Genomic DNA, 115,343 nt, shown 5'->3' with positions numbered 1-115,343 from the left:
CTCGCGCATATCGGAGCCCGGACGAAGCGGATTCGAATCGGTTCCGGTGCACTCCTATTGCCGCACTACAAGCCGCTTAAGGTAGCGGAATCGTTCCGTATGCTGGCGAGTCTGTATCCCGGCCGAATCGACCTTGGCATTGGCCGGGCGCCGGGCGGAGATGCCCATGTCAGCATGGCGCTTAGCGGTAATTTTATAGAGAATGTTAGTCAAATGCCCGGAAAGCTGAACGATATAAGCCTCTTGCTGCAAGACAGCTTCACCTATGAGGGTGAACCGGTCGGCGCACGTCCGAATCCGCCTGTACAGCCGGAAGTGTGGCTGCTCGGAACGAATAAGAGAAGCGCTGAATATGCAGCGGCTTTCGGAATGGGGTATGTGTTCGGCCAATTTATGAGCGACACGGGCGCAGAGGAAGTGCTGCGTACATACCGGGAATCGTTCGTTCCTTCACCGCTCTGCCCCGAACCAAGAATGATCGTTACAATCGGTGCCGTATGTGCAGCAACGGATGAAGAAGCCGCTCGAATCGTGCGGTCAGGACAATCTTTATTCCGTCAAGAAATGCCTAATGGAAATACGGAGACATATTCGGAACGCAAACTGCTCGTTGGAACCGCAGAATCCATTATTACTCGGTTGCATGAACTGTCGGTAAGGTATGGAGTGAATGAGTTTATGCTTGTTACGACGGTCCCGGACTATGAACAACGTCTTCGTTCTTATGAACGGCTCGCACAGTACTTGAACTTGACTTAGCAGCAACCGCCGGGAACGCAGCCTTGATGAGGTTGCGTTCTGCTATGATCTCCTCACATAAATCGGCTAACCTCTACGAATTGTTTCTCCATTGGCGAAAGCTCATAGTTATGCCGCGTGACCAAATATTTCTCCACATAACGGTATTCCGCCGGCAGCTCCATGTAATCGGCAACGCCGAATTGCCGGGCGGTCGATTTGGACGTAAGCGCCACCCCCATGCCAAGCGAAGCGAGATGCAGCATCGTCTCCAATACGCCGACTATCGTTCGCGGACCTTGCTTAATGTTATGATCGGCACAGACCTGTTCTAGAATGGAAGCGTAGATGCAATCGTCCGAAATCGTTAATTGAGCGGCCTCCTGCAGATATTGGGCGAGACTCGCGTTGGACGCGGACCTTTTCCGGATCAATACTAGTTCTTCAGTGCCAATAGACCGGTATTGAAGCTGGGGACGCCCGAATTTGCCGATAGTGAACGCAAGATCGATATGGCCTTGGATCAGTTGGTTCTCGATATGTTCGGTTGCGCCTGTAATGAGCGTGACTGCTGCGTCGGGATATTTGGCATACAAATTGGTGAAAGCCTCCGTTAAGCCTCTGCCCAAGACCGACCGCATCGTACCGATGCGCAGCTTCAATTCGCGCCGCTGCATCTCCTGCTCGGTTTCTTCCCATAACAGAATCATCTTCTTGAATTGCTTGTATAGCTTGTCGCCTTCGGACGTTAATTCCATTCCGCGAGCGCTGCGGATAAATAGCTGCTGCTCATAATGGCTCTCGATCTTTTTGATCTTGGCCGTCATGTTGGATTGCAAATGATTCATGCTGGCGGCAGCAGCCGTAATGCTTCTCAACTCGGCAACGGTAACGAAAGCCATCATATTCTCAATATCCATATCCGTTCACCCTATCACATTAAATGATGTCATGATTCATATTATACATTATTTTTGATGGGGTTCGGAGCGCTTCAATCTGCATCTGTCCTTATAAATGATTTAAATTCTGATACGATGGCAGCGGATATCGGGCGATAATTATAACGTTGACGGCAGATTGTATCCATGTTAGGATCATCGTGTGTATATCTTATTAAACTAATAGGAATTAATGGGATACCGGAAAACCGGAGACTCAGCCTCTAATAGAGCGCGTGTCTCCGGCTTTTTTTGTGTACGACCCATCCGACCGGGAAACCGGAGGCCTTGTAACCCTAACAGGTGACGGGGCCTTTTTTTATTACAAGAGACAAGGAGGCAACACAATGGGAAATGCAGCATCTATAAGATCCGATGTGGAATTGACCGCTGACGTACTCGTCATCGGGGGCGGGCCGGCGGGCACTTGGGCAGCGCTCACCGCAGCCGCCCAAGGAGCGAGTGTCGTGCTCGTCGATAAGGGCTATTGCGGCACAAGCGGGGCGACGGCGCCATCGGGAACCGGGGTCTGGTACGTCGAGCCGACCGAGGAACAGCGCGAGGCGGCGATGAAGAGCCGGGAAGCGCTTGGCGGCTATCTCGCGGACCGGGGCTGGATGAAACGAGTTCTTGACCGGACCTATAGCAACATGAATGACCTGGCTCTGGCCGGTTATCCTTTTCCGGTCGACGATGAAGGCAAGTCGTATCGGCGCAGTCTGCAAGGACCAGAGTATATGAAGCTGATGCGCAGGCGGGTTAGGAAAGCCGGAGTAAGAATATTGGATCACAGCCCGGCATTGGAGTTGCTAGCCGATGAGCATGGTGTCGGCGGTGCGAGCGGCGTGCGAACCGAAACCGGAGAGACATGGACGGTTAAGGCCGGAGCGGTCATCATCGCATCCGGCGGCTGCGCGTTCCTAAGCAAGGCGCTTGGCTGCAACGTCCTAACGGGAGACGGCTATCTCATTGCGGCAGAAGCGGGAGCCAGCCTGTCCGGGATGGAGTTCTCCAACGCCTATGCCATTAGCCCGACGTTCTCGACGGTCACGAAGACGGCCTTCTATACGTGGGCAACGTTCTACTACGAGGACGGCACAGTCATTGAAGGCGCCGGATCGCAGCAAGGCCGGTCCGTCATTGCCCGTACGCTGCAGACGCAGCCTGTCTATGCGCGCCTCGACCGGGCGACGGAAGATATGCGCAGCTGGATGCGTGCGGCACAGCCGAATTTCTTTCTTTCGTTCGACCGGATCGGCATCGACCCGTTCACGCAGCTGTTCCCGGTTACGCTGCGCCTAGAAGGCACGGTTCGCGGGACGGGCGGCATTCACTTAATTGATGAATCATGCGCGACGGCGGTGCCTGGACTGTATGCGGCAGGCGATGCGGCGACGCGACAATTCATATGCGGCGGCTTCACAGGCGGCGGCAGCCATAACGCGGCATGGGCAATGTCCTCTGGATCTTGGGCGGGAGAAGCGGCAGCTGTATACGCCGTTACGCTTGGCGGCCGAAGAGAACGCCGCGAGCCGAAGGGAGCGGGCTCCGAGCGCCAGGTATCCGCACTCGCAAGTGCGGGCGACGTGCAGGAGTGGACGGCAGCCGTGAAACGCGAGGTAGAGCCGTTCGATATCAATTTGTTCCGGACGGAAGCAACGCTTACGCAATCGGTCGGGCGGCTGAACGGTTTATGGCGCACTGTGCAGCATGCGCTGGCGCCGAACGCGTCAGATGCTGTGAAGCTGCGGGAAGCGCAGGCGATGACGGCGACGGCGAGATGGATGTATGCGTCGGCGCTGGCCAGAAGAGAGACGCGCGGCATGCATAAGCGGCTCGATTATCCGGGGGCGGACGCGGCTCAGCATTACCGGCTGTTGACCGGAGGCTTGGATGAAATATGGGTGAAGCCCGAAACGGCCGCTCTGTCGCGCTTGGAGGTGAATCAGTCATGATTGAACTCGTCAGCAATACGCGGTGTATCTCTTGCGGCCAATGTGTCAGCGTATGCCCGACTCGCGTCTTCGACGAATCGCCGAGCGGCGTGCCGGTCATCGCGAGGCAGGATGACTGCCAGACCTGCTTCATGTGCGAGCTGTATTGTCCAGTAGACGCTTTGTATGTGTCGCCGCATGATCATCCGATCGATGCGCCTGGCGAAACGGCTTTGGCTGAAAGCGGAATATTGGGCAGCTACCGCGAGCAGATCGGCTGGGGCAAGGGGCGGTCGCCCGGAGCAGCGAACGACACTTCTTATTTGATGTTCAAGGCGATGCAGAGGACGCCGGGGCATTAACGCGCAGGGCAGGAGGAGGAACGCATATGGCGATGAATCAGGAGTTGGCGGCGCGGCAGTTATACGGTGACGATGACCGCGAGCTGCCGGATGAGCAGTTGCTCGGGCAAGCGTACTTGCTGCCGCGTTCGCCGGAGGAGCTCCGGCTTAAGCGGTCGGGCTTCTACGGGCTGGCGGAAGGAACAACCGCGTTCGCAGACGGCTGGTCCGATTATGCGCATGCTCTGCTTGCAGGGTGGTATGCCCATGAACAATATGTCTTAGCTGAAGAAAGAGCGGCGTCCGAGAACGGCACGGCTGCGGCTGGAGCATTCGGGGCGTCAAGAACATGGAGACCGCTTTATGAGCAGATCGAAAGGCAGTTGGCCGTTGTGACGACGTCGCTGCATCCGGTCGCCCGCCACAGTGACGGCCAACCCGTCATAAGTCCGGACTCACAAGGAGGGATCCGGTTATCCGGAAGGCAGACGTTCGGCGCCGATGCGCTCCTCGTGGATGAACTGCTCGTCTTCGTCCGCGAGGAAGGCGAGGCGGATCCAGCGACGGCCGCTCTGATCCCGGTTCGGACGGAAGGACTGAAGCTGCTCGAGATCGGCAGCAGCGTTGCAGCGGTCTACGAGGACGTCAGGATCCCACAGGAAAAGCTGTTGGTCGTACAAGATGCGGGCCGATTAAAGCGGCTGCTGGGCCACCCTCTCGTCCAATCACTCGCCGATTATCAGTGGGCATCCAGACAGCTTGACGCGATCGAGCTGATCGCAGGCACCTCCTTCGCGCTCGCAGAGCAGACGGGGCTGGGTGGGGAACTGCATATTCAGGGGGAGCTCGGAGAACTGATCCAAGGCATGGAGACGCTGAAGGCGCTGCTGCATGCGGCGGAGATCGGAGCGCGGCCGAGCACGGCGGGGGTGCTGCTGCCCTCGCTTGCGCCGCTGCAAGCTGCCCGCAGAGCCGGCATCGATACGTACGGCAAGGCAGTTCACGTGCTCCAGCGAATTGGTGCGGCGGCGTTCTTAAGGAAGACGAACATATCGGGAGCATCGGTTGAGGGCAGCGGCAAGCCTTCGCTGCTTGAGCTTGCTTGGCGGCTCGCGGGCAGTTCAGATGCATCAAGAAAAAAACTGCACGAACAGCATGCGTTCGGCGATCCGTTGGTGCAATCGCAGGAGCTGTACCGTCATTATCCCGTCCAGCTTCTCAGAAGCCGCTACCGCGAGTTCTGGCAGGCGGTACATTCGATAGACGGTGACGGTGACAACGATCAGGAGGTGCGGCCATGACCGTGAAAATATCGGCTAGACAGGTACATAAAAAGTTCCATTCAGCCAGCGATGCAAGAAATAAAGAAGCGATCACCGTGCTGGACGGCTTCGACCTCGATGTGAAGGAGGGGGAGTTTCTTGCCGTACTCGGGCCTAGCGGCTGCGGCAAGTCAACCTTCCTCCATATTCTAGCCGGGCTGTCCAAGCAGACGTCCGGTGACATTTCGGTGGATGGCGTCCCGATCGACGGCGTGAACAAGAAGCACGGCGTCGTGTTCCAAGGCTATGCGCTGTTTCCTTGGCGCACCGTCCTGCAGAACGTCGAAGTCGGCTTGCAAATCCGCGGCGTTCGGTCGAAGGAGCGGAAGGAGATCGCCAGAGAGTACATTCAACTCGTCGGGCTGCAAGATTTCGAGAACCGGTATCCGCACGAGCTGTCCGGCGGCATGAAGCAGCGCGTCGCGATTGCCCGCTCGCTCGCCTACGCCCCGGATGTGCTGCTTATGGATGAGCCGTTCGCGGCGCTCGATGCGCAGACGAGAGAAGTTTTGCAGTCGGAGCTGCTCCGTATTTGGGAGGCGAAGAAGACGACGATCGTCTTCATCACGCACAGCTTGGATGAAGCCATCTTCCTAGCGGACCGCGTCGCTGTCATGACCGCTAGGCCAGGCAAGGTGAAGGAGTTGATCGAGATTCCGCTGGAGCGGCCGCGCGCGGCGGAAATTCGCAACTCGGAAGCATTCGTCAGCCTTCGCCAGCGGGCATGGGACATTCTGAAGGACGAAGTGGATAAATCCCAGCAATTAGGCAGGCCCGCCGCTGATGGCAAGCCGCAGCCGCTTGGGCAAGGAATCGCAGCCTCCGCTGTTAAGCCGCAACTGATTGCGGAGATCGAAGAGGAGCATTACCGGAGAGGGCGGCAGCCGATCGCTGACCAAGCCGGAGGACTGGAGCGCCGCATATGAGTTCAGGTGCGGCATACCTCAATCGGTTGAATGACGGCCGCCGGGTGTGGCTGGATGGGGCTATTGTGCCCGATATTCGCAGCCATCCGGCCTTTCAAGGTACGGTTCGGTCGGTAGCGGCCATTCTTGATTTGCAGGACGATACAGATACAGAATCGCAAGTGACGTTCACAACCGATACCGGAGGCAAAGCGAACATCGCCTACCTGATACCGGAAACGAAGGAGGATCTGTTCAGACGGAGCCGCGGGCTTCAAGTCTGGTCGGATGCGACGTTCGGCGTCATGAGCCGCGTCGGCGGATTTTACCGCACCCAATTGACGGCCTGGCATATATCCCGGCATCTGATCGAGAGGGAGCAGCCGTATTTTCCGCAAAAAATAGCCGACTACTATGCATTCGTCCGGGATAACGATCTGCTCGTGACGGCCGCCGGCCATGATCCGCAGATCGACCGGACGAAGCTGGCGCATGAACTGGGCGATTTATACACGGCTGTGAGAATCGTCCGCGAGACGCAAGAAGGCATAGTCGTCCGAGGAGCCAAAATGATCGCGACGGGCGCTCCCTATATGGACGAAATTATCGTGTCGCCTCATAGCAAGAAGACGGGCGACGAGCAGCGGTATGCCGTGATGTTCGCGGTTCCGGCAAGCCATCCCGGCGTGCACTTGATCTGCCGCGAGTCATTCGCCTCTCAGCAGAAGGACGATCACCCGCTCAGCTCGCGCTTCGACGAGATGGATGCCGTTCTCGTGTTCGACGACGCGCTCATTCCGTGGGAGCGGGTGTTTATTAAGGACGATCCGGAGGCGATCTGGCATATCCGTTCGGACCGGTTCGGGCGAGCGCTCAGCTTGCATGAGAATATCGTTCGATTGGCCAGCAAGCTTGAGTTCACGGCGGCGGTCGGCACTGAATTGGCGTATTCGATCGGCATTACCCCATTCGCTCACGTCCAGGAGAAGCTCGCGGAGCTGTATTACCAGTTGGAGTCTATACGGGCGCTGCTATTGTCCGCCGAGCATCAGGCGACGCTGCATCCGCTAGGTGTATGGGAGCCCGCGCTTGAGCCGATCATCACCGCCAAAAATTTAGGAAACCGCTTCTATCCGAGAGCACTTGAAATTTTGCAGCAGCTGTCCGGCGCAGGCATGCTTCAGGTGCCTTCGACCATCGCCGAATTGAACGGCCCGCTCGGCTCCCAGCTGCAGAAGGTGTACCGCGGGGCGGATCGCGGCTCAGAGGAGCGGGTGAAACTGCTTAAGCTCAGCTGGGATTTGGTCGGCAGCCGGCTCGGCGCAAGGCATGAGCTGTATGAGCGGTTCTATGCGGGCGATCCGGTACGGACGTACGCCGGGCAGTACGCCGATTACGACAAGCAGCCGCTGCTCGAGAAGGCGGCGCGAAGATCGGGATGAGCCGTCTGCTTACCCGCCGGCGGCTGCTCCAGTGTGCCGCTGCGCTCGCGGTACTCGCGGCGGTATGGCTGGTGCTGCCGGGCGGCATCGGATCGGCGCATTCGTCGCTGACGGACGCGGCCCCGGCTCCGGACAGCCGGCTGGCAGCAGCGCCTTCGGCCATCGTGCTGCAGTTCAACGAGCGGCTGGAGAACCAAGGCTTTGCGATTCAAGTGTATGACCGCCAAGGGCAGCCTGTCTCGAAGAACGAAGCTGTGATGGACCCGGGCCGCCGCGTCATGCGAATGACGTTTCCGACGCTTCCGGACGGGAATTATACGGTTGCTTACCGGCTATTGTCGGCGGACGGACACCCGATCCGAGCTTCCTATGTATTCACGGTCGGATGGACGACGGAGGCCAGCAGAGGGTATGTTTCGGCTGCCCGGCTGCACGACGAGCATGAGCTCGGCAAGAACATCCCTTATTGGATCGTACGCGGGCTTTATTTTGCAGGACTGCTTGCCGCAACGGGCTGGGTCGGCCTGCGTGTATATGCTCCGGCTGTTGCGAATCGGAACGGACGGCGAGGATGGCGTTACGATACGGTCCGCAAGCTGCTGCTTGGCGCCTATCTTCTCGCGCTGCTGCTGCTTGCTTGGCAGGATTACGGCAAGCTGCGCATCGGCTTCGAATCATCCGAACGGTGGGATCTTCTGCTCGGCACCTCGATCGGGATCTCCTATGCGATCGCAATTCCAGCTGCGTTATTGGGATTGTTCCTAACCGGAAGACGGCGGGTATTCGATGCGGCTTGGATCTTGCTCGTATTCGCGGCCAAAGGGTTGAACGGCCATGCGATGGGCTATGCCGTCCCGCAGCTCACTTACGGGCTGGACATTGTGCACTTGACCGCCGCCAGTCTATGGGCAGGCGTCCTGCTTGCCTTCGCAATGGTCGGAGCGAAGCGGCTTACGGCGGCGGATAACGGGGGCTCGGACGCAGCGCTGTTGTCCCGGGCTGCGTTCGCCGCGATCGGCTTGCTGGCCGTCAGCGGTCTTGTTACCGCAGCGTTGTATACGAACGGCTTCGACCGCCTGCTGGACTCGCAATGGGGGAGGCTGATGTTGGCGAAGACTGGCGCCGTTCTGCTTGTCGTAGCCGCGGGCGCCTTCATCAGGCGAACGCTTCGAAGAGGCAGTCTGCGCCAAGGAGCGGCTTGGCTGGCGTTCGATGGCATCCTGTTCGCTGTCGTGATCGGCATCACCGCCGTGTTCACATACTTGAATCCGCTTGCGTCGACAGGTCCGCTGTTCTGGCATGAGAAAGTGGATGGGATACATATCGCAGCGGTTATTACGCCGAATAAAGCCGGGGAGACGAATCAGTTCTCGGTATCGATCGGAGGTTGGAAGACATCCGGCAAGGGAGCGGCGGTGTCTTCGGACGAAGGCGGCGAAGGGCCAAAGAAAGTCACGCTGCGGCTTCAATCGATCGGCCGGCCGGAAATTCCGCCGATCGACGTACCGTTGTCCATTGTGCCGACAAGCGGGGGGCAGCTTAGCTTGTACGATTACAACTATGCGGCCGAAGGGAACTACTTGTCGCTGCCGGGCAAGTGGAAGCTGGAAGTACGGGTGCTGAATGAGAAGCTGGACGAATTTGTGACGGAGAAGACGTTTTATAGTGAGAACAAGGAATAGGAGGGAACCGGATTGGCCAAATGGACAGCCGGAGCAATCGTTCTGCTTGTGCTTATGCTAGCGCTGGCGGGAACGGTATCCGCTCATGTATCGGTATCACCGAATGAAACCAAGCAGGGAGCTTACGAGGTGTTCACGGTCCGCGTGCCGACGGAGCAGCAATCGGAGACGACGAGGATCGAGCTCCTATTCCCGGAAGGGGTCGCAATCAGCCGCGTCCTGCCGCAGCCGGGCTGGAGCTATGCCTTCAGCACCGATGCGGAAGGCGGCAAGTCTTCCATCGTCTGGACGGCCGAAGGAGCAGGGCTGAAGGACGGCGAATTCGGCGAATTCAAGCTGCAGGGCAAGGTGGCGGACGACGCGCAGCAGCTCGTCTGGAAAGCGGTTCAGACATATGCGAACGGTTCAGTCGTGGAATGGGCCGGAGGTGCTGAGGCAGAGACGCCGGCTTCCATTACAGCGGTGCTGCCGGGAACGGGAGAAGCCGATCATCATGGTGCTGCAGCCGTGTCGCAACCGCACGCCTCGGCTGAATCAGGCGGCGGCAGCGGCATTACCAGCAGCAGCTCAGGCTTGCTGCAGTCGCCGGCCTTCTACGTGTCGGTGGCGGCACTCAGCGCAGGCGTGTTGGCTTTGTTTCTGACGCTGCGCATTTATGACCGGAAACAAACCGCCTTATAAGAACGTTAATCAAATTTAGGTACAGGGAGAGATAGAGGATGTTAACAAACGTGTTGATCAAGAAAAGCTGGACGAAGCTCGTGACCGTACTCGCTTTAGCGGTAGCCTTGTCGGCTTGCGGCAACTCCTCGAAACAAGCGGAGGAAGGTCCGAATAAGGCAGGCACTGCAGCGCCTGCTGGAGGAGAGGGCATCGTCGAATTCAAATATCCGGACAATCCCGGCTTCGATCTGGTCTATCTGGCCGACGAGCTCGGTTACTTCGACGGCACGAGCACTAGGCCGAAATACGTTGGCAAGGTGGCCGCGCCGCAAATCATTCCGCTCGTCGGAACGGGCGACATCGACTTCGGCGCGCGGATGGTGCCGCTCGTGATATCGGCCATCGCCAGCGGCGCGGATATCAAAGTCGTATCCGCAGGGGGCAAGACGCTCAAGGAAGCTCCGCATATGAAATATTTTGTGCGTAATGACGGCTCCATCAAGACGCCGAAGGATCTGGAAGGCAAGACGATCGGCTTCAACAGCTTTGGCGCTTGCGCCGAGTTCGTCTCGAAGAAATGGTTCAAGGAGCAAGGCGTCGACATTAGCAAGATTGATTTCCTCGTCGTTCCGGACGACAAACAGGAGCAGACGCTGGAGCAGGGCGGCATTGACCTCGCCATCATCCATGCGCCGTTCTCGGGCAAGGCGGAATATAACGAGAAGCTGGTCAAACTGTGGAGCGACTATGACTTGGACGGCGGTCTCGGCGGGATGGCTCCGTACAGCGTAAACGGCAAATTCGCGCAGAAGCACCCGCAAGCGGTCAAAGATTTCGTATCGGCTATCGCGAAGACGGCGAACTGGGTTAATAAGAATCCGGAAGAAGCCAAAAAAATTATCGCGAAACGGCTGGGCGTAGATGTGAAATACATCGACCGTTACGCCTACGTGGACGATCTTGTCGTGACGGAAGATCCAATTCAATACTATATCGATATTTTGGAAGAATACGATAAAATTCCGAAAGGCAAAGTGACGGTCAAGGATGTCTATACGAATGAATATAACGAGTTTGCAACCAAACCTTCGGTATAGGCGGCTGGAGAGGAGAGAGCTTTCATGAGCAGTAAAGCCAATGGGATCAAAAAAGCGGTCGACCGCAGTCTTGCAATCGTCTCGTTCTTCGTCATCTGGGAGCTGTTGCCGCGTCTTGGCATCGTCAACTCCGCCTATTTAAGCCCGCCGTCGGATGTCGTCGTCTCGATCTGGAAGCTGATCGAGAACGGCGAGTTGTGGAAGCATGTGGCGGCAAGCTTGCGCCGTTCCTTGTCCGGCCTCTTGCTCGCGATTGCGGCAGGAACGGTGATAGGGCTGCTGCTCGGCTGGTTTAAGCGGTTCGAGACGATTCTGGATCCGCTTCTCCAGCTCGCTAGGCAAGTATCGGCATTCGCCTTGTTCCCCGTCTTCATCCTGTTCCTCGGCATCGGCGAATCGTCCAAAACAGCGATCATCTTCTGGGCGTCGTTCTGGCCGATTCTGCTGAATACGGTCAGCGGGACGAAGCAAGTCGACAAGCTGCTGATCGATTCTGCCAAGTCGATGGGAGGTTCGCAGCTGTTCCTGTTCTTCCGCGTCATTCTGCCTGCGGCGGCGCCGAGCATCTTCACCGGCATTCGGCTGGGCGGGGCGTACTGCATTACCGCATTGGTTGCGGCCGAGATGATCGGTTCGTCGAGAGGGCTCGGCTTCTATATTCTGAATTCGCAGGAAGTCTTCCAAATTCCGGACATGTACGCGGGCATCATTCTGCTCGCCATTCTAGGGCTGCTGCTTAACTATGTGCTGGCGTTCATTGAATCGCGGTTCACGCGGTGGCGGAAGGGACTTTCCAACAATGGTTAACGGTCAAATGGACAGCGGCAAGCCCGGGTATTCATGCGCAGGCTGAAACCGCGGTTAGCGCTTGCGGCGCTTCTTCTGTCAGCCCTGCTGCTTCCGGTGCTCTCGTCCGGATGCGGCAGCGGCCATGACGTTGAAGCCGGGAAGGTGGTCAGGCAGCCCGTGGACAGCGGCAAGCTGAAGATTGGGTACAGCGGAAGCAGCGCCTTGACCGGTCTCAGGGAGCGGGGCGATCTGGAAGCGAAGCTAGCGGAGCAATCGTCCTCGGACGCCGTCGAATGGAAGCCGTTCGATGATGATGCATCGCTGTTCCAGGCCATCGAGGAAGGCCGTGTCGACATCGGCGCCATAGGCGATGCCGTTCCCGCTCTGCTGCACCGGGAGGATGCTCCGCTCGTCTATCTGGCCGCCGAACCGGCGAATCCTTCCGCTTACGCCATCGTCGTGCCGCTGGATTCCGATATCTTCTCGGCGGCCGACTTGCAAGGGAAGCGAATCGCCTACGCGCCTTCCTCCAATGAGCATTTGCTGCTGCTGCAAGCGCTCGATTCGGCGGGTCTATCGCAGCGGGACGTCAAGCCGCTCAAGCTTGCTCCTGCGGATACGTTTCGTTCCATGGAACGAAGAGACGCCGATGCTTGGGCCGTAAGCGAGCCGGAGCTGAGCCGCATCGAGCCGCTCGGCATCCGGATCATCGCGGATGGTTCGTTGTCCGCCGCTCAGCGAGATATTTATGTGACGACGCCCGAAAGCTTGCAAGGAAGGGAGCCGCTGTTCAAGCTTGCAGTCGACGCCATTAGCGGTTACGATGATTGGCTCGGCGAACAAGTCCATGACGCGGCGGAGCTGCTGGCCGGTCTGACGGGCATTGAGCATGCCGGCTGGCTCGGCTCATTCGATCGCAAAGCGTATGGCACCGCGCCTTTTCTATCCAGCATCGTACAGGAGGAGCAGACCCTTGCGGATACGGCTGCCAAGTTGAGCGGAAGGAAGAGCCGTATGGACGTTCAGAGGTTTGCCCGCGATTGGATGCCGGAGCGGCCGTAAGAGCACAGCGGTCGTAAGAGCATTCGCCTGCGCAGTTGTCTTTCACTGTTATTTGAATCCAATGAAAAGCTGCCCCAAAAGTCTATCCAAAATGGACTTTAGGGGCAGCTTTTTTGTCATATCCAAAACTTCGGATACCGGCGTTGCGGATCGAGGTTATTGATCAATAAGGCAAGCAGCACGATGGCGACAGAGCCGATGAGAACCGGATGGAACAAGAACGACCACGGGCTGCCTGCAAGAATCACGACGATCGGATCCGCTCCGGCAGGCGGATGTGTCGTCCGGGTTACGTGCATAAGAGCGATAGCCAAGCCGACCCCGACCCCGAGCACCCAATATTCGCTGCCGAACAGATGAACGAGCAGCAGTCCGGCCGCAGTAGACACCAGATGGCCTCCGATGATATTCCGGGGCTGGGACAAAGGCGCATCCCATAACCCGAATGCGAGAACGCAGCTCGCTCCGAACGGTGCCATCAGCCATACGGAAGTGGTTAGGTGCGTCAAGTAAGCAAGAAGGCCGATTGCGGCAGATCCGCCGATAAAGCCGATAAGTGCGGTCTTAACCGATACGGTGAGCGGACTTGTGCCGGATCCTGACATTTTGGACAGATAACGGATCCATGAAGAAGTAGAAGAAGATTGCATGATCGTTCACTCCTCAATAAACAACTAATTAACTAGTCAACTATTCATATATGTATATTATGCGGAGCTCAAAGGGAAGTCAATCTGCATTTTACGAAACGACGGATGAAATGACCAAATGTATAGTGGTATAGTAATACTGACAATGAAGATCAACTCTTCTGCCGAAGAACGGAGAATTCCGATGAGCGAACACAAGGAACTGCTTGTTAAAGCAGATTCGAGATTGAATTTTAGCGTGAATACTCAACTGAAAGAGCAATTGAAGTGGCTCATTGGACTCGGGAATATTGCGCCGGGCGATATGCTCCCATCTGCCAATCTAATGGCGGATCAATTGGGGTTGAACCGAAATACGGTGAACCTTGTGTATACGCAGCTGCGTGACGAAGGACTGCTGTCGATGCACAAAGGCCGGGGTACGCAAGTGATGGACAACGAGCAGGTCGGGCAATTGCGGAAAAACCGCGAGGCGATGCAGCAGTTGGCGGTGAAGGCGATGGAAGAGGCGGCAGCGCAAAGAATCCCGCTGGCTGACTTTTTTGTGGCCGGATTAGCGTACGTGCTGTTGAATGAAACGGAAACCGCACCGCGTATGCGCATCGTGTTCATCGAATGCCGAGAGCATGATCATCCCTTTTATCGTCAACAAATCGAGCGGATAACGAATGCAGAAGTGGCCACCGTGTATATAGAGGACCTTAATGCGATGGAAAAGGCGAGTATCGAAGCGATCGGGCATGCGAATGTCATCGTGACGACGTTGAACCATGCCGATGAAGTGAAGCAGCGGCTGGCCTCGTATAAGAAAACGATCCACGTCATTGGCGCTACAATCGAAATGCCTCTTCTAGTCGAGATTTCGAAGATGAAGCCCGGCAGCAAGGTGAGCTTTGTCTGTCTCGGCAAGGCTGGCGGACAATGGATGGCACGCAACGTTCACGAAGCAGGTCTGATGCAGATCGAGTCCGAAGCGGTCGGCATCGATAACCGGAAGGAACTGGCGAAGTCGATCCAGCAGGCAGACAAGGTGTATGCATCTGCCGCTGTGTTCGAAGAGCTTAGAACGATGGCATCCGATAAAGTAGAGCTGTATCCGATGGTGTTGGAAAAAAGCAGCGTCAACATGCTCGCGGATCTGTCTCACGCAACTTCCCAAGATTCATAAATGGCTGGAAATCGCAGGGGGCAGTCCGACTACTGTGCAGATCGTCTTTATTGCGGCGGTTGTTCTTGCTTCTCCATTGTTCTAACCGTGAATCATTACCATTAGGCGTCGCCGCTTCCCGTGGCGGCGTTTTTGTTTACGCTCATAAATAAAATGAATCATAATCGGAAGTTTGCATAGGGAAATCACTCACTAATTGTCGATTTTAGTGCTTTCAGTGTCGAAATATTCCGATATAATTGTTAGGAATAACTTTTAAATGAAATAAGGGTGATATCATGAACAGTAAATTTTTCCGTGATATTCCAATTATATCGGAAGAGCATATCCTCAATATATTTACTTTGCTTAAAGCGAATGTGGTTCGCAGCAGGAAGACGATTTCTGTCGTGCTTATTTCGGTTCTGCAACAGGAGCGTTACAATCCAGATCAGCAAATGGAGCTTACCCAGCAAATGTATAACCATTTGAAGGCGAAATTAAGGCAGACGGATGTGCTTTTTCAGCTCGATCGGCTATTGGAGTGGGGGGTTATTTTATCCCATAGCGGCGAGGAAGAAGCGAAGGCGTTCATCCAAAGGCTGTACGAGGAGATGAAGCGAACGGGCGTCGCGGGCGAATTTGGCGATCCCTTTCCGTTCGTCGCTGCAATCGCGGAAATTGGCAATAACGATATCGAATTTGACGACTTAATGAATGAATCACGTCAAGCGCTGTCGGAGGCCGCGAGCTGGCCGGGAGGACCTATTGGATTTGTCCGCAGCGGTAAGCGGCGCAAAGCGGAGCGGATCAAAGTGAGCATTCTGGAGAGCAACGAAATCTTCAAAGATATTTTTCGAATGTCGCTCCAAAACTTGAGATTCGACGATATCCAATTGGATATACGGGATTTCCGTGACGGCTTGGAGTTTCTCGATTCCGATTGGTATGGATCCAGCCATACGCACATTGTCATTACGAACGATATTCTTCCGCGCAAGAACGGGATGGAAGTTGTATATGCGCTTCGGCAAATGCCGAACAACGGCAAGTTTATTGTGTTTATGATGACCAAGCGGAACGCTGAAGAGGATATGATAGCGGCGTACGAGAGTGGCGTCGACCACTACATCGTCAAGCCATTCAACATCCGTCTGTTCGAATCTCAGCTTAAGCGGGTGTTAGTGAGGTTATGGTCATGATTACGGTGGCAATAGAATGGGTGGCATTGATCATTCTCTTGTTCACGCTTTTGCTCATCGGGATCACTCTATATTTATTTTGGTCGCGTACGAGAGAGAAAGCGAATCAACACGTCAAGAAGGCTTATATCGAGAAGCATAATCGGCACTGGTATGAATATTTCCGCAATCTAGCGCCATTCTCCGAGGAAATGGTGCCCGTGTCTCCGTACGAAATCGAAGCCGTGGAGGAAATATTTTTATCTTATTTAATGAATGTGTCCGATGCGGATATTCGCGGCAAAATAAAGCAATTTGCGAATGAGCACCTGGTTGGCCATTATAAACGAATGCTTTCGAGCCGCAACTGGGGGAAGCGAATGAACAGCCTGTATCGTATAGCGGACTTTCAGATCTATGCGCTGCTGGATGTGTGCGAGCAGATGGAACGGGCCAAGCTTTCGCGTGACGAATATTTTCAATTGCTCAAAATCAAGCTTCTGTTCCGTGAGGAACGGTTCATCGAATCCTTCCTGTTCATGCCGGTGAAGATGTCCGAATTTCAATACAAGCAGTACATGCTGTTGCTCAGTCCTTCACTTCTTGAACAACTGAAACAGCGGTATACGGAATTGGTACCCGAGTGCCGCTATGCTCTGATCGATACGATTGGGATTAGAAAAGAGATGGATACGCTCGATTTCCTGAAGGCTTGTCTGCGAGACGAGGATTCGGAAATACGGATCCGTTCATTGAAAGCGATCAACGAGCTGAACATTCGGATTGATCTAACGGAATATGACTCATTTATAGCCTCGCCGGTCTGGGAAGAGCGTTTCATGATGACCCTATTGCTCCAGCGTCTGCCGGATGAACAGTCGCTGCCGTATTTGGAGAAGCTGATGAACGATAGCTCTTGGTATGTACGCGAGGAGGCAGGCAGGGCCATCTCCGAACGGAGACAACGCGCGGGGAAGCGGGATGCAGAGCCGGCATATTAAATACAGTGTCCTGTGAGAGGGATATGAGATGAATAGATGGATAGAAGGCATCATGTATTTTTTTGGATGGACCATCTTTTGTTATATGGCCATCGTTATTTTGGTTTATAGCGTTATGCTTGTGTTTGCCCAGATCGAATTAAGAAGACAGTACAAATTAGATAAACGTGATCTGGAAGAAAGCACGATTGACGCCGTTTATTCGAAGCCGGTATCGATTATTGTTCCCGTGTATAACGAGCAGGCAGGCGTAATAGACAGCATTTACTCCTTGCTGAGCTTGAAGTATCCGCAGACGGAGCTGCTGGTTGTGAACGATGGCTCGAAGGACGGTACGCTGCAGCTCGTCATGGAGCACTTTCGAATGGTTTGCGTTGATAAGCCGAGGGCTGGCAAGCTGGAGACGAAGCGGGTTACAGGCGTATACCAGTCTGCGATTCATTCCCACTTGTGGCTGATCGACAAGGAGAATGGAGGCAAGGCGGACGCGCTCAATGCGGGCATTAACTATTCCAGATACCCTTACTTTTGCTCCATTGACGGCGATTCGATATTAGAGGAGAACTCTCTGCTGCGCGTTATGAAGCCCATTATTTTGTCCAATGGCGCTGTGGCCGCTGCGGGCGGCAACGTACGTATCGTCAATGGGTTCCATGTGCAAAATGGTGCCGTTCATCAAACGATGTTGTCCAATAGCGCTCTTATCGTTATGCAAGTGATCGAGTATTTGCGAGCGTTCTTAATGGGCCGGATTGCATTGAGCAGATGGAACATGGTCCTTATCATATCCGGCGCTTTCAGTGTATTTAATAAGAAGCTGGTTGTTGAAGTTGGCGGCTACAGCTGCAATACGATCGGTGAGGATATGGAATTGGTCGTCAAGCTCCACCGCTTTATTAAGGAGCAGGACTTGGACAATCGAATCGAATTCGTGCCGGATCCGGTCTGCTGGACGGAAGCGCCTCAAACGCTGAAAGGCTTGAGGAATCAACGCCGCAGATGGCATCAAGGGCTGATTCAAAGCCTGTGGGCACACAAACGAATGACGTTTAATCCGAAATACGGAGCCGTTGGTTTAATTTCGTTTCCTTATTTCTGGCTAGTGGAATGTTTAGGGCCGCTTATTGAGATTGGCGGGTATATCTATGTCGTCGCGGCATTCTTCCTAGGCAATATTTATTACGAGTTTGCAATCCTTCTCATGCTGCTGTTCATCCTGTACGGCACGTTGTTCTCGATTGCGTCTGTGCTTCTGGAGGCATGGAGCATGAATACCTATCCAAGACGACGCGAGGTTATCCGGATGATCTTGCTGGCCATGACCGAAGTGTTCTGGTACAAGCCCTTGTCCTTGTTCTGGCGGGTGGAAGGTCTGATCCGGTTCCTTCTCCGAAGAAAAACGTGGGGACAGATCGCGCGGGTCGGGTTCTCGGAGAAAGGAGCCGCAGAATGAAACGATTATATATCATTGGAGTTATGATCCTCGTTGCCGTGCTGCTGCCGATCGTACTGTGGCTTCTCGAGGACGAGAACGAGCTGAGAATCGCGATTATCGACAAAACCGTGCCCGATGAGTCGTACCGCGAGCACCTCGGCGTAACGTGGCTCCTTAACCATCTCAAATATACGACCGATGACGGCCGTTCCTATGATCGAGCTGCCGATTATAAGGGATTCGTGCCGAAGGATAATGGACAGAGCTATGAAATTCGGCCGCTGCCGACGCAATATGATGATTACGATGTCATTTATATGGCGGACACCTATGGCGTATATGAAGAAGATCTGCCTGGGGGCACCGCGCCGAGCGAAGGCTCTCCTTCGGGCAAACTATACGGAGGGCTTGAGGAGGAGGAGTGGAGAGCGATCGCCGAAAGGTTGATTCAGCCGAAGAAAAGTTTGTTCATCTCGGAATTTAACACCTTCGCCTCTCCTACAGACCCGGCCGTCCGCAAACAGGTAACGGATTATATGGGCATCGACTGGAATGGATGGACCGGACGGTTCTTCGATGAGCTCGATCCAGAACGGAATGACGAAATACCGAAGTCGTTGGTCGATCAGTATGAAGCGCCATGGACCTATCAGGGTCCGGGCTTCATCCTGGTTAACGATATGACCGGAGAAGTGGTCGTGCTGGAGCTGTCGAAGCATGTGACGGAGAAAGGCATCCGGCTCTCTTTTACAGACGAAGGGTCTAAGCGGTTCGGGCTGAACGAAAGTCCGAATTATGAATATTGGTTCGATATCGTCACTGCAAGGCCCGGGACGGAAGTGCTGGCCAACTATAAGTGGAGCTTGACGGATGACGGAAAGGCTTTGCTGGAACAGAAAGGCATCCCGGCGGAATTCGCTGCCGTCGTGGCCATGACGCATCGGATGTCGACGAGCTACTATAATGCTGGCGATTACAACGATACGCGAAGCGTTCCGAAATTTTATCAAATGAAGGGCTTACCCAGCCTGTACAAGCTGCTAGAGAAGTACTCGGATCAATCGTTCTACTGGTCGACGTACTATCCGATGATGCAATCGATACTGGAACGGTTCGAGGAAGCGCCGGCAGAGGCAGCAACGGCGAATACCGGACAATTAAGCGTGCCGGCCCGCGTTCAGGGGGATAAGATCGAGGTCAAGAAGGACGGCGTCTGGACGCCGATGACGATCAAAGGGGTTAATATCGGCATGTCGAAACCGGGTGCCTTCCCCGGCGAAGCCGCGATTACCGAAGATGAATACTACAGATGGTTCGAGGATATCGGCGAGATGAACGCCAATACGATTCGGGTGTTCACCCTCCATCCGCCGGGTTTCTACAATGCGCTCAAACGGTATAACGAATCTCACAAGCAACCGATTTATGTCATGCACGGGGTATGGATCAACGAGGAAAGCTTGGAGGACTCGCTGGATGCTTTCGATAAGGACAATGTTGAACAGTTCCATGATGAGATGAAAAATATCGTCGATGTCATTCATGGCAACAAGATCGTCCATCCGGAGCCTGGTCATTCGTCGGGTGTCTATCAATCTGATATATCCGAATATGTGATCGGTTGGATCATCGGGATCGAATGGTACCCTTTCATGGTCGATAATACGAATAAGGTACATGACGGCATCGGCGAATATTCAGGCGCCTTTTTCGAGACGAAGGGTGCAAGACCGTTCGAGTATTGGCTTGCGCAGCAGATGGATTATATCGCGCAGTACGATAAGAAACAGTACAACTCGGTTCGCCCCATGAGCTTTACCAACTGGGTGACGACGGACCTTCTGACTCACCCTGCCGATTCTTCAGGCAAGGAAGATTTGGTCACGGTAGATCCGAACGTCATTTATGAGAAGGCGGAGATGAAGCTTGCCGGCCAGTTCGCCTCCTATAATATTTATCCGTATTACCCCGATTTCTTGAACTACAACCCGCATTATTTGACGTATGTCGATCATCGGGGCGAACGGAACAATTATGCGGCCTATCTGAACGAGCTTCATGCGGCGCACCGGTTGCCGATTCTGGTCGCCGAGTATGGAGTGCCGGGCTCCAGAGGCAAGACGCACGAGAACCCGTTCGGGATGAACCAAGGATTCCTGTCCGAGAAGGAGCAGGGCGAGATTGCAGCACGGCTATATGAAGACATCATGGCAGAAGGATTGCTGGGAGGAATCGTGTTTATATGGCAGGACGAGTGGTTCAAGAGAACTTGGAACACGATGGATTACGACGACCCCAACCGCCGGCCGTATTGGTCCAATGCCCAAACGAGCGAGCAGCAGTTCGGTCTGCTCGGCTTCGACCGGCTTAAAATCAAAGTGGACGGCAACGGTGAGGAATGGACCAATCCGCCGCTTTATGAGAAAGACGGAGGCATTCTCCATAAATTAACGATCGACCATGATGAACGTTACTTATATCTCCGTCTTGATTACGATAAGAACAAGGCTGTTCAAGGGTTTCCAACGTTTATGCTCGATGTCGTTCCTGGGCAAGGAAATACGTTCATCCAAGGAAATAAGTCGGTAAAATTCTCGAACGGCGTTGACTTTCTAGCAGAGTTGAACGGTGCGAAGTCCAGATTAACGGTCGATTCATACTACGACATCTTTAATTTCCAATATGGCCATCTGCTTGGACTGGTTAATGAGAAGCCGGCTTCGTTTAATAGCGGGGTGTTTAATCCCATTCTGTATGCCCTCAATAAAGACTATTATTTGCCGACAGAGAAACGGACGATACCGTTCGTCTCCTATGAGACAGGCAAATTAAAGGAGGGCAACGGCAACCCGGAAGCCGATAGCTATGACTCGCTGACGGATTACTCGATTGGTCCGGACGGGGTCATAGAGCTAAGAATTCCTTGGCTGCTCATTCAATCGATGGATCCTAGCCGGAAAGAGTTTATGGGTGATTTCACCAAGCAAGGAATGGGTGCAAGCGTCTCGATTGACCAAATTCGAATCGGCGCTATGTTCATGGATGAACAGGGCACTATGCGGGATTCCTTCCCTCGAAGCGAGAAGGGTTTAATAGCCCCGATGAAAGGCTACACGTGGGACAATTGGGAAACGCCGAAGTACCAAGAGCGATTGAAGCAATCTTACTATATTTTGAAAGAGACTTATGGTCATCAACAGTGATCATGGACAGCAAGAAGGCCGATACCTCGTCGTATCGGCCTTCTTGGCGTATTAGCACCCAGAGCGTGGTAGACACCCCAATCCCCGTAACCGCGCTGCCAATGGACATGTCTAATTTCTCTCTGAAAAAGCCTCTAATTATTGGGGTTTCTCAGAAGAGGATTTATTTGTAAATTGGTATGTAAGCGCTTAATCACTAAAAAGGGGGATTTAGGATGTACGGAACAAAGGCGTTTATGCGCCAACGGTCTACGATGCTGATGATGCTTGCAGGCATCATGATTGCTATGCTCCTTGCACCAGCGGTTCAAGTGAAGGCAAGTGAAGGTGATCCGTATCTGCCGCCAGGAGGAGCGGAATGGAACAAGCTTCGCGATATTCCGATTACCGATTATGGCTGGGGTTACGGCGTTACCGTTACAGATGATACCTACCGGGGAGCAGCGGCCAAAAAGATTGAAGCGACGGACTGGTGGGCTGCCCACTATCAAACGAACGGATGGCAAACCATTAATTTTGCCCCTTACTATGCGAACGGCTCGTTGGAGTTTGATGTAGCGGGATTGCATGGAGGAGAAGCGTTCAAGATTGGCTTCCGTGACGGCGTCCATGAGCGTATGGTGAACGGATCTTTCTATAAAGACGGAGACGAGAATCCGGAAGAGACGAATGAAGACGCGTTGTCGCAGGATGTGAATGCTTACGTGCCAGTGACGACCGAATGGCAGCATGTATCGATTCCGATGAAAGAGATTATCGACAGCAATCCGGTCTTCGATATGAGCAAGGTGCAATTGTTGAAGCTGACCGGTCTTAGCAACGCGCCCCTAACGGTGTGGATTAGCAACCTTAAGATCGTGTCCCCGGATAAAGAGCCGTCGGCGGCAGCGGTTAAAGTGAACCAGGTCGGGTATGTGCAGCAGGGAGAGAAGTATGCGCTGGTCAGCGGCTATTATAATGAGCTGGCGGTTGATGTTGGAACACCGTTCCAAGTGAAGCGCAAGGCCGATGACAGCATTGCTTATTCCGGCGCTTTGTCGCTGGTGAAGGCTTACGATCCTCTATCGGGGGAGAAGGTGTTCAAGGCTGATTTTACAACGGTTACCGAGCCAGGGGAGTACTACGTAACGGTTAACGGAGTTGCCGATCCGTCGGTCGTATTTGAGATCGGAACGCAGATTTATAAAGATCTGCTCGGCGATGTGCAGAAGTTCTTCTACTTCCAGCGTGCCAATGTCGATCTGGATGCAGCTCATGCCGGTGTGTACGCACGGACAGGCCTCCACAAGATCGACAGCAATCTGCCGCTGCAATCGAACCCGTCGATTACGAAGGATGTGTCCGGGGGCTGGTGGGATGCCGGCGATACCGGCAAATATGTAACGGCTGCAGCAACGGCTGTATCCGACTTGCTATGGGCCTATGAGACTTACCCGCATCTGTTCACGGATGGCAAGCTGAATATACCGGAGAGCGGGAACGGCGTGCCGGATTTGCTGGACGAAATCAAGGTCGAAACGGACTTCTTCCTGAAGATGCAGGATGATGCTACCGGCGGCTTCTACGCTTATGTCATCCGGGAGAAATCGCCGAACCGGTTCATTATGGACGGAACGGGATCTTCCAGCATCATTCCGACAGGGCAAACGGCTAATACAGTAGGGGCATTGGCACATGCTTCGATCGTATTTAACAATGTACCGGGGATGGAGACGTACGCCAATACACTGCTCGAAGCAGCCGTAAGAGGATGGGAGTACTTGGCGGCTCATCCGGAATATATTGCGCAGCCGGACGGGCCTTACAATGACGACAATGACAAGAACGACCGTTTCTACGCTGCTGGTGCTCTTTACCGCGCAACTGGCGAAGCCGAGTATAATGATTACGTCGTGGGGCATTACACGGATTTTGCTGAGAAGTTCGACGCTGCCGATTTCTCGCATGGCATTAATGGCATGGAGATGATCGGATATTATCATTACTTAAGTGCTCCAATCGTCGACGCGCAAGTGAAGAGCTGGTTCACGGAGAAATGGACGGCATGGCGGAACAAGGCGGTCGACATGGCGCTGAACCAGGCAACATGGCGCAATTCAACGAATGAGGGCTTCTACTGGGGAGCGAACGCGAATGTGGCAAGCATGCCGATGAGCCTTGCGATCGGCAGCCGAATTCTCGGCCAGTTCGACGAATCGATTCTGCAAGTGGCGGCAGGGGATTTGAACTACTTGCTCGGCGTGAACCCTCTCCAGCTCAGCTATATTACTGGCTATGGCGAGAACCGCGTTCATATTACGCACCATGAGATCTATATGCGTGACTTCATTGTCGAGATGCCGAATGGATACATGCCTGGCGGGCCGAACAGCTCGAAAGCGAAGTTCCCGGCGAAAGCCTACAACGAGTCTACGATCGATTGGGAGTCGAACGAACAGGCGATCAATTACAACTCGCCGCTGACGTACTTGATTGCGATGCTGACCGATGCCCAATTGACGGAGTCCATCGTGCTCAGCCGGACAAACGACACACTGTGGACGGGCGGTCAGACGATAATCGAAGCGACGGCAGGCCCTGCCAATGCGACGGCCAAATCCGTGAATGTCACTTCGAGCGATACGAGCGTAGCGACGGTAACGAACATGACGTATGACAGCCAGACGGGCAAAACGCAATTTACGGTAAATGCCATCGCCGTCGGTTCCGCTCAAATTAAAGTGGCTTCGAAGGATGGCAGAATATCAGCGAGCTATTCCGTGACGGTGCAGACGCCGCCCGTAACATCGCCGCCGTCTTCATCGACAACGCCGACAACGAATCCGTCGACAACTCCTGCAGAGGAGAAGCCGGAAGAGCCTGCTGCACCTGCTGGTCACGCAGTGTTTAAAGATGGTGTGATCAACTATGAAGCGCTCTTGAGCAATCTCAAGAGCAGACTGAAAGATGCTGCTGCACCTGGACAAACTCCAGCCGATGCACAAGGCCATTGGGCTGAGAATACGTTGAACCTATTCATTCAGCTCGGCGTATTGGAAGGATACAAGGATGGAACGGTGAAACCGAATGCTGCCATCAGCCGTGCGGAGTTCGCTGCCCTTCTGAGCCGTGTGTTCAACCTCGAAAGCGGTTCGAAGACGGCAACCTTTACGGATATGGACCAGCATTGGGCACATAAGGCCGTGCAGACATTAGCTTCGAACGGTATTATCCAAGGGTATAAGGATGGCACATTCAAGCCGGATCAAATCATTACCCGCGAAGAGATGGCCGTGATCCTATCTAGACTGATCAACTTGCAATCGGTGAAGCAAGAGGGGAACGCCGTCAGCCTCTCGGACCTTTCGAACGCAGGCGCTTTCGCTGTTCAGGCTATCCAAGATGCAGCGAACGCTGGCCTTGTCCAAGGGATGTCGAACGGCGAGTTTAAACCGAAATCCGCTCTCACGCGGGCTGAGGCGCTTCAAGTCATCTTGAATGCACTGCAGCTGGAGCCGGAGATCAAAGCGCTGCTGGATCAATTGCGCGTATAGGCATAAGGGGCTGTCCCAAAAGTCATTAGACTTCGGGGCAGCCCCTTTTCCATCTGTTTACCGCTGGATGCTTGTTCGCTCCTTGCATTTTGTACAACGAATTCGTGCGTTAAGTTCGAACAAGTCGGGCCCATTGCACTTTATACAATGGAGAAACGATGGTTAGTGGTTGAAGTGAAGCTTTTTGGCGATTGGGCCGTTTTTCCGTTGTATAGATTACAATGAGGCACATTCTCAGGGAAATAGTTGATGCGTTTCATTGCACATAATGCAATGAATCTTCACGAGCGCTGCATTCACTACGGCCAATCCCAATCCATGCCTATCCAGCACTTCGCTTCACTTTCTAATCTACCCGTACTGCATTCGGTGCCGATTGATACTCGCCATACCTTTTCTCCCAATCCTCCAGCCACTCGCTATAGTTTAACCCCGTTATTTCTTCCAGCGTTTCTCCCTCCATAGAATAAACGCCTCCCGCCAATGCCATCCCGTCTTTCCTGATAGGGAACGAGTAGCCGCCAACAGCGCGTCCCTCGGAAAGCATGATGACGACTCGAATCTCGTATTCCTTTGCTGCATAGTGCGAATCGAATTTGCTCTCGAGCGGATGGCTGGTCACGACAAAAGCATAGGAAGTAATCGTCTTGCCGAAGTACGGATCGGGCTTGTCCTTCTGGACAGCCCAGTACTGCATATAAGGCAGCTGGACGATATGATCACGGGAAAGGGTATAAGCTTGAGCTTCTCCGAGATCGGATACGATCTTGTATCCTCTCGCTTTTACATAGGCGGCTGCCGTTTTCTCCTCACCGGTGTAAAAAGCACCGGGCCATTTGCTGCAAGCGGAAGCAGCGAGCAGCATTAGCGCTAGAATGATTGCGAGAATTATAGGTCGTCTCAAGTTGACATCACCTCCTAAATCTTGTAATTCGGTGTCGTTGTCGTAAACACCTGTTCATGTTTTTAGGTTTGTGGATATTATTGACATCGTAAGTAGATACAAATAAAATGTTAGTGAGCATTAACTATCATAGGGAGAATGAACCGCCAATGGATAACAAAAGTAAACTCATGCTTGCCGCGATTGATTTAATGGCGGAGAAAGGATACAGAGGCGTATCGACCAAAGAAATCGCCGCAGCGGCAGGGGTAAGCGAGATGACGTTGTTCCGCAATTTCGGAAGCAAGCAAGTTCTATTGGAGCGGGCAGTCGAACAATACCATTACTCGGTTGAGATGACCGAACTGTTCAATGAGAAGGTCGTGTGGGATTTAAGAGCAGACTTGTCCGTTATCAGTCAGATGTACCATGAAATAATGGAACGCAATCGTAAAATGTTTCTTATCGTACTCAAAGAGGACGAGCTGTCCGAGATTCGCGCGAACGCGCAGAAGCATCCCCGGAAGCTGTTAGAGCTGTTAACCGGTTATTTTACGGAGATGCAACGGAAAGGATTAATCATCGATACCGATGCGGAGACACAGGCAATCACGTTCATGTGGATGCACTACGGAGCATTCATGTCGAAGTTGTTCGGCGCGTCAGCGATTACGAAGGTTACGATGGAAGATTTCGCACAGTCCAGCATCGAGTTGTTTGTCAGAGCATTAACCCCTTAATCCGGAAGGAGCCATAACCGATGAATAAATTCAGCCATATCGATCTTCGCGTCATTCATATGGAGCGCGTACTGCCTTTTTATGAGAAGCTGTTGCCGGAGCTCGGGTTTACCCGAACGTTCCATAGCTTGAATTGGAAAGTATTTGCCGCGGATTGCGAACTGCCAAGCGCTGCTTATTTTGCGATTACGGAAGAGAAGAACTTTAAGCCTAACGACAATCTGATCGGGTTCTGGGCGGAAGATCAAGCTGAAGTGGACCGTATCGCGAAGTTGGTTAAGGATAACGGCGGCACGATTAATGACGGCCCGCGTCTATTCCCGATTAGTCCAACTTATTACGCCGTTTATTTCGAAGATCCGTGCGGCAATAAGTATGAGATTGTTCATCGATTGAATTAGAGCCAATGCTCCAAAAAACACCTAAATCAAATTCATTAGGGGAGTGGAAATTTGGATATAGAGGTTGCTATTGCGATAGCGTTAGAAGCTCATAAGGGTCAATGTGACAAGGGAGGGAACCCCTATATCTTACATCCTCTCGCAGTCATGAATAGAGTAAATACAATCGAAGAAAAGATAGTTGCCGTATTGCATGATGTCATTGAAGATTCTGATTTTACGATAGAACAACTCAGAGAGAGAGGCTTTTCGGAAGAGGTACTAGTGGCAATTCAGTTGCTGACTAGAGTGAGCGAGGATAGTTACAATGAATTTATTGATAAGACAATGAGAAATCGTATCTCAAGGAACGTAAAGATTGCGGACATCAAGGAGAACATGGATATGTCTCGTATTGATGTACCTACAGAAGAAGATTATAAGCGACTAGAGAAGTATCAGAGAGCGATTGAGAAACTGGAAACGGTCTAATCGGGTACAAGCATTAAAACAGCGACAGCTATGGACGAGAAAATAAAGTCCAAGAACTGTCGCTGTTTTTTTGAAGCTTATGTGTTCTCCGGATCCATTCCGAATTTACTAAACCGGTGATACCAGCCATCTTCGGTAAATAGTTCTCCTTGCAGGCCATCACTTACTTCGGCCACATTCACGCCGTCTACAATCACAGCAATCTTCTCATCATTATCATATGCCTCTTGTAACCCGAAGAGTAGGTCATGAATTCCATTCCCTACACATCTAAAAACAATAGTTCGTATGAGATTTTTTTGTTCCTCATTAAATTGATTAAGCTCCGCCTGTATCTGTTGTAATGAGGGAGACTTGCACATCCCATCACTGAGCATATCATAATGATCAATTGCCCTGTCTCTTAAGTTTTTCATCATAAACTCCCCGAACTTATCTAGCGGCAGGGTATGGGAGAAATCGCTCTCTGGCATACAAGGCTCCTTTTCAATGCTTTATGCTGCACCGGATCTCATTCTTCTTCAGCAAGAGAAGCTCCAATCGGCGTCAGTATTCCATCCATACTAATTGAGTTTTTGTTCTTTTTATATTGAGTTAAGTTCTCTTCTCCTTTATTAACAGCCCATTTTAACAATATATCTCTCTCGCCTTCGAAAGAATATAAGGGCACGCTATATCCGCAAGAAGTTTTAACGATTTCAATTTCAGAAATAATGATTTGTCTATAACCAGGCAGCAAGTCGAAGAGAGGTGCAAGTTCATTCCATTCTTCTGTATTTGGCAATACGACTCTTCCGCTTCCATACAGTCTTAATATCAATGGTTTGCCTTCAAATGAGATGAACATAAAAGTTAACCGGTTGCTTTCCGTAATTTGAGCACTGGTTTCGTTACCGCTTCCTGTTAGATCAAGATAGGCAACTTTATTCGGCGAGAGAATTCGAAAGACATCATGCCCTTTAGGTGAAATATTGACATGACCGGTAGATGCTGCTGAACCTACAAAAAACATTTTTTGTTCTTTAATAAATTGTTCATGATCAGGCTGAATGGATTCGAATACAGTTCCCAAACGGATCACCTCAAAATGTAAATTCGCCATAATTGAAATTATTCGCGAAGTGCTTGAACTATCCTGCTCTCATCCTTCAACAAAAAAAGCAGCCTAATATCTGCTGGCTGCTGTTAGCTAATGTTTCTGTTTACTCCGGTAATATTCTTCGTTTCTTTAGAAACTCTTCTCCTTCATTGCTGTACCACGTCATAAAGTCATTGGTAATGTGATCGTGGTTCAATATCCCCATGTAATCCGTTCCTGGAAGATTTGGCTGGTAGTCTGAGGTAATGGTATAGATATTAAAGTAAACCTTATCTGAATCATTAACCAAATCAATTTGGTCTAACTCTCGTATCATTTCATCCTTGCCTACATATTTGAAATGTCTGTCTCTCTCGACGATGTGAAATGGATATGAGAGTTGGACTTGTATTAGTTTCTGGTTCTCCTTGAGCTCCGAAGGAATGGATTCAAGATAGGTTCGTGCCATGCACTCATTATCAAAAATTCCTGATATCCAAGCTCTTTTATCATTCTGTGCTTCTATGATATACATATAGTCATCCTATAAATTTATTTGGACTCACTGAAAAGTATATTCTACGCTCAGTTAATGTCGTTTTAGAACTTCAAATTTCCTTTTTCCCATTCTGATAATGTGGTGATCAATGCTCGTTCTCGTTCGCAAACCCATGAATTTTCAACTTATTGCCTTCCAGATCATAGAAGTGAAATTCATGGTAAATCCAATAGGGATTCACTAAGTCGTCTACCTTAACCCCTCGTCCTTTGAGCAACTGGTACGTCTTTTTGATATTATCCGATTGCAGATCGAGAACGGCGTGGGTTTTCGGATTTTCCAGATTAGATTTCACAAGAGCCAGCTTCGTATGGTCGTCATTTAAACGGAAAAATGCGAGATCGCCCATGTTGTCGGCCAATGTCAGCCCCAGATATTCCTTATACCATTCGACTGCCTCTTCAAACCGACTGACATGCAGCCAGATGACAACCTTGCCGTTAAAAAATAAATTCATGAATGTTCCTCCTCAAAAAAATGGATTGGCCTTGGCATACCGGACCGGGGCGGCGGTTTAATCTTATCGTCTCGAAATGGGGATTGGTTCTTGCCCGGATACAACTTGGGACTGACTGGAATTGCATAATCGATCAAGTATCGATGCGATGGGTCCCATGAAGGATTATTTTGATGAAGGATGATGACGGGACGGCTGTTATAATAAAAGCCGCTGCTCGGCAGCCATTCTTCCCACAATCGTTTTACTTGCACTCTTGCCTGCATCGTTGTGTCGAAAATCCGCATAACGGCATACTGGCCTCCAGCCAATCGAAGGCACCCGATTTCTCCACTCGGTTCAATCGGTTTCGATAGGGTCAGCCCGCAGTCCAACCGCATACCCTTTTCCTCCGCTATATTCGGATCTTGATACTCCATGCTTAGAAGTGAAGTCGTCGTTGGATTCCATAGCGAATGCTGACGGGCCCAGTCGAAGATCGATCCCATAGCAGCAAGATGTCTTTGGTTCTCCTCGAATGTTCTTCCCAGCATCCTCCCGTCCGTACGGATGTAAGCGATGGAGCAAGGGGGCATTCGTTTTATTTTGATATCTAGTTCTTGTTCATTGGCGACATCCTCATTATAGGCAAGCCATGTTGATCTCGGTTGATTATTCTTGCTTTTCATTTGTCGTGAACTGCTATTAATAGAATAGGTGTTGCGGTAATCAGTAGCGGTAACGCCAAAATAATTCCGAAATGAACGAGAGAAAAGGGGGATCGACGAGAAACCGCATTGTCTGGATATTTCACCGATATCCATCGTCTCGGAATATTTAAGCTTGCTGGCTGCCTTTTCAAGACGTATTCGTTTTACATAAGCGTGTATGGTTTCTCCTGTTATAGACTTAAACACTCGATGAAGATGGTAAGGGGAAACCAAGGCGATCTCCGACAAAACTTTTAATTCTAAGGACTTCTCCGGATGCTCATCGATATAATCGATCAATTTATTAATAATAGCAATGTGCTCCTGCTGAAGATTAACATTTTTGGTTCTCAACCAAAATCTATCCTCCCGTTAGCTTCAATTGTTTCTAGCTTTATTTGTAATATTTCGGATAACGTCTAATTTATTAATGTATTCGGCTGAAAGATTGAACTGTCCTTCCCGTTACACAAATCTTCCCTTGACGATTTGGAATATTGTTCTATAAAATAGATTTATACTGATCGGTACAGAAAGAGTGGAGGCCAATGGTTAGACCGCGGGAATTCGATGAACAAGAAGCATTGTCTGCAGCAATGCGCGTGTTCTGGGAGAAAGGGTACGAAGCGACCTCAATGGGCGACCTGACGGAGCGGATGGGCATTGGGCGTCCCAGCTTGTATGCAGCATTCGGCGGGAAGCGGGAGTTGTTCGAAGCCGCGCTGAGAGCGTACACCAAGTCGAGCCTTGTATATATTGAAAACAAACTTCGCAGCGCCACTTCCGTTAGACAATCCTTAATTGGTTATTTTCAAGGAATGGTTGACGGTTCAGCCGGCAATAACCCGGATTTCGGCTGTCTGTGCGTTAATACGATGGTCGAACTGGCCCCCCATGATTCTCTGTTCGCGGACATCACGGGCGAATACCAGACTCGGTTGACGGAGCTGTTCCGGCAGTTGATAGACAATGGAATGCGATCGGGCGAATTACCGGGGAGGCTCAATCCTTCTTCGACCGCGCGGTTGTTGACGTTATCGGCGATTGGGCTGTCTGTGACGATGAAGGCGAAGCCGGATCGTGAATACGCGAAGCAAGTTGCTGCGGAAATTCTTACTCTGCTGGAGTAAGAGTTTTTTTTCAACATTATGTACCGATGAGTACAAAATAGGAGGTTTTTCATATGAATCATACGATCGCGTTAATTACAGGTGCGAATAAAGGGATTGGGCAGGAAATTGCCCGCCAACTCGGGCGGCAGGGCATTGTCGTGCTGCTGGGAGCGCGAAGCCTGTGCAAGGCCGAGCAAGCGGCTGCCGAGCTGCAAGCAGAACAGATTCAGGCGTATCCGATCGAGCTGGACATTACGGACGACCGGCATATCCAAGAAGCAGCGAAGAAGATCAAGGCGGAATACGGAAAGCTCGATATTCTCGTGAACAATGCGGGCATTTATTTGGATCATGAGGGTGACGGAGTTGAGATGCTCCGGCGGTCGTTCGATACGAACTTCTTCGGCGCGTATGCGCTGACTTCATCCTTGCTTCCTCTGCTGAAAGAAAGTCCCGCCGGACGAATCGTCAATCAGTCGAGCATTCTCGGATCGCTCGGCACGATAATGAGCGACGAGATGTACGCAGGAGCATCCGCTCCGGGATATACGACGTCGAAAGCGGCGTTGAATGCATGGACCGCACAGCTGTCCATTCAGCTTCGAGGCACGAATGTGAAAGTGAACGCCTGCCATCCGGGATGGGTGAAGACGGAGATGGGCGGCGCAGGCGCCGTCATGGAGATCGATGAAGGAGCGGAGACCGCAGTATATTTGGCGACGCTGCCTAGCGACGGGCCCTCCGGTCAGTTTTTTCATAAACAAGAGGCTCTTCCTTGGTAGCAAGTTCTCCGATTGGCCTTTTTGGAACGATCCTGGAAACGGAAGCATTGCCGGATGAAAGCTTGGCAACAGTTGCAATAGTTGCTGCAATAATAGCACGTATTCATAATGACAACGATGCTTTCCATCCGTTAAGCTGAAGGAATTAAGGCATTGCAGGAGGGAACGAGATGGAACGAATCATTGACATACGGGATGTAACCTGGAGGCGGGGAGATCATACCGTTCTCAACAACGTGAATTGGCAAGTGCGGTCCAATGAGCATTGGGCGCTGCTTGGGCTGAACGGTTCTGGCAAAACGACGCTGCTCAATATGATCAACGGGTACATCTGGCCGACTAAAGGCGAAATTAACGTGCTCGGCCACAGGTTCGGCGAGATCGATCTTCGGCAGCTTAGACAATCGATCGGTTGGGTCAGTTCATCTCTGCAAGAGAAGCTGTACGGCACGGACCGGACGCAAAATGTCGTGATCAGCGGCAAATTCGCTTCAATCGGCTTATACGAGAAGACTGGGGAGGAGGAATATGCCCGCGCGGAATCGTTAATGGCGACTCTGGGCTGTTCCCACCTGCTTGACCGGGAATATCGGACCTGCTCGCAAGGCGAGAAGCAGAAGCTGCTGATCGCCCGCGCGTTAATGGCAGATCCGAAGCTGCTCATATTGGACGAGCCTTGTAACGGACTCGATCTATTCTCGCGCGAGATGCTGCTGGACAGCATTCAACAGCTGGCAGGCCGCAGCGACAGTCCGACGATGATATTCGTAACGCATCACACGGAAGAAATCTTGCCAATGTTCTCGAAGGTGCTGCTGCTTCGGCGCGGGGAAGTGGTCAGGCAAGGCGAGACAGCGTCCATGCTGGGCTCAGACGTGCTCTCCAGCTTCTTCGAAGCGCCGGTTGCGGTGGAGAAGCATGATGACCGGTACTATGTTAGAGCGGTGAGATAGCCCCTTCTTCTCTTTCTAATAGAAGCTTTCTCGTTCTGCTTAACGTGTCCTCGTCCGCCGGCATATTAATCGTGACGGTGAGATGGGGAGCATCCGATACTTGAAATGACAGCTGCTCGAATACGAGCCGGCCGGCGGAAGGATGATAATTGGTTTTCATTCCTTCCGGACCGGTCACGATATCGTGCTGCGGCCACCATTCCTGAAAATGTCCGCTTACTTCGTTCAATTCCTCGATCAATGCCATCCACCATGGATCGCCTGCGAACTTGCCGTAATTGGCGCGCAGTTGAGCCAGCCGGTGACGCGCGTGTGTTTCCCACGTTTCTTGAAGCAGTTCCTGTATATAAGGTGAAGTGAATGACCGCCAGACCGAGTTGCGGTCGCGGGCAGACATGGCGCCATAATCTCCGTACACAAGTGCAGCCATCTTGTTCCACGCTACAATATTCAACCGTTCGTCGGTTATGAACGCCGGACTGCTTCCTTGCTGTTCGAGGAAGAGCTGAAGGGACGGTCGAATGACGGTCTTCTCTTCTTCCGGCTGACCGGAAGACAGCTGTTCGATGCCCAGCAGGAATAAATGGCGGCGCTCATCTTGGTTCAACTGGAGTGACCGGGCAATGCTTTCCAGCACTTGAGCAGACACTTGAATGGGGCGCGCTTGTTCCAGCCATGTATACCAATCAACGCTGATCCCCGATAGTTGTGCAACTTCCGCCCGACGGAGCCCTGGTGTACGTCGGCGTCCGGCGCTTGGCAGGCCGGCTTGCTCCGGTGACAGACGGGTCCGCCGCGATTTAAGAAACCGGGCCAGCTCTTGCAGCCGTTCCATGCTGTTATGCTCCTTCGTCTTCATCAATTTCCTCCGCCGTCTTGAAGTTTGGTAGGAGTAAAGCTCCTAGGATAAAGCCTCATCTCGTGCTCGTATACGTTCTACTTTACACTGACGAGGAGCGATTGGGAACTTATTCAAGATTGAAATGGGGAGTGGAAGTTGGAACAGGCTATGAACATGGAGTCCCGAAGAATGGGGGCAGCGGCACGGCTCGTCCTGCTGCTCGGTATAGCGATCGGATATTTTATGGTTCTGCTCGATATGACAGTCGTAAGCGTCGCGCTTCCTGCGATTCATGATGATCTGGGCGGCGGCATTTCTGAGCTTCAATGGGTCGTGAACGCTTATACGATCGTGTTCGCAGGCCTGCTGCTGTCGATGGGGACAGCAGCCGATAAGGCAGGGGCGAAACGAATCTACATGATCGGACTTGCTTTATTTCTGGCCGCATCGGCGATGTCGGCCTTCGCGCCTTCGCTCGGCGTCTTGATCGCCATGCGGGCTTTGCTTGGCGTAGGCGGGGCAGCACTGCTGCCGGCTTCGCTAACGCTTATCGCCCATGCGTTTCCCGATCCCGGCGAGCGTGCCCGGGCTCTTGGCATATGGGCTGCCGTGACGGGAATCGCATTGGCCGCTGGACCGGTTGCGGGGGGATTGCTGGTCGATTCGTTCGGCTGGCGAAGCATTTTTATTCTTAACATACCGCTTGCCATCTTGAGTCTGCTGATCACGCGGATGAATGTTACAGAGACGAATCGTAATCCGAAGCGGAGCTTCGACCTGGCCGGCCAATTGCTGGCGATTGTTTTCATCGCCGCATTATCCTTCGTTCTAATGGAGGGGGAGCCGTTCGGATGGAGCTCGCCGGTTATTTGGGGGACGGGATGCTTGGCGCTGCTAGCGATAATCGGATTTATTATTGTGGAGGCAAAGAGCCGGTCGCCGCTTCTTCCGCTGCACATATTCAGAAGCTCTACCGTCTCTGCCGGCATGCTTGCCGGGACGGCAAGCAATATAGCCCTGTCAGGCATTCTGTTCGTATTGCCGATGTTTTATCAACAGATGGTCGGATTATCGGCACATTCGGCCGGGCTCGCCATGCTTCCGATGATGGTCCCGATGGCAGTGAATCCGATATTCGCCGGACGCATCGTAAGCCGTACCGGCGCAAGAATACCGATGACGGGAGGATTCGCGGCGGTAGCAGCCGGAACGGTTCTGCTGGCACTAGCAGACGAGAATACAAACTATGCGCAAGTCTGTGCAGGACTGTTCTTGATCGGTTTCGGCATATCGTTCACGCTGCCTTCGCTCATGTCCGCCATCCTTTCTTCCGTTCCGCGGGAACTGACCGGTGCTGCATCTGGAGCATTGAACGCAAGCCGGCAGGTTGGGGCGACATTGGGCGTTGCTGTCGTTGGAGCGATCATAAGCGGCAGTGAGACTTTTATTACTGGCATGCATGTATCCCTAATCGTCACGGCTGTCATTCTGGCTGGCGGCAGTTTGCTTTCGTTCTTATTCATTAATAGAGACCGCCGAACCTAACACTGCCGGAGTCTATGTTGCTGAAATTCCGGCCATTCAGGCATATGTCGGCTTGAGATGGGAAAGGCTAGCAGGTGGCCCCAATAAAGGCGGTTACAGAGGATGCATGAATTCGCATGCTCCACAATTTGAAATGAAAATAATTATCAAAATGGGGGTCAGAGTACTTGACAAATACCTACCCAAGTAATTAATATTAGTTTAGAATTATTATAAAAAACAAAGAGAAATTCTAGGAGGAAACTAAACATGTCTCTTATCGGTAAAGAAGTACAACCATTCAAAGCACAAGCTTACCAAAGCGGTAAATTCATCGAAGTAACAGAAGCAAACTTCAAAGGCCAATGGAGCGTTGTATGCTTCTATCCAGCTGACTTTACGTTCGTCTGCCCAACAGAGCTCGGCGACCTGCAAGATCAATATGCAACGCTGAAATCGCTCGGCGTGGAAGTATACTCCGTATCGACGGATACGCACTTTACGCACAAAGCTTGGCATGACAGCTCGGAGACAATCGGCAAAATCGAGTACATCATGATCGGCGACCCTACGCACACGATCTCCCGCAACTTCGACGTATTGATCGAAGAAGACGGCCTCGCTGACCGCGGCACGTTCGTTATCGATCCAGACGGTTGAGATCCACGCTGGCGGTATCGGCCGCGACGCAAGCGCGCTCGTGAACAAAATCAAAGCAGCACAATACGTTCGCAACAATCCAGGTGAAGTTTGCCCTGCAAAATGGCAAGAAGGCGGCGCTACGCTGAAGCCTAGCTTGGATCTTGTTGGCAAAATCTAAGGGGCGGTTTGAATGGTATTAGACCCAGAGATTAAGGCACAACTGAATCAATACCTTCAATTGATGGAAGGCGACGTGCTGATCAAGGTCAGCGCAGCTGACGATCAAGTATCCCAAGACATGCTGGCGCTGATGGATGAAATCGTCAGCATGTCCTCCCGTATCCAAGTGGAGAAAGCGGATCTTCAGAGAACGCCTAGCTTCAGCGTGAACCGTCCAGGAGAGGATACAGGCATCGTATTCGCCGGTATTCCGCTTGGCCACGAGTTTACGTCTTTCGTACTGGCACTGCTGCAAGTCAGCGGCCGGGCGCCGAAAGTCGAGCAGGAAGTGATCGATCAAATCCGCAGCATCCGCGGCGAATACAAGTTCGAGTCGTTCATCAGCTTGAGCTGCCATAACTGTCCGGACGTCGTGCAGGCGCTGAACCTGATGAGCTTGCTCAATCCAGGTGTATCGCATACGATGATCGACGGCGCAGTATTCAAGGAAGAAGCAGAAGAACGGAAAGTAATGGCCGTTCCTTCCGTCTTCCTGAATGGCGAGTTTTTCAGCGGCGGACGTATTTCGGTCGAGGAGATTTTGGCCAAAATCGGTACGACGCGCGACGATTCGGAGCTGTTCGACAAGAAACCGTTCGACGTGCTCGTTGTCGGCGGCGGCCCTGCCGGCGCGAGTGCGGCAATCTATGCCGCGCGCAAAGGCATCCGTACCGGCATCGTAGCAGAACGCTTCGGCGGCCAAGTGATGGACACGGTCGGCATCGAGAACTTCATCAGCATGAAGTACACCGAAGGTCCGAAGCTTGCTGCCAGCCTTGAAGAGCACGTGAAGGAATATAACGTCGATGTTATGAAGCTTCAGCAGGCGAAACGGATCGAGAAGCGGGACTTCATCGAAGTCGAGCTTGAGAACGGCGCCGTGCTGAAGAGCAAGACGGTTATTCTGTCCACGGGCGCACGCTGGCGCAACGTCGGCGTGCCTGGCGAAGCGGAATTCAAGAACAAAGGCGTAGCCTATTGCCCGCATTGCGACGGTCCGTTGTTCACGGGCAAGCGCGTAGCGGTTATCGGCGGAGGCAACTCCGGCGTCGAGGCGGCCATTGATCTTGCGGGCATCGTCAGCCACGTTACCGTTCTGGAGTTCAATCCGGAATTGAAAGCAGACAGCGTGCTGCAGGACCGTCTGTACAGCTTGCCTAACGTTACCGTTCTGACGAACGTTCAGACGAAAGAGATTACCGGATCCGACAAGGTGAACGGGATCACTTACATTGAACGCGATTCCGGCGGCGAACAGCATGTCGAGCTGGAAGGCGTATTCGTCCAGATCGGTCTCGTTCCGAATACCGACTGGCTCGGCGATACGATCGAACGGACTCGTTTCGGCGAGATCGTGGTGAATAACCACGGCGCGACGAACTTGCCAGGCGTATTCGCAGCAGGCGACTGCACGAACAGCCCTTACAAGCAAATTATTATTTCGATGGGATCGGGCGCGACCGCTGCACTCGGAGCATTCGATTATCTCATCCGGAATTAATCGCAGATTTTACTTTTACGGCCGCTCCGCACTCGAATGAGTGTGGGGCGGCCTTTTGCTGTGCGGTTCTAACCGTATTTCTGCGGGCTCCTTTTTATTGTGTTCAATGAGGTTGACAATACTCGAGAAGTCGTTTATTATTATTTATACCCATAGGGGTATACGTAGTGAAATGGTTTATCCCATCCTAAGTGAAAAGGGAAGGAGCTGTTCGGTTAACAGTAGTATTGTTGAATGGATTCAGCCTATTTTTTTGCTTTGACACATACCCCGTAGGGTATAATGCGTTAAAAATCACAACTAGAGAAGGAGCGGGTCCGAATGGATATGAGTTTAAGTTGGATCATCACCTTGTTCGCAATCGGGTTTATCGGTTCATTCATTTCCGGCATGGTTGGCATCGGTGGATCGATCATTAAATACCCTATGCTGCTTTATATTCCACCAGCGCTCGGCTTTGTTGCATTTACGGCTCAGGAAGTGTCGGCGGTCAGCGCAGTACAAGTATTTTTCGCAACTATTGCTGGCGTATTCGCCTATCGCGGAACCGGATTGATTAACAAGAGACTGGTATGGATGATGGGCGTTCCGATTGTAATTGGAAGCTTCATCGGGGGATATGGATCGAAATTTATGCCTGACTCGGCCATTAATATCACGTATGCGTTGCTTGCCCTAATAGCGGCCGTAATGATGTTCATGCCGAAGAAAGGTACGGATAGCGGAGACTACAACAATCTGCAATTCAATGGAGCGATTGCATCTGTATCTGCGGCGATAGTTGGTTTGTTGTCAGGCGTTGTAGGTGCAGCGGGGGCATTTATTACCGTACCGATCATGCTCGTTATTCTTAAAATTCCGACGAGGGTCGCGATCGCCTCTTCGCTTGCCATTACGTTCATCTCCTCCATTGGTTCTACCGCCGGCAAGGTAATGGGCGGACATATGCTGTTGATCCCATCGATCGTTATGATCGTTGCGAGTATTGCGGGTTCGCCTATTGGCGCGAAGCTGGGACAGAAGATGAATGTCAAAGCATTACAAGGTCTGCTCGCTGTGTTGATTACTGCTACGGTCATCAAGATTTGGATCGACATTTTAGCGTAATTACCTGAAAATGCACAATTTTTTCGGTTGAAATTATACCCCATAGGGTATATGATAAGAACAAGTTGATGAATGCATTACATTCCTCATCACAAAGAGGCATGCTGAAGAAGGAGGTGAGTTCACTTGGATCAGAATCTTGCAATTAATATCGTTATTGCAGTCGCTATTGCCTGGTTTATCGCGACTCGCTTCTCAGGCGTGAAAGGACTCCGAACCTTAAAAGCTGATCAGCTGAATGATGAGCTGAAGGCGAACCGTCATCACGTACTCATTGATGTGCGCGAACCGGGCGAAGTGAAGCAAGGCTACATTGCAGGAGCAACGAACATCCCATTGTCTCAGTTCAAGCAGCGGATCGGCGAAATTCCGTTGGACCGCAGCATCTATCTATATTGCCGCAGCGGAATGAGAAGCAAACAAGCCGCGCGGCTGCTATATAAATCCGGATACCGGAAGCTGGCGCATTTGCAAGGCGGCATTATGACATGGAGAGGCCAATTAAAGAAATAAGGAGCGAGTTCAAATGGCAGGCAAGTTCTCGAAAGCCGTAACGACAGAGCAAGTTGCTGAGTGGATCGAGCAAGGGAAGACGATGCAAATCGTAGATGTCCGCGAGCAAGACGAATGGGATTCTGGCCATATTAGCGGAGCGAAGCATATCCCGCTCGGGATGATTGGCAGCAGGCATACAGAGCTTGATCCGAAGAAGGAGACGGTTATGGTATGCCGCAGCGGCAACCGCAGCGGACTGGCCTGTGAGCTGTTGGAATCTCTCGGCTATAACGTCAGCAATATGACAGGCGGCATGATGAATTGGGCCGGAAATATCGAATAACGACTATTAGTGAATCAAGACACAGATTGCCCGCCCGAGCGGCAAAAAATTTTTAAATCCACCATACCCCCAAGGGTATATAAAAAGGAGCGAACACAAATGACAAACACAACTGCAACGTATCAATCCATGACCGCGAAGGAAGTCACCCGTTTTATTGTCGACAAGAAGCCGTTGTTTATTCTGGACGTTCGCAATGAAGAGAATTACAGCGATTGGCGGATTGAAGGCGAGACGGTAGAGTCGGTCAATATTCCTTACTTTGAATTGCTCGAAGGCGTGGAAGCCGCAATCGAACGTATCCCGGCAGAAGGAACGGTATTGGTCGTGTGCGCCAAGGAAGGATCGTCAATATTCGTTGCAGAGCAGCTGGCGGAAGCGGGCCGGAGTGATGTGTTCTATCTGGAAGGCGGCATGCGGGCTTGGAGCGAGTATTTGGAGCCTGTGAAAGTTGCGGACTTGCAGAGCGGAGGAGAGCTTTATCAATTCGTCCGAATCGGTAAAGGCTGCTTGTCCTATATGATCGTATCCGATGGCGAAGCGGCTGTCATCGATGCCGTCCGAATGACGGACGCATTCGAACAGCTCGCAGCAGAGAAAGGCGTAAGCATTAAGCATGCGATCGATACGCACTTGCATGCGGACCACATCTCCGGCGGACGGACCCTTGCCGAGAATACGGGCGCATCTTACTGGCTCCCGCCGAAGGATGCTGGAGAAGTTCAGTTCAAGTACGAGGCGCTTCAAGACGGCAATGAAATTACGGTCGGCGGGACGCGCATCGCGATTCAGGCGCTGTATTCGCCGGGCCATACGATCGGCAGCACGTCCTTTATCGTGGACGACCGTTACTTGCTCTCGGGCGACATCTTGTTCGTGGAGTCGATCGGACGTCCGGACCTTGCTGGTCTGGCGGAAGATTGGGTAAGCGATCTGCGCGAGACGCTGTACAGCCGTTACAAGGAGCTCTCGGAAGAGCTGATTGTACTTCCAGCACACTTTGGCAAAATAACCGAGCTCGGCGAAGGCGGCCAAGTGTCTGCCCGGCTAGGTGATCTGTATAAGCATAATCCGGGTCTGAACATTCAGGACGAAACCGAGTTCCGGCGCACCGTTACGGAGAACTTGCCGCAGCAGCCTAACGCCTATCAAGAAATCAGGCAAGTGAATATGGGCAAAATCGCTCCGTCCGCTGAAGATCAGCGCGAGATGGAGATCGGTCCTAACCGCTGTGCGGTCCACGATAAGTAACCACAACATTCGAATAATCGAAGGAGGATTTTAACTATGACTATTCATGCCAATATACAAGTTGATCTTATGCTCGACTGCAAGGGGCTCGCTTGTCCGATGCCGATCGTGAAGACGAAGAAAGCAATCGAATCGGTACAGCCGGGACAGGTCGTGGAGATGCAGGCGACGGATAGAGGATCGATCGCCGACATTCAGAGCTGGGCGAGATCGACAGGACATCAATACTTGGGCACGCTCGAGGAAGAGGGCGTCTTGAGGCATTATCTTCGCAAATCGAGTCCGCATGAGGTGAAGCAGGAGTCGGCTTATCCGGTCACCATCTCAACGGAGGAGCTGCAAGTGAAGCTTGCGGGAGGCGAGGCGATAACGGTATTGGACGTGCGGGAGCCAGCCGAATATGCTTTTGCGCACGTAACCGGCGCTGTTTCCATTCCGCTTGGCGAACTGGCCAACCGCATCGGTGAACTGAATGGCAATAGCCCGATCGCAGTTATTTGCCGGACCGGCGTTCGAAGCGATATGGCATGCCAACTGCTGCAGGCCCAAGGTTTTGCGCAAGTCGTGAATGTAGTGCCTGGCATGACGGGATGGACGGGGCCGGTCGAGAAGTTGAACTAATTTTGAACGAATGAAGACAGAAAACCAACCAAATTTGAGGAGGATTTTATAATGCATAAAGATTTAGTTGTCGATACGAAAGGTCTGGCATGCCCAATGCCGATTGTGAAAGCGAAGAAAGCGCTGGATAGCCTTCAAGCCGGACAAGTGATGGAAGTGCTGTCGACGGACAAAGGATCGGTAAACGATTTCCAAGCCTGGGTGAAGCAGACGAACCATGAACTGATCAAGCACGAGGAAGAGCAGGGCGTCTACAAATTTTACGTCCGCAAAGTCTAAACAGGAGAGGGGAACGTTAACCGATATGGAACAAACGGGTAAGAAAAAAACGACGATCGTATTGTTCAGCGGCGATTACGATAAGGCTATGGCAGCTTTCATTATAGCGAACGGCGCAGCAGCTTATGACCACGAAGTTACGATTTTCTCCACCTTCTGGGGGCTGAATACGCTGCGCAAGGACCAGCCGGTTCAGACGAACAAAGGGCTGCTGGAAAAAATGTTCGGATGGATGATGCCGCGCGGCGCCAACAAGCTTGGCTTGTCACGCATGCAGATGCTTGGCATGGGGCCGAAAATGATTAAGCATGTCATGAAGAAGCATAATGCGCTGACACTGCCCCAACTGATTGAGCTATCGCAGGATCTGGGCGTCAAGATGGTCGCTTGTACGATGACGATGGATCTGCTTGGCTTGCAGAAGGAAGAGCTGCTCGACGGCATCGAGCTGGGCGGGGTAGCGGCTTACTTGGGCGACGCATCGGAAGGAAACGTGAACCTGTTTATATAAAATGCTGACAAAGGGTATGAGCGCGAACGAATTTGTCTTATACTATACCCATACTCGTACTTGTAATCGTACTTGTAACAATCGAACAGGAAGGGATGGGGAACAGATGGACTATCATTACCCGGATGAGATCAAAGCACGGTTGAAGCGGATCGAAGGACAAGTTCGCGGCGTACTGCGCCTCATGGAGGAAGGAAAGCCATGTAAGGATGTTGTCGGCCAGCTGTCGGCAGTCCGTAATGCGTCCGACCGGGCGATCGCGCAGATCGTCGCCGAGAATCTTCAGCAATGCCTTCTGGACGAGCAGACGTCAGGCGGAGATACAAGCAAGCTCGTGAAGCAGGCGGTTGAGCTGCTTGTGAAGAGCAGATAATGATCGCTAAATCATGACCGAAGGCACGATAGAGGTGAATGGTATCGTGCCGGGGTTTCAAATAAGCAAGTGAATAGAGCAGCTGCCGGTTGAACGGCGGCTGCTCTTTGTTGTGCTCGGGAGGTTATCACCGCTCCGCACAGGTTTGCTCCGTGGTATAATTTGGGTAAAAGCAGTCCGTTTGTCTTCCTAGCCGATTGGCTGCGAATTTATTGGCGGAGAGGAATGATCGATATGAACGAATGGATTACCCAATTGTATCAATACAATGTTTGGGCCAATGATCGGGTGCTGCAGCATCTCCAATCGCTGCCAGCGAATCTGTTTCATCAGGAAGTAGATTTAGGTTTCCGCTCGATTGCGGAAGCGGTAGGCCATCTTGCTGCAGCAGATGAAGTGTGGTTCGCACGGATACAGGAACAAGCGCCGCCGCCGTTATCGGCGAGGGTGTTCTCCGATGTTGAAGAAGCCCGCCGGCACAGGGACGAATTGCAATCGCGGATGCGGTTGTTTTTGTCCAACACGGATGTACAGAAGCGGGTGACCTACAGCAACACGGCAGGCCAATCTTTCACCAATTCCATTGCCGAGATCATCCAGCAAGTCGTGAATCACGGAACTTACCATAGAGGCAATGTAACGACGATACTTAGAAGTCTCGGGTATAACGGGACGATGACCGACTTTATCGCTTTTATAAGAACGTTATGAGCTGTGGAGACTCGCCGATTAGGCGAGTTTTTTCGTGTACGGACGATTTAAGGGACGCAGAAAGACGCTTATTGAGCTGGGCAGCCTGTTGAGTGTGAAATAAGAGTCCCGTAAGGGCTCTTACGGCCATCGAAGACACGAATTCGGGGGATATGCGAGCAATTAAGAGACGTTGAGAGTTACTTATTTATTGGAGAGACGACCGTTTGATTGATTAAGGGTCTCTTAGGGACTCTTATTTTCCAAGGGACGGGTGCGAGCGAAGGTACAAGTGCAAGTGCAAGAAATAGCCAGCGGTGCAAACAATCGAAACGCTTTAGCGGCTAAAGCAAAATGGGTCAAACGCTTTGCTCAGTCTATGTAGGAGGTGCCGCGATTCCGCTACTATAGATCACGGGGGCGCAATTAGTCGGCCTTATCCAAATCGTTGGTAGGAGGGTATCGAATGATAAGTTTGCTCAAGTCTAAACGTTTCTCGATTTTATTATCTTCCGTTTTCCTCGGTTCCGCTATTTTGGTTGGACAGGCGGTTGCCGCGGCACCGGATGCTTCCGCGATGAATCGGTCTCATTGTGAGTCCATGGCGGCTGCTTCTCCGGTGAAGCCCGGCAATAAGCAGTACTCCCTCGATGCACGCGTAGAGAAGATTGATGGGGAGTATTATTTGAAGCTCTTCACGAATCTCAAGCTGACCGACAACAACTACGGAGGTGCGCCTGTCGCTGGACAAGGCCATGTCCACTACTATCTCGACGGTCAAATTACGGGCCCGATCACGAGCAAGAAGCTGTTTAAGCTCACGAACTTACATCAAGGTACGAACAAAATTCGTCTGGTGCTCGCCGAGAACAATCATGTCGAGGATTTCGGATCGGAAGCTTTTGAGGAACTGACGGTCGTAGTCGGGTAATTCGCACATCATTGCAAAGCAGCCTGACGTAGTACACATGAGATTACGGATAGGAGCCAGCAATGCCCTTTCACTCTCCCCCCATGCGGAGTGAAGGGGCATTGCTGCGTTTATGGCTGATTTATTGGTGTGTTTCTTATAAGCTTTGCGGATTTTCGGTCAAGTATGCCATTTTCCGTTCGTTGTTTAAATTCAGTTTATAAATGCGCGATAAGATGGTCTCATCACATACGACGCAGGAGGAAATAAACGATGAATGTTATCCAACAACGCAGCATCGCACCGAACAACGGAGATTGGGCGGTGGAGGCGAATGGGCTTGTCAAAATATTCGGCGATAACAAGGCGGTAGACGGTGTTGACTTAAAGGTGCGGGCAGGTTCGATCTACGGTGTCCTTGGTCCCAACGGAGCGGGCAAGACGACGACGATCCGGATGCTGGCGACGCTGCTCAGGCCGGATGCAGGCACGGGCCGCATCTTCGGTTACGATGTCGTGAAGGACGCATCGATCGTTCGGCAGTTGATCGGCGTTACCGGCCAATATGCATCGGTCGACGAGTCGCTGAGCGCGACCGAGAACCTGATCATCTTCTCCCGGCTGCTCGGACTGGGACGTGCAGAAGCCCGCCGCAAGTCGGAGGAGCTGCTGGAGGAATTCGGACTGACGGAAGCCGCGAAGCGGCCGCTCAAAAACTTCTCCGGCGGCATGCGGCGGCGCCTCGATCTGGCTGCGAGCTTGATTGCGCAGCCGCCGCTCATCTTCCTGGATGAGCCGACGACCGGTCTTGACCCGAGAACCCGCGCGCAAATGTGGGAAACGATCCGCAAGCTCGTTAAGACAGGTTCGACCGTACTGCTGACGACGCAATATTTGGATGAAGCCGATCAACTGGCGGACCGGATTGCGGTCATCGACCGCGGCCACGTCGTCGCGGAAGGGACGGTCGATGAATTAAAAACGTCTGTCGGCACATCGTCCCTTCATCTAAGAGTGCAGAATGCGAACCATACCGCAGCGGCTCGCCAGACCGTCGAGAACGTGCTCGGAATTGCGACTAGCTTGACTTCCGAAGCGGGGACGATCACGGCACCGATGGCGAACGCGGACCTAGTGACGGATCTGCTGATCTCCTTGCGCGAGCAAGGCATCCAGCTTGCAGAGATGAGCGTGCAGAAGCCGACGCTCGACGAAGTGTTTTTGACCATTACAGGACATGGCGTCAAGGAGGAAGCATAACGATGAACAGTACGGCAATTAAAACAGGGGTAAGCAAACGCCCGCTCAGAAAATATACGAGCTTCCGCCAATCGGTGCGGAACTCGCTTACGATGGCATACCGGGGATTGTTGAAAATCCGGCGTACGCCGGAGCAGCTGTTCGACGTTACGCTGCAGCCGATTATTTTTACGCTGATGTTCACGTACATCTTCGGCGGCGCAATATCCGGCGATGTGCAAAGCTATTTGCCTGTCATTATTCCCGGCATCCTGGTGCAGACTGTGATCAGTACGTCGATTGTAACCGGCGTGCAGCTGCGCGAGGATATGGACAAAGGTGTATTCGACCGTTTCAAATCGCTGCCGATCGCTCGTGTTGCTCCGCTGGCAGGTGCGCTGTTGGCGGATACGATTCGCTATACGATAGCAACGGTGCTCACATTCGGGATGGGCTATATTATGGGCTTCCGGCCTGATGGCGGCTTTGGCTACGTTGCTCTTTCCGGGATTCTTGTCATCGCCTGCTCGTGGGCGGTCAGCTGGATTTTCGCTTTCTTCGGCGTCATCGCGCGGACGGCATCCAGCGTACAGGGCATATCGATGCTCGTGCTGTTCCCGCTTACGTTCCTGTCGAATGCGTTCGTACCGGTCGATACGATGCCCGACTGGCTGCAATGGTTCGTCAATATTAACCCGGTTTCGCATCTCGTCTCCGCAGTCCGGGAAATGGTGAATACCGGCCATATCGGCTCTGAAATTGTCTACTCGCTGATCGGCGCGCTTGCCATCGTCGTTATCTTCGCACCGCTCACCGTTCGTGCCTATATGCGCCGTACCTAGTTAGCTGAAGTGGATTCAAGCCTGCAGAACGCAATAATTCTGCAGGCTTTTTGCTGTGATTAGGTCCAATAGCATGCAACTTTAGGAGGTGGGAATAAGTTGGTTCAAAGCGCTGGGAATGCTATAACCGCGCTGCAAAATGATCGGCTGACAAGGCTGCTGGACAAACTCTTATGTGAAAAGTGAACGGATTCTGTGAAAATGTTAATGATTTATCTGCAATGTTATGTGGTACAATTTGCCTAGCCAGAAAGCCGAAACCTATATTTTCGCTAGGAGGTACGCATGATCAGAGGCAGCAAGCTGATTAGAAGACTTACTTGCATGATAGGGCTAGGAATGTTTTTGCTTTGTTTAGGACCGCTTGCGGTCGTGTCCGCAGCAGACAATGCAGCGGGCGTATCGATTACACTGGACGGCGAGAAAGTGAAGCTGTCCGACTCGGCAATCGTTCGGGATGGCCGAACTTATGTGCCAGTTGCTCCTATCGCTAGGATGCTTGGAGCGAATGTCAGCTGGGACAGTGATAATGAAGAACTCACCTTAAATACAGCACTGAACGATACCGCTGTTTTCGGCAACGGGGTACCGGTCGTATATTTCAATGAAGTACGCTATCGGATGGATGCGCTTCCATTCACGAACGACGGAAGACTGTATGTGCCGCTTCGTCAATTGGCCGATGTGCTTCATGCGGATTTGAACTGGAAGACGTCATCGGACGTTGCTGAGCTGGCATCTGTACTTCCTGAGACGGTTACGGATGAGCGCGGTCTGGACGAGATCAGCAAGGATTTCGGCATCGACAAGACGGAGCTGCTGAAGCGTAACGGATTGGACGGCAAGACGAAGATCAAATCAGGTGCGAAGCTGAAAGTGATTATCCCTTCGTTCCTCGACAACCCGGCGCCATCGTTCACTGAATCGGATCTGGCGCTGCTCGCGAAGATTACGATGGTGGAAGCGGGCAACGAATCGTACGAAGGTATGCTGGCCATCGCCAACGTCATACAGAACCGGGTGAACGACTCGCGGTTTCCGGATACGATCCGCGGCGTTATTTATTCCGGGAAGCAGTTCCCGCCGGCTCACAACGGATTGCTGGATAAGAGCAAGCCGAATGCAACCGCTCAGCGTGCGGCTAAGGATGCGCTCAACGGGAAGAATAACGTCAAGGACGCGGTCTATTTCTTCAATCCCGCCGTATCGGGCGGACCGTTCTGGGACGGACTGGACGTCGTCGTCACGATTGGCAGCCACAGCTTTGCGAAGTAACAGAACACGCCCTCCGGGGCGTGTTTTTTGTTGATTTCAGCGGGTTTCGAGTGGTATCGGCTGCCAATTCGCTGCTTTATAACTAAAAGTAATTCTTTTTATAAAATATATTATAGACAAATATCGACGAAGTCGTTGAACGTTGCGCTGGACTGGGTTAGTATTAAGGTAGTATAAAAAGCACAGTAACCTAGTCGGATTTTTACAGATTGATGCGAGGTGGATGTAGTTGCAACTTCAAGTGACGAATAGTCCGTTCACGAGCGAGCAGGCAGAACTGCTGAATAAGCTGCTCCCGACTTTGACGGAATCTCAAGTAAATTGGCTGAATGGATTTTTGACCTTTTATCGTGCAGGCAATGTAAGTGCAGCCGTATCGGAATTGGCTAGCGGTGCCGTGCTGGAAGCACCTGCTTCTGCGCCGGCGGCAGCAGTTGTACCGCAATTGCCGCGCGAAGCGACGATTCTGTTCGGATCGCAGACGGGCAACTCGCAGCGTCTTGCCGGTCGACTGGCAGAGAAGCTGAAGGGTCAAGGCTTCGAGGTAACGCTGTCGGCTATGAACAAATATAAAACGAACAAGCTGAAAGAAACGCCTTACTTGTTCATCGTAGCAAGCACGCATGGCGAAGGCGACCCGCCGGACAATGCGATGACGTTCTACGAATTCCTCAATGGCAAACGCGCTCCGAAGCTGGAAGGAACGAAGTTCTCCGTTCTGGCGCTGGGCGACACGTCGTATGAGTTCTTCTGCAAAACAGGCCAAGATTTCGATGCCCGCCTCGCCGAGCTTGGCGCAGAGCGCATCGTGGACCGCGTCGATTGCGACGTCGATTTCGAAGATGCGGCGGCCGGCTGGCTGTCGGCAGTCAGCACTGCGGTAACGGCAGCACCGGCTGCATCGCAGGCAACTGCAGTTGCTGCACCGGCAGCAGGCGCAGCTTCCGCTGCGGCTGAATCGGAGTACACGCGTGCGAATCCGTTCATGGCGGAAGTGCTCGAGAACTTGAACCTGAACGGCCGCGGCGCTGACCGCGAGACGCGTCACCTCGAGATCTCGCTCGAAGGCTCCGGTCTGACTTATGCGCCAGGCGATGCAGTAGGCGTATACCCGCAGAACGATCCTTCCCTCGTCGAAGAGATTATTGCGGTCCTGAACTGGAATGCAGAGGAAGCGGTTCCGGCTGGCAAAGCGGGAGAGACGGCTTCGCTGCGTACAGCACTGACGCACCATTACGAAATTACGGTGCTGACGAAGCCGCTGCTTGAGAAAGCCGTTGCTTTCTCTGGCAATGCGAAGCTTGCTGAACTGGTGAAACCGGACAACAAAGAAGAGCTGAAAGCGTACATGAACGGCCGCGATCTGCTCGATCTGCTTCGCGACTTCGCGCCATGGACGCTCAAGGCGCAGGACGTTGCAACGCTGCTCCGCAAGCTGCCGCCGCGTCTGTACTCGATCGCGAGCAGCTTGAATGCTCACCCGGAAGAAGTGCATTTGACGATTCGGAAGGTCGAATACGAAGCACACGGCCGCGAGCGCAAAGGCGTATGCTCGGTCTATACATCCGAGCGTCTGCAAGCAGGCGACAAGCTGCCGATCTTCATTCAGCAGAACCCGAACTTCAAACCGCCGGTCAATCCGGATACGCCGGTTATCATGGTTGGTCCTGGCACGGGCGTTGCACCGTTCCGCGCATTCATGGAAGAGCGCGAAGAGTCGGGCGCAGCAGGCAAGACTTGGCTGTTCTATGGCGACCGCCATTTCGTAACGGACTTCCTGTATCAGACGGACTGGCAGCGTATGTTGAAGGACGGCGTTTTGTCGAAGCTGGAAGTTGCCTTCTCCCGTGATTCGGACGAGAAAGTATACGTACAGCACCGGATGCTTGAGCACGGACAAGAGCTGTACAAGTGGCTGCAAGACGGCGCGCATGTGTATGTGTGCGGCGACGAGAAGCATATGGCTCATGACGTACAAGCGGCGTTTATCTCGATCATTGGACAATTCGGAGGCAAGTCTCCTGAAGAGGCAGCAGCCTACCTGTCCGAACTGCAAGAGCAAGGCCGTTACCAACGCGACGTCTATTAATCGCTTGAGCAAGAGCGATATCAATAAATGTAGTACACTGCATGTTCCCATCAAAGTGGGCTAAGGAGCGATCAGCACTAATGGCAAAAACAAAAGTACAGCCGGTCGGCGGACCGCCGAGCGACGTCGAACACCTGAAACTAGAAAGTAACTACTTGCGCGGATCGTTGGTCGAGTCACTGTCGAACCGGATTACGGGCGGCTTGCCGGAGCTCGACAACCGCCTTCTGAAATTCCACGGCAGCTATATGCAGGACGACCGTGATTACCGCAACGAGCGTGAGAAGCAAAAGCTCGAGCCTTACTATCAATTCATGCTTCGCGTTGTAACGCCGGGCGGCGTCTCGACGCCTGAGCAATGGCTCGTCATGGACGAATTGGCAGACAAATATGGTACGGGCAGTCTCAAGCTGACGACGCGCCAAGCGTTCCAGCTGCACGGCGTCCTGAAATGGAACTTGAAGAAGACGATTCAAGAAATCCATGATGCGATGCTGACGACATTGGCTGCTTGCGGCGACGTTAGCCGTAACGTCATGTGCAACCCGAATCCTTACCAATCGGACATTCATAGCGAAGTGTTCGGCTGGTCGCAGAAGCTGACGTCTCATCTCGCGCCGAAGACTCCTGCATACCATGAGATCTGGCTCGATGGCGAGAAGGTTGTAGACAGTGCTGAGGAACAAGGCGAAGTTGAACCCATCTATGGCAAAGTCTATTTGCCTCGTAAGTTCAAGATCGGTATCGCTGTTCCGCCTTCTAACGATGTTGACGTCTATTCGCAGGACCTTGGTTACATCGCGATCGTGGAAGACGGCAAGCTCGTCGGCTTCAACGTCTGCGTTGGCGGCGGCATGGGCATGACCCATGGCGATACGGCTACGTACCCGCAGCTTGCGAAAGTCATCGGCTTCGTAACGCCAGACCAAATTCTCGATGTAGCAGAGAAAACCGTTACGATTCAGCGCGACTATGGCAACCGTTCCGTACGGAAATATGCGCGCTTCAAATATACGATCGACCGCCACGGCCTCGATTGGTTCGTAGACGAGCTGCATGACCGTCTTGGCTGGGAGCTTGCTCCTGCGCGCGAATTCAATTTCGAGCATACGGGAGACCGTTACGGCTGGGTTAAAGGCAAGGACGGCAAGTGGAATCTGAACCTATATGTTCAAGGCGGCCGTGTCGTTGACTCGGAAGGCAATAAGCTCAGAACAGCTCTTCGCGAGATCGCGAAGATCCATACGGGCGATTTCCGCCTGACGGCGAATCAGAACCTGGTAATCGCCAATGCGACTGCTCAGAAGAAGACCAAAATCGCTGCCATTCTGAAGGAACACGGCGTCGAGGAAGGTACGAACTATTCGGCGCTTCGCCGCAGCGCAATCTCTTGCGTAGCATTGCCAACGTGCGGCCTAGCGATGGCGGAAGCTGAGCGTTATCTGCCGACGCTGATCGAGAAGCTGGAGCCGATTCTGGAGCAAGCGGGTCTGGGCGATAAAGAAATCAACATCCGGATGACGGGCTGCCCGAACGGCTGCGGACGTCCAGCGCTTGGCGAGATTTCGTTCATCGGTAAGGCGCAAGGCAAGTACAACATGTATATGGGCGCTGGCTTCTCCGGCGACCGCCTGAGCAAGCTGTACCGCGAGAACATCGGCGAGGACGAAATTATCGGTACGCTGACGCCAATCATTAACCGCTACGCAGCGGAGCGCAACGAAGGCGAGCACTTCGGCGATTTCGTTATCCGCGCTGGCTATGTTAAAGAAGTAACGGACGGCACGAATTTCCACGAGTAATCGCTTAAGGGCGGTGCAGAGCTTGTCTCTGCACCGCTTTTTTTTGTTTTGGATGCGCAGGACTAGGAAGATGAGAGTGCTGCTGCGCCATCCGCTCCAGCTGACCCGACTGGGTTGCTTCGCTAATAACTCGAAGCGTGTCTAGGTGCGCAGCCGTCTGCTTCGCTTTTTTGCGGTGTTTGCAACGTCCGCAACATCCGCAATATTCGCAACGTCTGCACCGCCAGAAACGTCTGCGCTAACGAATCGTAGCGTGCTTATTTCAGCGAAAATGCACTAAAAACAAATCTAACGAACTCCAGCGACGCTATTTTGCTCAATCGTACCTGAAAGCCACCGAAATGGTGCAAATAACGCTTCCTGAGTTCGTTAGAAACTCAAACGTGCTGATTATGCCAGAATAAGCGCTCCTGGATTCGTTAGAGCTGGCACGTAAGTGAGTTACAGAGTTACTCGGTTCGTAATACATACGTTCGATACCGGCTCTTACCGCTTGCAACGCCCATCAACTCGGATTCCACAAGGCTGTGCAAGATTCGCCGAGCATGTGGAATGGTTACCCGCAAATGTTCGGCAAGATCCGCCGGATCAAAAGGGCGGAACCGCCGTCTTGCAAAACGAATCGTTTCGGCTTCGAGCCAATTCAATCCCTTGGGGACGTCTGCCGCAATTAATTTACCGATAAAGGACAAGATCAATTGCTGGCATCGCTTCGGTTCTTCGATGATGGAGGGGTAAGCAACCGGGAGAAACAGCCAGTTATCAAGAGCCAACATAGAGTGCCGCCAGCACAAGTCTTTGAAACGTCTCACATCAAGATCTCGTGCGTGCGATCCGTAGCCTTGTATTTCAATTCCGCCTTTGACGCTGTGACTTGGGATGAAGGCGAGATCGATGTAACGATACCCGTTATTTGCATCGCGAACTTCCCATTCCGGGTACAGTCGATCGAAATTGCCGACAACGGGGAACCAGATGGTACGAACAAATTCCACCGTGCCGTGCCCTAGTCCTTTCTCCAGTAGCTCACGCCTTCTTGGGTTCATTTCTTGCCGCACTTGTTCCGCGATCCATTCATTGCACTTCTGCTCGAATTTTCTCATACCACCGCACCCCCAGGCCTTATAAAAAAACAAAAAGCCGCCCCGATACAAAGTATCGAAGCGGCGTGTGCTTCACAGCCGATTTACATTCATTGTAGCTCGTGGCTCCCTATTCGGCAATAGGGTTACATTTTGGATGGGGCGAGTTCGACGTACTATCCGCGACTCGTAGTGTTGCTCATTGATCTGGTGTCCAAAACGGTGCGTTATTGTAACTGGGATTACATCCTGCTGAAAGCAATTTTCGACAAATTATATTCCCCCTCCATAATGGATTTGTCCACCTTAACGCGAAAGAAAATATAGCCCATTATTATTTCCAAAGAACATTTTTACAATGTTGCTACAAATGAAATGGCGGTGATGAATCCCGAACAGCTCTTAAGCTACACCAGAAATACGCTTTAATTGCACCTTATAGTAGACTCGAACAGCTTCCTTCTCTCCCAGATCACCTCTCAGATCACTTCCCAGGTCACTTCCAAGATCACATCTTGCCAGGCAACCTCCAATTCAATCCTGCCCGATGACGCTTGTCTTCCTTTCAATGTCTGCCTACTAATTCAGATAGAGGTGAACCGATTGAACTTATCGATGACGAGAAACAAAGGAACGGCTATTCCGATCTGCCTCGTATTCGTATTGTTGATCAGTCTGTTATCCATCGTGCCAAGCGCCAGCGCGGAAGAAGGCGGCGGGACCCCAGCCAAGACGGGGCCTGCTAATTTGCGGATTGCTCAAGACGAGAATGGCAACGATTTAATTACGCACAATACGGCCAAAATTGCTTGGGATATGGTCGGTGACGAAACGAATAACAACGATATCGACATCTGGAATGCGGATACGAACGCGTGGGTCACGTGGGGTGACCGCAATAACCAGACGATTGGCGGTTTATTGCCGGAAACGACGTACCGCATCTATATTACGTGGTTTACCGACCGGCCTTCGCTTGATTACAAAAGCAATGTACTCGAATTTACGACCGCATCGGATACGAGCGAATATCCCGAACCGCCGCTAGCTCCTCCTCACCATTTGCATACGACAGCCATTACGGAATCCAGCGTGTCGCTTGCATGGACGGGAACTCCGGGCGCGAACGGCTACGATCTATATGTGAACGGAGCATGGAAACAAGGCGTATGGGACGGCTCGAATACCATTACCTACTCGCTTCCGGCAGAAGCGACAGTGACGGGCTCCGTATACAAGTTCGAAGTAGCAGCCCAGAACTTGCCGAAGACGTCGGCGAACAGCAACGCCGTTACGATTACGTGGGGCGAGCTGGCTGCACCGCGTGATGTACAAGCGGTAACGGCAACGCGCTCGGCCGTATCACTAGGCTGGGCAGAGACGCCGGGCGCGACCGGCTATGATATTTATGCGGACGGCTCATTGATCGGTTCGAGCAATGAGAACCGTTTTGCTGCAACATCGCTCGTAGAGGGACATGCCTATTCGTTTAAAGTCGTGGCGAAAAATGAGTTGTGGCGGTCACTGGACAGCGCTTCAATTACGGTCGTGCCTGGTGCAGATTACAACATCGTGTCGTACTATACGCTCTGGTCTGCCAGCGAGACGGGGCGGAACTTCAAGCCTTCGGCAGTGGACGTGTCTCAGGTTACCCATCTGAACTTCGCCTTCTCAGATCTGTGCTGGAGAGGCTTCGGATCAGGAGCTGCCGCTTGCCAGAATGAGAATATCCCGCTGCAGAAGGATTACGTTTTCGATGGTGAGATGATCGTTGGCGACGAGGCGGCAGACCCGGCGCTCTTCTCGGAATGGGCAGCGATTCGTGATGCGAATCCTCATCTGAAGCTGCTTATTTCCGTCGGCGGCTGGTCGTGGTCTAACAACTTCTCGAATATGGCCAGCACGGAAGAGACACGCCGCACGTTTGCCAACTCCGTCGTCGATTTCCTGAGAGCCTATAAGCTCGACGGCATCGATATCGACTGGGAGTATCCGGTGGAGGGCGGCGAAGACGACAATTCGCGGGCTCCTGAAGATCGGGAGAACTTCCTGCTAATGGCGAAGACCGTGCGTGAAGCATTGGATGCGGCAGGTTCAGTGGACGGCAAATATTATTTGCAGACGATAGCGGCAGGGCAAGGCGATAATTTCGTCGCGAACTCCGGTCTGGGCGAATCGTCCCGTTATCTTGATTATATTAATATTATGACGTACGACTACAGCGGCAGCTGGGATAAGCTGGCCCATCATAACTCACCGCTCTATTACGACCCTGCCCATCCTCAAGACACGGCACCTCGCAATCATGTGCTGGGCGGCGTGACGGGCGAGCTGAACGGAGGCGTGCCGAATTATAAAATCAATCTCGGCATTCCGTTCTACGGCAAGGGCTGGATCGGCTGTCCGGCAGACGGCCAGTACCAGACATGCGAAGGCGCGACGCCTTTCGGCACATGGGAGAACGGCGCTTTCGATTATACCGACATTGAGCAAAATTATTTGAAACATGACGGATACGTGAAGCATTGGAACGAAGCATCCAAAGCTGCTTATTTGTACAACGCGGATAACGGAGTATTCCTTACGTATAACGATGAGTCGTCGATGATGTATATCTCTTCGCTCGTGAAATCGCTGGACTTGCCGGGCGTTATGAGCTGGGAAATTAGCGGCGACCGCAACCGGACGCTGACGACGCGGCTTGCGCACGATTTGCCGATCGACGGGACGGCGGATGCGGATGCGCTTGCTGCTCCTTCGTCACTTGCGCTCGTATCTGCCGGAAGCAGCACGCTGGCAGTGAAATGGAATGCCGTCGAGCGGGCGACAGGATATGAAGTGTATGTTGGCCATACGTATGTTGGGAAGACGGCAGACACGCAGCTTGTGATCAGCGGTCTTACCGCGGATACGAGTTACGCCCTCAATGTGCTCGCCGTTGAGCGGGAAGGCGACGTGCTGCGCAATGTGTCAAGATTCAGCGACGAGCTCGCGGTGAAGACGAATGCGGCTCCGGTTGTGACGACAGGTCCGACAGGTCCAGTCGGCCCGACTAGTCCGGTGGAAGAGAAGCCGGCGAAGGAAGGGCTGGAGACGCGAATTGTAAAAGAAGGCGACAAGCTGATTGTCAGTCTGCCTGCGGATGCGGCTCTGAAAGCAATTAAGGACTCCGCGAACCCGGCATTCCCGATCGTGGTGGATGGCGCAGGGAAGCAAGCGGAAGTGGCTGTTCCGAAGGAAGTTATAGCTGCAATCTCTGCCAAAGATAAGAACGGTGCGCTTACCGTTCGTTGGAACGGCCTCGAGTTCAGCATCCCGGTCGCGGAGCTGCCGGTTTCTGCGGATGTTCGATTAACGATCGGGGCGCCGAGCGAATCGGAACTGGCGAAGTGGGCGAAGCTGCTCGCAGAGGGAGATTACACGGCGCTTGCAACGCCGATTTCGTTCAAGCTTGAGAGTAAGAATGAGGACGGTACTTTTAGCGATGTGAATACGGCAGAAGATCGCTATATCACACACTCCTTTGTTGTAAAAGGGACAAATATCGAGGAAAGCAAGGCTGCAGGCTTCGTCTACTCGCCGGAGTCCAACGAGCTGAGACCGGTGCCGGTCGTGTTCGTTCATAACGCCGGCGGAACGGTAACGGTACATTTGCTGCGCAAAGGAAACAGCGTGTATGGCATCGTGAAGACGGACGCGTCGTTTACGGACGCAATAGCGGGCTGGGCGCAAAAGGATGTCGAGTTGGCTGCCGCAAGGCTGATCGTACAGGCTGAAGCAGACGGTACGTTCGGCGGTTCCCGCGAACTGACACGCGCGGAAGTGGCAACATTACTTGTCAGGGCAATGGGAATCGTGCCGGACGGTTCGTCATCGGCTTTCAAAGATGTAGCAGAAGATTCCGCATATGCTGCCGACATCGCTGCTGCGAAGGAAGCAGGAATTGTGAATGGCAGAAGCGCTGACGTATTCGATCCGGATGCTGCCGTTACCCGTCAAGAGATGGCGGTAATGCTTGCAAAAGCACTGGCGTATGCCGGCAAGGAACAGCAGGCTTCGTCTGCGGCATTGGACCGTTTTGCAGATCAAGGGGCCGTGTCGGGATATGCGAAAGAAGCGGTCGCGCTGCTCGTCGAACAGGGTATTATGAAGGGGGTGTCGGCAGATAAGCTTGCTCCGAAGTCGAACGTGACCAAAGCGCAAGCTGCCGTACTCGTCATGAAGGTGTTGAGGTTCGCTGGATTAGCGAATTAATACAGAACCGCCCTGGAGGATGTCAGGGCTCCTTCCGGAGCAGTCTGCATTCTGCATTTTCTGTATGAACATTCAAATTTGATTTGAAAACGGCCTCCCGGCATGTTATCATAGGAAAAATTGTTAAGCAATGAAGAGAACCACGTACGGACCCGCTTGCGTTCAGAGAGCAGAGGAAACGCTGAGACCTTTGCCGTAAGCACTGTATAAGTCGTCTCGGAGCTGTTGACCGAAAGCCGAACGAAGCAGAGCGCTCATCCTGTCGTTCAGGCCAGTAGACTCAACCGAATCGCACACGTTAATGTGCTGCAGGTAAGGGAAGCCCCTTGCCTCTTGAGGCCGGATATCGGAAGATCGCCGGCAAACCAGGGTGGTACCACGAAAATTTACCCCTTTCGTCCCTATGACACAGCGTATGCTTTGTCGTGGGATGAGAGGGGTTTTTATATGTTTAGCGATGATGAGAAATAGCGGCAGTCAGCTTATGCACAGAGAGCGAAGGGGAATGGTGCAACCTTTGCCTTAGGCGCTGCATGCGGTCATCTCGGAGCTGTTGACCGAAAGCCGAACAATCGTAACCATAACGGCAAAGTTCAGGCAAATAGGCTCAACCGGAGAAGCACACGTTAATGTGCTGCAGGTAAGGTCGCCCCTTACCTCAAGAGGCCGGACATCGCAAGATGTTCGGCGAACCAGGGTGGTACCGCGAAAAATAACCCCTTTCGTCCCTATGGGCACAATAACTGTGTCCAGAGGGAGGAAGGGGTTTATTGTGTTAAGGATAAGAGGAGGGTACCCGAAATGGAACAAAATCAAATACGTTCGATGACAACACATCACGACGCCCCAAGCGGTAAACCGGAGCAACAAATGACCGGTTCAGAAGCGCTTCTTCACGCCCTGCTGGCGGAAGGCGTAGAGACGGTATTCGGTTATCCGGGAGGCAGTGCCTTATATATTTATGATGCGATGGCCGGCAATTCCGAGTTCAAGCACATTCTGACGAGGCATGAGCAGGGAGCTGTGCATGCTGCTGACGGCTATGCCAGATCTACGGGCAAAGTTGGCGTATGTATTGCAACGTCGGGTCCGGGAGCAACGAATCTGATTACGGGAATCGCTACCGCCTACATGGATTCGATACCGCTTGTCGTTATTACGGCGAACGTACCGACCACGTTAATTGGAACGGACGCTTTTCAAGAGGCGGACATTATCAGCATGACGATGCCCATTACAAAACACAGCTATTCGGTTCGTGATGCAGCAGATATCCCGCGGATCGTGCACGAAGCATTCTACATTGCCGGCACAGGAAGAAAGGGGCCGGTTCTGATCGACATTCCGAAGGATGTCTCGAATGCATCCATGAGCTATGAGCCTGTTAGCGGACAGCAGCCGATTCGGGGCTATGATGCTAATCCGAAGGTAGATGCTTCGTTAGTCGATCAGCTGCTCCAAGCGATAGCGGAGTCTGAGAGGCCCCTAATTATCGCGGGAGCTGGCGTTGTCCATTCGGACGCTTCCGAAGAACTGATCCGATTCGTGAATGAAACGCATATCCCGGTTGCGTCGACGCTGCTCGGACTAAGCGGCTTCCCAAGCGCGCATCCGCACTCGCTCGGCATGGCGGGGCATCATGGCAATTATGCAGCGAATATGGCGATTCAGAACGCCGATCTGATCATCTCGATCGGTTCTCGGTTCGATGACCGGCTTACGATGCGCGTAAGCGGCTTTGCGCCGAATGCGCGGCGGATCGCCCATCTTGATATCGATCCGGCTGAGATTGGCAAGAACGTCAAGACGGACATCGGAATCGTTGGCGACATTAAAGAGGTTCTTGCTCATGCGAATATGCGAATTGCCGAAGCGGCTTCAAAGCCGGATCTGTCCGCTGTCCGCCGCGGTTGGCTGGAGCAGCTTGACCGGTTTAAGGAAGAGCATCCGCTCCGTTATGACGATTCGGATACTGTAATCAAGCCGCAGTTCGTACTGGAGATGATTCACGAACAGACGCAGGGCAATGCCATTGTGACGACGGACGTCGGACAGCATCAAATGTGGGTCGCCCAATTTTACAAATTCAATCATCCGCGTTCCCTGTTGTCTTCAGGCGGACTCGGCACGATGGGCTTCGGATTCCCTGCGGCGATAGGGGCTCAGATCGGCAATCCGGACCGGCTCGTCGTATCCGTCAACGGGGATGGAGGCATGCAGATGTGCGCACAGGAGCTTGCGATTTGTGCCTTGCACGAACTGCCGGTCAAAATCGTCGTACTGAACAACCGCGTTCTCGGCATGGTCCGGCAGCAGCAAGAAATTATGTACGACCGTCATTACAGCCAGATCGATCTGGCAGGCAGTCCGGATTTCGTCAAGTTGGCGGAAGCATACGGTATCAAAGGGCTAAGGGCCAGCAGCAAGGAAGAGGCGGTCCGCGTATGGAAGGAAGCGTTGCAGACGGCCGGGCCGGTGCTCGTCGAGTTTGAAATTCCGACGGATGAGAATGTATATCCGATGGTATTGGCCGGCTCCGCGCTCAACGAGATGATATTAGGTGAATTCGAATAATTGTACAAAATTTCTTGGCAATCATGGGAATTGCGAATAGGAATGGCGCTATGCTCCGGAGAAATGATGAGGATGGAAAAAATCGAACAACTATTGGCATCCAAGCTGCAATCGGTCGTGTCCATTCCGTCTGAGGAATGGTGCCATTTTCGAACAATGCTCGTTCATGAGCGAATTCGCAAGCAAGAGCATTACGTTCGCGCGGGGGAAGAGGCAGATTCGGTCGGTTTTGTCGCAAGCGGTCTGTTCCGGCTTTATTACTCGACGAAGGAAGGGGACGAGTATAACAAAAGCTTTTGCGGCCAAGGCGATTGGATCGCTTCATACAGCTCGCTGCTGCTTCGGGAGCCGTCCTTCTTCTCGATTCAGGCGCTCTCGGACGGGGAACTGCTGACGTTCCGTTACCGGGATTATCAGACGTTGTACGATCGTCATCCTTGCTGGGAGAGGCTGGGCCGCATCATCGCAGAGCGGATGTTCATTCAGAAGGAGAAACGCGAACGGGAGCTGCTGCTCCTCCCTGCTGAGGCGCGGTATCGGCTGTTCAGTGAACAATTCGGACATGTAGCGGAGCAGATTCCCCAATATCATATTGCATCCTATCTGGGCATCACGCCGGTTGCGTTAAGCCGGATTCGCCGCCGGTTAACCTAGGTTAATTTCAATCTCCTCTTTCTGCTCTACACTGAGCATAAGAAAGGGGAGATTGTGTTATGAATAAGTCTGGGCATACGGTTCTCATTACGGGAGGTGCAGCCGGGATCGGGTTGGCATTGGCCAAGCAGTTCGTCCGAAGCGGCAACCAAGTTATTATTACAGGGAGAGACCTTGGCAAGCTGGGGAATGCGAAGGCTTACGATTCAGGCATCTCCGCCTATGGATGCGATTTGCGTTCGGAAGCGGAGGTCTCTGTTCTTGTGAACAGGCTGTATGATGAACATCCGAAGCTTAGCGTGCTGGTGAACAATGCAGGCATTCAATACAATTATTCTTTCCTAACCGGCAACGCAGCTGATGATAAAAAACAAGATATGCAGCAAGCCATGCATAACCGTATTGCCGAAGAGACGCATGTCAATTTTATAGCGCCCGTGCAGCTTACGGCAGCCTTGCTGCCACTGCTCGCCCGTCAAGATGAAGCGGCAGTCGTCAACGTCTCGTCCGGGCTCGGGCTTACGCCGAAGAAGAGTGCACCTGTCTATTGCGCAACGAAGGCGGGCATCCATCTGTTCACGCAAGCGCTCCGTTATCAGTTGGAACAGACGAATATTCGCGTATTCGAGATCATTCCGCCCATTGTGGATACGGAGATGACGAAAGGAAGAGGCCGGGGCAAAATAACGCCGGATCAGCTCGCTGAGCAATTTTGGACTTATTACGTCCTGGACCGGCTCGAGATTCCGATCGGCAAGGTCAAGCTGCTCCGCTGGCTGAACCGGCTTGCTCCGTCTGTAGCTCAGGCTGTTCTTAAGAACAGCTGAAACCGGCAAAACACATCCGCGAGGATGTGTTTTTTATTATCCCGCAATCAGGCGCGGATTATTTAAATTCTGTTTAAATAAGGCTGGTACATTGAATGCAGTTGATCAACACAAACGAAATCAAGGAGCTGGTTATGATGACAACAACACCAACAACGGCAAAAGCTGGGCAGCGTATCGGGATTATCGGAGGCGGCCCAGGCGGGCTGACGCTAGCGCTTATTTTGCAAAAAAATGGCATTCCATCCGTTGTGTATGAACGCGAGCCGATCGATGCGAACGCTGGAAGAGGCGGCTCGTTGGATATTCATGAGGATTCCGGTCAATTGGCGCTGAAGGAAGCGGGTCTGTATGAACAGTTCCAGTCGATTGCCCGGTACGAAGGCGAAGATTTCCGTCTTCTAGATAAAACGGGGAACATTTATATGGACGAGACGGCAGATGAAGAGGCGGAAGGAGAACGGCCGGAAATCGACCGCGGAGAGCTGTGCAGCCTGCTGCTTGGCGCACTTGATCCAGGCATCATCCGCTATGGCTGTAAGCTGATTGAAGCCGTTCCTCTTGCAGACGGCAAGCATGAGCTTCGGTTCGAGAACGGGCTTGTCGATACCGTTGATCTTGTCGTCGGAGCAGACGGCGCGTTCTCCCGCGTTCGTCCGCTTCTTACGGAACATACGGCTGAATATACCGGTTTAAGCATGGTGGAGTTAAATGTCGATGCGAAGGCGCACCCGGAAGTGGCAGCCTTCAACGCACGCGGCAAAATGTTCGGTCTCGGCGATCATAAGGCGATTCTGGGACAATTGAACGGAGACGGGCGAATCAAAGTGTATCTTAGCTTCAGAGCGGACCGCGATTGGTTGGACCAATGCGGCATTCCGTTCCATCAGCCGGATGAGGCGCGGCGGCAACTGCTGGCGTTATTCAGCGATTGGGACGAGGCGTTCCAAAATTATATCCGCTGCGCCAGCGATACGATCCTCCCAAGGCGGATTTATATGCTGCCGGTCGGACTTCAGTGGAAACGCAAGCCTGGCGTGACGCTGATCGGCGATGCGGCGCACTTGATGTCTCCTTTTGCAGGGGAGGGGGTCAATCTGGCAATGCAAGATGCGATGGAACTTGCGCTGGCCATTGCGGGTAAGCCCGATTTGAATACCGCGATCGAAGTCTACGAGAACAAAATGTACGCATATTCATCCTGGTCTGCGAAAGAATCGGATGACAATCTTCAGCTTATTTTTTCCGAGCATGCCGCGGCCAACCTGAAAAGCAAATTTGATGAGTACCATGCGCAAGCTCTGCAACCGCAACAGAACGAATAGTCGGACTTCAGCTCGTAGACGGACGGTTTTACGAAATAATTACGCCTCCCATATTGACATTCGCTTCCAGTCTTCATAATATAATTACGATACCGTGTAGTAAATATATTAAGGAGCTGATCGCAATGATCGTACAAAAGCTTCCATGGGCAGGCATACGTATTCAATCCGGCAATTCAAGCGTCGTTATTGATCCGTTGTTTCATTTTCCGTCCAAGTTCGACCAATCGCATGAGCCATTGTTCCCGCTTTCTGAATTCGGACCAGTCGATGCCGTACTCATTACACACCATCATGGGGATCACTTCGATCCGGAAGCGATAGCCGAATTTTACGGTGCTGATGTTCCGGTTTATATGTCGAACCAATCCTTGAAGTTTGCAGAGGGCAGCAATCTGTCAGGCCTTCAAGGCTTCTCGGTCGGCGACACGATTCAAGTTGGCTCGATAACCGTTGCAGCTTCCTATTCCGTAGACGGCGTTGGCGACCCGCAGATTTCTTGGATTGTGCAGAGCGGCGGTAAACAATTGATCCATTGCGGAGATACATTGTGGCACGGCTATTGGTGGAAAATCGTACGCGAATACGGGCCGTTCGATGCAGTCTGTCTGCCGGTGAATGCAGCAGTTGTCCAGTTCCCTGGCATGCGCCCGAGCGGACAACCGATTACAATGTCGCCGGAACAAGCAGTATCTGCGGCGGTCGTCCTAGAGGCGAAGGCATTGATCCCGATCCATTTCCGTGCGATTCATCATCCGCCCATCTACCATGAAACGCCGAATCTGCTCGATCGGCTGCAGACGGCGGCGCAAGATCGGGTCGAGCTTGCCGTGCTGAATACGAACGAGACGTTGACGCTGTAAGAGTTAACGATAGGCTTATATATGCTACATTTGTTTTGCAATACAATACTAAAACCTTTATATTTGATTACGATGCAGTAACGTAATCATTTTCCAGTCGAGGAGCACATAAAGGTGAGCGCACATCTATCCAATCGGAAGCCGGGAAGGCCGCGCAGCCAGCAAGCGGATGAAGCGATTCTGAATGCGGCACGAGAGTTAATGTTGGAATTCGGGGCATACAGCTTCAGCATGGATACGCTGGCGGTCCGTGCCGGGGTCAGCAAACCGACGATCTACCGCAGATGGGAAACGAAAGAGGCGCTTATTACAGACGCATTCGGCTTTGCATCACAGCAGACGGAAGTACCGGATACGGGCAGTGCATTGACGGACTTGCAGCAATTGCTGGGCAGCATGCTTGCCGCGCTTGGTGAACGGTTCGGCATCCATTCAAGCTCTGCTCATCGAATGCTGGCCGGCATGCTCGATCAGCGCCAATTTATCGAGCAGTACAAGGACGGTTTCATCGCCTCGAGGCGTGCAGCCTATAAGCAGATTATCAGGCGGGGCAAACAGAGAGGCGAAATACGGGAAGACGCGGATGAAGAAACCGTTATTGACCTAGTCAGCGGCGCGTACTTGTACTGTTTGTTGTTCAAGCCAGAAACGATTACAGCGGCTGATGAGTGGCTCGAGCAAGTTCTGAAGCTAATCCAATCAGGCGTTGAGAATGGAAGAGAACGATGAATCCTGCTCATGGAGCAGGATTTTTTCTGTCCGCAGCAGGGAAACGAATACGCAAATCAAAATCCATCGGAAATCCATACTTAAGTATCTACAGAACTAGATGCCGCTGCTTATATACTAGACGCAAATAGAGTGGTGGAGGATGTACATGAAAGCAGTCGTATGCACAAAGTATGGGGGACCGGAAGTTCTTCAGCTCCGGGAAGTCGAGAAACCGTCTCTTAAGGACGATGAAGTTCGTATTCAAATCTACTCGACAACGGTTACAGCAGGAGATTGCCGTGTACGGGGTTTCTCGCCTCCGCCGATGTTCAAAATTCCGATGCGGTTCGCTCTCGGCTTCACGAAGCCAAGAAAGCCGATCCTCGGCGTAGAGCTTGCTGGTGTCGTCGAGCAGACCGGCCGGTACGTTACGCGGTTTAAAGAAGGGGATCACGTATTCGGTTCAGCTGGTTTCGCTTTCGGTTCCTATGCCGAATACAGCTGCCTTCCGGAAAAGTCGGCGCTTGCGATCAAGCCGGCAGGGCTCTCGTTCGAGGAAGCGGCAGCCGTCCCGGTGGGAGGGCTTACGGCGCTTCATTTCCTACGGCGGGGCAATATTCAGAGCGGACACAAGGTGCTCATCTATGGTGCTTCCGGCAGCGTTGGCTCTTATGCCGTCCAGCTTGCCAAATATTTTGGAGCGGAAGTGACAGGTGTATGCAGCAGCGCCAATGTTGAGTTGGTACGGTCGCTCGGAGCCGATCGGGTCATAGATTACACGAGAGGGGAGACTATAGGGAGCGGCGAGCGGTATTCTATTATTTTTGATACGGTCGGCAAGAGTCCTTATCCATTATGTGTAAGCTCATTGACCGATACAGGGACGTATTGTCAGGCCGTCATGTCTGCTTCGCATGTGCTTCGAGGGATGTGGACAACGGTGACGAGCGGCAAGAAGGTGATCGGCGGCGTATCGACGGAGAGGCCGGAAGATCTTCAGTTTCTTGCCGGGCTGATCGAAGCGGGCCAATTGAAGCCCGTCATCGACAGACATTATTCCCTCGAACAAATCGCGGACGCTCATCGTTATGTGGATCAAGGGCGTAAGAAGGGAAATGTCGTCATTAAGGTGCGGTAGTCTCTATTGAGGAGTGAGATACATGCCCGGCGCTCGCCGGGCGGATAGAGCAGAAAATCTGACTTAATGATCGTTCGTTTACCGGACTACTACGGGCCTACGTAAGGTCTCTTACTCGTGGTAAAACCCGACATACCAGTAAATAAGCGCTCCCAATGGTAACTTAAGTGCCTGCGTACTCGCCAAATCCAATCGATTGTGCGAATTAAGCGACCTTTCAAGCCCATTAATTCGCCCGCATCAGGCTATCGCTCCGAATAAGAGACCCGTAAGGTCTCTTATCCGTCGCTAAACCCGACATACCGATAAGCATATTGGACGCAGCCTGAATCCATGATCAAGGCTGCGTTTTATTTCTGCAAGAGCCCGGGGCCGGGGAAGTTTCGTGAATTGACGGCTTTTAATCGCCTTCCTTATAATGGAGATATGACGATACCTATTGTATCCACGAAATTATATATTCCGCCTTCTAGGCCCAAAGTCGTTGCTCGGCCTCATCTCATTCAGCGGTTGAACGAGGGACTCCACCGCAAGCTGACTCTTGTGTCGGCTGCTACAGGTTTCGGTAAAACGACTCTTGTCAGCGAGTGGCTTGCCGGAATTAACCGGCCGGCTGCTTGGTTGTCTCTGGATGAGGGCGATAACGATGCCGTGCGATTTCTAACAGGACTCCTAGCTGCGCTGCAGTCGATCGGAGTAGACCTTAGCGAAGGCATATTTGATGTGCTCCGAGGTTCGCATTCCCCGCCAGTCGAATCGATTGTGACAGCCATACTCCACCCTATCATTGCCTATCCGAACGATTTCATTCTTGTGCTGGATGATTGCCACGTCATAGAGGATAACCTGATCAACCGGGCGCTCGCGATGCTTATCGAGCGGATGCCTCCGTCCATGCATCTCGTGATGACGACAAGACACGATCCGCGTCTGCCGCTGCCGCTTCTGCGTGTGAGGGATCAGCTAACGGAACTGCGCTCAGACGACCTTCGATTTACTCTCTCCGAAACAACCGGTTTCTTGAACGGGGTAATGGGCCTCCGACTAGCTCCGCACAACATCGAGCTGCTTGAAGAGCGGACCGAAGGCTGGATTGCCGGGCTGCAGCTGGCAGCTCTGTCACTGCAAGGGCATCAAGATGCAGCGGGATTCATTCAATCGTTCACTGGCAGCCACCGTTTCGTTCTCGATTATCTAATGGAGGAAGTGCTTCGCAAACAGCCCGTCAGCGTTCAATCTTTTCTGCTGCATACTTCTGTTCTGGACCGGTTGTGCGGACCGCTGTGCAGCGCTGTTGCGGGGGATGCTGACACAGCCGCGGGTTCCGAAACGCTTGCTTATCTGGAACGCGCCAATCTGTTTCTTGTCCCGCTCGATCATGAGCGGCAATGGTACCGGTATCATCATCTGTTCGCTGAGTTGCTGCGGCAGCGTGCAGCGCAGGCCGACAGCGGGATCCATACAGCAGAGTTGCATAGCCGGGCCAGCCGCTGGTATGAAGACAACGGCTTGGAAGTGGAAGCGTTCCTTCACGCTGCATCAGCCGGCGACATAGACCGAGCGGCCCGATTGATGGAAGGCCGAGGGCTTCCGCTTCATTTTCGCGGGGTGATAAATCCAGTGCTTCATTGGCTCCACTCACTATCGGAGGACGAATTGGAGTCAAGGCCGTCTTTATGCGTGATGTCCGCTTCGGTTCTGTTAATGGCGGGACAAGTGGCGCGAGTTCAGCAGCTGCTTCATACCGCTGAGGCGGTACTTGACGAAATCCATTCTCCAGACGAAGATATGAAGGATTTGATCGGCCATATTGCCGCGATCCGGGCAACGATTGCCGTCAGCGAGCAGCGGCCTGAGACGATTATAGCCCAGTCGCAGCGTGCGCTCGAATATTTGCGTCCAACTAATTTGCCGGTCCGCACTTCGACGATCTGGACGCTGGGCTGCGCTTACGAGCTGCAGGGGGATCGCGCCTCGGCTGGCAGAGCTTATACCGAAGCAGCCTCGATCAGCAAGAGGATCGGGCATACTCTCATCCAAGTGTTGTCTATGATCGGTCTTGGAAGCGTGCAGGAAACGGATAATCAGCTCGTGCTTGCGGTTGACACATACCGGAAAGTACTAGAGCTTGCAGGCGAGCCGCCAATCCCTGTGGCTTGCGAAGCGCATCTGGGTCTGGCCCGGATCTATTATGAATGGAACGATATGGAGCGGGCGGAACATCACGGACAATTAAGCTTGCAGCTCTCCAGGCAGCTTGACCGTTCAGACCGGTTCGTTGCCAGTGAATTATTTCTAGCCCGGCTGGCACTGGCCCGGGGGCAGTTAGCTGAAACGGTTGCATTGCTGGCGAAATCGGAGCATTTCATTAAGCAGCACCAATTCGTGAACCGGCTGCAAGACTGGGCTGCTGTTCAAGTGCTTGCGCTGCTTCATCAAGGCGATATTGCGGCTGCATCCGCAATGGCCGAAGGGCATGATCTGCCTCCCATGAGCAAGGCGAAATTGCGGCTCGTGCAAGGCGATGCTGAAGCTGCGCTTGCACTTCTTGATCTGCTTGGCGAGCAGGCGGAGAAGAAGGGATGGGCGGATATACGGCTAAGAGCGACCGTATTGCAGAGCCTAGCCCATTCTCAACTCAAGTCTAATGGGCCAGCGCTGCAGCTGCTCCGCGAAGCGTTGACGTTAGGGCATGGAAGCTTCGTCCGCACGTTCACCGAGGAAGGAGAACCGATGGCCGCACTGCTCCGCGAAGCAATTAGCAGCGGCATCATGCCGGAGTATGCCGGAAGGCTGCTCGCAAGCATGAATAGCGGGCAAGCCGAGGTCCAACCGGCCAATTCAGGACAGCTCCGCAGCAGCGGGGCGCCGATTGGACAGCCGCTGATCGATCCGCTTAGCGAACGCGAGCTGGAAGTGCTGCGGCTCATTGCCGAAGGACTTTCCAATCATGAGATTGGCGAACGGCTTTTTCTTGCGCTCAGTACGGTCAAGGGATATATCCGGACCATCTTCGACAAGCTGCAGGTGAAACGGCGCACGGAGGCGGTTGCCCGCGCCCGTCAGCTGGGATTATTATAGTTTTTTTGTCGTTTGCCTAATATTTGTATCGAACTTTATGCAACGTGGACTAGACTGTACAAACGAACGGGTGATAAGATAGATAACGGGTGAAGCAGACGATGAACAAAGAGACGACAAACACAGAAGTCAATGGCAATCAAGAAGCCAATGAGGAAGTCAATTCCGAGAAATTTGCCGAATTGGTGAAGGCAGTTCATCATAACGGCCTCACCGCTTTGCAAATGCATTTCGACAACGTCGAAGGACAAGTGTTGAACCAAGAAGTCTACGGTCCGGTATTTGTTTATCAAGTGAAGGACTCTTCGAACAACGGATATGTATGCGGTTTCTTTTTGCACGAGCTAATTTCGCAATTCCAGGGTGGAAGCAATCCGGCACAGTGGATGGCATCTTTCTTCGTCGATATGATGAAGACGGAAGGCGGAAGACTGTTGCCTAAACCGCCGGCAAGCGAAGATGAAGCGAAAGCGATGATTGACAATGTGCTCGTTCCGCAATGCATAGCGGCTGTTCGCGAAGAATTCGAACCGGAGCAAGTTCATGCGGGTCTTAGCTGGCATCAAGAGCAAGGTCCCGTGTTCGAAGCCGGGTTCCCGTCGATTGTTGACGGCAACAATGTATGCGCTTTTCCAATCAATCTGCTCGCGACGTTCATTCTGATGAACCGCGATCCTTCCGACTTGGTGCTGCAAGCCTTGTACAAAATCAAGGATGACCACGAAGCGGCTCAGGAATAGCAGTAATCCGACAATCCGACAATAGTAATGAGCATCAAGAAGGCGGTTCTTCACGAAGTTGAAGAGCCGTCTTTTTAGTTGTCGCATACCGCTATATAGGAGAATGGGCTATGATCGTTAGAATGACGCATGCATAGGGCGGATAAGGCTGCGTTCGAACTGGAACGGGTATGTCGTAGTCGAGGATATTGGAGTTGCGAATGCTTGGAGAGGCCAAAACGTAGGCCGGGCGTTGATGGGGCAGGCGCTAGAATGGGCCAAGGAAAATAAATATGCGGGGCTTATGTTGGAGACGCAGGACGTGAATGTGCAGGCATGCCGGTTTTATGCCAAGAACGGTTTCGTCATTGGCGCAGTCGATACGATGCTATATTCCAACACTCCGGCGGCAGGCGAGTACGCAATATTTTGGTATTTTAAGTTTTAAATAGTCTGTTGTCACAAAAAAGCCCCCCTCCCCGTTCTATGAGCAGAACAAAATGAGGGAGAGGATACGATGAAAGAAATGACGTGTATTGTTGTCGGCGGCGGCTATGCAGGGATTCATGCTTTGAAGGCTATCCGCAAGTCGGTTCAGGAGGAGCAGTCCGGCCGCAGGCTGAGACTTGTTCTGCTTGACCCGCTACCGGCCCATCTGCGCAAAGTATTGTTGTTCAAACCAGCGGTAGGCGAGAACGAAATTACGGTTCCTTGGCAGCGGGTATTGCCAGACGGGACGGAGATCATCCAGGGTGCGGCGCAGCATATCGATGGCGATGCCAAGCAGCTCTATTATAAGGATGCCGAAGGAAACGGCAAACAGCTAGCGTACGATGTATTGGTCGTCGCGGTCGGCAGCGTTGCGCGGCGACCGGAGGCGGGGGCAGGTGGCATTGCGCTGACTGACCCGCAATCGTCCGAACGGATCGGAGAGCAGTGGCGCCGCAATATGAAGCTGGCAGCAAGCGGCGAGCATTCGGCAAGCAAGCAGCAGCTAATGAGCGCAGCGGTCGCAGGAGCAGGCGTTACCGGCATCGAGACAGCCGCCGAACTCGCTTATGCGATGAAGGATGAAGCGGTGCGTCACGGTTTGAATCCGATGGATGTTCGGGTCCACTTGTTGAACACGCACGAGAGACTGTTCCGTGAAGCGCCGGCGAAGGTCGGCCGCAAGCTGGAGCGGCTTCTTGCAGAGTGCGGCGTAACGGTTCATCACCGGACGCAGGCGGTGCGAGAGCAGGACGGCAGCCTGACGCTAACCCGAGGCGAGCCGATGCGTGTCGGGCTGACGGTGTGGACGATGGGGCTCGTGCCGAATCCGGTGCTGCGGGGGATGAATTTGCCGCTTACGGCGCAAGGGAGCGTCATCGTTGACGGCAGCTACCGCGTGGAAGGACGGCCCGGCGTATACAGCATTGGCGACTGCGCTCATATTATCGACCCGGCATCGGGTCTTACGGATAGTATGACGTGCAAGGAAGCAATCCCGCAAGCGGGCCGGCTGGGCCGCATTCTATGCGCTGATCTGGCCGGACGTCCAGCTCCTTCGCACCGCAAGTCGACGGTCCCGTCATTCACGATCGGACTAGGGCCGAGCCGTGGGCTCGTCTGGACTCGCAAATGGGGGCTCGATATGATCATCACAGGCAAGCTGGCCTTCCGGGTCAAATCATTCGTATGGAATTACGCCAGCATGCTGCATACCGGCAATAACAAGCCCATTGAATAAAGAGGCGATATCATGAATTTATACGAACAATATAAGGGGCTGTTATTCCGTCTGGCTTACCAGTTGACGGGGACTGCCGCCGATGCGGAGGACGCTGTGCATGACGTATTCGTGAAAGTGCAGACGATCGATCCGCAGCGGTTGACAGAGCCGAAAGCCTATCTATGCAAAATGGTGACGAACCGCTGTCTCGACCAGCTCCAATCGGCCCGCATGAAGCGGGAGCAGTATATCGGTCCGTGGCTGCCTGAGCCGGTTATGACCGCTGCGGAGGACGGCTATGAAACCGTTGAGCAGCGCGACCTGCTCTCCTATGCGATGCTCGTTCTGCTTGAACGGTTGTCTCCTGACGAGAGGGCTGTATTCGTGTTGAAGGAAGCGCTTGGATTCGATTATGCTGCCATTGCGGAGTTGATCGACAAGAGCGAGGCGAATTGCCGGAAGCTGATGAGCCGTGCGAGAGGCAAAATGGGGATCGCGGAGGAAGAACTGATCGGTTCTGCAGCCGTCGAAGAGCAGTGGGCGAACCGATTTCTCGCCGCGTTGTCTAACGGAGAAGTCGGGACCGTCTTGTCCATGCTGGCCGACGATGCCGTACTGCTTACGGACGGCGGCGGCAAAGTGTTCGCGGCAATCAATCCGATCGTTTCCGGAGAGAAAGTGGCGAAGTTCCTGTTTGGCATCATGAGCAAAGAAGCGGGCAAGGAAGGCGGCTTTGCAATCGAGATGCTGCCGATGAACGGACAGACCGGGATGGCCATCGTACAGCAAGGCATCGTAACCAACGTCGTCTTCGCCGATGTGCGGGATGGAATGCTGCAGAGCATCTATATCGTCCGTAACCCCGATAAGCTGGCACGCATTCACGCGTGAATGCACACGAGGCTTCAGTGACGGACATTCACAAGCAAGGGACTTTCCTTCTTCGGCAGGGCATGCGAATGCCATGGCACGAAAGAGAGAAGTCCCTTTTTATCTATAGTTAATCTTATCGGGAAAATGCTTATTTGCTAACCGTTTGATTATACACCTTAAGCTTATCCGTAATTGCCTTCGCTCCGTCGTCGAGTGCTTGCTGCGGCTGTTTCACGCCGGTCAGCGTCTCTTCGATGGCGCTCTCGACGATTTGGCGCGCTTCCGGGAAAACGCCCATGACGGCGCCCGTCGAAGCGGTGCTCGGCTTGGAGGCGTGCAGTTGATCGACGGCCGTTTTGAACTGCGGGTATTTGGCTAAGTTTTGCGCGACGATTGCTTCGTCATATGCTTTGGTCGTAATCGGGAAGTAGCCCGTATTCACATGCCATTGCGCTTGCACCGACGGCTGCGTCAAATATTTAATAAAGTCCCACGCTGCCTTCTGTTCTTCGGCAGGCTTGTTGTTCAAGATCCACAAGCTTGCTCCGCCGACGACGACGCCGCCCTGCGAGGCATCGGCCGCTTTCGGCAGGAAGCCTGTGCCGACTTCGAACTGGCCTTGCGAGGCATCGACGATTCCGCGCAGTCCTGCGGTCGAGTCGATCGTCATGCCGATCTGTCCGGCGAGGAACGCTTTCTTCGTATCGGCCGTGTCGCGGCCGAGGTTGACAGCGAGCTTCTCGTCGATCATGCTTTTCCACCACGTTAACGTATTGACGCCAGTCGGCGAATTGAGCAGCGATTCCGTAGCCGTCTGGCTGCGGCCGTTGCCGTTGTTAATATAATCGGCGCCGTGGTCGGCGAACCATTGCTCCATGAACCAGCCGTAGATGGCGAAGCCTGCGCCGCCTTGGCCGGATGCAGTCAGCTTGGCTGCCGCTTCTTTCACTTCCTCGAATGTTGCTGGAGCTTTCTCAGGATCAAGTCCCGCTTTCTTGAACATGTCCTTGTTGTAGTACAGAATCGGGTTGGAAGTATTGAACGGCATCGAATACAGCTTGTTGTCGAACGTATAGTAATTCGTTATGTTCGGCTCCAGCTGAGACAGATCGTACTTGTCCTCATCGATAAATGTTTGCATCGGCGTAACGGCTTTGGAGTCGATCATGAACCGGGAACCGATCTCGTATACTTGGATCATCGACGGGCCCGATTTGGAATCCATCGAAGCTTTCATTTTGTTCAAGCTCTCATCATACGTTCCTTGGTAGACTTCCTCGACCTTCACCTTGTTCTGCGACTGGTTGTAGTTCTGGACGAGCTGCGTTACTGCTTTGCCAAGCTCGCCGCTCATGGAATGCCACCAGACGACTTTTACTGGTTCTGCCGCTGCTTCTTGTGTCTGTTCCTTCGGTTCTTCGGCGGTCGTTGATTCGCTTGTACCTGATTTGTTCTCGTTTTGTGCCGCAGCCGTTGTCGCATCCGAGTCCTTCGTGTCTTTGTCATTGCTGTTGCCGCATGCTGCTGCAATGAATAGCAGTACGGCGATCATCCCCATTAGTCCGAATCGTTTGAACCGTTGTGGCATGTCTCTCTCCCTCTCTATCCTCATATTTAATCAATCTATGGGAACGCCCGAATCCGTGAAGAGGAAACGGACGCTGCCATCGGGCAGAGCTGGCGCTATCCTTTGACGGCGCCTGCTGTTATGCCGCTCACGAGCTGCTTCAGCCCAAGCGCGAGCAGCAGCAAGGATGGAAGCAGGACGATCATGACGCCGGCGAGCACGTTGTTCCACGATACCATCTCTTCGAATCGAAGCATGCCGATCCCGATCTGCACGGTCCGCATCCCGCTGCTGTTCGTCGTCAGAAGCGGCCACAGGTACATATTCCATGAAGTGAGGAATACGTACACGGACAGAGAAGCGATCGCGGGACGAGACAGAGGCAGCACGATCGTGATGTAGTGGCGGATCGGTCCCGCGCCGTCGGCCTTCGCCGCTTCGAACAGCTCTCTTGGCAGCTGCATAAAAAATTGCCGAAGCAAGAAGACGCCGAAAGCAGAGCCTAGAAACGGTACGATCAGCCCCTGATACGAGTCCAGCCAATCCCATGATTTGATAGTCAAGTAATTCGGGATGACGGTTACTTCCCAAGGAATCATCATCGTGGCCAGAAACAGAGCAAACCAAAATTTGCGCAGCGGAAAAGAAAGATAGACGAACGCATAAGCAGCCAGAGAAGAGATGACGACTTGTCCGGCCGTAATCGCCCCGGCGATGACGAAGCTGTTGCGGATGAAGTCCGCGACCGGAATTAACGAGAACACGTTCACGGCGTTCTGCAAGGAGATCGGATCAGGCAGCAGAGCAGGCGGGTATTGGAGCGACTGCCGTTGCGTCATGAGAGACTGCAACAGCGTATACAGCAGCGGGAATAATACGCAGAACGCAAGGACCGCCAGCAGTCCGTAGAGCAGCGTAAGCTTAAATGCAGCATTCCAACCTCTCATTGGTAGTGCACCTTCTTCTCCACGAATAGGAATTGAACCGCGGTAAGAGCAAGAATGATGATGAACAAAACAAGCGCATATGCGCTGCCGGTGCCGTATTGGTAGTTGATGAACGCTTCTTTATAGATCGAGTAAACGAACACTTCGGTCGAGCCGCCAGGGCCGCCTTTTGTCATCAGATGAATTTGTCCGAACGTTTGGAACGATCCGATGACGGAAATGACGCTTAGGAAGAAGAGGGTCGGCGACAATAGCGGCAGCACAATCCGGACAAAGGTGCGAATCGGACCGGCTCCGTCGATCTTAGCACTGTCCAAGTAATCGCCTGATATGCTCTGCAGACCGCTCAGCACGATAATATAATTGAAGCCGGACTGCATCCAGACCGTCATGAGCGCGATCGACGGCAGTGCAGCAGACGGGTCTGTGAGCCACTGCACGGGCAGAAGCCCGAACTGTTTCAGCAAATAGTTCAGAATGCCGAGCGTCGGATGGAAGAGAATCGCCCAGATGACAGCGGATGTACTAACAGACAGTGCGAGCGGCAGCGAGAATACGAATTGGAACAGCCGCATTCCTGGACGCTTCACATGGGTTAGAGCAGCGGTTACGATGCCGAGAACAATTCCGGTTGGAACGGTCAGCAAGGTGAACAGAACGGTAACCTGCAGACTGTTCCAGAATGACTTGGCGGACAACAGGCTCGTGAAGTTGTCGAGTCCAACATAGGCGGCTACCCGTCCCCTAGGGTCTGTCAAATGCAAGCTTAAGTAGACGGACTGGATGAGCGGATAAAATAAAAACAACCCGAACAGCGTAATCGAAGGCAGCAAAAACAAATAACCGAGCGACGATTCCTTCATTCTTCTGACGAATGCGGCGGGAACTCGTCCGGGCTTGCTGCCGGCCGTAAGCGGCATAGAACGGTTTGGTACGGAGACGCTGCCTTCCCGAATATCCTCCAATGCGATCCTGTCCTTTCTTCCTCTCTTTCTTCCATTGTTAACTAGATTTGTCATTGCATGATCATGGGCAAGTTAAGCTTTAATGTAAATTTAGGAAGCCGGCGTGTAACATTCTTTCTTCCCGTTCGTCTAAAATTTAGTACCATAGGCGTAAGCTCTGGGAGGAATATAGGCCGTGCTAAGAAGCACTAAGATAACAATCGTTCTTTTTTGTATTGTGATATCCGTATTGACTGCATGCGGTGCCCGTGAATCGGACAGCGGTCGTAGCGGTCGTGCAACTTCGAATGGAGCGGTGCAGGAACAGCAGAAGGACAGCGGTTCAATCTCCGACAATCCGGAGTTGGAGTCTGCCGAGGCTTCTTCAGAGGCGGAGTCAGAAGCAGAACCGAAGAGTGCAGCGGCGCACTACCAATTTCCGCAGGAGGTTGCTCTTCCGTTTCAAGCGGTCGAATGGAATAAGCTTGTGCAGATGGAGCCGAAGCAGACCTGGAAATTTGTGCGGACGCTTTCTTTTGGCACATTGGACGGCAATCCGGTTTCGCTGGCTGTATATAAGGAGATGGATCCAGATCAACTGTGCGGCCTCGATTATGAAAGCGCAGCGCTGTTGGAATACCGGAACAAGACGTACTATTACAATGATTGTTTCTCCATGAGTCTAGAGACAGAGGAGTCTCCGTTGCTTGAGTTGTCTTTGGTTAAGCTCGGATACGAGAATAAGGACGGGGACTCTAGGCGCATCGTTCATGGAGCGGCAGAGCTATTCGGCAACGGGCCGGGAAGAATGCTTTATTTGGTCTACGACAGAGATGAGGATCAGTGGTACGGCTTCGACAATTGGGGGAGTCCGAGTGTCGTCGATTTGGACGGGGACGGTACGATGGAGCTTGTTAACCAATTTCAAGGTCTGCATATGCAGTTCCCGGATATCGATATATACAGGTGGAATGGTCCGGAATTGGAGCAGAGCTTGTCATTGAAAAGCACCTTGAAGCTGCCATTCGTGGGGCAAAGTGTAGCGGGAATGGACGAAGTGACTCATCGGTTCCAGATCAGCGCGTTAACCAGCTTGGAAGAGGATGCATGGGACCATCCGCTGGAGGCCAGTTATAACTATAACGCTGGACGAATCGTCCGCTCGGAAGCAGGTGGGGGATAATGGTCAAAATCAGATGGCACAGCAGGAGAAGTCCCGCTGTGTGGATGCTCGTTGTTCTGGCCGGTTTACTTGTGTGCGGGATCTGGCTGGCGGTTCAATTCCGTGAAGAGGGCAGCAAGATTGTACTTCAAGTCGAACCAGCCCCGGAGTTTGCCGGCTATCATTTGGAGCAGCTTGCAACTGATCGCACCGATTTCGTTGGCGACAATTCGAAGGTCGTTCGTCTGGTTGATCAACTGCCGCTGCCGGATACGTTCTACATCCGGCAATCCGTTGCGTTGCAGACTGCGATGACTCCTTATGGCTTGACCGTCTTCTATGAACCGGCGTCCGAAATGGCCGAGTTGATGTCCTACCGCCCGGATGCCGGACCGGAATCGCAACTGACGGTCAACAGCAGCCGCAATGCTCTCGTTTTATTTATTATGATTGATAATGTGGACGAGATAACGTTCGCTTACCGCAACTCGAAGTCGGAACAGGCTTCATTCCGGCGATATACCTATCGGCGGGCTGATTTCGTGAATGCTTTTGATTTGAACGAGCTTAGGAAAGATAGAGCAGAGCTCGGTCAATTATTGGTGAATTGGTCGCCTTCGGCAGTCATTGTGAGACCGGTTGAAGTCTCCGGGGGGCACAGCGAGCCGGCGGCTTTGGCTGAAGCGACCGAAGCGCCGCAACCGGGCGAGCCGAAGGTAGAGCATGCGGCGGCCGAATCTCCGGATGGAAGATACCGGATTGAATCCTATGGCATCAACAAGGATGTATTTGCAGGCGGATTGTATCCAGCAGAAGGCATCCGTTTAACGGATACCGCAAATAAGGAAACGAAATGGTCCATGACGCCGGGCTACTATACGCAGTCGTTTCTATGGTCACCTGATAGCCGCTACGTTGCGGTCTCGTATATGGCGCGCACTTGGAGCGGGGTCATTATCGTCGATACCAACGATTTCTCGGAAGTGATGCTTCCCGGCCTGGATGAGCTGCGCGAGCGCTGGGATGGAACAACTACCGTGAACGAGCAACGCCCTGATCCTTATTGGGAAGCGGTTGAATGGCTGGACGACGACAGGCTGAGCGTGAGTGTGAAGTGGACGGGTACAGAGGACACGGAATACAGCGGCACTTTTATTTACGATGTCTCAAAGCGAGAGTTAATGGAGTTAAAGCCGAATGAATCGACCATGCACTAATGCAGCCGGCTAGTACAATGCGATAGTCTGATTAGTGGAGGAGTCCTAAGGATGAGACGTTATGTTAGAGTTACTGGGACGGTCTGTTTGTTGTTGTTGCTGCTCGTGCTGATCGCGGGCTGCAAGAAAGAAGAGAGCGGTGAAACGGTTGAGACGGCAAAGACGGAATCTATTTCGCTGGATCAGCAGCAACCAGAGGGAGACTTAGAGCAGGCTGTTAACCGCATGACTGCAAGGCGGGCGGAGGAGGGTAAGCCGTTCCCGTCTCATCCGAATGAACCGCTGCTGCTTTATCAAGACGAGACGACGAAGCAGTCGGTGTACGTACAGGACGGCTCGATCATATATGAATCGGCAGTCGGGGCCGATCGCGCTCGAGAGAGCATTCGTCCTTTGATAACGTTGTCCGGGGAACAAGCTTACTATTGGCGGAACGGCAGCACGCTTCTTATCGGCGATTATGCCGGTGAGAATGGCGTATGGCATACTGCTACGATCGGGGAAGATGCTGCTGATGCCGTTACGTTGAACGATATTCCGTTCGATCCCAAGTACATAAGTATAACCGTAAGCGATCAATTAAATTTCTTCTTGCTAGAGACCACTGAGAATTACGGCACAAAAGAATATGGAGTCCTTCCCGGTTATGCGGAAACATATGCAGTGAATGCGGAAAGCGGGTTTTGGCTGGACGCGGAACCAGGTTCGGGTACGGATGAGAGCGGGAGTGCTGTATCTGCGCCGCACTCGGCACCGGCTTCGAAGACCGGCAAGTTCGACCGGGAAGCGGTGTTTCCATTCAAGGATGGGAGCAAGCTTTATACGTTCGAGGATCACAGTGGAACGATTATCTTTTATATTGCGGATGAGCCGGGCATTATTTGGCGATATAATGGTTTGTTTCCGGACGATTTTGCGTTGAAGAAAGATCTGCATGGATATCCTTATCCGTTAGGGTTGTTCAGCAGCAGCAATGGCCTAAGTATGATGTCTTTCCCGAATTATAGCATGCAATCCCGGTTGCCGGCGGAGCCGGAGCTTCTGAGCGAGGATTGGGTCATGGTTGATCTGTTCAACTTTTATCGGATTCGCGATGACCGGATCGAGACGATTCGTTTCGACCGGGAATATGACAATCTGCCTTCCGTACACCGGACAAGCTATTCGACGGCAGGAGCCAACTATGAGTCGACCGAGGGTGAAAGGTTCACATACCGTACATCGGAAGGCACCCGATACGTGTCCCTCTACGATCTAATGAACGCAGCAGACAACGGTACCGGTATGAGAGGGCAATGGCTGCAAGAGTTGACGCATCCATTAACGCTGGACGGTCAGACGGCAGTTGCAGAGGCTCAAGACGCTCAGACGGATCGAAGGCTGCCGCAGCAAATTACGAGCAGAATAAGGGAAAGCAACCGGCTTCCGGAACAGGTAGAGGAAGCGGTATCCAGCGACTCTATCGATGAATGTTTTACCGGCTGCGGCGATGCATGGGAAGAGATGCAGGCTCGTTTGATCGATGGAATATGGTACATTCTGAAGGAGGACGAGCTGTACCGGCTTGAAGACGGCAAACCGGCTCTAGTGCGAAAGCTTCCGCTCGGCACCGCTTCGACGATCGGGGAAGGCGTTGATTATTACGGAGCGCAGGACTATCTGAAATCGGGGAACGATTGGTATTTCGCCGATACTTACTCTGATCGGATCGTGAAGATTGACGGAACGAGCTTTGATATCTCCGCCGAATTGGAAATTCCGATGCCGCACGCGATTCGTCTGCTGTCGAATGGACACCTTCAAGTTGACAGTTTGAAAGGCAGGACGCTGCTGGATACCGATTTTAATGTCCTAGAGCAGACGGCAGCGCCTAAGACGACGATAACCTCAACGAAGGAATCGTCCGAGGAGGACCCGTATTCTGAAGAGGCTTATTACAAGGATCCGAATACCGGTATCCGCTGGGTGTATGAAGACAGTCAGCTTGTGCTGTATAACCCGAAGCAGAGAACCTATCGGAGCTTGTTCGTCGGTTATAGCGTTAATGACAGCGCATCCGGCAAAATCATTCCGTTCCGCGGCCAAGTGCTTATGCTGTTCGATACACGGATGTACCGGTTTGATGCCGAAGGCCGGTGGCTGTCGACCATTGAGATTCCCCGTTCGAATCCGGACGGCATCTACGATATGACGCCGCATGGGGAAGGATCTTATGCGTTGGATGAGAAGAATGGCATGCTGTTTTTTGTCCAAGGGTACCGCATATTGCGTATTGATCTGCAAAAGGGGCAGGCCGAACCGGTATTCAGTCAACTGTATTCCGATATAGGCAACCTGCTGCTGTATGAAGACAAGCTGATGTTTTCGATGGAAGGAAACCCGGTGGTTCTTGCCGATGATAGGAAGACCGCAACGAACGAGTTGATCACGATCGATACCAAGACGAAGCTGACGACCCGTTATCGTCTGGATAGCGGTTGGTTCAGTGAAAGCTTGACGAGGCACAATAGCGATACGTCGTTGTTGCTCGCAGGGTATAACGAAGGAAAATTGATTTATAGAAATCTTATACTTAATCTTCTTTCTAGGTAGATAGAGCTAGATAATAAGTGATTTCTATAGTAGAATGATGGGAATTTAGTTATATTATTGATAATAGAACGATCTAAGGAGAGGTGTCACATTCAAGTGTCGCACAGTCGATTCATTCCACGTTTAGTTTTGATAGTATTATCGTTAATGCTTATTCCCATTGGTACGGTTTATGGTGCTGCTGGTACAGGTCAAATGACAGATATTAAGGGGCACTGGGCAGAAGCGGACATCCAGGAGTGGTTGGATAAGGGGCTCGTGACGGGATATCCGGACCACACCTTCCGGCCTGAGCAGGTTGTTGCAAGAGGAGAGTTTGTAGCGCTTGTTAATAGAGCGTTTCAGTTCACGGAAGCAAAATCTATTCAATACAAGGATTTGAAAGAGGGCACATGGGTATTTGCAGAAGTACAAAAAGCGATAGCGCAAGGTTATATCAGCGGTTTTAGCGATAATACTTTTCGGCCTAAACTGACCATAACCCGGCAAGAAACAGCTGTCATGTTGACCCGGATACTTAAATTGCCGAATGATGATACAAATAACGTCATTACAGTCAAAGATTCAAGCGCTCTTCCGGCATGGAGCAAGGATGCCATCCAATTGGCATTGGCGCATGGAATTATGAGCCTGAACGAGGATGGGACCTTTCAGCCCCAACGGGCGATGACGCGGGCCGAATCTGTAGTTGTTATTAAGAAAGCGCTTACGCTCAATCCGGTTTATTACAAGACCGCAGGAACGTATGGCAATAGCGTTGTGAGCACGGTCTATAACCCCGTAGTCATTCAATCGTCCGATGTAACACTTAAAAACGTGCATATCAAAGGAGATCTTACGATTAGCTCCGAGGTTGGAGACGGAAACGTTTACTTGGATGGCGTGCAAGTTGACGGCGTGACTCGAATCGAGGGCGGCGGCAAGAACAGCATTCATTTTAACAATTCCATGCTTGGCATTGTTATTGTTGATCGAGCATCGAACATAGTAAGAATAGTCTCGGAAGGCACGACTGTCATTCAGGATACTCAAATTGTAGGAAGTGCTATACTCGAGGAATTAGGCAGTGCCGGGGACGGCTTTATTAATGTAACCGTTCTTCCGCAGCGGTCCGGTGCAGGAGAGAGAGAACTGTCGATTGCAGGCAGCGTAAATCAGTTTACGGTGAATGGCAATGTGGGCAATCTTACGTTCGTCTCGGGTACGATTGTTCGAATGACGGTTAGCGGGCAGCTTGTGATTAAGAAGTTTACGCTTCAGAAAGCGGTTACGATTCAGAACCTAGACTTGAATAGCACAACAACAATAGTAGGGGACGGGAAGATCGACAACGTCAAGTTGGCTGATGCGGCCAAAGATTCCGTTCTGCCCGGTCAATCGGCTCCAGTTATGGGCGGTTTCTTCGGGGGCGGGTTCCCGGTAGGCGGCGGAGGCGGAAATTCTGAGCCTGCTGCAATCACAAGCATAAGCGCAGTGAACGGAACGATTGATGTTATTTTTGATAAGAGCTTGAGCAGTGCTCCTCCTGCATCGGACTTCGCTGTGTTCCAGAAGATTGATAACGGGAATGAGCAGCGGATCGAGAGTAGCAGGGTTGAGCTTCTGGATAATAAAACGACCGTTCGATTAACGGTTCCGGCGGTACAGGGCCACGAAGACAACAGTCAAGATGTCGTATACTCCTTATCCTATAAAGGTGCGTCAACGGTGACGGCGCCGAAGGTTACCGTATCCAAATCGACTAGCACGGTAACGGGACGTTTGATGTATAAGCGTTATGAATTCCCAAATCCTTTCCCGGTTTATATGGTGGCTATCAAATTAGAAGGCATAAACGGAACAGCGGGTACGTATTCGAACAGAACGGATCAACAGGGGCAATTCACTTTCAACCACGTTGCCGCCGGTAACTATGCATTCAATGTATACGCGGAAAATATACGTGTATGTTCATGTGGAACTTTTACCGTTGAGACAGGTAAAGACCTTAACACCGATGACATCGTGATCGAGGAGAGTGCTCCACAGCCTGATATAAAAGAAACGACTTTTGCTGATACGGGATATATTGAAGGGATGGTCAGCGGTTTAAATGGACCGTTTCAGATTAAGGTTGAATTAGCCGACGGAACCAAGCTGAGAACGCCGAATGGTAAGTACGGAATGTTTTTCGGGTTTAACTTGATGGATTATAATCCGGATCTGGTGCTCCATGCCAACGATAAATTGTATTTGACGGTGTATTCAGACGGCGGATGGAGCGGCGAGCGAATCGAAATCAATGTTCTAGAGAGAACAAGGACGAATCCTCCTACTGTAACAAGCGCTGTATACGACGGTGAATCTATTTATATTCATGGGACCGTTGAGGCATTGAACAATTCCGAAACCAACATTAGCGTTAGGACACTGAATGGCCCTAGTATTGGCTGGTGGACTGGTGGTGGCGGACCGTTTGAGATGAGTTTATTCAACAGTCCCAAGCTGAATGTCGGTGATCAATTACTCGTACATGCACAGGGACAAGACCAAGGACGGAGTACTCCCGTATTGATCACGGTAAGTGCGCCGACAGTTACTACAGGACAGCCGTCCATCTCTGCGGATATTTTAGAAGATGATGATTCCATAAGGGTAATCGCAGAGAAGGATTCACGCATTGTTATTACACGAGCGGATGGTACCGTAATCGGTCAAGGTACAGCTTATGATGATTATGGAACCTATAATAATATAACGTTGAACTCGGCACCAATAGCTGGTGAGACGTTATACTTGACGGCCAAAAGCCGTGAGAAATTACTAAGCGATCCGCTACCTATAGTAGTGAAGAACAGACCTGTGACTCCGACTCCGGAAATTCGGGGCGCCGTATATAGCGATTCCTATGTGACGGTGTACTCGCTGCCTTATGCGGATTTATTTCTGAAAGATATGCAAGGTGATATTATTACGTCAGCATACACGTATTCAGAAGGAATGAATGAGTTTTGGAACGTAGAGCTTACAACTGGTATGCAATATCAGGTGACAGCAAAGCTCTATGGGATGAAGGAAAGTGAACCGGTCATTTTTACAGCTGTTGCTCCGACCGAGAAGACACCAATTCCTAGCGTGAGTGCTTCGGTATATGCGGATAGGGACTATGTGTTTAGCGGAGTAACACTCCCACATGCCGATGTCTATTTCTACTATGAGGACGGCACTCTTATTTACAGCAACAGAGCGGACGAACAAGGTACTTTTTATTTAAGTATGCCGGGCAATCCTGCTGTGAAACCCGGCGATAAGATTATGATAAAAGCAGATGCGGCAGGCAAAGTATTGAGCGATCCATTAGAGATTACGACAATATCGCCGGTCGAGAGGACTAGCCAGCCTTCCGTGAACAATATTTCTAATATTTATGGCTATAACAATACCATTAGCGGCTTCGCCAGCAAAAAATCATTTCTTGAGGTATTTCGCGACGACGGCAGTCCGATTGGTGCTGGATATGCCGACATGAACGACGGTCATTGGGAGATTTGGATCCAAGCGATAATACGGGGTGGTGAACGGATCTATATCATTAGTGATGAGGTCGGTAAACTTCCAAGCGATTCTGTCTACATTACAATTCAGCAATCGCCTCAATCGGCGCCACCTGTACTGACAAGCGCTGTTACAGCACAGTCTACGACCATCGAAGGGACTTACAGCCAACCAGGCGCACTCATTTATGTTGCTACTGAGAAAGATGAATGGATCACTGGAGACATGGTGAACGAGGATGGTTCTTTCTCAATTCAACTGTATCAAACATTTGAACCTGGGCGAATGATTAAGGTATATGCGTTCGAAAAACAGAAGGAAGCCAGCAACCCCATTATTATTGTGATAGCCTGATGGCATGACTATAAATTTCATAAACAGTGAAAGCCTGACCAACTATGGTCAGGCTTTCACTGTTTTGTACGCGGCATGAGCTATAATCCGGAAGCTGCTTCCTTCACCCAAGTGGACAACTGCTCTAGCTCGACCGGTAACTCGCCGCTGCGCAGCTTGATCGTCTTTCTTTCCGGCGGGCCGTCGAACAGATTGCCAGGCAGTGTCAGCTCGGCCGCATTAAAGATCGTGAAGCTGACCGCATCCTTAGACGTCGAGATGACGGCGGCATACTTGCCGTTTTTCAGAAAATGCGGTTTCTTGTACTGGATCCGCTCCTGCATATCAGGTATCGCTTGCTGGACGGCATCGCGAAGGCTAACGCACAGTTCGGCTTGCCAAGGTACCTGTACGGATTCTAGAAACAGCTTTACATCTTCGTTCATACATTCAAGCTCCTCTCGTTATCGAAGGTGAATAATAAGGCGATTAGACGGATAATTCCTTCCTATTCTTGTAATTATTATGAATGGTAGGCTTATCATCTGCAATACCGTTTAACTGTCTGAACGCCTTTTTATTGCTTGCATACAACGATTGGAAAACCGTGAAGCATGTATCGTATACCGCCTTATTACTCTCGTTCGGGACATATCGCCGACTTGGGCGAATCAGCGTCTTGGCCTCATCGACCGATCCAATAACGCCGAGGCCGACCGCTGCGACGACGGCTGCTCCGATGGCGCCGGCGTTGTGAGGTTCGTCGACCGTTTCGACCTCTCTCCCTAGAATGTCGGCCAGTATTTGGCATGTTAAAGGGGCAAGGGCACCTCCGCCTACGAGCCGGATGATCCGGGAGATGCGGATTTTCCGCTCCTGAGCTTCCAGCATCCAGCGCAGATGATAGCAGATTCCTTCGATTACGGCATGGATCAGTTCGGTTTTGCCGGTGTCGATACTAATGTTGAAAAACATGCCTCTTGCATTCGCATCCTCGAACGGACTGCGGTTACCGTGCAGCCACGGGGTAAAAATGACGCCGTTGCTTCCGGCCGGTACGTTCTTAATCGCGTGCATCATATAATCGTATAAGCTCCGGTAGACGGTTTCCTGCGAATCGTGCGGGACGCTGGCATCGGCGATTTGCCGTTGATCTAAGTAAACGCCGATCTCGTCCAGCGCGAGATGGTCCTTGACCCATTCGAGGCATTTGCCTGCCGTCTCCAGCTCGCTGAAATAGTGATAGTAACGGGGATTCGCCCCGACGATAGAGGCAATCATATGCCGCGTATCGAGATGCTGCTTGCGGACGGATGTTGATACCCATCCCGATGTGCCGAGATAAATATGCGTATCGCCTTCCTCGACAGCACCTGCTCCAACGCCGATGAGTGAGGCGTCTCCGCCTCCGCCGAATACGGCAACGCCCTCAGACAGTCCGAGCTCCTGCGCTGCACGGCTTATTAACCGACCTGCCATAGCTGTGGATGGAATGACGCGCGGCATATGGTTGTAATCCACACCGAACATTCGGCACAGCGCTTCGCTGAAACGTTTCTTTCCTTGTCTGGCATCGTAGAGGAGCGTCGCATAGGCGCTGTCCTCCGTCATGACGAATTCGCCCGTGCATCGATGGATCAGGTAATCTTTCACATCTAGCCACCGGTACACCCGTTCGAACCGTTCCGGCTCATTGCGTTGCACCCATTTGTATTTCCAGACCGGATCTTTGACGCTGGCCGCAACCGCACGCGTCGTGATAAGCGAACGGATCAGCTTCCGCGCGTTCAATCCGGCGATCCGAAGCCCGTGCCGGATACCGTCCCGGTGCTCTTGCACCGCCCGGTGATCCATATAGCTCATCGCGTGACGAACCGGATTGCCGTCCTGGTCGACGAGCACGAGTCCTTGCATTTGTGCGCAAAAGGAGATTCCTCGTATTAGATCAGCTGGAATCTGGCTGTCGCGAAGCACTTGCCGGGTCGTCCGGCACATTGCCTGCCACCAGTCCGACGGATTCTGTTCGGCACCGCCTTGCTCGTGAATCGTTAACCCGTAGCCTTCCGTTGCGCTGGCTGCAAGCGTAATCGTCTCTGCAATATGGTAAATGCATGTTTTGACGCCGGATGTCCCGACATCGTACGAAAGAACGTAGAGGCCCACCGACCACACCGCCTTATTTGAATTCGGATTCCGCTGCCGCTGTCCGGTCCGGGGAGGACGGACGGACGAACACGGCGGATTCCTTCATCCGGAAGGCAAGAGGAAGCAGCGCCGCTGTCATGACGACAAAAGCAAGCATCGGCCAGACGATGGAATCGAACGCATCTGCCGTTGTTTCAAATAAGTAGACGAAAGCCGTGCCCGATATTTGTCCCATCAGCAGAATAAAGCCGAGTGAAGCGCCTTCCGGTATCGGATAGGCCGCCTCAGAGCCGTGCTGGAACAAGATCGGCGCTGCTCCCATGATCATAAACCCGGCGATTCCGGCGATTCCGGCAAGAAGCAGCTCACCGCGGGCAAATGTGAGCCCGGCATAGGCAGGGATAAGAACAGCAATCGCACCGATGAAGAACGGAACTCGAACGCGGAATTTATCCGATAATACCGGAAGGATGACGGCCCCGATGATCCCGGCGACGATAAATACGGCTCCGACAATGCCCGCTTGTTCGGACGTAAGTCCGCGGGGCGTGACGATCGATTCGAGCAGCGTTAATATCGTATTGAAGATGCCGATGGATACAAAGCTGATGATAAGAATGAGCATGTAGCCACGGTTCGCAACAAGCTGCTTGAGCGAGCCGGCGTGCAGCCGCTCTCCGGCCTGTTCGCTGCGCTTGACTCCAGCCGGTGCTTCTCTCGTAAGAACGATCGCGATGACGGCTGAAACAGCGGCAACGATGGCGAACAGCATGAACATATCCGGGATGCCCGAACGTTCCGCCACTACAGGCGCGATGGCCATTGGAACGACGAACCCGACATATTGGGCAAGCGTCAGAATGCCCGCAGCGGTCGACCGCTCGGAGACCGGGAACCAATTCGCGGCAACCTTCGTCGTAATGTTAAGCAGGAACGGCTGTCCGATTGCGACGGCGAACTGCATGATGAGGATCAGTTCGAACTGGTCCGCGAAGACGGCACGCAGCATCCCGAATACCGCCGTAATAAGCGCGCCTGTTATAAGCGAGGCCCGATACCCGAACCGGTCGATAACCCAAGAAGCAGGTACGGAGAATAAGACGAACATGATCATAAAGCTCATGGAGCAGAGTGTAATAGACAAGCTGCTGACGCCGTAATACTGTTCCGCCAGAGTGGAGACAGGCGCCAAGGAAAGCCACATCATTTCGGTCGAGACGACGATAGGCACGATAGAGAGCAGAACGACCCATTTGTACCACGATGGCATACCGCTGCGGTTCATGTCGATTCCACCCTTCAATGAGCCGATTTGGCAGCTTGCTTCGAATATTGTTTTAAATAAACGAATCTCATCAGCAAGCTTTCGAGGTAATGAATCGGCTTCGCATCGGTCAGCAGCCGTGCTGCGACGTACGCCTTGCAGTTCTTGTCGACGACCATGCTTACAGCATTCGCGTCGTCTTCGCTGCTCCCGCAGCATAAGGCGCCAAGATCGCGAACGAACACGGCAGAGGACCGCTTAAGAGCCCGGTTGACGGCGCCTAGCTGATTGCCGACGGCTTTCGCCGACGTGCCGACGATTTGGGCGTAATCATCGAGCATCGGTTTCAGCGCCGCGCCTATCTGTGAGATGGCGACCGCTTCCGGACAACTATTCCACGTCGTATGCTGAATGCTTCGATGGTTCAAATAAAGCTGCCGGTAGATTCGAGCCTCTTCCGGCAAAGAAGCTTCCGGTTCGTCGAACCGAATTCGCATCACTTCATTACCCGATTCCGGGTCAAGCAGTGCATAGCCGTCCTCTGTACGGCGGCTGTTCGGCAAGCGCTTCTCGATGTCGTGCAATACCGCCGAATGCGCCCCTTCATCGGAGACCGCATCACGGTCAAGCCGCAGCGCATACCGGCTAATGGACGCCGCATCCGCGCGTTCCGAGCCGCTAAGCTGGCGGTAAGCAGCTTTAATATAATGATCGCAAGCGCTTTCAAGCTGCTGTGCGGTCAAGAATGCTTCCTCGGCGTCGGCGCCGTAACAGATCGCGCCGTGATTTTGCATAATGACGGCTCGGGCTTGGGTCGCCGCCAGCGCTGCGGCGACGCTGCGGCTAAGCTTCTTCGTGCTCGGCAACGCATACGCCGCGCATAAAATTTCGCCGGCGAGAGGGCCTCGCTCAACGTTGATCGCGTTCAGCCCGCAGCTGCTTATTGCTGAAGCATATGTCTGATGCGTATGAATGACAAAGTTGACGTCTGGAAACTGCTTATACACGGCCGCATGAACGCCTCGTTCGGAGGAAGGCTTAACGGGTCCGCTGTAGCTGCAATCGGCGGTCTGCACGATGACGATATCGTCAGGCGTTAACGAACGGTAATCCCTTCCGCTTGGCGTAATGACGAATCGGCCGCCGTCAATGCGGTGGCTGACATTGCCCCAAGTACGGGCAATCAGCCCCGTCTCGACGAGCCGGATGCCGGCTTGAATGACGAGCTGCTTCGCTTCTTCGATCGTCGTCATCTTCTATTTCTCCTCCAACAGCGCCACATGGCTGAATATGCGGTCGAACCGGCCGAGCACATCGTCGATCATGTCTTCCGTATAGGCGCCGCTTGTGTACATCCGGCTGCCAGCCAGCGTGACGATGCCCTCCGCCATATAGGCAGCGCCCATATGCTCCATTTCTTTCTTGCGCCGCGACGTTTCCTTCAGAATCGACGGAATTTGCCATGGCTTCGACCAGTTGATCGCAAAATGCATCGTGCCTACCGTCTCCAGATGGCAGATCGAGCCTTGGTTGAAAGCGACAAACGGGAGTTCGTACTTGTGAATTAGCGACTGCAGCCCTGCGGTTAACCGGTCGGCCATTCGGCCGGACTGTTCGATTGCGCCGGTTCGCTCAATCTCGCACAACGTATAGTAGCCAGCCACGCAGCTGAGCGGGTTCGCCGCCATGGTGCCGCCGACCATTGCTTTCTTATGCTTCTCGCCGATGCCGGCGCCAAGATATTTCATATACTCGCGCTTCCCGCCGAGACCGCCTGCACCGGGATAGCCGCCGGCGACGACTTTGCCGAACACGGTCAAGTCCGGCGATACGCCGTAGTAGCCTTGTGCCCCGGACATACCGATCCGGAACGCCGTCACGACCTCATCGAATATAAGCAGCGCACCGTACTTGCGGCAGAGCGCTTCGACGCCTTTGTTAAACTCCATGTCGACAGGGCGGGTGCCGCTTTCCGGGCCGACCGGCTCGATCATGACGGCTGCGGTGTCGCCGCGGAGACGGTTGAACCGCAGCTTGCGTTCCAGGTCGTTCAGATCGTTCGGGAAAAATTCCTGCGTATGCTTGAAAATGTACCGCGGCACGCCATGCGCCTGCGTCCACTTGGAACCGGGCACACGAATGCCGTAGGCGAGCTGGTCGCTCCAGCCGTGGTAGGCGCCGCCCATCTTAATCACGTTCTTATGCTTGGTCGCGAGCCGCGCAACGCGGATGGCCGCCATGCAAGCTTCCGTACCGGAACCGAGCATACGGAACATATCGACGTTCGGGATGCTTTCTGCGATTTTGCGCCCTAGTTTATATTCATACTCATGGAATAAGCCGGTAGAAGGCCCGCAGTCGTTCAGCAGCTCGATCACTTTCTCTCTTACCGCTGCCGGATTGCTGCCAAGAACAGTTGGCCCGCCGGCCTGCAAGAAGTCGTAATAGCGGTTTCCGTCGATATCGTAGAGATAAGCGCCCTCGGCCTTCGTGAAGACAAGCGGGAACGGATGGTTGAACGCCAAATTGTGCTGAACGCCGCCCGGAATAATTTGCATCGCTTCTTCGATCATCGCTTTCGACTGTGTGCATTTCGCTTCGAAATATTCGCTCTCGTACTGCTTCAGCTTATCGCGCTTAATTGAATAAATCGGCAGCTTAATCAAATGGTCCAGTTGATTTGTTACCGCTTTCACATCAGGGTATTGCGAGATCGAGAACGAACGATTCAAATGTACATACCTCCATAGTTCGATAGGGTTGGAAGGAATAGGGGAGATAGTATAGAAACTTTCCATCTTCACAAATAAGTATATTAAATTTATGGTATAGATGAAACAATTATTCCATTTTGCTTGATTATGAGTGTGATAGGCGGATTCTTCAATCATTTCGCTTGTCTAGCATCATGCTTTTATAATGATCATGTAATAATTTTATTTCGCATGTCCAGTAATATCCAATTAGTGATATCATGGAAGCGAAGAATGCGACAATTTGCTGAGGCCGGCTAGAGGGGGACAATATGTTAGCTGCTTTTATCCGTGAGTATGAAGGATTATTTTATATCTTTATTTTATCTGCCATCTTTGCCGCGTCCGCGGTAACGGCTTATACCCGCAAATACGTTAAAGTGGCGATTGCGTTAACGGTTGCCATAATCTTGGCAATCGTAGCGTTTTGTTTCAATAACCCTATGAGAAATACCGGAGATTGGCTGCTTATTGACGGATGGCTTTTCTATGTAACGTTCGAACTGCTGGTTACACCGATAGGTTTGATTTCGTATTTATGCTGGCTGCTGGCTTATATAAGGAAAAGAAGAAGGCAGAGGTCTCTCCATTAAAAAGGCAGTCCCGTTCGGTCGTAGCCGATATAGCGGGACTGCCTTGTTGTTATTCTAGCAATCTGGCAGGCTGGCATGCGACTGCCTGAAGCTAAGCGTTGCGGTTGCGGTAGAGCAAATAGATGAAGAACGGCGCACCGACGCCAGCCGTAAAGACGCCGACCGGGATATCGTAAGGCAAGAACGCCGTTCTGGCGATCGTGTCCGCGACGACGACCATCATTCCGCCGATTAATGCGGTAATCGGCAGCACGCCGCCGAATGCCGGTCCGACAAGCTTGCGCGTCATATGCGGAGCGATCAGACCGACGAACGAGATCGCGCCCCCGATCGAGACGGCAGCTCCGGCCAGCGCTACGCTGATCATCAGCAGGACGAACCGCTGGCGCTGCGTCCGGCTGCCGACTCCGGCTGCGATATCGTCGCCAAGCTGCAGCACATTCACATTCCTCGCGAGCAGGAATGCGATAGGGATGAAGACGGCTACCCAAGGTACGACGGTCTGTATGATGGTCCAATCCGTGCCGTATACGGTGCCTGTCAGCCATACGTAGGCTTGAGCCGCCGTCGTTTCCTGATTCATAACAAGCATGACCTTCGTCAGCGAAGCGAGCAGGAAGTTGATACCGATTCCGACAAGGACAAGCCGGATTGGCGTTACTCCTTTCTTCCATGCCAACGAATAGACGACGAGGGAGGTAACCGCAGCGCCGATCATCGCGGCTACGGGCATCCAGAGGATGCTGACCGAACCGGCGAGATAGTTGAGAAAAGCGACGGCAGCGACGGAAGCGCCGCTCGTTATGCCGATAATATCGGGTGAAGCGAGCGGGTTTCGAATAATGCCTTGCAAGATAGAGCCGGCTACAGCCAGCGATGCGCCGACGACGAATGCGGCAATAATTCTTGGCAGCCGCAGCGTATGAATGACAAGATGATGCTCCTCGGTGCCGTTGCCGGCCAGCGTCTTGATGACATCGACAGGGGAGATACGCATATCGCCGATCGCAATGCTAAGCAGAATGGCGACGGCGCTAGCGATAGTAAGGATGATCGCTAGCCGCAGCGAACTCTTCTGAATGAAGAAGGAGAAGGATAGTTTCTCCGACCGGATGTACGTATAGTTTTTCATGATTTGACGACCCCTTTTCTGGCGATCGCGATAAAGGCCGGAATGCCGATTGCTGCTGTCATAACACCGACAGGGAGCTCCTGCGGATGAATAACGAGCCGTGCTGCAATGTCGGCTGCCAGTACGAGAATGGCGCCGAGCAGCGCGGCGTACGGGATGATCCAACGGTAATCGTTGCCGGCGAACAAACGGGCAATCGTCGGAATGATCAAGCCGATGAAGCCGATCGGTCCGGCTACAGCTACGGAACTGCCGGCGAGCAGCATAATTATAAATCCGGTTGCCAGCTTAATGAGGATGGTTCGCTGCCCAAGTCCTTGCGCGGTATCTTCGCCCATCGTCAGCACGTTCATATGCCTTGCGATCCACAGAGAACCGATCCACGCGGCTGCCATGAATGGAAGAACGGACTTCAGCATGTCAAGCGATCTGCCTGCGACCGATCCGGTCAGCCAGAACATGACTTCGCTGAGCGTCTGCGCATTCATGACAAGGATACCTTGCGTGAACGAGGAGAATAAAGCGCTGAGCGCGGCACCGGCAAGTATAATTTTCAGCGGAGTGAGGCCGTCGCGTCCAAGCGATCCCATCAAGTATACGGCAAGAGCGGCGAGTGCTGCCCCTGCGAAGGAAATGCCAGTCAGAGCAGGCAAGGAGCTGACCGAGAATACCGTCACCGATAATACGACGAAGAACGAAGCGCCGAAGTTGATGCCGAGAACGTTCGGATCAGCGAGCGGATTTCTCGTCAAGCCTTGGATGAGCGAGCCTGCTACTGCAAGACATGCGCCGACCGCTGCCGCTATGAACGTTCTTGGCGCGCGCGATGTCTGAACGATAATTTGATTGGACGAACTAAGATCATAATCAATGAACGAATGATAAACGTCGCTCCAACTGATCGTCGTGCGGCCAAGAGACATGCTGGCCAGCATGAACAGTACTAATAATAGAAATCCGATTGCAAGGCCGGCGCCCTTAGACAGGCCTCCGGAAAACAACCTTTCCATAATCGCCGCTCCCGTCACAATACGCACGAAAGAATGAGCCGCTTAAGCTCATTCTTTCGTGCGCTTCTACAAGTAATGGTTATTACATATCGAAGTAGAAGTACAGATCGTCAAGCATCATTTTCGCTGCCGTAGCACCGCCGGACATGTTCCAGGTGATGTCGTTTACTTTGTAATACTTGCCGTTCTTAACGCCCTTCAAGTTTTTCCACAGCGGGTTCTGCTGCCATTCTTGTTGGGATTCGATTTCGCCGCCGCCGCCGATGCCCGACGTGATGTCGAAGATGATATCGCCGTCCAGAAGCGGGATTTGTTCCTGCGAGTCGAGGTCCACAACGACCTTGCCGTCAACTTGCTGCGCCTTTGGACGCTTCAGGCCGAGCTCTTGCAGAATCGTTCCTGCGAAGCCAGTCACGTAGAAGCGTGCGGAGCTGTCTTCTTGGAAACGAACGATCGATACTTCCATATTCGCTTTGTCGCCGAGCTTGGATTTGAAGTCGGCTACCCGTTTGTTCCAGTCGTTCATGAATACAGTTGCTTTATCTTCCGTGTTCATCGCTTTTGCCGCCATGTCCATGTTCGCTTTCCAGTTGAACAGTTCGCTTGCGTAGATCGTAGGCGCAATGGCGGACAATTGATCGTATATTTTCTCGTGGCGCGTCTTCGCACCGATAATCAGATCCGGCTTCAGTGCAACGATCGCTTCCAAGTTCGGCTGCAGTTCGGTGCCCAGGCTCTTAACGCCGCCCATGTCAGCGCGAAGATAATGGTACCAAGGCTGTTGCACCCACGATTCAACCGCACCGACCGGTTTGACGCCGAGCGTCAGCGAGACGTCGACCATGCCATTGAACAACACAACGACACGTTTCGGTACGGAAGTAAGCGTCGTTTTCCCCATTGCATGTTCGATCGTCCGTTTCGTTTCCAGCGATACCGTCTTCGTCGAACCGTTCCAGTTGACCCACAAGCCGAACGCTTCGCCGAGGAAGCGGAGAGGAACGAGCGTGCGGCCGTTCTTCTCAACGGCTTTCGCGTCGAGCTTCACCGATTGGCCGTTGACCGTCGCTTGCGTGCTGCCGACCGTCAGTTCGACCGTCGTATTGCCGCGTTTGACTTTCAGCTTCTTCGACTTCGGATCGGAGCTCAGCGTAGCGCCAAGCTTCTTCGTCAACGCGCTGTATGGAATCATCGTTGCACCGCCGATGACTTGCGGCGGAACGTCGAAGGAGAGCTTCTGGCCGTCGAGAACGACGCTGATTGGAGCGGATGCTGCAGTTGCCGTGAACGGAACGGATACGACTGCAACGAGTAAAGAAAGACATAATGCCATGCTGCGGAACACAGATTTAAACATAATGACTGGAAACCCACCTCTCAAGTTTTAGTAATGATTATCGTTATCAATGAGAATGATAGAACGAGGTTGTTTCTATTGTCAAGAATAAAATTCTAAAGTTGCAATTTATTAGCTTACACCTAACTTATCGGCTAATTGACGGAATGATTGGTATAGCTCGTAATCAACCTGCAGTACAGCAGCTTGATCGATTGGATCGGCATCCTTCAGCCCGCTCAGGGAGGTTATTTTCTCATCGAGGAAATCGTACATGGAAGGGACGGAGGCTTTCACGTCTGCTTTCATTGCATCCCAGCTTTGAACGATAAGGGAGGATGTCTCCTTCATAAGAGCGGAGTCATTGTTGTCGGCATGCTGCTTCAAATCTTTGACTTGTGCCCGAATCTGCTCGATCGACTTCTCCAATTGCTTGGTCTGCTCGGTCTTCTCAGCCGTTTTGTCCTTATTGTTATCCATGATCGAATCGGTTACTGCCTTGGTGACCTCATCGTTCTTCTTGACCGCTTCTTGCACTTTCTTCTCGGTCTTCGCAACCTTCTTCGTTTCTTTCTTCGCTTCTTCCTTCGGTTGCTCCGCCGGCTTGGTTTCCTTGGTTGCAGGCACCTCTTCCTTGGCGGTTTCTACAGCTGCGTCTTCCGAAGGCTCGGTGACGGCTGTTTCTTCTTGTCCGGTCTCTGCGGGCTGAGCCGTATCCGCTGCTTCGGACTCTGTCTGTTCATTCTGGTGCTGTGCGACCAATTGGCTCTCTGCGCCTGGTTTGCTGCTGCACCCTGCTGTCAACAAGAGCGCTGCGGTGATTGCGACGATTCCGTAACGTTTCAACCTGTTGTCCTCCTTGATCAAAAAAATGAATTTCTTTCCATTCGTCTATGTTATTTTATTGGACGGGAGCCTCAGTTTCAAGAGTTATTTGATAATGATTTTCATATTCATTGACAGAAAGAGGGTATCCCTTTACAATACAAACGAGGAAATTGAAGGAGCTGAGCGGAATGAGCGCCCTAGAAACTCGCGGTTTATCGATAAGCTACGGTAACCAATTTATATTCCAAGATCTTGATCTGTCTATTGATAAAGGGAAGATTACCGTGCTGATCGGAAGCAACGGCTGCGGGAAGTCGACCTTGCTTCGTACGATGGCTCGGCTGCTGAAGCCGCAGAGCGGAAGCGTGCTGCTCGAAGGTCACAGCATCGCAACGCTGCCGACGAAGGAAGTGGCGAAGCGGATGGCGCTGCTGCCGCAAGGGCCGATCGCGCCGGAAGGGCTGACCGTGCTGCAGCTCGTCAAGCAGGGCCGTTATCCTTACCAGAGCTGGTTCCAGCAATGGTCGAAGGAAGATGAGCGCCACGTTCGGCTTGCGCTGGAGACGACCGGAATGAAAGAGCTTGCCGAACGGCCGGTAGATTCATTGTCTGGCGGCCAACGTCAACGGGCATGGATCGCCATGGTGCTGGCGCAAGGGACGGACATGATTTTGCTCGACGAACCGACGACCTACCTCGATATGACGCACCAGGTGGAAGTGCTCGACCTGTTGTTCGAGCTTAATGAGAGAGAGAATCGTACGATCGTCATGGTTCTGCACGACATTAATCTGGCATGCCGCTATGCGCATCAGATTGTCGCGATTCAAGACCATAAGGTGTTTGCGCAAGGCGCGCCAGAGCACGTCGTGACGCCCGGCATGATCGAACAGGTATTCCATATGAAAGCCGATATTGTTGCGGATCCGCTGTTCGGCACGCCGATGTGCATTCCTCATGGCAATGGCCGAAGAATAAAGCCGCAAGCGCAGAAGCAGGTGCACGCACAGCCGAACTCGACCATGCCAATCAATGAGATAAAGATTGAAAAATCCGAATTGCTTGCTGCCGCTACCGGAACAGGGCAGTTATGAATACGAATAGAGACTGTCTCTTCGCCGTTGGCGGGTGGAGACAGTCTCTTTGCTGTGTGCGGGGATTCGCTAATTAGCCCGTTGCATGCGACTTCATAAACTTATCCAGACGCCGCTCGTCGGATATGAGCGGACATGTGTAACCATATTTGTCCTCTTCGGACAGTCTGTAATTGAGGCAGCAGGTGCGGCGGATAAAGATCTGCCGTCCTTCTTGCAGCGGATCGTCGATGCCGCGGAATTGGCAGGACATTGCCTTGGCGGGGATGCCCGGAAGATGCTCAGGTGCAAGCCGGTTCGCGGCATGATTAGTAATGTCAAATGTTTCATGATCCGCACAGACTGCAGCTCCATGAGCAGAGGAACTGGCCCCGATAGGGTTGCCGGGTTGTTCATCCATGAGGACAATCGGGCAGCCCTTTCTATTTCTCATGCCGCCGGCTATTCAACGGGTCGCGATTATAAAACGGTTGTGGTTTTTGGTTATTTAGGCTAATAATATAAAAATCTGTGCCGTATTATCGCAAGTTGTGTCGAATATGGGGAGGCGTCATCGTGTATAAAGTGCTGCTGGTAGATGATGAAGCGGACGTAAGAGAAGGACTCATTCATGAGATCGATTGGGAAGGCTGCGGGTTTACGGTTGCCGCGACAGCCGAGAACGGGAAAGAAGCGATAGAGCTGGCCGAGCGGCTTGATCTGGATGTTGTCATAACCGACATCAGCATGCCGTTCAAAGACGGACTACAGCTTGCAGAATGGCTAAGAGCTCATAATCCGCTGACGAAAATCGTGATATTGACCGGCTATGACGAGTTCGATTATGCCCGGCAGGCGATCCGGCTCAGCGTCGATGAATATTTGCTGAAGCCGTTCTCTTCCCAGAGCTTTACGGAAGTGCTGATGAAGATTCGAACGAAGATCGAAGACGAGGTCGCAGAGCGCGAAGATATCCGGCAGCTCCAGGAACATTACCGGACGAGCTTGCCAGTGCTCCGCGAGACGTTTCTTGCGACGCTGCTGACCCGCAAGCTGTCGAGGCGGTCGATTGAAGAAAAGTCGTGCAATTATGGTCTTTATTTGAGCGGGTCGCGTTATGCGGTGGCCCTGATTTCCCTTCATCCATCGGAGGAAGCCGACAAGGCGGGAGCGACCACTTCGCTGCGCAGGTCAGGCGATATGGATTTGATTCTGCAGGCGATGTTGAACATTGCTCGGGAACTATGGGGAGCGCAATCGCTTGGCACGGTTTTCATCCATCAAGACAGCATTGCACTGCTTGCCGTTGATGAGGATGACTATGAGGAGAGCTGGCTTCAGGTGGTTCAAGAAGTGCTGGAGAACATTCAGAAGAGCATCATTCACTATTTGAAGCTTCCGATTACGGTCGGCGTCGGCTCCGTCGTGGAAGATATTGCAGATATAACCTATTCGTATAAAGATGCACTGCTCGCTGTAGAGTACCGTCTTGTGCTGGGCTCGGACAAAATTATATTTATTCACGACATGGAAGACCGCCGGAGCGAGAAACTTCGGTTCGACGAGTTGAAGGAGCAGGCGCTAGTCCGGAGCTTGAAGCTTGGTACAACGGAAGAGCTCGAGAGCGCCGTCGAAGCGATATTCCGCGAGCTGTTCGATTCGGCGTCCTCCTATAACGATATTCAAGTGTATTTGTTCGAAGTGGTGACGGCCGTGCTGCGGGCGGCGAAAGATTCGGACATTAATCTGGACGAGCTGTTCGGCGCCAACATTCAGCTGCATACCGAAATCTATAAGCTGTCCGGATTGCCGGATGCGAAGCGCTGGTTCCATGAACTGTGCTTGCGCATTATGAAACAAATTTCGAGCAAGCGGCAGCATTCTTACAAAGATATCGTGGAGAAAGCGATCGGTTATACGAAGGAGCATTATCAAGATCCGGACATATCGATTCAACAGGTATGCGCTCATCTGCACATTAGCACGGGCTATTTCAGCAGCGTGTTCAAGAAGGAAGTCAAGATGACCTACGGGCAATATTTGATGCACATCCGGATGGAGTCGGCCAAGGAGCTGCTGCGCACAACCGAGCGCAAAGCGTTCGAGATCGCGGATCTGGTCGGGTTCGCCGATCCGAACTACTTCAGCTTCTGCTTCAAGAAGCAGGTCGGCATATCGCCGAAGGAATACCGCGGCCAGTTTGCTGCTTCGGCAGGGGAAGGGGCACAGCAGTTATGAGGAGGAGGCTTGGCGGCAGGGCACGGGACTTCGCGAAGCGGCTGCCGCTCTTCAGTCTTCAGGGCAGAAGTATTCAATCGGTCATTATGTGGTCCTTCTCGTTATTTATTCTTCTCATTGTTGCGTTCGTCTCCGTGCTGCTCTATAACAAGTTCTCGCGGACGGCGGAACAGAACGTTATGCTGAGCACGCAGCAAATCGTCGATCAGGTCAGCTACAATCTCGAGGATTACGTCGACGGGATGGCGCAGCTGTACCGGGCGATCGAGCAAAATATGCTGACGAACGGCCAATTGATCGATGCGGGAGAGTCGAAACAGCTCGATACGATCATGAGCAGCCGGGACGACATCGTGTCGATCGCGCTGTTCGACGACCAGGGCCAACTGCTGCGGAATTATCCCGCGCTGCCGGTGAAGGAGAGTGCGCGCGTGTTGCAGCAGAGCTGGTTCCACGCCGCGCTGCGTGTTCCGGATCACTTAAGCTTCTCGCTTCCCCATGTCCAGAACTTGTACAAAGGAACATACAAATGGGTCGTGTCGATGAGCAAGGGAATTACGATCATGCATAACGGCCGGCCGATGTACGTCGTGCTCGTCGTCGATATCAATTTCAAGAAGATAGAAGAGCTCAGCAGCCGGATCAGCTTGGGCAAGCGCGGATACGTCTACATTATCGACGAAGGCGCAGGCAACATCGTGTTCCATCCGCAGCAGCAGCTTATTTATATGGGGCTTCGGCAGGAAAGCGTCGAGAAGGCGCTCACATCCATTCATAGCTATATCGATGAACCGGAGGGCGTGAAGCGGTTGAATACGGTCAAGTCGGTCGACAATATCGCTTGGAAAGTCGTCGGCGTCTCCTATCTGGACGAAATTATGACAACGCGATCAGACTTGAACCGGTATATGGTCCAAGTCGTTGCCGTCGTGCTCGTGCTGTCGGTGCTGATCTCGATGCTGCTCGCCTCTATGCTGACGCGGCCGATCAGACGAATGGGTAGCACGATGAAAGCGGTCGAACGCGGCGATTTCGACGTCGAGCTTCCGATAAAGGGGCTGCTTGAAGTGGTGCAGCTGTCCAGCCGTTTCAATCTCATGCTGGATAAAATCAGGCAGCTCATGAAGCAGATTGTGATCGAGCAAGAGTCGAAGCGAAAGTATGAATTCGAAACGCTTCAAGCTCAGATCAATCCGCATTTTCTATATAATACGCTGAATGCAGTCGTTCGGATGGTCGGGATGAGCCGCAATGACGAAGTCATTACGATGATTACGTCGTTGTCCAAGCTGTTCCGCATCAGCTTAAGCAAAGGCAATACGAGCATCCCGGTAAGCGAAGAGCTGGAGCATGCCCGGCATTATTTGACGATCCAGCAGATGCGCTACAAGAACAAATTCAAGTTCACGATCGAGGCGGACGAGGAAGCGCTGTCATGCTTTACGCTGAAGCTGGTGCTGCAGCCGCTCATCGAGAATGCGATCGTGCACGGCATCGAATATATGGTGGACGAAGGCGAGATTAAGATCCGGGCCGGTGTACATGGCGATCAGTTGCTGCTTGAAGTTGCGGATAACGGCATCGGCATGTCGCAGCAGCAGCTGGACAACATTTTGTCCGACCGGGCGGCTAAGACGGTGAGCAGCGGCTCCGGGTCCGGCGTTGCAGTACACAATGTGAATGACCGGATTCAACTGTACTACGGTGTTCAGTATGGTCTTGCATTTGAAAGCGAGCAGGAGGAAGGGACGACGGTTCGCGTCTCGATTCCGGTCGTGAGAACAAATGGAGAGGAGGATAAGACGAATGGGGAACAAGATCATACGGACCTATCGTAAAAAGGGCTGCTTCATTGCTGCAGTTGGCCTGCTATGCGTGTCTGTGCTGACGGCATGTTCATCTGCATCCCTTAGCAATACGGCAACGGTAGAGGCGGCGCCGAAGCGGATTGCGTTCGTCGCTCCGATCCATGCCGGCCAGCAAGGCAATGCGATGAAGCTTGGCGCCGACGCCGCGGCGAAGGAATTCGGCGCGCAGCTTGTTTATATTCCGTTCGAACAGAACGAGAAGGCGGCGGCACAGCGGGATGCCGCTTTAGCCATCATCGATTCAGGTGTATCGGCCGTTCTCATCGATCCCGCTGACAATGAAGTGCTGACAGAGATTGCAGCTAAAGCCTCGGAGCATCATACGCCGCTCTTCGCTTTGAACGATGAGACAGAGACCAAGGGCGTAAGCGGGACGATATCCGTGGACAATACGGAAGCGGGCCGGGAAGCGGGCGAAGCAATGGCAGAGCTGCTTGGCGGCAGCGGCAAAGTCGTCATTATCGGCAAGGAAGGCAACAGCATCGATCAACTGCAGCGTGAAGCAGGTATCCGCGAGAAGTTGAAGCAGGCGCCGAATATCGAGGTGGCTTACAACATAACGTGCGCACCGATTCGGATATTGTGCTGGCAGGCGACGAAGAAACTGCTGGATGAAGCCCATGTGGACGGAATCATTCCGCTCGATGCGGAGTCTTCGCTAGGGGTGGCCGATGAATTAATTCATCGCGGCGGAACGAATCTGCCGGCCATCGTTACGTTCGGCAGCGAACAGGAGCAGCTGGAGATGCTGCAGGACGGTGTTATTCAGACGCTGGTCGTCCAAAGCGGCTTCAGTACCGGCTATCTTGGCGTGAAGCAGGCGGTTGATCTGATGAGCGGGAACAAGCCTGACAAAGCGATCGTACTGGATACGACCGTCATTACGGCAGACAATATGTTCTGGATGGGCAATCAGAAGATGCTGTTCCCTTTTGTTCAATAGGATCGAAACTTGAATATTCGAATGTGCAATGTGATGAGAATTTCGATAGAAAGCATGAGAATTTCGAATTCGATTTGTTCCCGTCTCCCGTCATAATGAGGACATAAGCTGAATCAGCGGCGCGATGCTGCTGCTGCACGTCAGCAACAATACAGAATGCTCTGGGAGGTCTACACAAATGAAAAAAACATGGGTGTTTGCGCTTTTGACGGGTGTTATGCTGACGGCTGCGGCTTGCGGCAACAGCGGCAGCGGTAAGGAAGAGACGAATGGCGGCGGTGCAGCAGAAGCGGGCAGCGGCACATCGAAAGTCGGCGTTGCAATCTACAAATTCGACGATACGTTCATGACAGGCGTTCGTAACGCAATGACGGAATCGGCGAAAGGCAAAGCCGATCTGGACGTCGTAGACAGCCAGAACTCGCAGCCGGCGCAGAACGAGAAAGTGGACTTGTTCATCTCTAAGAAATATAAATCGATGATCATCAACCCGGTTGACCGTACGGCAGCAGGCGTCATCATCGACAAAGCAAAAGCGGCGAACACGCCGGTCGTCTTCTTGAACCGCGAGCCGATCGCAGAAGACATGAACAAATGGGATAAAGTGTACTACGTTGGCGCGAAAGCGGAAGAGTCCGGTACGATTTCCGGCCAACTGATCGTGGATTACTGGAAAGCTCATCCGGAAGCGGATAAGAACGGCGACGGCAAGCTGCAATACGTTATGCTGACAGGCGAGCCGGGCCACCAAGACGCAGAGCTTCGCACGAAGTTCTCCGTACAAGCCATCCAAGACGCAGGCATTCAAACCGAAGAGCTGGCGAAGGATACGGCGATGTGGGACCGCGTAAAAGGCCAAGAGAAAATGCAAGCGTTCCTCGCTTCGCATGGCGACAAAATCGAGGCAGTACTCGCGAACAATGACGACATGGCGCTCGGCGCAATCGAAGCATTGAAAGCAGCCGGCTACTTCAAAGGCGACAAGTACGTTCCAGTTGTAGGTGTAGACGCAACCGCTCCGGCGATCCAAGCACTGCAAGACGGCACGCTGCTCGGTACGGTTCTCAACGACGCGAAAAACCAAGGCGCAGCCTCTGTTGCAATCGCAACGGCACTGGCTAATGGCGAGACGCCTTCGAAAGAAAATGTCGGCTTCGACATTACGGACGGCAAATATGTCTGGATCGCATACAAGAAGATCACGAAAGATAACGTAGCTGACGCTCAATAACATGAACAAGGAGGGGCAGCGGCAGCATCGCGTTGTCCCTCGCTTCTTTCATCGACAAGCTAGCGGGAGGGAAAACAATGAAAGAGCTCAATGTACTGGAGATGCGGGGAATATCCAAAGGCTTTCCGGGAGTTCAGGCGCTCAGCAACGTAACGCTCAAGGTAAAGCCCGGCACCGTACATGCGCTCATGGGCGAGAACGGAGCAGGTAAATCCACGCTGATGAAATGTTTGTTCGGCATCTACAAGCCGGACGAAGGTGAAATTTATATCGACGGCAACAAAATGGCGATTAACAGCTCGAAGGACGCGCTAAACAGCGGTGTATCGATGATTCACCAAGAGCTTCACCCGGTGCCTCACCGGAACGTTATGGAAAATATATGGCTCGGGCGATTCCCGGAATCCGGCTTCGGTCCGTTCAAATTCATCAATCACAAGCGAATGTACGAAGATACATTGAAGCTGTTCCGCGATCTGGAGATCGACATCGATCCGTATGCGCGTACGGGCTCGCTCTCCGTGTCCAAGATTCAATCGCTGGAAATCGCGAAGGCTGTGTCGTTCCATTCGAAGGTCATCGTGATGGACGAGCCTACGTCCTCATTGACTGGCAACGAAGTCGAACAGCTGTTCAGCATCATTAACCGGCTGCGCAAGCGCGGTGTATCCATCATTTATATATCTCACAAAATGGAAGAGATTTTGCGGATATCCGATGAAGTAACGATTATGCGCGACGGCCAATACGTCGGCACATGGGAATCGAATGATTTGACGACCGATCTGATCATTACGCGGATGGTCGGCCGGGATCTGAAAGAGCGGTTCCCGGAGCGGACGAACGTGCCGGGCAGCACGCTGCTGAAGGTCGAGAAGTTGACTTCATCGAACCCGAAGTCGTTCCAGAACGTATCGTTCGAGTTGAAACGCGGCGAAATTCTTGGTCTTGGCGGACTGGTCGGCGCACAGCGGACGGAGCTGATCGAGGCATTGTTCGGACTGCGTTCCGTAGCGTCGGGCTCGTTATCGATTGACGGCAAACCAGTTCGAATCAAGTCGCCTGCCGATGCCAAGAAGCACAAGATCGCCCTTCTTACGGAAGAACGGCGCGTAACCGGTATTTTCCCGGTGTTGTCGGTTTATGAGAATACGATCATCGCGAACCTCGGCCGGTATGAGAATAAGCTCGGTCTTATTAATGAAAGCAAAGGCAAAGCGGATGCGGCGTTGAACGTGGAGAAGTTCCGCACGAAGACACCATCGGTGAATCAGCAGATCCGGTACTTGTCCGGCGGCAACCAACAGAAGGTGCTGCTCGCACGCTGGCTGCTGACCGATCCCGATATATTGCTGCTGGACGAACCGACGCGCGGCATCGATGTCGGTGCGAAATATGAGATCTATTCCATCATTATCGATCTTGCGAAGCAAGGTAAAAGCATCATTATGATTTCGTCCGAAATGCCGGAGCTGCTTGGCATGTCCGACCGCATCATGGTTATGAGCGAAGGACGGTTGAGCGGTATCGTCGACGGCAAACAAGCAACGGAGCAAGAAATTATGCGTCTCGCCGCGCAGCAGCGCAGCAGCGCAACAGCAGGAGGCCAAGCGAATGAACACGCAATTACTGTTTAAAATGAAAGATTATTTGATGCAGCGGGCGATCTTCGTCGTACTCATTGTACTCATAATAGGGATAGCATTCACCGATCCGAACTTCCTGCAGTTCTCGACGTTCATCAACATTTTGCAGCAGTCGTCTACGAGACTTATTATTGCACTGGGCGCAGCGTTTATCCTCATTACAGGCGGAACGGACTTGTCCTCAGGCCGCGTCGTCGGCTTGACGGCCGTCATCTCGGCTTCGATGCTGCAGATCGACACGTATGCGAACCGGTTTTTCCCGGATCTTCCGCATCTGTGGGTCGGCATTCCGGTCATCGTTGGTATTCTCGTCGGTTTGCTCGTCGGTCTGGTGAACGGACTGATCGTTGCCAAGCTTCATGTGCCGCCGTTCATTGCAACGCTTGGCACGATGGTCGGTATCTATGGCCTCAACTCGCTCTACTTCGATATGGATCCGAACAACTCGCAGCCGATCGGCGGCCTTCGTCCCGACTTTATGAAATGGGGCTCCGGCTACTTCGATTTCGGCGGCGGCTACACGCTTCCTTACATCGTCATTATCGCACTTGTCGTTGCCGTCATCTGCTGGGTAGTATTCAACAAAACGCGTCTCGGCAAAAACATGTACGCAATCGGCGGCAACGTACAAGCGGCTCATGTATCGGGCATCAACGTTGCACGCAACTTGATTCTGATCTATGCGATTTCCGGCGGCTTGTATGGTCTTGCGGGTGTATTGGAAGCGGCTCGTACGGGCGGCGCGACGAACAACTACGGCAATATGTACGAGCTTGATGCGATCGCAGCTTGCGTCGTAGGCGGCGTATCGACAGCCGGCGGCGTCGGCACAGTGCCAGGCGTTGCAGCGGGCGTTCTGATCTTCGGCGTCATTAACTACGGTCTGACGTTCGTCGGCGTCAGCCCTTACTATCAGCTCATTATCAAAGGTCTTATTATCGTAGCTGCGGTTGCATTCGACATCCGCAAGTATATGGCTAAGAAATAACGCCATCATCCCATTCTGCTATCATGACTAACGTAATTGGCGGCCAGTATCGTACTGGCTGCCTTTTTATATTAGCTAGCGTTGTTATGAAAGAGATACATACCTAAATGTCATCGAAGGAGACTAGCTATGATATTGCAAATGTACCGATTCTCGCTTGGCAAGAAACTGGCTGTGGCATTCGCTGCGGTATCCATCATCGTCTGTATGGCGGCCGGAACGGCTTATTACTTGTTAACGGAGCTAGATCACAATTATTCGGCTCTGTTCAATCAATATTCGCGGTCCATGGAGACGGTGGCACAGCTGGAAATCGATACGCAGCGGCAGAACAACTTATTGTTCGCTTATTTATTAGAGCCGTCGCAGGAGAAGGAGACACAGCTCGAATCGTTGAACGGCCAACTTAATGAGAGGATCGGTGCGATTCAGGATCAATCGCGAGATCCCAATCAGCAGGAGACGGTTATGGCGCTGGCGGATTCGAACGCCACATTCACGCGGCTGCTCGCGAAAGTGGCGGCTTATGTGAAGGAAGGGCGCCCGGATCTCGCCAAGACGGAAGCGTTAATGTGGTCCATCCCGCTTACCGATACGATGAACGGGGATTCGATGAAGCTGGGCGAAATGGCTGAAGTACAACTACAGAACGAACTCGCCCGCAATAAGGAGACTTCCGGCACCATCGTGTTCATTCTCATCGCAAGCAGTGCGGCGGCGCTTATCCTTGCGGTACTGATTGGATTCGGTTTAACCCGCATGATTGTCAGGCCCATGAGGAGGATGGTTCAAGCGGCGGCCAAGCTGAGCTCAGGCGATCTGACCAGCGAACGAATCGTCGTACGAAGCCGCGACGAGTTAGCCGAGCTGTCGTCGGCTATGAATGACATGCAAAGCAATTGGCGGACGATGATTCGCGAGCTTGGACGGCATACGGTCACAATGGCGGCGTCAACGGACCAAGTGCGCGAGCAAGCCGAGCAGTTTCGATTGTCGTCGGAGCAAGTTTCGGTTATTACGGGAGAAATCTCGTTCGGAACGGAACAGCAAGCGAGCAGTGCGAATTCGGGCGCCGAAGCCGTAGAGCAAATGGCGGAAGGCGTCGGCGCGATCGTCATGCTCGCGGAGGAGTCGAACCGCCATTCGTCGTTCGCGCTGCAAGAGACGGTATCGGGGGAAGCCGCTGTTCAAGCGACTGCCCGGCAGATGAACGTCATTCGCGAGCAAATGAACGATCTGGAGCTTTACATTTCGCAGCTCAGCACCCGCTCCGAACAAATCGTAAGCGCAGCGGCGCTCATTGCGAATATCGCGAAGCAGACGCAGATGCTGGCGCTTAATGCATCAATTGAAGCTTCTCGCGTCGGCGAGCTGGGCAAAGGCTTTGCGGTTGTCGCAGGCGAAGTGCGCAAGCTGTCGGTGCAGACCGGGGCCGCGGCTGCGGAGGTGGCATCGGTCGTGCACGGCATCCGCAGCGAGACGGGGTCGGTTATTCAGGCTGCGCGGTCCGGTTCGCACGAAATCGCGGCAGGCTTGACGCAAGTTGCAGAGACCGGCGCGATGTTCGCCGGTATTCGAAGGGCGGTAGAAGAGGCAGCCGGCCAGATCGGCCGAGTGTCCGAGCAGGCCGGCAATCTGTCGCGCCAGTCGGCTGCCGCAGTCGCTGCGATTCGATCGATTGATGCAGTCGCACAGCAGACGGCGAACGGTTCGCGCGAAGTGTACGCTCATACGGAGGAGCAGACGGCTGGCGCAGAGCAGCTTATGCATGCGATGGACAGCCTCAGTCTGCAAGCTGCCGAGCTGCGGACGATGATCGGGCGATTTAAAGCGTAGGGGAGAGGCGCTGCTTTCTTAGCAATGGGGCGAACGGACGAATAAGAGTTCTCGTAAAGCCCCTTAATTCGTGCGTTCGTCACGATTGCAGCAATTAGGAGACGTTCGAGGTCGCTTATTCGTCTATAGTGGGGTGCTGGAGCGGCGTTCGGCGGTATTAGCTGTCTTTTGCAGACGCTTATATAGATGAAAGAATGAATGCTGCGCAAATAAGGGTCCTGGCAGGACCCCCTTATTTATGCAGCTCGGTAACAAGCTGCGTATTGCGATTATTTTTGTCATCGGTGGAGACAATGTAGGAGATGAATCGAGATGAATTCGATTTTCTGTTGTTTTCTGTTGAATGAATTGGATGACATTGCTGTTATAGGTGTGATAAACTTAGTTTGTTGATTGAATAAACTTAGTTCCACAAATACTGTCTATTTAAGGAGAATGTTGATATGGACAACAAACCGGTCAAACAGAATGAGCCTCTAGTTAAACACATCTATACTGCTGACCCGTCCGCGCATGTATTCGAAGGCAAGATCTACATCTATCCTTCGCACGATATCGATCATGGCGGACCGACGAATGATACCGGCGATCAATATGCAATGGAAGACTACCATATCCTGTCGATTGATGATCTCAATTCGCCAGCAGTTGACCATGGCCAAGCTCTTCATATGAAGGACGTACCATGGGTATCGAAGCAAATGTGGGCGCCGGACGCCGCTTTCAAAAATAATACGTATTATCTGTACTTCCCGGCGCGCGACAAAGACGGCATCTTCCGCATCGGCGTAGCGACGAGCTCCCGTCCGGAAGGTCCATTCAAGCCGGAAGAGAACTACATGGAAGGCAGCTACAGCATTGACCCGGCTGTATTCGTGGACGAAGATGACCGCGCGTACATGTATTTCGGCGGCCTGTGGGGCGGCCAATTGGCGCAATGGCAGACGGGTGAATTCCTGGCTAACGTAGATGAAAAAGACGGTCCTGCTGCTGATGCCCCAGCTATGGGAGCTCGCGTCGTCGAGCTGTCCGACGACATGCTGTCGTTCAAGGGCGAAGTGAAAGAAATTTCGATCGTTGATGAGAACGGCAAGCCGATCGTAGCTGGCGACGAAGACCGCCGCTACTTCGAAGGCCCATGGATGCACAAGTACAACGGATACTACTATCTGTCGTACTCCACGGGTTCGACGCATAAGCTTGTCTATGCGATGAGCAAAAACCCAGAAGGCCCGTTCGAGTACAAAGGTACGATCCTGACGCCGGTTCTCGGCTGGACGACGCACCACTCGATCATTCAATACCAAGACAAATGGTATCTGTTCTACCATGACTGCTCGCTGTCCGGCGGTATAGACCACTTGCGCAGCGTGAAGTTCACGGAAATTCAATACAACGAAGACGGCACGATCCAAATGCTCGACTACGACAACTTGAAATAGTCGATTCTTCTAGTAGAAAAGACCTCCAGTCCCCTGAGTTATAACGGGGCCGGAGGTCTTTTTTCATTGTATGCTGTGAACCGCTGCGGGTACGAGACCGATTTACGCAGGTTTTTTCATCATATAGATCCAACCGGTGAGGAGGAACAGAACGAAGCTGCCGATCAGCGCTGCCGGTGCGATATGGATCGTCAGATCCGGCAAGCCGCCGTCTCCGCGGGGAATCATGGCGAGCATCGGCTGCGCCCATGGATAATAGGGGCCGAACCGGGACGAGTTGCCGATCAGCACGTTCGGAATCGTCAGAACGGCGTTGACCGCGACAGGAGCAGCGAAGCTGTGCAAGGCGGTCGATGCGAACAGTTGAAGCGCGGCGAGAGGCAAGCATGCGATCCAGCCGCCGGCGAAAGAGAGGGCCAGTTCCCGCCAAGGAACAGGCGAAGGGAAGCCGTTGATCCAGCCGACGATCAGCAGAGCGGCTAGAAGGAATAGCTGGGTCAGTGCAACCATGAACACAATCAGGATGAACTTGGCGGCATAAATCTTCGTACGCGGCACCGGCAGCGAGAAGAGCAGCTTCCAGCCGCCGCCTGCGTGCTCGTACCGGCAAATCATAGCGGCATACACTCCGGTTAGAAGCGGCAGAAGAAGCATGGCGTGAAGGATGGAGATGAAAGTGAGCGCGTCCATCCAAGTTCCGGATGCACCGCGCGCTCCTGCAATTAGACCCGTTAATAGCGCGCCTGCAGGGCTAATGGCCATGATGGCCCAGATCGCTGAACGTTTTATTTTGATCCATTCGGATTGCAGCATAGACATCACGGTTCATCGCACATCCTTCCGGACGAAATCGAGCATGCCTGCCGCATAGATGACGAGGCCGAGCGCAATGCCAGCCGGCACATAGAGCCCCGGCTCGTTCACCGCGTAGTCGATCTGCGGCCACTTATACGGAAGCCAGTCGGGAATGCGCGAGCCAGCGAAATTGGCGGTCATCATGCCAACAATGCCGACGGTCAGCGGAACCGCTTGGTTGTGTATCGTGACGGACAACCATACTTGAAGAGCAATAACCGGCAGAGCGGCTAAATAAGGGAATAGGGCGGCTGCGATCAATTGGCCGTATGGAATAGCCGTGCCGAAACCGAGCGATAAGCCGAGTGCGACAGTTAGCGGAATAAGCAAGACGCTAGCGGTCAATAGAAGCAGCGCGGTCAGCAGAAACTTAGCCGCGTACAGGTGGCGCTTCTTGACTGGAAGAGCGACGGTCAGCTTCCAAGCGTTCAGCTGATGTTCAATGCCGGCTGTCATCGAGGCGAGAATGAAGATGCCGGTCAGCAGAGCGGCCAGCGTCAGCCACGCTACAGCCGAAATCAATCCGTCCCATGGTTCGCCCGGCTGCTGGTGGACTAGATAGTCGTACCTCAGCGCATAATTGACCGCCTGCAGCGCGATGACGCCGACGGGCCCAAGCGCGACGAGCGGCCATATCCATTTGCGCCGCAGCTTCAGCAGTTCGACGGACATTAGTCGAATGATCATAAGCTGCGCTCCCCTCCGGTCATTTCGAGGAACAAGCTTTCAAGAGATGCCGTTTGTTCTTCCACGCGGTAAACGTCATAGTGATGCTTCACCAGCAGAGCTACCGCCTCGGCGGTGGATGCGTTGTCGGCACGACCAATGGTCAGGCTCCGGTCGTCCCATTCCGCTTCATATCCGCTTGATCGGAGCAGTGGATAAGCGGAGGCCGGATCATTGACCGTAAACCGGATTCGGCTTATGGCTTGTTCGCGGAGATGGCTGATGCTGTTCTGATAGACCATACTGCCTTTGGCAATGATGCCGACGCGCGTCGCCATCTGCTCCACCTCGGACAGCAGATGGCTGGAGATCAGGATCGTGACGCCTTTCGTACGCGGCAAGCTGATAATGAGCTCGCGAATTTCTTGAATGCCTGCCGGGTCCAATCCGTTCGTCGGCTCATCCAAGATAAGAAGCTCGGGATTGCCAAGCAGGGCGGTCGCGATGCCTAGCCGCTGCTTCATGCCAAGAGAATAGCCTTTCACCTGACGCCCGGCGTCTTTCGTCAGACGGACGATCGCTAGTACGTCGTCGATTCGCTCTTTCGGCACGTCCAGCAGCCGGCGGACAGCCTCCAAATTTTCAACCGCAGTCAAATGTCCGTAATACGACGGATATTCCACTAAGGAGCCTACTTTGCGCAATACGTCCAGCCGATGATTGCGGATATCGCGGTCGAACAGGCGGACCGTACCGCTTGTCGGCTTCGTTAGTCCGAGCAGGAGCCGGATCGTCGTCGTTTTGCCCGCTCCGTTCGGACCGAGGAACCCGTATATATCCCCTCGCTCAATCTTGATATTCACTTCATTAACAACCGCTTTGCCGCTAATCGATTTGGTCAAAGCTTCAGTCTGGACAATAGAATCGGCTATAGTCGTCATTTCCTTCACCTCGGCTTCATCCTATCGGATCAAGGTTAAAGGCAAGGAAGCGTTTCGGTTAAAAATCGTTTAAATCGAATCGTCCGGCCGGATGAGAATGATCGTCCCGGCTTCGCTGCTGCGCACTTCGCTTCGAAGCTGCATATCTTCCAGCATCAAGCTTGCGATCGACAACCCGATGCCAGCGCCCTTGTCCTCGGATTGGCCAGCCATGCCGGGTCCGCGGTCGGCGATCCGAATCTGCCCGCCTCCGTCCGTTACGATATGAAAGGCGATGTAGCGCCCGGACCGCGCATGGCGGAGCACGTTCTGCAAGTAGTTGTCGAGCACGCGCTCCAGCCAGCGCGGATCAACGTGCCAATAAACCGCCGATTCCGGCAGATCAAGGTCGATTACGAAATCGGCCTGTTCGAATGCAGGATACCAGCCGGCGAACTGTATTCTTGCCATCCGGACGACATCGATACTCTTCGGTTCATAGGGATATTTGCCGCTTGAGAGCAGCGTATAAGACAGCAGGTTATCGATAAGCTGTCCTACGTATTCGACTTTGCGGTCGATTAGCCGCAGCGATTGTACGCCTTTCTCGCTTAAGTTCTCTTGTACGAGGGAGAAGGCGTGCCCGCGTATCGTCGTCAGCGGCGTCCGCAGATCATGGGACAGCTTCGCGATAAGATTGCGCCGAAGCTGCTCTTCTTCGGCCTCGCGCAGACGTCCCGCTTCGAGCTGTTCGATCATGGAATTGAACGCAAGCTCAAGCTGGCCGATCTCATCGGTCCGGTCAACGGCAACCGGATTCGGGATGCCTCCGGCTGCCGGCGATGTCATGGCGGATTGCAGCCGAACGAGCCGGGTGCGAATCCGGTTGAAGAACAGCAGCGACATAAGCAGATAAAGCGCAAGAACGAGCAGCATCACCGCCGACACTATTGCGCCGTCCGAGTGGTTCGCGCCTGCGCGCAGGGAGATCATCCGTTCACGGTCCATTTGGAAGACAAGAAATCCTTCCTGCCGGCTTGTCCCGATAAATGCAACGATCGTAAAGATGGTGCCGTTTGCTGCCTCTTTCATGAACTGCACCGTATAATCGGCGTTCCAATGACGGGGTAATAGCTGTTGTTCCGGCAGCTGCAGGCGGGTGTTGCCGCTGCCGTCTACCCAGAACATGCCGGCTTTCGAGTAGACCGTATGCAATCTGCGAAGCTCGCTGTCGATCGTCTCCGGCGCCGCGCCGCCGAGCTTCGCTGCTTCTTCATGCCATATGCGCTCCAATCGGGCGCCGTCGTGATACGGATTATCCTTATCCGCCTGGTCCGCCCACCAGTTCGGCAGTCCGATCATGAGGCCGACAAGCGGGAAGGAGAAGGGGATGAGCAGAATGGCAGAGAGCACGAGCAGCAAGTATTGGGACATGAGCGATCTTCTAAGGCGTTTCGGGAACGATTCCCGTCGTCTAGTGGCAGTGTTCATCGTCTTACCCTATAGCCGATTCCCCGGACCGTCTCGATGATGGTCGGGTGGCTGGGATCAAGCTCGATCTTCTCGCGCAAGTAACGGATGTGGACATTGACCGTCTTATCTCCGTCCATATACGGCTCTCCCCATACCGCTTCGTAGATTTGTTCTTTCGTAAGGATAAGATTCAGATTGCGTATAAAATAAAGCAAAATTTGCAGCTGTTTGGCCGTCAGCTGTATTTCGCCGCCTGTTCGGCTGTCGACGACCGATTGCTGCTCCGGTACGATCACAAGATGTCCGCAGCGGACCGGCTGCATCGCGTCGATGCTGTAGCGCCGCTTCAACACTTCAAGCCTTGCGGCAAGCTCGTCGGGATGAAAGGGCTTGACGAGATAATCGTCGGCGAAGCCGAGTCCTTGCAGTTTGTCTTCCACCGACGAACGGGCGGATAGCATGAGGATGGGCACATGCGGCGCTTCCTTCTTCAACCGCTGGCCGACCGTAAAGCCGTCCAATCCCGGAAGCATGACGTCCAACACGACCAAATCCGCCTGCGGTACATGCTCGAAAGCTTTATTACCGGATAGCAGCCATTCAACCGAGTAGCCTCGTCTCGTCAAATCTTCCGTTACATATCGGCCTATCTCAAGGTCATCTTCGATATAAAGCAAGCGAATGGTCATCGAAATTGAAATCCTCGCCTTCACGATTTTCATGTTCATTTCATTCTAAAGAAAGAACGGAAGGGGAGGAAGTTAAATTTCGTTTAAATCTTTTCTCATCTTAATCCTTGACTTAGAGCAAACTCGAAGTGATAACCTCTTCATAGCCGCTGCAATGATACAGTTTCAACAGCGGCATATGATCAATCATTAAAGGAGAGTTGCTCTATGCAATCGAAACGTAAAGTCGCGCTCGTAACGGGCGGAAGCCGGGGGCTTGGCCGCAATAGCGCGCTTGCGCTTGTTCGCAAAGGCATCGATGTCATCGTCACTTATCATACACAGAGAGACCAGGCCGAGGCGGTCGTTCGGGAAATCGAGGGAATGGGCGGACAAGCGGCAATGCTGCAGCTGGATGCCGGCAACGTCTCGTCGTTCGCTGAGTTTGCAGCGCGTCTGTCGGCTGTGCTGAACGAACAGTGGGGGCGGACGCAAATCGATTATTTGATCAACAACGCAGGCATTGGTTTGAATTCGCCGTTTGCCGAGACGACAGAGGAGCAGTTCGACCGCTTGATGAACATCCATTTCAAAGGCGTATATTTTTTGACGCAGAAGCTGCTTCCTTTCCTGGCCGACCAAGGAGCGATTGTGAACGTTTCGACGGGTTTGACGCGATTCGCTTTCGAAGGCTACAGCGCCTATGCCTCGATGAAAGGCGCGATTGAGGTAATGACGAGGTATTTGGCGAAGGAGCTTGGACGACGCGGCATTCGGGTTAATGCCGTTGCTCCGGGAGCGATTGCGACTGATTTTGGCGGAGGCCAGTTGAAGTCCAACGCAGGCATGCGGGACCATATCGGTTCGCTTACCGCGCTTGGCCGGGCGGGAGAGGCTGACGATATCGGCGGTGTCGTGGCATCGCTATGCACGGATGAGATGGGCTGGGTGAACGCGCAGCGGATCGAAGCTTCCGGCGGCATGGTATTGTAATAGAGTAGAACGCCGGCCGTTTCGCGGGCGAAGCGCTGGGAGCTGTCTTAGCTAACGGGCATGTTGCTTCCAATGTGTGGTAATATTGAGGCACTCATAGCAAGAGGTGATTTTATGATTAATCTTTATCTCGATGACTTAAGAGACTGCCCCGAAGGTTTTATTGTGGCTAGGACTTTTGCAGAAGCGGTGAAAGTATTTCGGGAAAATCCTATAAATTTGCTGTCGCTTGATCATGACTTAGGTGAGGACGAGAACGGAAACGAATTGCCTAATGGGTACGATTTCGTTAAGTTTTTTTGCGAAAATGGTTTGAGGGCCAATAAAATATATCTACACACAGACAATCCCGTGGGTCGAAAGAATATGTATGAAACACTACTTGCCGCGCAACGCAGAGGATTTATTGATGCCGATATTGAGATATTCCATTATTCAATTACACCAAACAAGTATTCAGGATACTGATAATGCGTTAATTCGCGCGTCAATAAGTCGAGGGCAACATTAAGCTAAAGGGAAACTATAGCTCAATTCAGACATAACGGCAGCCGGCCAACGATCGGCTGCCGTTTCTCAACTAACGGTCAGGATAGTGAGTGACAGTACTTTTGAGATGCCGAGGGACGGGCAGAAAAGTTGAGCTACAGTTCCATCGGTAACTTCAACTCGTTAGAGTAATGTTGAAAAATAAGTGTTGCATGCATCTGAGTGGAAGGATAAAATTGGAAAAATAATATTCAGGAAATGGATGGGAGAGTATTATGTATCCAATTAAATTGATTTTGTTTGATCTAGATGATACACTTTTACACTTTGCCGACTATTGGGAAAATAGTGTTAAGGACGCGTTCAGAAATCATTTTTTCACCAGTGAAATGAATAGTAACGATTTATTTGAAGTCTTTAGTAATGTGGAACAATTCTTAGTAAAGAAATTAGATAGCAAACAAATTTCTTTTGACGAATATCGGACTAAACGTTTTCTCTATTCTATGGATCAAATGGGGAAAACAACGGATGTAGAAACGGCAATTGACTTTGAAATGTTCTACCAATCAATAAGTAAAAAGCATATGAAGCCTAATGTAATGATAAACAAAACCATTAAGGATCTTAGTAATTATTATCAAATAGGAGTATTGACGAATGGAAGCAAAGGGTGGCAGGATGATAAATTGGAGGCAATCGGATTAGATGGTATCATTCCAAAAGAGTATGTGTTCATATCCGAAGTTATAGGATATGAAAAACCTAGCCCAGAAATTTATCATTATGTTCTAAGTATGACTTTTTTGCCACCAGAACAGGTACTTGTCGTGGGCGACTCTTGGACAAATGATGTTGCGGCTCCAATACAAGAAGGGTTGAAAGCTATATGGTTAAATAAGAAGAATCATCAAGTGCCTCAAGAGCCTCGCCCTCTAGCAGTGATTACCGAAATAGAGGAGTTACGTGCGATTTTGTTGTCACACGTAGGGGACTATCCCCTTGATTGAGTACCTTATTCGCGCTATTCCACTAACGGGAAAAGATAGCACAACATAACACAAAGGCAGTCGACCAGTTATGATCGACTGCCTTTGTTC

The 115,343-nt window shown here is 52.6% G+C and carries 97 protein-coding genes and 2 pseudogenes (1 of these 99 running past the window's edge); 71 read left to right on the top strand and 28 right to left on the bottom strand.

What is annotated here, in order from left to right:
* A protein-coding gene (locus PKO01S_RS09180; protein ID WP_174818559.1) for an LLM class flavin-dependent oxidoreductase crosses the window boundary here: on the top strand, positions 1–759 show its 3' portion. It extends 228 nt beyond the left edge of the window; only the last 759 of its 987 coding nucleotides appear in the window; its start codon lies beyond the left edge, outside the window; the stop codon is at positions 757–759.
* A 53-nt stretch (positions 760–812) separates the two neighbouring features.
* On the opposite strand, the gene PKO01S_RS09175 is transcribed toward PKO01S_RS09180, so the two are convergent.
* The gene (locus PKO01S_RS09175; RefSeq protein ID WP_127531026.1) at positions 813–1,658 is read right to left on the bottom strand and encodes a LysR family transcriptional regulator; all 846 of its coding nucleotides are present in this window, start codon (positions 1,656–1,658) and stop codon (positions 813–815) included.
* A 368-nt stretch (positions 1,659–2,026) separates the two neighbouring features.
* Here PKO01S_RS09175 and PKO01S_RS09170 point away from each other — a divergent pair, with 368 nt between their 5' ends.
* The 10 genes from PKO01S_RS09170 to PKO01S_RS09125 are packed head-to-tail and all read left to right on the top strand — an operon-like array spanning position 2,027 to position 12,916.
* The gene (locus PKO01S_RS09170; RefSeq protein ID WP_127531025.1) at positions 2,027–3,634 is read left to right on the top strand and encodes an FAD-dependent oxidoreductase; all 1,608 of its coding nucleotides are present in this window, start codon (positions 2,027–2,029) and stop codon (positions 3,632–3,634) included.
* The gene (locus PKO01S_RS09165) at positions 3,631–3,975 is read left to right on the top strand and encodes a 4Fe-4S dicluster domain-containing protein (protein WP_127531042.1); all 345 of its coding nucleotides are present in this window, start codon (positions 3,631–3,633) and stop codon (positions 3,973–3,975) included. Before PKO01S_RS09170 ends, PKO01S_RS09165 begins: the two co-directional genes overlap by 4 nt.
* A gap of 26 nt (positions 3,976–4,001) precedes the next feature.
* Positions 4,002–5,255: a 4-hydroxyphenylacetate 3-hydroxylase C-terminal domain-containing protein gene (locus tag PKO01S_RS09160; RefSeq protein WP_127531024.1), complete on the top strand. Its 1,254-nt coding sequence runs from the start codon at positions 4,002–4,004 to the stop codon at positions 5,253–5,255.
* Positions 5,252–6,202, top strand: a complete 951-nt coding sequence (locus tag PKO01S_RS09155; RefSeq protein ID WP_127531023.1) for an ABC transporter ATP-binding protein — start codon at positions 5,252–5,254, stop codon at positions 6,200–6,202. The genes PKO01S_RS09160 and PKO01S_RS09155 overlap by 4 nt, the downstream gene beginning before the upstream one ends.
* Positions 6,199–7,623, top strand: coding sequence for a 4-hydroxyphenylacetate 3-hydroxylase family protein (locus tag PKO01S_RS09150; RefSeq protein ID WP_127531022.1), 1,425 nt, complete (start codon positions 6,199–6,201; stop codon positions 7,621–7,623). The genes PKO01S_RS09155 and PKO01S_RS09150 overlap by 4 nt, the downstream gene beginning before the upstream one ends.
* The gene (locus PKO01S_RS09145) at positions 7,620–9,305 is read left to right on the top strand and encodes a copper resistance CopC/CopD family protein (protein WP_127531021.1); all 1,686 of its coding nucleotides are present in this window, start codon (positions 7,620–7,622) and stop codon (positions 9,303–9,305) included. The genes PKO01S_RS09150 and PKO01S_RS09145 overlap by 4 nt, the downstream gene beginning before the upstream one ends.
* A gap of 12 nt (positions 9,306–9,317) precedes the next feature.
* The gene (locus tag PKO01S_RS09140) at positions 9,318–9,986 is read left to right on the top strand and encodes a YcnI family copper-binding membrane protein (protein WP_127531020.1); all 669 of its coding nucleotides are present in this window, start codon (positions 9,318–9,320) and stop codon (positions 9,984–9,986) included.
* Positions 9,987–10,024: 38 nt separating this feature from the next.
* Positions 10,025–11,065: an ABC transporter substrate-binding protein gene (locus PKO01S_RS09135; RefSeq protein ID WP_127531019.1), complete on the top strand. Its 1,041-nt coding sequence runs from the start codon at positions 10,025–10,027 to the stop codon at positions 11,063–11,065.
* A gap of 24 nt (positions 11,066–11,089) precedes the next feature.
* The gene (locus PKO01S_RS09130; RefSeq protein ID WP_127531018.1) at positions 11,090–11,872 is read left to right on the top strand and encodes an ABC transporter permease; all 783 of its coding nucleotides are present in this window, start codon (positions 11,090–11,092) and stop codon (positions 11,870–11,872) included.
* 33 nt (positions 11,873–11,905) lie between these two features.
* Complete coding sequence (locus PKO01S_RS09125) at positions 11,906–12,916, top strand: ABC transporter substrate-binding protein (RefSeq protein WP_127531017.1); 1,011 nt, start codon at positions 11,906–11,908, stop codon at positions 12,914–12,916.
* Between the two features lie 116 nt (positions 12,917–13,032).
* On the opposite strand, the gene PKO01S_RS09120 is transcribed toward PKO01S_RS09125, so the two are convergent.
* Complete coding sequence (locus PKO01S_RS09120) at positions 13,033–13,566, bottom strand: HPP family protein (RefSeq protein ID WP_127531016.1); 534 nt, start codon at positions 13,564–13,566, stop codon at positions 13,033–13,035.
* Between the two features lie 184 nt (positions 13,567–13,750).
* On the opposite strand from PKO01S_RS09120, the gene PKO01S_RS09115 reads away from it, so the two are divergent.
* The 6 genes from PKO01S_RS09115 to PKO01S_RS09090 all read left to right on the top strand — a co-directional run bounded on the left by PKO01S_RS09115 (position 13,751) and on the right by PKO01S_RS09090 (position 25,066).
* On the top strand, positions 13,751–14,734 hold the full coding sequence (locus PKO01S_RS09115; RefSeq protein WP_164779544.1) for a GntR family transcriptional regulator: 984 nt from the start codon (positions 13,751–13,753) through the stop codon (positions 14,732–14,734).
* A gap of 278 nt (positions 14,735–15,012) precedes the next feature.
* Positions 15,013–15,915, top strand: coding sequence for a response regulator (locus tag PKO01S_RS09110; protein ID WP_127531014.1), 903 nt, complete (start codon positions 15,013–15,015; stop codon positions 15,913–15,915).
* Positions 15,912–16,895, top strand: a complete 984-nt coding sequence (locus tag PKO01S_RS09105; protein WP_164779543.1) for a HEAT repeat domain-containing protein — start codon at positions 15,912–15,914, stop codon at positions 16,893–16,895. The genes PKO01S_RS09110 and PKO01S_RS09105 overlap by 4 nt, the downstream gene beginning before the upstream one ends.
* Before the next feature lie 28 nt (positions 16,896–16,923).
* Entirely contained in the window at positions 16,924–18,348 is a 1,425-nt protein-coding gene (locus PKO01S_RS09100; protein WP_127531012.1) for a glycosyltransferase family 2 protein, read from the top strand.
* A complete protein-coding gene (locus PKO01S_RS09095; protein WP_127531011.1) occupies positions 18,345–21,533 on the top strand; it encodes a glycoside hydrolase family 2 protein in 3,189 nt (1,062 codons plus the stop codon). Before PKO01S_RS09100 ends, PKO01S_RS09095 begins: the two co-directional genes overlap by 4 nt.
* A gap of 215 nt (positions 21,534–21,748) precedes the next feature.
* The gene (locus PKO01S_RS09090) at positions 21,749–25,066 is read left to right on the top strand and encodes a glycoside hydrolase family 9 protein (RefSeq protein ID WP_127531010.1); all 3,318 of its coding nucleotides are present in this window, start codon (positions 21,749–21,751) and stop codon (positions 25,064–25,066) included.
* Positions 25,067–25,412: 346 nt separating this feature from the next.
* Here the strand turns inward: PKO01S_RS09090 and PKO01S_RS09085 are convergent, their stop codons facing one another.
* Entirely contained in the window at positions 25,413–25,970 is a 558-nt protein-coding gene (locus tag PKO01S_RS09085; RefSeq protein WP_127531009.1) for a hypothetical protein, read from the bottom strand.
* A 149-nt stretch (positions 25,971–26,119) separates the two neighbouring features.
* On the opposite strand from PKO01S_RS09085, the gene PKO01S_RS09080 reads away from it, so the two are divergent.
* From PKO01S_RS09080 to PKO01S_RS09070, 3 genes are read left to right on the top strand one after another with little or no spacing between them, the layout of a single operon-like run.
* On the top strand, positions 26,120–26,689 hold the full coding sequence (locus tag PKO01S_RS09080) for a TetR/AcrR family transcriptional regulator (RefSeq protein WP_127531008.1): 570 nt from the start codon (positions 26,120–26,122) through the stop codon (positions 26,687–26,689).
* A 20-nt stretch (positions 26,690–26,709) separates the two neighbouring features.
* Positions 26,710–27,090 (top strand): VOC family protein, encoded by a 381-nt coding sequence (locus PKO01S_RS09075; RefSeq protein ID WP_127531007.1) that lies wholly within the window; start codon positions 26,710–26,712, stop codon positions 27,088–27,090.
* A 51-nt stretch (positions 27,091–27,141) separates the two neighbouring features.
* Positions 27,142–27,561 (top strand): HD domain-containing protein, encoded by a 420-nt coding sequence (locus PKO01S_RS09070; protein WP_127531006.1) that lies wholly within the window; start codon positions 27,142–27,144, stop codon positions 27,559–27,561.
* A gap of 77 nt (positions 27,562–27,638) precedes the next feature.
* Here PKO01S_RS09070 and PKO01S_RS09065 read toward each other — a convergent pair whose 3' ends face one another.
* The 5 genes from PKO01S_RS09065 to PKO01S_RS09045 form a co-directional block, all read right to left on the bottom strand.
* Entirely contained in the window at positions 27,639–28,034 is a 396-nt protein-coding gene (locus PKO01S_RS09065; protein WP_127531005.1) for a hypothetical protein, read from the bottom strand.
* A gap of 38 nt (positions 28,035–28,072) precedes the next feature.
* The gene (locus PKO01S_RS09060; RefSeq protein ID WP_127531004.1) at positions 28,073–28,633 is read right to left on the bottom strand and encodes a pyridoxamine 5'-phosphate oxidase family protein; all 561 of its coding nucleotides are present in this window, start codon (positions 28,631–28,633) and stop codon (positions 28,073–28,075) included.
* A gap of 130 nt (positions 28,634–28,763) precedes the next feature.
* Positions 28,764–29,174 (bottom strand): hypothetical protein, encoded by a 411-nt coding sequence (locus PKO01S_RS09055; RefSeq protein ID WP_127531003.1) that lies wholly within the window; start codon positions 29,172–29,174, stop codon positions 28,764–28,766.
* Positions 29,175–29,283: 109 nt separating this feature from the next.
* Positions 29,284–29,655: a VOC family protein gene (locus PKO01S_RS09050; protein ID WP_127531002.1), complete on the bottom strand. Its 372-nt coding sequence runs from the start codon at positions 29,653–29,655 to the stop codon at positions 29,284–29,286.
* Positions 29,652–30,698 carry an AraC family transcriptional regulator gene (locus tag PKO01S_RS09045; protein ID WP_127531001.1) on the bottom strand — a complete coding sequence of 349 codons (1,047 nt, stop codon included), beginning with the start codon at positions 30,696–30,698 and terminating at the stop codon, positions 29,652–29,654. The genes PKO01S_RS09050 and PKO01S_RS09045 overlap by 4 nt, the downstream gene beginning before the upstream one ends.
* Positions 30,699–30,892: 194 nt before the next feature.
* Here PKO01S_RS09045 and PKO01S_RS09040 point away from each other — a divergent pair, with 194 nt between their 5' ends.
* From PKO01S_RS09040 to PKO01S_RS09030, 3 genes are all read left to right on the top strand, one after another.
* Positions 30,893–31,474: a TetR/AcrR family transcriptional regulator gene (locus tag PKO01S_RS09040; protein WP_127531000.1), complete on the top strand. Its 582-nt coding sequence runs from the start codon at positions 30,893–30,895 to the stop codon at positions 31,472–31,474.
* A 53-nt stretch (positions 31,475–31,527) separates the two neighbouring features.
* Positions 31,528–32,238: an SDR family oxidoreductase gene (locus PKO01S_RS09035; protein WP_127530999.1), complete on the top strand. Its 711-nt coding sequence runs from the start codon at positions 31,528–31,530 to the stop codon at positions 32,236–32,238.
* 170 nt (positions 32,239–32,408) lie between these two features.
* Complete coding sequence (locus tag PKO01S_RS09030; RefSeq protein ID WP_127530998.1) at positions 32,409–33,191, top strand: ABC transporter ATP-binding protein; 783 nt, start codon at positions 32,409–32,411, stop codon at positions 33,189–33,191.
* Here the strand turns inward: PKO01S_RS09030 and PKO01S_RS09025 are convergent.
* Positions 33,175–34,050 (bottom strand): helix-turn-helix transcriptional regulator, encoded by an 876-nt coding sequence (locus PKO01S_RS09025; RefSeq protein WP_246070506.1) that lies wholly within the window; start codon positions 34,048–34,050, stop codon positions 33,175–33,177. The genes PKO01S_RS09030 and PKO01S_RS09025 overlap by 17 nt on opposite strands.
* A gap of 150 nt (positions 34,051–34,200) precedes the next feature.
* On the opposite strand from PKO01S_RS09025, the gene PKO01S_RS09020 reads away from it, so the two are divergent.
* The 18 genes and pseudogenes from PKO01S_RS09020 to cysI all read left to right on the top strand — a co-directional run bounded on the left by PKO01S_RS09020 (position 34,201) and on the right by cysI (position 51,745).
* Entirely contained in the window at positions 34,201–35,577 is a 1,377-nt protein-coding gene (locus PKO01S_RS09020; protein WP_127530997.1) for an MFS transporter, read from the top strand.
* A 249-nt stretch (positions 35,578–35,826) separates the two neighbouring features.
* Positions 35,827–36,376 (top strand): annotated as a pseudogene (ahpC, locus tag PKO01S_RS09015) (alkyl hydroperoxide reductase subunit C).
* A 12-nt stretch (positions 36,377–36,388) separates the two neighbouring features.
* Positions 36,389–37,918 (top strand): alkyl hydroperoxide reductase subunit F, encoded by a 1,530-nt coding sequence (gene ahpF / locus PKO01S_RS09010; RefSeq protein ID WP_127530996.1) that lies wholly within the window; start codon positions 36,389–36,391, stop codon positions 37,916–37,918.
* A 321-nt stretch (positions 37,919–38,239) separates the two neighbouring features.
* Complete coding sequence (locus tag PKO01S_RS09005) at positions 38,240–39,025, top strand: sulfite exporter TauE/SafE family protein (protein ID WP_127530995.1); 786 nt, start codon at positions 38,240–38,242, stop codon at positions 39,023–39,025.
* A gap of 126 nt (positions 39,026–39,151) precedes the next feature.
* Positions 39,152–39,538, top strand: a complete 387-nt coding sequence (locus PKO01S_RS09000) for a rhodanese-like domain-containing protein (RefSeq protein ID WP_127530994.1) — start codon at positions 39,152–39,154, stop codon at positions 39,536–39,538.
* Between the two features lie 13 nt (positions 39,539–39,551).
* The gene (locus PKO01S_RS08995) at positions 39,552–39,863 is read left to right on the top strand and encodes a rhodanese-like domain-containing protein (protein WP_127530993.1); all 312 of its coding nucleotides are present in this window, start codon (positions 39,552–39,554) and stop codon (positions 39,861–39,863) included.
* Between the two features lie 99 nt (positions 39,864–39,962).
* Complete coding sequence (locus PKO01S_RS08990) at positions 39,963–41,114, top strand: MBL fold metallo-hydrolase (RefSeq protein ID WP_127530992.1); 1,152 nt, start codon at positions 39,963–39,965, stop codon at positions 41,112–41,114.
* 36 nt (positions 41,115–41,150) lie between these two features.
* Positions 41,151–41,735 (top strand): sulfurtransferase TusA family protein, encoded by a 585-nt coding sequence (locus PKO01S_RS08985; RefSeq protein ID WP_127530991.1) that lies wholly within the window; start codon positions 41,151–41,153, stop codon positions 41,733–41,735.
* 51 nt (positions 41,736–41,786) lie between these two features.
* Positions 41,787–42,014, top strand: a complete 228-nt coding sequence (locus PKO01S_RS08980) for a sulfurtransferase TusA family protein (RefSeq protein WP_127530990.1) — start codon at positions 41,787–41,789, stop codon at positions 42,012–42,014.
* A gap of 25 nt (positions 42,015–42,039) precedes the next feature.
* Positions 42,040–42,525 (top strand): DsrE/DsrF/DrsH-like family protein, encoded by a 486-nt coding sequence (locus PKO01S_RS08975; protein WP_127530989.1) that lies wholly within the window; start codon positions 42,040–42,042, stop codon positions 42,523–42,525.
* Between the two features lie 106 nt (positions 42,526–42,631).
* Positions 42,632–42,898 (top strand): metal-sensitive transcriptional regulator, encoded by a 267-nt coding sequence (locus PKO01S_RS08970; RefSeq protein WP_127530988.1) that lies wholly within the window; start codon positions 42,632–42,634, stop codon positions 42,896–42,898.
* Between the two features lie 234 nt (positions 42,899–43,132).
* Positions 43,133–43,609 carry a DinB family protein gene (locus tag PKO01S_RS08965; RefSeq protein WP_127530987.1) on the top strand — a complete coding sequence of 159 codons (477 nt, stop codon included), beginning with the start codon at positions 43,133–43,135 and terminating at the stop codon, positions 43,607–43,609.
* A 445-nt stretch (positions 43,610–44,054) separates the two neighbouring features.
* Positions 44,055–44,519, top strand: a complete 465-nt coding sequence (locus PKO01S_RS08960) for a hypothetical protein (RefSeq protein WP_127530986.1) — start codon at positions 44,055–44,057, stop codon at positions 44,517–44,519.
* 252 nt (positions 44,520–44,771) lie between these two features.
* Positions 44,772–45,758 carry an ATP-binding cassette domain-containing protein gene (locus tag PKO01S_RS08955; RefSeq protein ID WP_127530985.1) on the top strand — a complete coding sequence of 329 codons (987 nt, stop codon included), beginning with the start codon at positions 44,772–44,774 and terminating at the stop codon, positions 45,756–45,758.
* Between the two features lie 2 nt (positions 45,759–45,760).
* On the top strand, positions 45,761–46,579 hold the full coding sequence (locus PKO01S_RS08950) for an ABC transporter permease (RefSeq protein ID WP_127530984.1): 819 nt from the start codon (positions 45,761–45,763) through the stop codon (positions 46,577–46,579).
* Between the two features lie 285 nt (positions 46,580–46,864).
* Complete coding sequence (locus PKO01S_RS08945; protein ID WP_127530983.1) at positions 46,865–47,854, top strand: cell wall hydrolase; 990 nt, start codon at positions 46,865–46,867, stop codon at positions 47,852–47,854.
* 229 nt (positions 47,855–48,083) lie between these two features.
* Positions 48,084–49,943, top strand: a complete 1,860-nt coding sequence (locus tag PKO01S_RS08940) for an assimilatory sulfite reductase (NADPH) flavoprotein subunit (RefSeq protein ID WP_127530982.1) — start codon at positions 48,084–48,086, stop codon at positions 49,941–49,943.
* A gap of 80 nt (positions 49,944–50,023) precedes the next feature.
* On the top strand, positions 50,024–51,745 hold the full coding sequence (cysI, locus tag PKO01S_RS08935; RefSeq protein ID WP_127530981.1) for an assimilatory sulfite reductase (NADPH) hemoprotein subunit: 1,722 nt from the start codon (positions 50,024–50,026) through the stop codon (positions 51,743–51,745).
* A 449-nt stretch (positions 51,746–52,194) separates the two neighbouring features.
* Here the strand turns inward: cysI and PKO01S_RS08930 are convergent, their stop codons facing one another.
* On the bottom strand, positions 52,195–52,848 hold the full coding sequence (locus PKO01S_RS08930; protein WP_127530980.1) for a transcriptional regulator: 654 nt from the start codon (positions 52,846–52,848) through the stop codon (positions 52,195–52,197).
* A 582-nt stretch (positions 52,849–53,430) separates the two neighbouring features.
* Here PKO01S_RS08930 and PKO01S_RS08925 point away from each other — a divergent pair.
* The 13 genes and pseudogenes from PKO01S_RS08925 to PKO01S_RS08865 all read left to right on the top strand — a co-directional run bounded on the left by PKO01S_RS08925 (position 53,431) and on the right by PKO01S_RS08865 (position 71,575).
* Positions 53,431–57,081 carry a glycosyl hydrolase family 18 protein gene (locus PKO01S_RS08925; RefSeq protein WP_246070505.1) on the top strand — a complete coding sequence of 1,217 codons (3,651 nt, stop codon included), beginning with the start codon at positions 53,431–53,433 and terminating at the stop codon, positions 57,079–57,081.
* An 825-nt stretch (positions 57,082–57,906) separates the two neighbouring features.
* Complete coding sequence (ilvB, locus tag PKO01S_RS08920) at positions 57,907–59,655, top strand: biosynthetic-type acetolactate synthase large subunit (RefSeq protein WP_127531039.1); 1,749 nt, start codon at positions 57,907–57,909, stop codon at positions 59,653–59,655.
* A 72-nt stretch (positions 59,656–59,727) separates the two neighbouring features.
* Positions 59,728–60,309: a Crp/Fnr family transcriptional regulator gene (locus PKO01S_RS08915; protein WP_164779542.1), complete on the top strand. Its 582-nt coding sequence runs from the start codon at positions 59,728–59,730 to the stop codon at positions 60,307–60,309.
* 59 nt (positions 60,310–60,368) lie between these two features.
* Entirely contained in the window at positions 60,369–61,136 is a 768-nt protein-coding gene (locus tag PKO01S_RS08910) for an SDR family oxidoreductase (protein ID WP_127530978.1), read from the top strand.
* 134 nt (positions 61,137–61,270) lie between these two features.
* A complete protein-coding gene (locus PKO01S_RS08905; RefSeq protein ID WP_246070504.1) occupies positions 61,271–62,461 on the top strand; it encodes an FAD-dependent oxidoreductase in 1,191 nt (396 codons plus the stop codon).
* A 125-nt stretch (positions 62,462–62,586) separates the two neighbouring features.
* Positions 62,587–63,324: an MBL fold metallo-hydrolase gene (locus PKO01S_RS08900; RefSeq protein ID WP_127530977.1), complete on the top strand. Its 738-nt coding sequence runs from the start codon at positions 62,587–62,589 to the stop codon at positions 63,322–63,324.
* Positions 63,325–63,438: 114 nt separating this feature from the next.
* Complete coding sequence (locus tag PKO01S_RS08895; RefSeq protein ID WP_127530976.1) at positions 63,439–64,053, top strand: TetR/AcrR family transcriptional regulator; 615 nt, start codon at positions 63,439–63,441, stop codon at positions 64,051–64,053.
* Positions 64,054–64,201: 148 nt separating this feature from the next.
* Positions 64,202–65,173 carry an NAD(P)-dependent alcohol dehydrogenase gene (locus tag PKO01S_RS08890; protein ID WP_127530975.1) on the top strand — a complete coding sequence of 324 codons (972 nt, stop codon included), beginning with the start codon at positions 64,202–64,204 and terminating at the stop codon, positions 65,171–65,173.
* A 390-nt stretch (positions 65,174–65,563) separates the two neighbouring features.
* Positions 65,564–68,254 carry a LuxR C-terminal-related transcriptional regulator gene (locus tag PKO01S_RS08885; protein WP_307719827.1) on the top strand — a complete coding sequence of 897 codons (2,691 nt, stop codon included), beginning with the start codon at positions 65,564–65,566 and terminating at the stop codon, positions 68,252–68,254.
* A 101-nt stretch (positions 68,255–68,355) separates the two neighbouring features.
* Entirely contained in the window at positions 68,356–68,994 is a 639-nt protein-coding gene (locus PKO01S_RS08880; protein ID WP_127530974.1) for a hypothetical protein, read from the top strand.
* A 130-nt stretch (positions 68,995–69,124) separates the two neighbouring features.
* Positions 69,125–69,421, top strand: a pseudogene (locus PKO01S_RS08875) (GNAT family N-acetyltransferase); the annotation flags it as partial.
* A gap of 69 nt (positions 69,422–69,490) precedes the next feature.
* Positions 69,491–70,702 (top strand): NAD(P)/FAD-dependent oxidoreductase, encoded by a 1,212-nt coding sequence (locus tag PKO01S_RS08870; protein WP_127530972.1) that lies wholly within the window; start codon positions 69,491–69,493, stop codon positions 70,700–70,702.
* Positions 70,703–70,711: 9 nt separating this feature from the next.
* On the top strand, positions 70,712–71,575 hold the full coding sequence (locus tag PKO01S_RS08865) for an RNA polymerase sigma-70 factor (RefSeq protein WP_127530971.1): 864 nt from the start codon (positions 70,712–70,714) through the stop codon (positions 71,573–71,575).
* Positions 71,576–71,705: 130 nt separating this feature from the next.
* Here PKO01S_RS08865 and PKO01S_RS08860 read toward each other — a convergent pair whose 3' ends face one another.
* From PKO01S_RS08860 to PKO01S_RS08850, 3 genes are all read right to left on the bottom strand, one after another.
* Positions 71,706–73,145 carry an ABC transporter substrate-binding protein gene (locus PKO01S_RS08860; RefSeq protein ID WP_246070503.1) on the bottom strand — a complete coding sequence of 480 codons (1,440 nt, stop codon included), beginning with the start codon at positions 73,143–73,145 and terminating at the stop codon, positions 71,706–71,708.
* Positions 73,146–73,240: 95 nt separating this feature from the next.
* Positions 73,241–74,071 (bottom strand): carbohydrate ABC transporter permease, encoded by an 831-nt coding sequence (locus PKO01S_RS08855; protein ID WP_127530970.1) that lies wholly within the window; start codon positions 74,069–74,071, stop codon positions 73,241–73,243.
* Complete coding sequence (locus PKO01S_RS08850; protein WP_127531035.1) at positions 74,068–74,991, bottom strand: carbohydrate ABC transporter permease; 924 nt, start codon at positions 74,989–74,991, stop codon at positions 74,068–74,070. Before PKO01S_RS08850 ends, PKO01S_RS08855 begins: the two co-directional genes overlap by 4 nt.
* Before the next feature lie 220 nt (positions 74,992–75,211).
* Between PKO01S_RS08850 and PKO01S_RS08845 the strand changes: the two genes are divergently transcribed.
* The 4 genes from PKO01S_RS08845 to PKO01S_RS08830 all read left to right on the top strand — a co-directional run bounded on the left by PKO01S_RS08845 (position 75,212) and on the right by PKO01S_RS08830 (position 83,874).
* Positions 75,212–76,198 carry an FG-GAP repeat domain-containing protein gene (locus PKO01S_RS08845; protein WP_127530969.1) on the top strand — a complete coding sequence of 329 codons (987 nt, stop codon included), beginning with the start codon at positions 75,212–75,214 and terminating at the stop codon, positions 76,196–76,198.
* Entirely contained in the window at positions 76,198–77,394 is a 1,197-nt protein-coding gene (locus PKO01S_RS08840) for a DUF4825 domain-containing protein (protein ID WP_127530968.1), read from the top strand. The genes PKO01S_RS08845 and PKO01S_RS08840 overlap by 1 nt, the downstream gene beginning before the upstream one ends.
* A 51-nt stretch (positions 77,395–77,445) precedes the next feature.
* A complete protein-coding gene (locus PKO01S_RS08835) occupies positions 77,446–79,986 on the top strand; it encodes a hypothetical protein (protein WP_127530967.1) in 2,541 nt (846 codons plus the stop codon).
* A gap of 96 nt (positions 79,987–80,082) precedes the next feature.
* The gene (locus PKO01S_RS08830; protein WP_127530966.1) at positions 80,083–83,874 is read left to right on the top strand and encodes an S-layer homology domain-containing protein; all 3,792 of its coding nucleotides are present in this window, start codon (positions 80,083–80,085) and stop codon (positions 83,872–83,874) included.
* Between the two features lie 80 nt (positions 83,875–83,954).
* Here PKO01S_RS08830 and PKO01S_RS08825 read toward each other — a convergent pair whose 3' ends face one another.
* Genes PKO01S_RS08825 through PKO01S_RS08805 form a run of 5 tightly spaced genes read right to left on the bottom strand, consistent with a single transcriptional unit; the run spans position 83,955 to position 89,994 of the window.
* A complete protein-coding gene (locus PKO01S_RS08825; protein WP_127530965.1) occupies positions 83,955–84,299 on the bottom strand; it encodes a DUF1801 domain-containing protein in 345 nt (114 codons plus the stop codon).
* Between the two features lie 43 nt (positions 84,300–84,342).
* On the bottom strand, positions 84,343–86,016 hold the full coding sequence (locus PKO01S_RS08820; protein ID WP_127530964.1) for a xylulokinase: 1,674 nt from the start codon (positions 86,014–86,016) through the stop codon (positions 84,343–84,345).
* Between the two features lie 13 nt (positions 86,017–86,029).
* Positions 86,030–87,283 (bottom strand): MFS transporter, encoded by a 1,254-nt coding sequence (locus tag PKO01S_RS08815; RefSeq protein ID WP_246070502.1) that lies wholly within the window; start codon positions 87,281–87,283, stop codon positions 86,030–86,032.
* A 14-nt stretch (positions 87,284–87,297) separates the two neighbouring features.
* Positions 87,298–88,515 carry a class II aldolase/adducin family protein gene (locus PKO01S_RS08810; RefSeq protein WP_127530963.1) on the bottom strand — a complete coding sequence of 406 codons (1,218 nt, stop codon included), beginning with the start codon at positions 88,513–88,515 and terminating at the stop codon, positions 87,298–87,300.
* A gap of 3 nt (positions 88,516–88,518) precedes the next feature.
* Entirely contained in the window at positions 88,519–89,994 is a 1,476-nt protein-coding gene (locus PKO01S_RS08805; RefSeq protein ID WP_127530962.1) for an aspartate aminotransferase family protein, read from the bottom strand.
* Positions 89,995–90,287: 293 nt separating this feature from the next.
* Here PKO01S_RS08805 and PKO01S_RS08800 point away from each other — a divergent pair, with 293 nt between their 5' ends.
* The gene (locus PKO01S_RS08800) at positions 90,288–90,608 is read left to right on the top strand and encodes a hypothetical protein (protein WP_127530961.1); all 321 of its coding nucleotides are present in this window, start codon (positions 90,288–90,290) and stop codon (positions 90,606–90,608) included.
* Between the two features lie 91 nt (positions 90,609–90,699).
* On the opposite strand, the gene PKO01S_RS08795 is transcribed toward PKO01S_RS08800, so the two are convergent.
* The 4 genes from PKO01S_RS08795 to PKO01S_RS08780 form a co-directional block, all read right to left on the bottom strand.
* Complete coding sequence (locus PKO01S_RS08795; RefSeq protein WP_127530960.1) at positions 90,700–91,740, bottom strand: FecCD family ABC transporter permease; 1,041 nt, start codon at positions 91,738–91,740, stop codon at positions 90,700–90,702.
* On the bottom strand, positions 91,737–92,750 hold the full coding sequence (locus PKO01S_RS08790) for a FecCD family ABC transporter permease (protein WP_127530959.1): 1,014 nt from the start codon (positions 92,748–92,750) through the stop codon (positions 91,737–91,739). The genes PKO01S_RS08795 and PKO01S_RS08790 overlap by 4 nt, the downstream gene beginning before the upstream one ends.
* A gap of 82 nt (positions 92,751–92,832) precedes the next feature.
* Positions 92,833–94,107, bottom strand: a complete 1,275-nt coding sequence (locus PKO01S_RS08785) for a stalk domain-containing protein (protein ID WP_127530958.1) — start codon at positions 94,105–94,107, stop codon at positions 92,833–92,835.
* Between the two features lie 111 nt (positions 94,108–94,218).
* Positions 94,219–94,932: a hypothetical protein gene (locus tag PKO01S_RS08780; protein WP_127530957.1), complete on the bottom strand. Its 714-nt coding sequence runs from the start codon at positions 94,930–94,932 to the stop codon at positions 94,219–94,221.
* 170 nt (positions 94,933–95,102) lie between these two features.
* On the opposite strand from PKO01S_RS08780, the gene PKO01S_RS08775 reads away from it, so the two are divergent.
* Positions 95,103–96,008: an ABC transporter ATP-binding protein gene (locus PKO01S_RS08775; RefSeq protein WP_127530956.1), complete on the top strand. Its 906-nt coding sequence runs from the start codon at positions 95,103–95,105 to the stop codon at positions 96,006–96,008.
* A 73-nt stretch (positions 96,009–96,081) separates the two neighbouring features.
* Here PKO01S_RS08775 and PKO01S_RS08770 read toward each other — a convergent pair whose 3' ends face one another.
* Complete coding sequence (locus PKO01S_RS08770) at positions 96,082–96,441, bottom strand: hypothetical protein (RefSeq protein WP_127530955.1); 360 nt, start codon at positions 96,439–96,441, stop codon at positions 96,082–96,084.
* 122 nt (positions 96,442–96,563) lie between these two features.
* On the opposite strand from PKO01S_RS08770, the gene PKO01S_RS08765 reads away from it, so the two are divergent.
* The 8 genes from PKO01S_RS08765 to PKO01S_RS08730 all read left to right on the top strand — a co-directional run bounded on the left by PKO01S_RS08765 (position 96,564) and on the right by PKO01S_RS08730 (position 108,179).
* Entirely contained in the window at positions 96,564–98,225 is a 1,662-nt protein-coding gene (locus PKO01S_RS08765) for a response regulator transcription factor (protein WP_127530954.1), read from the top strand.
* Positions 98,222–100,063: a cache domain-containing sensor histidine kinase gene (locus PKO01S_RS08760; RefSeq protein WP_127530953.1), complete on the top strand. Its 1,842-nt coding sequence runs from the start codon at positions 98,222–98,224 to the stop codon at positions 100,061–100,063. The genes PKO01S_RS08765 and PKO01S_RS08760 overlap by 4 nt, the downstream gene beginning before the upstream one ends.
* Positions 100,032–101,036, top strand: a complete 1,005-nt coding sequence (locus PKO01S_RS08755) for a substrate-binding domain-containing protein (RefSeq protein WP_127530952.1) — start codon at positions 100,032–100,034, stop codon at positions 101,034–101,036. Before PKO01S_RS08760 ends, PKO01S_RS08755 begins: the two co-directional genes overlap by 32 nt.
* 178 nt (positions 101,037–101,214) lie before the next feature.
* On the top strand, positions 101,215–102,267 hold the full coding sequence (locus PKO01S_RS08750; RefSeq protein ID WP_127530951.1) for a galactose ABC transporter substrate-binding protein: 1,053 nt from the start codon (positions 101,215–101,217) through the stop codon (positions 102,265–102,267).
* Positions 102,268–102,344: 77 nt separating this feature from the next.
* A complete protein-coding gene (locus PKO01S_RS08745) occupies positions 102,345–103,904 on the top strand; it encodes a sugar ABC transporter ATP-binding protein (RefSeq protein WP_127530950.1) in 1,560 nt (519 codons plus the stop codon).
* Positions 103,882–104,901, top strand: a complete 1,020-nt coding sequence (gene mglC, locus PKO01S_RS08740) for a galactose/methyl galactoside ABC transporter permease MglC (protein ID WP_127530949.1) — start codon at positions 103,882–103,884, stop codon at positions 104,899–104,901. Before PKO01S_RS08745 ends, mglC begins: the two co-directional genes overlap by 23 nt.
* A 129-nt stretch (positions 104,902–105,030) precedes the next feature.
* On the top strand, positions 105,031–106,737 hold the full coding sequence (locus tag PKO01S_RS08735) for a methyl-accepting chemotaxis protein (protein WP_246070501.1): 1,707 nt from the start codon (positions 105,031–105,033) through the stop codon (positions 106,735–106,737).
* Positions 106,738–107,180: 443 nt separating this feature from the next.
* Positions 107,181–108,179, top strand: a complete 999-nt coding sequence (locus PKO01S_RS08730; RefSeq protein WP_127530948.1) for a glycoside hydrolase family 43 protein — start codon at positions 107,181–107,183, stop codon at positions 108,177–108,179.
* A gap of 102 nt (positions 108,180–108,281) precedes the next feature.
* Here the strand turns inward: PKO01S_RS08730 and PKO01S_RS08725 are convergent, their stop codons facing one another.
* From PKO01S_RS08725 to PKO01S_RS08705, 5 genes are all read right to left on the bottom strand, one after another.
* On the bottom strand, positions 108,282–108,998 hold the full coding sequence (locus PKO01S_RS08725) for an ABC transporter permease (RefSeq protein ID WP_246070507.1): 717 nt from the start codon (positions 108,996–108,998) through the stop codon (positions 108,282–108,284).
* A gap of 6 nt (positions 108,999–109,004) precedes the next feature.
* Positions 109,005–109,721: an ABC transporter permease gene (locus tag PKO01S_RS08720; protein ID WP_246070500.1), complete on the bottom strand. Its 717-nt coding sequence runs from the start codon at positions 109,719–109,721 to the stop codon at positions 109,005–109,007.
* Complete coding sequence (locus PKO01S_RS08715) at positions 109,718–110,632, bottom strand: ABC transporter ATP-binding protein (RefSeq protein ID WP_127531031.1); 915 nt, start codon at positions 110,630–110,632, stop codon at positions 109,718–109,720. The genes PKO01S_RS08720 and PKO01S_RS08715 overlap by 4 nt, the downstream gene beginning before the upstream one ends.
* Before the next feature lie 78 nt (positions 110,633–110,710).
* Entirely contained in the window at positions 110,711–112,054 is a 1,344-nt protein-coding gene (locus PKO01S_RS08710; RefSeq protein ID WP_246070499.1) for a HAMP domain-containing sensor histidine kinase, read from the bottom strand.
* A gap of 53 nt (positions 112,055–112,107) precedes the next feature.
* Positions 112,108–112,782: a response regulator transcription factor gene (locus tag PKO01S_RS08705; RefSeq protein ID WP_127530945.1), complete on the bottom strand. Its 675-nt coding sequence runs from the start codon at positions 112,780–112,782 to the stop codon at positions 112,108–112,110.
* A gap of 207 nt (positions 112,783–112,989) precedes the next feature.
* Here PKO01S_RS08705 and PKO01S_RS08700 point away from each other — a divergent pair, with 207 nt between their 5' ends.
* The 3 genes from PKO01S_RS08700 to PKO01S_RS08690 all read left to right on the top strand — a co-directional run bounded on the left by PKO01S_RS08700 (position 112,990) and on the right by PKO01S_RS08690 (position 115,253).
* On the top strand, positions 112,990–113,754 hold the full coding sequence (locus tag PKO01S_RS08700; protein WP_127530944.1) for an SDR family NAD(P)-dependent oxidoreductase: 765 nt from the start codon (positions 112,990–112,992) through the stop codon (positions 113,752–113,754).
* 114 nt (positions 113,755–113,868) lie between these two features.
* Positions 113,869–114,222 (top strand): cyclic-phosphate processing receiver domain-containing protein, encoded by a 354-nt coding sequence (locus tag PKO01S_RS08695; RefSeq protein ID WP_127530943.1) that lies wholly within the window; start codon positions 113,869–113,871, stop codon positions 114,220–114,222.
* 296 nt (positions 114,223–114,518) lie between these two features.
* On the top strand, positions 114,519–115,253 hold the full coding sequence (locus PKO01S_RS08690; RefSeq protein WP_127530942.1) for an HAD family hydrolase: 735 nt from the start codon (positions 114,519–114,521) through the stop codon (positions 115,251–115,253).
* The last annotated feature ends 90 nt before the right edge of the window (positions 115,254–115,343 follow it).

Origin of the sequence: Paenibacillus kobensis NBRC 15729 (assembly GCF_004000825.1) — a bacterium.
Lineage (GTDB): Bacteria > Bacillota > Bacilli > Paenibacillales > Paenibacillaceae > Paenibacillus_T > Paenibacillus_T kobensis.
The sequence above is the reverse complement of the archived record's forward strand: the minus strand, read 5'-3'. Positions and strand labels throughout refer to the sequence as shown.

Excerpts from the sequence above, each read along its gene's own strand:
- PKO01S_RS08810 (WP_127530963.1), bottom strand. The coding sequence starts at position 88,515 with ATGACGACGATCGAAGAAGCGAAGCAGCTCGTCATTCAAGCCGGCATC.
- PKO01S_RS08910 (WP_127530978.1), top strand. The coding sequence starts at position 60,369 with ATGAATAAGTCTGGGCATACGGTTCTCATTACGGGAGGTGCAGCCGGG.
- PKO01S_RS08880 (WP_127530974.1), top strand. The coding sequence starts at position 68,356 with ATGAACAAAGAGACGACAAACACAGAAGTCAATGGCAATCAAGAAGCC.
- PKO01S_RS09040 (WP_127531000.1), top strand. The coding sequence starts at position 30,893 with ATGGTTAGACCGCGGGAATTCGATGAACAAGAAGCATTGTCTGCAGCA.
- PKO01S_RS09030 (WP_127530998.1), top strand. The coding sequence starts at position 32,409 with ATGGAACGAATCATTGACATACGGGATGTAACCTGGAGGCGGGGAGAT.
- PKO01S_RS08890 (WP_127530975.1), top strand. The coding sequence starts at position 64,202 with ATGAAAGCAGTCGTATGCACAAAGTATGGGGGACCGGAAGTTCTTCAG.
- PKO01S_RS09055 (WP_127531003.1), bottom strand. The coding sequence starts at position 29,174 with ATGTATATCATAGAAGCACAGAATGATAAAAGAGCTTGGATATCAGGA.
- PKO01S_RS08705 (WP_127530945.1), bottom strand. The coding sequence starts at position 112,782 with ATGACCATTCGCTTGCTTTATATCGAAGATGACCTTGAGATAGGCCGA.
- PKO01S_RS08770 (WP_127530955.1), bottom strand. The coding sequence starts at position 96,441 with ATGAGAAATAGAAAGGGCTGCCCGATTGTCCTCATGGATGAACAACCC.
- PKO01S_RS09005 (WP_127530995.1), top strand. The coding sequence starts at position 38,240 with ATGGATATGAGTTTAAGTTGGATCATCACCTTGTTCGCAATCGGGTTT.
- PKO01S_RS08980 (WP_127530990.1), top strand. The coding sequence starts at position 41,787 with ATGCATAAAGATTTAGTTGTCGATACGAAAGGTCTGGCATGCCCAATG.
- PKO01S_RS08750 (WP_127530951.1), top strand. The coding sequence starts at position 101,215 with ATGAAAAAAACATGGGTGTTTGCGCTTTTGACGGGTGTTATGCTGACG.
- PKO01S_RS08790 (WP_127530959.1), bottom strand. The coding sequence starts at position 92,750 with ATGGAAAGGTTGTTTTCCGGAGGCCTGTCTAAGGGCGCCGGCCTTGCA.
- PKO01S_RS08710 (WP_246070499.1), bottom strand. The coding sequence starts at position 112,054 with ATGTCCCAATACTTGCTGCTCGTGCTCTCTGCCATTCTGCTCATCCCC.
- PKO01S_RS08800 (WP_127530961.1), top strand. The coding sequence starts at position 90,288 with ATGTTAGCTGCTTTTATCCGTGAGTATGAAGGATTATTTTATATCTTT.
- PKO01S_RS08870 (WP_127530972.1), top strand. The coding sequence starts at position 69,491 with ATGAAAGAAATGACGTGTATTGTTGTCGGCGGCGGCTATGCAGGGATT.
- ilvB (WP_127531039.1), top strand. The coding sequence starts at position 57,907 with ATGACAACACATCACGACGCCCCAAGCGGTAAACCGGAGCAACAAATG.
- PKO01S_RS09025 (WP_246070506.1), bottom strand. The coding sequence starts at position 34,050 with ATGAAGACGAAGGAGCATAACAGCATGGAACGGCTGCAAGAGCTGGCC.
- PKO01S_RS08960 (WP_127530986.1), top strand. The coding sequence starts at position 44,055 with ATGATAAGTTTGCTCAAGTCTAAACGTTTCTCGATTTTATTATCTTCC.
- PKO01S_RS09145 (WP_127531021.1), top strand. The coding sequence starts at position 7,620 with ATGAGCCGTCTGCTTACCCGCCGGCGGCTGCTCCAGTGTGCCGCTGCG.
- PKO01S_RS08725 (WP_246070507.1), bottom strand. The coding sequence starts at position 108,998 with ATGTCTATGCTGCAATCCGAATGGATCAAAATAAAACGTTCAGCGATC.
- PKO01S_RS09130 (WP_127531018.1), top strand. The coding sequence starts at position 11,090 with ATGAGCAGTAAAGCCAATGGGATCAAAAAAGCGGTCGACCGCAGTCTT.
- PKO01S_RS09090 (WP_127531010.1), top strand. The coding sequence starts at position 21,749 with ATGTACGGAACAAAGGCGTTTATGCGCCAACGGTCTACGATGCTGATG.
- PKO01S_RS08825 (WP_127530965.1), bottom strand. The coding sequence starts at position 84,299 with ATGAACGAAGATGTAAAGCTGTTTCTAGAATCCGTACAGGTACCTTGG.
- PKO01S_RS08730 (WP_127530948.1), top strand. The coding sequence starts at position 107,181 with ATGGACAACAAACCGGTCAAACAGAATGAGCCTCTAGTTAAACACATC.
- PKO01S_RS08840 (WP_127530968.1), top strand. The coding sequence starts at position 76,198 with ATGGTCAAAATCAGATGGCACAGCAGGAGAAGTCCCGCTGTGTGGATG.
- PKO01S_RS09150 (WP_127531022.1), top strand. The coding sequence starts at position 6,199 with ATGAGTTCAGGTGCGGCATACCTCAATCGGTTGAATGACGGCCGCCGG.
- ahpF (WP_127530996.1), top strand. The coding sequence starts at position 36,389 with ATGGTATTAGACCCAGAGATTAAGGCACAACTGAATCAATACCTTCAA.
- PKO01S_RS09020 (WP_127530997.1), top strand. The coding sequence starts at position 34,201 with ATGAACATGGAGTCCCGAAGAATGGGGGCAGCGGCACGGCTCGTCCTG.
- PKO01S_RS08795 (WP_127530960.1), bottom strand. The coding sequence starts at position 91,740 with ATGAAAAACTATACGTACATCCGGTCGGAGAAACTATCCTTCTCCTTC.
- PKO01S_RS09170 (WP_127531025.1), top strand. The coding sequence starts at position 2,027 with ATGGGAAATGCAGCATCTATAAGATCCGATGTGGAATTGACCGCTGAC.
- PKO01S_RS09110 (WP_127531014.1), top strand. The coding sequence starts at position 15,013 with ATGAACAGTAAATTTTTCCGTGATATTCCAATTATATCGGAAGAGCAT.
- PKO01S_RS09160 (WP_127531024.1), top strand. The coding sequence starts at position 4,002 with ATGGCGATGAATCAGGAGTTGGCGGCGCGGCAGTTATACGGTGACGAT.
- PKO01S_RS08775 (WP_127530956.1), top strand. The coding sequence starts at position 95,103 with ATGAGCGCCCTAGAAACTCGCGGTTTATCGATAAGCTACGGTAACCAA.
- PKO01S_RS08900 (WP_127530977.1), top strand. The coding sequence starts at position 62,587 with ATGATCGTACAAAAGCTTCCATGGGCAGGCATACGTATTCAATCCGGC.
- PKO01S_RS08975 (WP_127530989.1), top strand. The coding sequence starts at position 42,040 with ATGGAACAAACGGGTAAGAAAAAAACGACGATCGTATTGTTCAGCGGC.
- PKO01S_RS08745 (WP_127530950.1), top strand. The coding sequence starts at position 102,345 with ATGAAAGAGCTCAATGTACTGGAGATGCGGGGAATATCCAAAGGCTTT.
- PKO01S_RS08735 (WP_246070501.1), top strand. The coding sequence starts at position 105,031 with ATGATATTGCAAATGTACCGATTCTCGCTTGGCAAGAAACTGGCTGTG.
- PKO01S_RS09165 (WP_127531042.1), top strand. The coding sequence starts at position 3,631 with ATGATTGAACTCGTCAGCAATACGCGGTGTATCTCTTGCGGCCAATGT.
- PKO01S_RS08950 (WP_127530984.1), top strand. The coding sequence starts at position 45,761 with ATGAACAGTACGGCAATTAAAACAGGGGTAAGCAAACGCCCGCTCAGA.
- PKO01S_RS09125 (WP_127531017.1), top strand. The coding sequence starts at position 11,906 with ATGCGCAGGCTGAAACCGCGGTTAGCGCTTGCGGCGCTTCTTCTGTCA.
- PKO01S_RS08755 (WP_127530952.1), top strand. The coding sequence starts at position 100,032 with ATGGGGAACAAGATCATACGGACCTATCGTAAAAAGGGCTGCTTCATT.
- PKO01S_RS08985 (WP_127530991.1), top strand. The coding sequence starts at position 41,151 with ATGACTATTCATGCCAATATACAAGTTGATCTTATGCTCGACTGCAAG.
- PKO01S_RS08720 (WP_246070500.1), bottom strand. The coding sequence starts at position 109,721 with ATGATCATTCGACTAATGTCCGTCGAACTGCTGAAGCTGCGGCGCAAA.
- PKO01S_RS09155 (WP_127531023.1), top strand. The coding sequence starts at position 5,252 with ATGACCGTGAAAATATCGGCTAGACAGGTACATAAAAAGTTCCATTCA.
- PKO01S_RS08785 (WP_127530958.1), bottom strand. The coding sequence starts at position 94,107 with ATGTTTAAATCTGTGTTCCGCAGCATGGCATTATGTCTTTCTTTACTC.
- PKO01S_RS08930 (WP_127530980.1), bottom strand. The coding sequence starts at position 52,848 with ATGAGAAAATTCGAGCAGAAGTGCAATGAATGGATCGCGGAACAAGTG.
- PKO01S_RS08695 (WP_127530943.1), top strand. The coding sequence starts at position 113,869 with ATGATTAATCTTTATCTCGATGACTTAAGAGACTGCCCCGAAGGTTTT.
- PKO01S_RS08690 (WP_127530942.1), top strand. The coding sequence starts at position 114,519 with ATGTATCCAATTAAATTGATTTTGTTTGATCTAGATGATACACTTTTA.
- PKO01S_RS08945 (WP_127530983.1), top strand. The coding sequence starts at position 46,865 with ATGATCAGAGGCAGCAAGCTGATTAGAAGACTTACTTGCATGATAGGG.
- PKO01S_RS08835 (WP_127530967.1), top strand. The coding sequence starts at position 77,446 with ATGAGACGTTATGTTAGAGTTACTGGGACGGTCTGTTTGTTGTTGTTG.
- PKO01S_RS08860 (WP_246070503.1), bottom strand. The coding sequence starts at position 73,145 with ATGCCACAACGGTTCAAACGATTCGGACTAATGGGGATGATCGCCGTA.
- PKO01S_RS08965 (WP_127530987.1), top strand. The coding sequence starts at position 43,133 with ATGAACGAATGGATTACCCAATTGTATCAATACAATGTTTGGGCCAAT.
- PKO01S_RS09105 (WP_164779543.1), top strand. The coding sequence starts at position 15,912 with ATGATTACGGTGGCAATAGAATGGGTGGCATTGATCATTCTCTTGTTC.
- PKO01S_RS09095 (WP_127531011.1), top strand. The coding sequence starts at position 18,345 with ATGAAACGATTATATATCATTGGAGTTATGATCCTCGTTGCCGTGCTG.
- PKO01S_RS09100 (WP_127531012.1), top strand. The coding sequence starts at position 16,924 with ATGAATAGATGGATAGAAGGCATCATGTATTTTTTTGGATGGACCATC.
- PKO01S_RS09075 (WP_127531007.1), top strand. The coding sequence starts at position 26,710 with ATGAATAAATTCAGCCATATCGATCTTCGCGTCATTCATATGGAGCGC.
- PKO01S_RS08905 (WP_246070504.1), top strand. The coding sequence starts at position 61,271 with ATGATGACAACAACACCAACAACGGCAAAAGCTGGGCAGCGTATCGGG.
- mglC (WP_127530949.1), top strand. The coding sequence starts at position 103,882 with ATGAACACGCAATTACTGTTTAAAATGAAAGATTATTTGATGCAGCGG.
- PKO01S_RS08850 (WP_127531035.1), bottom strand. The coding sequence starts at position 74,991 with ATGCCGCTTACGGCCGGCAGCAAGCCCGGACGAGTTCCCGCCGCATTC.
- cysI (WP_127530981.1), top strand. The coding sequence starts at position 50,024 with ATGGCAAAAACAAAAGTACAGCCGGTCGGCGGACCGCCGAGCGACGTC.
- PKO01S_RS09115 (WP_164779544.1), top strand. The coding sequence starts at position 13,751 with ATGAGCGAACACAAGGAACTGCTTGTTAAAGCAGATTCGAGATTGAAT.
- PKO01S_RS08990 (WP_127530992.1), top strand. The coding sequence starts at position 39,963 with ATGACAAACACAACTGCAACGTATCAATCCATGACCGCGAAGGAAGTC.
- PKO01S_RS09120 (WP_127531016.1), bottom strand. The coding sequence starts at position 13,566 with ATGCAATCTTCTTCTACTTCTTCATGGATCCGTTATCTGTCCAAAATG.
- PKO01S_RS09050 (WP_127531002.1), bottom strand. The coding sequence starts at position 29,655 with ATGAATTTATTTTTTAACGGCAAGGTTGTCATCTGGCTGCATGTCAGT.
- PKO01S_RS08955 (WP_127530985.1), top strand. The coding sequence starts at position 44,772 with ATGAATGTTATCCAACAACGCAGCATCGCACCGAACAACGGAGATTGG.
- PKO01S_RS09065 (WP_127531005.1), bottom strand. The coding sequence starts at position 28,034 with ATGCCAGAGAGCGATTTCTCCCATACCCTGCCGCTAGATAAGTTCGGG.
- PKO01S_RS08855 (WP_127530970.1), bottom strand. The coding sequence starts at position 74,071 with ATGAGAGGTTGGAATGCTGCATTTAAGCTTACGCTGCTCTACGGACTG.
- PKO01S_RS08915 (WP_164779542.1), top strand. The coding sequence starts at position 59,728 with ATGGAAAAAATCGAACAACTATTGGCATCCAAGCTGCAATCGGTCGTG.
- PKO01S_RS09175 (WP_127531026.1), bottom strand. The coding sequence starts at position 1,658 with ATGGATATTGAGAATATGATGGCTTTCGTTACCGTTGCCGAGTTGAGA.
- PKO01S_RS08815 (WP_246070502.1), bottom strand. The coding sequence starts at position 87,283 with ATGAACCGCAGCGGTATGCCATCGTGGTACAAATGGGTCGTTCTGCTC.
- PKO01S_RS09080 (WP_127531008.1), top strand. The coding sequence starts at position 26,120 with ATGGATAACAAAAGTAAACTCATGCTTGCCGCGATTGATTTAATGGCG.
- PKO01S_RS08970 (WP_127530988.1), top strand. The coding sequence starts at position 42,632 with ATGGACTATCATTACCCGGATGAGATCAAAGCACGGTTGAAGCGGATC.
- PKO01S_RS08700 (WP_127530944.1), top strand. The coding sequence starts at position 112,990 with ATGCAATCGAAACGTAAAGTCGCGCTCGTAACGGGCGGAAGCCGGGGG.
- PKO01S_RS08995 (WP_127530993.1), top strand. The coding sequence starts at position 39,552 with ATGGCAGGCAAGTTCTCGAAAGCCGTAACGACAGAGCAAGTTGCTGAG.
- PKO01S_RS08760 (WP_127530953.1), top strand. The coding sequence starts at position 98,222 with ATGAGGAGGAGGCTTGGCGGCAGGGCACGGGACTTCGCGAAGCGGCTG.
- PKO01S_RS09035 (WP_127530999.1), top strand. The coding sequence starts at position 31,528 with ATGAATCATACGATCGCGTTAATTACAGGTGCGAATAAAGGGATTGGG.
- PKO01S_RS09135 (WP_127531019.1), top strand. The coding sequence starts at position 10,025 with ATGTTAACAAACGTGTTGATCAAGAAAAGCTGGACGAAGCTCGTGACC.